The sequence below is a fragment of the Pseudomonas sp. B21-048 genome (genome assembly GCF_024748615.1).
Lineage (GTDB): Bacteria > Pseudomonadota > Gammaproteobacteria > Pseudomonadales > Pseudomonadaceae > Aquipseudomonas.
This window is the reverse complement of sequence record NZ_CP087168.1, coordinates 1,372,928-1,488,270: the sequence shown is the minus strand read 5'-3', so window position 1 is coordinate 1,488,270 and position 115,343 is coordinate 1,372,928. Positions and strand designations below refer to the sequence as shown.

102 protein-coding genes and 4 pseudogenes (2 of these 106 running past the window's edge) are annotated in these 115,343 nt (G+C 59.1%); 54 read left to right on the top strand and 52 right to left on the bottom strand.

The window, feature by feature from the left end; translation table 11 throughout:
* The 5 genes from LOY56_RS06800 to LOY56_RS06780 all read right to left on the bottom strand — a co-directional run.
* Window positions 1-187, bottom strand: the 5' portion of a protein-coding gene (locus tag LOY56_RS06800) for a flagellar basal body P-ring protein FlgI (RefSeq protein ID WP_258620666.1). The gene continues 923 nt to the left of window position 1, outside the view; the window shows 187 of its 1,110 coding nt (coding positions 1-187); the start codon lies at window positions 185-187; its stop codon lies off the left edge, out of view.
* A 6-nt stretch (window positions 188-193) separates the two neighbouring features.
* Complete coding sequence (flgH, locus tag LOY56_RS06795; RefSeq protein WP_258620665.1) at window positions 194-889, bottom strand: flagellar basal body L-ring protein FlgH; 696 nt, start codon at window positions 887-889, stop codon at window positions 194-196.
* A 52-nt stretch (window positions 890-941) separates the two neighbouring features.
* On the bottom strand, window positions 942-1,727 hold the full coding sequence (gene flgG / locus LOY56_RS06790; protein ID WP_258620664.1) for a flagellar basal-body rod protein FlgG: 786 nt from the start codon (window positions 1,725-1,727) through the stop codon (window positions 942-944).
* 45 nt (window positions 1,728-1,772) lie between these two features.
* Entirely contained in the window at window positions 1,773-2,513 is a 741-nt protein-coding gene (locus tag LOY56_RS06785) for a flagellar basal body rod protein FlgF (RefSeq protein ID WP_258620663.1), read from the bottom strand.
* A 233-nt stretch (window positions 2,514-2,746) separates the two neighbouring features.
* The gene (locus LOY56_RS06780; protein ID WP_007902506.1) at window positions 2,747-4,306 is read right to left on the bottom strand and encodes a sigma-54-dependent phenylalanine hydroxylase transcriptional regulator PhhR; all 1,560 of its coding nucleotides are present in this window, start codon (window positions 4,304-4,306) and stop codon (window positions 2,747-2,749) included.
* Between the two features lie 281 nt (window positions 4,307-4,587).
* Here LOY56_RS06780 and phhA point away from each other — a divergent pair, with 281 nt between their 5' ends.
* From phhA to LOY56_RS06750, 6 genes are all read left to right on the top strand, one after another.
* On the top strand, window positions 4,588-5,379 hold the full coding sequence (gene phhA / locus LOY56_RS06775; RefSeq protein WP_258620662.1) for a phenylalanine 4-monooxygenase: 792 nt from the start codon (window positions 4,588-4,590) through the stop codon (window positions 5,377-5,379).
* A gap of 69 nt (window positions 5,380-5,448) precedes the next feature.
* Window positions 5,449-5,805: a 4a-hydroxytetrahydrobiopterin dehydratase gene (locus LOY56_RS06770; RefSeq protein ID WP_007902503.1), complete on the top strand. Its 357-nt coding sequence runs from the start codon at window positions 5,449-5,451 to the stop codon at window positions 5,803-5,805.
* Window positions 5,805-6,998 carry an amino acid aminotransferase gene (locus LOY56_RS06765; RefSeq protein ID WP_408980353.1) on the top strand — a complete coding sequence of 398 codons (1,194 nt, stop codon included), beginning with the start codon at window positions 5,805-5,807 and terminating at the stop codon, window positions 6,996-6,998. Before LOY56_RS06770 ends, LOY56_RS06765 begins: the two co-directional genes overlap by 1 nt.
* A gap of 293 nt (window positions 6,999-7,291) precedes the next feature.
* On the top strand, window positions 7,292-7,423 hold the full coding sequence (locus LOY56_RS06760) for a hypothetical protein (RefSeq protein ID WP_258620661.1): 132 nt from the start codon (window positions 7,292-7,294) through the stop codon (window positions 7,421-7,423).
* 72 nt (window positions 7,424-7,495) lie between these two features.
* A complete protein-coding gene (locus tag LOY56_RS06755; protein ID WP_201059596.1) occupies window positions 7,496-7,690 on the top strand; it encodes a hypothetical protein in 195 nt (64 codons plus the stop codon).
* Window positions 7,691-7,793: 103 nt separating this feature from the next.
* Window positions 7,794-9,023, top strand: coding sequence for an MFS transporter (locus LOY56_RS06750; protein ID WP_258620658.1), 1,230 nt, complete (start codon window positions 7,794-7,796; stop codon window positions 9,021-9,023).
* Here LOY56_RS06750 and arfB read toward each other — a convergent pair.
* The 9 genes from arfB to LOY56_RS06705 all read right to left on the bottom strand — a co-directional run bounded on the left by arfB (window position 9,020) and on the right by LOY56_RS06705 (window position 18,281).
* Window positions 9,020-9,433, bottom strand: coding sequence for an alternative ribosome rescue aminoacyl-tRNA hydrolase ArfB (gene arfB, locus LOY56_RS06745; protein ID WP_258620656.1), 414 nt, complete (start codon window positions 9,431-9,433; stop codon window positions 9,020-9,022). The genes LOY56_RS06750 and arfB overlap by 4 nt on opposite strands.
* 427 nt (window positions 9,434-9,860) lie before the next feature.
* Complete coding sequence (locus LOY56_RS06740; protein ID WP_258620655.1) at window positions 9,861-10,559, bottom strand: DUF4225 domain-containing protein; 699 nt, start codon at window positions 10,557-10,559, stop codon at window positions 9,861-9,863.
* Window positions 10,552-11,052: an Hcp family type VI secretion system effector gene (locus LOY56_RS06735; RefSeq protein ID WP_258620653.1), complete on the bottom strand. Its 501-nt coding sequence runs from the start codon at window positions 11,050-11,052 to the stop codon at window positions 10,552-10,554. The genes LOY56_RS06740 and LOY56_RS06735 overlap by 8 nt, the downstream gene beginning before the upstream one ends.
* Before the next feature lie 218 nt (window positions 11,053-11,270).
* Window positions 11,271-12,692 (bottom strand): amino acid permease, encoded by a 1,422-nt coding sequence (locus tag LOY56_RS06730; RefSeq protein WP_258620651.1) that lies wholly within the window; start codon window positions 12,690-12,692, stop codon window positions 11,271-11,273.
* A gap of 794 nt (window positions 12,693-13,486) precedes the next feature.
* Window positions 13,487-14,749 (bottom strand): 23S rRNA pseudouridine(2605) synthase RluB, encoded by a 1,263-nt coding sequence (gene rluB, locus LOY56_RS06725; protein WP_258620649.1) that lies wholly within the window; start codon window positions 14,747-14,749, stop codon window positions 13,487-13,489.
* 202 nt (window positions 14,750-14,951) lie between these two features.
* Window positions 14,952-15,944, bottom strand: coding sequence for an SMC-Scp complex subunit ScpB (scpB, locus tag LOY56_RS06720; RefSeq protein WP_258620647.1), 993 nt, complete (start codon window positions 15,942-15,944; stop codon window positions 14,952-14,954).
* A gap of 11 nt (window positions 15,945-15,955) precedes the next feature.
* Window positions 15,956-16,714, bottom strand: a complete 759-nt coding sequence (locus LOY56_RS06715) for a ScpA family protein (protein WP_258622576.1) — start codon at window positions 16,712-16,714, stop codon at window positions 15,956-15,958.
* Between the two features lie 60 nt (window positions 16,715-16,774).
* The gene (locus LOY56_RS06710) at window positions 16,775-17,404 is read right to left on the bottom strand and encodes an L-threonylcarbamoyladenylate synthase (RefSeq protein WP_258620646.1); all 630 of its coding nucleotides are present in this window, start codon (window positions 17,402-17,404) and stop codon (window positions 16,775-16,777) included.
* A 13-nt stretch (window positions 17,405-17,417) separates the two neighbouring features.
* Entirely contained in the window at window positions 17,418-18,281 is an 864-nt protein-coding gene (locus LOY56_RS06705; RefSeq protein ID WP_258620645.1) for a PHP domain-containing protein, read from the bottom strand.
* A gap of 87 nt (window positions 18,282-18,368) precedes the next feature.
* Between LOY56_RS06705 and LOY56_RS06700 the strand changes: the two genes are divergently transcribed.
* From LOY56_RS06700 to LOY56_RS06675, 6 genes are all read left to right on the top strand, one after another.
* Complete coding sequence (locus tag LOY56_RS06700; RefSeq protein ID WP_258620644.1) at window positions 18,369-18,965, top strand: septation protein A; 597 nt, start codon at window positions 18,369-18,371, stop codon at window positions 18,963-18,965.
* A gap of 1 nt (window position 18,966) precedes the next feature.
* The gene (locus tag LOY56_RS06695; RefSeq protein ID WP_258620643.1) at window positions 18,967-19,266 is read left to right on the top strand and encodes a YciI family protein; all 300 of its coding nucleotides are present in this window, start codon (window positions 18,967-18,969) and stop codon (window positions 19,264-19,266) included.
* A 110-nt stretch (window positions 19,267-19,376) separates the two neighbouring features.
* Window positions 19,377-19,790 carry a translation initiation factor 2 gene (locus LOY56_RS06690; protein WP_258620642.1) on the top strand — a complete coding sequence of 138 codons (414 nt, stop codon included), beginning with the start codon at window positions 19,377-19,379 and terminating at the stop codon, window positions 19,788-19,790.
* Between the two features lie 7 nt (window positions 19,791-19,797).
* Window positions 19,798-20,475 (top strand): response regulator transcription factor, encoded by a 678-nt coding sequence (locus tag LOY56_RS06685; RefSeq protein ID WP_258620641.1) that lies wholly within the window; start codon window positions 19,798-19,800, stop codon window positions 20,473-20,475.
* A gap of 228 nt (window positions 20,476-20,703) precedes the next feature.
* Window positions 20,704-21,144 (top strand): LTXXQ domain protein, encoded by a 441-nt coding sequence (locus LOY56_RS06680; RefSeq protein WP_258620640.1) that lies wholly within the window; start codon window positions 20,704-20,706, stop codon window positions 21,142-21,144.
* Window positions 21,145-21,225: 81 nt separating this feature from the next.
* Window positions 21,226-22,566, top strand: coding sequence for a cell wall metabolism sensor histidine kinase WalK (locus tag LOY56_RS06675; protein WP_258620639.1), 1,341 nt, complete (start codon window positions 21,226-21,228; stop codon window positions 22,564-22,566).
* 81 nt (window positions 22,567-22,647) lie between these two features.
* Here the strand turns inward: LOY56_RS06675 and LOY56_RS06670 are convergent, their stop codons facing one another.
* A complete protein-coding gene (locus LOY56_RS06670; protein WP_258620638.1) occupies window positions 22,648-23,214 on the bottom strand; it encodes a nitroreductase family protein in 567 nt (188 codons plus the stop codon).
* A 123-nt stretch (window positions 23,215-23,337) separates the two neighbouring features.
* Between LOY56_RS06670 and LOY56_RS06665 the strand changes: the two genes are divergently transcribed.
* Complete coding sequence (locus LOY56_RS06665) at window positions 23,338-24,792, top strand: TrkH family potassium uptake protein (RefSeq protein ID WP_258620637.1); 1,455 nt, start codon at window positions 23,338-23,340, stop codon at window positions 24,790-24,792.
* Here LOY56_RS06665 and LOY56_RS06660 read toward each other — a convergent pair.
* Window positions 24,749-25,810 carry an AraC family transcriptional regulator gene (locus tag LOY56_RS06660; protein ID WP_258620636.1) on the bottom strand — a complete coding sequence of 354 codons (1,062 nt, stop codon included), beginning with the start codon at window positions 25,808-25,810 and terminating at the stop codon, window positions 24,749-24,751. The genes LOY56_RS06665 and LOY56_RS06660 overlap by 44 nt on opposite strands.
* A 158-nt stretch (window positions 25,811-25,968) precedes the next feature.
* Between LOY56_RS06660 and LOY56_RS06655 the strand changes: the two genes are divergently transcribed.
* Window positions 25,969-26,280 (top strand): Mpo1-like protein, encoded by a 312-nt coding sequence (locus LOY56_RS06655; RefSeq protein WP_258620635.1) that lies wholly within the window; start codon window positions 25,969-25,971, stop codon window positions 26,278-26,280.
* Between the two features lie 856 nt (window positions 26,281-27,136).
* On the opposite strand, the gene LOY56_RS06650 is transcribed toward LOY56_RS06655, so the two are convergent.
* Window positions 27,137-27,952 carry a UDP-2,3-diacylglucosamine diphosphatase gene (locus LOY56_RS06650; protein WP_258620634.1) on the bottom strand — a complete coding sequence of 272 codons (816 nt, stop codon included), beginning with the start codon at window positions 27,950-27,952 and terminating at the stop codon, window positions 27,137-27,139.
* 136 nt (window positions 27,953-28,088) lie between these two features.
* Here LOY56_RS06650 and LOY56_RS06645 point away from each other — a divergent pair, with 136 nt between their 5' ends.
* Window positions 28,089-28,847 (top strand): AraC family transcriptional regulator, encoded by a 759-nt coding sequence (locus LOY56_RS06645; RefSeq protein ID WP_258620632.1) that lies wholly within the window; start codon window positions 28,089-28,091, stop codon window positions 28,845-28,847.
* A gap of 99 nt (window positions 28,848-28,946) precedes the next feature.
* Window positions 28,947-29,840 (top strand): DMT family transporter, encoded by an 894-nt coding sequence (locus LOY56_RS06640; RefSeq protein ID WP_258620630.1) that lies wholly within the window; start codon window positions 28,947-28,949, stop codon window positions 29,838-29,840.
* Here the strand turns inward: LOY56_RS06640 and LOY56_RS06635 are convergent.
* From LOY56_RS06635 to recQ, 4 genes are all read right to left on the bottom strand, one after another.
* Window positions 29,834-30,121 carry a SelT/SelW/SelH family protein gene (locus LOY56_RS06635; RefSeq protein WP_258620629.1) on the bottom strand — a complete coding sequence of 96 codons (288 nt, stop codon included), beginning with the start codon at window positions 30,119-30,121 and terminating at the stop codon, window positions 29,834-29,836. The two genes, LOY56_RS06640 and LOY56_RS06635, sit on opposite strands and share 7 nt — an antisense overlap.
* Before the next feature lie 57 nt (window positions 30,122-30,178).
* On the bottom strand, window positions 30,179-31,987 hold the full coding sequence (locus LOY56_RS06630; protein ID WP_258620628.1) for a FimV/HubP family polar landmark protein: 1,809 nt from the start codon (window positions 31,985-31,987) through the stop codon (window positions 30,179-30,181).
* A 128-nt stretch (window positions 31,988-32,115) separates the two neighbouring features.
* Window positions 32,116-32,550 (bottom strand): MarR family transcriptional regulator, encoded by a 435-nt coding sequence (locus LOY56_RS06625; protein ID WP_258620627.1) that lies wholly within the window; start codon window positions 32,548-32,550, stop codon window positions 32,116-32,118.
* Between the two features lie 120 nt (window positions 32,551-32,670).
* Complete coding sequence (gene recQ / locus LOY56_RS06620) at window positions 32,671-34,800, bottom strand: DNA helicase RecQ (protein ID WP_258620626.1); 2,130 nt, start codon at window positions 34,798-34,800, stop codon at window positions 32,671-32,673.
* A gap of 318 nt (window positions 34,801-35,118) precedes the next feature.
* On the opposite strand from recQ, the gene LOY56_RS06615 reads away from it, so the two are divergent.
* The 8 genes and pseudogenes from LOY56_RS06615 (at window position 35,119) to LOY56_RS06580 (ending at window position 45,795) form a co-directional block, all read left to right on the top strand.
* Window positions 35,119-35,706: a YecA family protein gene (locus LOY56_RS06615; RefSeq protein WP_258620625.1), complete on the top strand. Its 588-nt coding sequence runs from the start codon at window positions 35,119-35,121 to the stop codon at window positions 35,704-35,706.
* Window positions 35,707-35,716: 10 nt separating this feature from the next.
* Complete coding sequence (locus LOY56_RS06610; protein WP_052966914.1) at window positions 35,717-36,112, top strand: YbaN family protein; 396 nt, start codon at window positions 35,717-35,719, stop codon at window positions 36,110-36,112.
* A gap of 280 nt (window positions 36,113-36,392) precedes the next feature.
* Window positions 36,393-36,605, top strand: a pseudogene (locus LOY56_RS26855) (hypothetical protein); the annotation flags it as partial.
* A gap of 106 nt (window positions 36,606-36,711) precedes the next feature.
* Entirely contained in the window at window positions 36,712-38,652 is a 1,941-nt protein-coding gene (lapD, locus tag LOY56_RS06600; RefSeq protein WP_258620621.1) for a cyclic di-GMP receptor LapD, read from the top strand.
* Between the two features lie 166 nt (window positions 38,653-38,818).
* Window positions 38,819-41,476, top strand: a complete 2,658-nt coding sequence (locus tag LOY56_RS06595; protein ID WP_258620620.1) for an Ig-like domain-containing protein — start codon at window positions 38,819-38,821, stop codon at window positions 41,474-41,476.
* Window positions 41,477-41,957: 481 nt separating this feature from the next.
* Window positions 41,958-42,326, top strand: coding sequence for a DUF6124 family protein (locus LOY56_RS06590; protein ID WP_258620618.1), 369 nt, complete (start codon window positions 41,958-41,960; stop codon window positions 42,324-42,326).
* Between the two features lie 369 nt (window positions 42,327-42,695).
* Entirely contained in the window at window positions 42,696-44,978 is a 2,283-nt protein-coding gene (locus tag LOY56_RS06585; RefSeq protein ID WP_258620616.1) for a hypothetical protein, read from the top strand.
* 457 nt (window positions 44,979-45,435) lie between these two features.
* The gene (locus LOY56_RS06580) at window positions 45,436-45,795 is read left to right on the top strand and encodes a DUF6124 family protein (RefSeq protein ID WP_258620614.1); all 360 of its coding nucleotides are present in this window, start codon (window positions 45,436-45,438) and stop codon (window positions 45,793-45,795) included.
* Window positions 45,796-45,981: 186 nt separating this feature from the next.
* On the opposite strand, the gene LOY56_RS06575 is transcribed toward LOY56_RS06580, so the two are convergent.
* Window positions 45,982-53,088 carry a retention module-containing protein gene (locus LOY56_RS06575; RefSeq protein ID WP_258620613.1) on the bottom strand — a complete coding sequence of 2,369 codons (7,107 nt, stop codon included), beginning with the start codon at window positions 53,086-53,088 and terminating at the stop codon, window positions 45,982-45,984.
* Window positions 53,089-53,681: 593 nt separating this feature from the next.
* Here LOY56_RS06575 and LOY56_RS06570 point away from each other — a divergent pair.
* From LOY56_RS06570 to LOY56_RS06560, 3 genes are all read left to right on the top strand, one after another.
* The gene (locus LOY56_RS06570; protein ID WP_258620612.1) at window positions 53,682-55,040 is read left to right on the top strand and encodes a TolC family outer membrane protein; all 1,359 of its coding nucleotides are present in this window, start codon (window positions 53,682-53,684) and stop codon (window positions 55,038-55,040) included.
* A gap of 144 nt (window positions 55,041-55,184) precedes the next feature.
* Window positions 55,185-57,344 (top strand): type I secretion system permease/ATPase, encoded by a 2,160-nt coding sequence (locus LOY56_RS06565; RefSeq protein WP_258620611.1) that lies wholly within the window; start codon window positions 55,185-55,187, stop codon window positions 57,342-57,344.
* Between the two features lie 9 nt (window positions 57,345-57,353).
* The gene (locus LOY56_RS06560; protein WP_258620610.1) at window positions 57,354-58,733 is read left to right on the top strand and encodes an HlyD family type I secretion periplasmic adaptor subunit; all 1,380 of its coding nucleotides are present in this window, start codon (window positions 57,354-57,356) and stop codon (window positions 58,731-58,733) included.
* Window positions 58,734-58,859: 126 nt separating this feature from the next.
* On the opposite strand, the gene LOY56_RS06555 is transcribed toward LOY56_RS06560, so the two are convergent.
* Together LOY56_RS06555 and LOY56_RS06550 are read right to left on the bottom strand one after the other, a co-directional pair.
* Window positions 58,860-59,453, bottom strand: a complete 594-nt coding sequence (locus LOY56_RS06555; protein WP_258620609.1) for a tRNA-uridine aminocarboxypropyltransferase — start codon at window positions 59,451-59,453, stop codon at window positions 58,860-58,862.
* A 4-nt stretch (window positions 59,454-59,457) separates the two neighbouring features.
* Window positions 59,458-60,351, bottom strand: coding sequence for a LysR family transcriptional regulator (locus LOY56_RS06550; RefSeq protein WP_258620607.1), 894 nt, complete (start codon window positions 60,349-60,351; stop codon window positions 59,458-59,460).
* Between the two features lie 308 nt (window positions 60,352-60,659).
* Here LOY56_RS06550 and speB point away from each other — a divergent pair, with 308 nt between their 5' ends.
* From speB to LOY56_RS06525, 5 genes and pseudogenes are all read left to right on the top strand, one after another.
* Complete coding sequence (speB, locus tag LOY56_RS06545; protein ID WP_030131905.1) at window positions 60,660-61,610, top strand: agmatinase; 951 nt, start codon at window positions 60,660-60,662, stop codon at window positions 61,608-61,610.
* Window positions 61,611-61,619: 9 nt separating this feature from the next.
* Complete coding sequence (locus tag LOY56_RS06540) at window positions 61,620-62,042, top strand: nuclear transport factor 2 family protein (RefSeq protein ID WP_258620604.1); 423 nt, start codon at window positions 61,620-61,622, stop codon at window positions 62,040-62,042.
* 54 nt (window positions 62,043-62,096) lie between these two features.
* A pseudogene (locus LOY56_RS06535) lies at window positions 62,097-62,240 on the top strand (hypothetical protein); the annotation flags it as partial.
* A 369-nt stretch (window positions 62,241-62,609) separates the two neighbouring features.
* Window positions 62,610-63,989, top strand: coding sequence for a sodium:solute symporter (locus tag LOY56_RS06530; RefSeq protein WP_258620603.1), 1,380 nt, complete (start codon window positions 62,610-62,612; stop codon window positions 63,987-63,989).
* 165 nt (window positions 63,990-64,154) lie between these two features.
* Window positions 64,155-64,406 carry a phosphopantetheine-binding protein gene (locus LOY56_RS06525; RefSeq protein WP_258620601.1) on the top strand — a complete coding sequence of 84 codons (252 nt, stop codon included), beginning with the start codon at window positions 64,155-64,157 and terminating at the stop codon, window positions 64,404-64,406.
* Between the two features lie 204 nt (window positions 64,407-64,610).
* On the opposite strand, the gene LOY56_RS06520 is transcribed toward LOY56_RS06525, so the two are convergent.
* The 3 genes from LOY56_RS06520 to LOY56_RS06505 all read right to left on the bottom strand — a co-directional run bounded on the left by LOY56_RS06520 (window position 64,611) and on the right by LOY56_RS06505 (window position 67,098).
* A complete protein-coding gene (locus LOY56_RS06520; RefSeq protein ID WP_256580670.1) occupies window positions 64,611-64,742 on the bottom strand; it encodes a PA1414 family protein in 132 nt (43 codons plus the stop codon).
* A gap of 310 nt (window positions 64,743-65,052) precedes the next feature.
* Complete coding sequence (locus LOY56_RS06510) at window positions 65,053-65,985, bottom strand: DMT family transporter (RefSeq protein ID WP_258620599.1); 933 nt, start codon at window positions 65,983-65,985, stop codon at window positions 65,053-65,055.
* Window positions 65,986-66,261: 276 nt separating this feature from the next.
* Window positions 66,262-67,098 carry a S1 RNA-binding domain-containing protein gene (locus LOY56_RS06505; protein ID WP_258620598.1) on the bottom strand — a complete coding sequence of 279 codons (837 nt, stop codon included), beginning with the start codon at window positions 67,096-67,098 and terminating at the stop codon, window positions 66,262-66,264.
* Window positions 67,099-67,449: 351 nt separating this feature from the next.
* Here LOY56_RS06505 and LOY56_RS06500 point away from each other — a divergent pair, with 351 nt between their 5' ends.
* Together LOY56_RS06500 and LOY56_RS06495 are read left to right on the top strand one after the other, a co-directional pair.
* On the top strand, window positions 67,450-67,638 hold the full coding sequence (locus LOY56_RS06500; RefSeq protein WP_017337097.1) for a hypothetical protein: 189 nt from the start codon (window positions 67,450-67,452) through the stop codon (window positions 67,636-67,638).
* Window positions 67,639-68,009: 371 nt separating this feature from the next.
* Window positions 68,010-68,879, top strand: coding sequence for a DUF6279 family lipoprotein (locus tag LOY56_RS06495; RefSeq protein WP_258620597.1), 870 nt, complete (start codon window positions 68,010-68,012; stop codon window positions 68,877-68,879).
* A 44-nt stretch (window positions 68,880-68,923) separates the two neighbouring features.
* On the opposite strand, the gene LOY56_RS06490 is transcribed toward LOY56_RS06495, so the two are convergent.
* Window positions 68,924-69,316: a transcriptional regulator gene (locus LOY56_RS06490; RefSeq protein WP_258620596.1), complete on the bottom strand. Its 393-nt coding sequence runs from the start codon at window positions 69,314-69,316 to the stop codon at window positions 68,924-68,926.
* Window positions 69,317-69,516: 200 nt separating this feature from the next.
* Between LOY56_RS06490 and LOY56_RS06485 the strand changes: the two genes are divergently transcribed.
* The gene (locus tag LOY56_RS06485; RefSeq protein WP_258620595.1) at window positions 69,517-70,251 is read left to right on the top strand and encodes a thioredoxin family protein; all 735 of its coding nucleotides are present in this window, start codon (window positions 69,517-69,519) and stop codon (window positions 70,249-70,251) included.
* Between the two features lie 165 nt (window positions 70,252-70,416).
* On the opposite strand, the gene LOY56_RS06480 is transcribed toward LOY56_RS06485, so the two are convergent.
* Window positions 70,417-71,592 carry a hypothetical protein gene (locus LOY56_RS06480; RefSeq protein ID WP_258620594.1) on the bottom strand — a complete coding sequence of 392 codons (1,176 nt, stop codon included), beginning with the start codon at window positions 71,590-71,592 and terminating at the stop codon, window positions 70,417-70,419.
* Window positions 71,593-71,772: 180 nt separating this feature from the next.
* Complete coding sequence (locus tag LOY56_RS06475) at window positions 71,773-71,991, bottom strand: transposase (protein WP_258622575.1); 219 nt, start codon at window positions 71,989-71,991, stop codon at window positions 71,773-71,775.
* 104 nt (window positions 71,992-72,095) lie between these two features.
* Between LOY56_RS06475 and LOY56_RS06470 the strand changes: the two genes are divergently transcribed.
* A complete protein-coding gene (locus tag LOY56_RS06470) occupies window positions 72,096-72,371 on the top strand; it encodes a hypothetical protein (protein WP_258620592.1) in 276 nt (91 codons plus the stop codon).
* 93 nt (window positions 72,372-72,464) lie between these two features.
* Here LOY56_RS06470 and LOY56_RS06465 read toward each other — a convergent pair whose 3' ends face one another.
* Entirely contained in the window at window positions 72,465-73,811 is a 1,347-nt protein-coding gene (locus LOY56_RS06465) for a DEAD/DEAH box helicase (protein WP_258620591.1), read from the bottom strand.
* Window positions 73,812-74,004: 193 nt separating this feature from the next.
* Between LOY56_RS06465 and LOY56_RS06460 the strand changes: the two genes are divergently transcribed.
* Window positions 74,005-75,303 carry a mechanosensitive ion channel family protein gene (locus LOY56_RS06460; protein WP_258620589.1) on the top strand — a complete coding sequence of 433 codons (1,299 nt, stop codon included), beginning with the start codon at window positions 74,005-74,007 and terminating at the stop codon, window positions 75,301-75,303.
* Window positions 75,304-75,325: 22 nt separating this feature from the next.
* Here the strand turns inward: LOY56_RS06460 and LOY56_RS06455 are convergent, their stop codons facing one another.
* The 3 genes from LOY56_RS06455 to LOY56_RS06445 form a co-directional block, all read right to left on the bottom strand.
* A complete protein-coding gene (locus tag LOY56_RS06455; RefSeq protein WP_258620588.1) occupies window positions 75,326-76,192 on the bottom strand; it encodes a carboxylate/amino acid/amine transporter in 867 nt (288 codons plus the stop codon).
* Between the two features lie 264 nt (window positions 76,193-76,456).
* Complete coding sequence (locus LOY56_RS06450) at window positions 76,457-77,056, bottom strand: FMN-dependent NADH-azoreductase (protein WP_258620587.1); 600 nt, start codon at window positions 77,054-77,056, stop codon at window positions 76,457-76,459.
* 151 nt (window positions 77,057-77,207) lie between these two features.
* Window positions 77,208-77,537, bottom strand: coding sequence for a hypothetical protein (locus LOY56_RS06445; protein WP_048395716.1), 330 nt, complete (start codon window positions 77,535-77,537; stop codon window positions 77,208-77,210).
* A 49-nt stretch (window positions 77,538-77,586) separates the two neighbouring features.
* Here LOY56_RS06445 and LOY56_RS06440 point away from each other — a divergent pair, with 49 nt between their 5' ends.
* The 5 genes from LOY56_RS06440 to aqpZ all read left to right on the top strand — a co-directional run bounded on the left by LOY56_RS06440 (window position 77,587) and on the right by aqpZ (window position 82,795).
* The gene (locus LOY56_RS06440) at window positions 77,587-78,510 is read left to right on the top strand and encodes a LysR family transcriptional regulator (protein WP_258620586.1); all 924 of its coding nucleotides are present in this window, start codon (window positions 77,587-77,589) and stop codon (window positions 78,508-78,510) included.
* 14 nt (window positions 78,511-78,524) lie between these two features.
* Window positions 78,525-79,328, top strand: a complete 804-nt coding sequence (locus LOY56_RS06435; protein ID WP_258620585.1) for an alpha/beta fold hydrolase — start codon at window positions 78,525-78,527, stop codon at window positions 79,326-79,328.
* 3 nt (window positions 79,329-79,331) lie between these two features.
* Window positions 79,332-79,889: a peptidylprolyl isomerase A gene (locus LOY56_RS06430; protein ID WP_007902463.1), complete on the top strand. Its 558-nt coding sequence runs from the start codon at window positions 79,332-79,334 to the stop codon at window positions 79,887-79,889.
* Between the two features lie 93 nt (window positions 79,890-79,982).
* Entirely contained in the window at window positions 79,983-81,815 is a 1,833-nt protein-coding gene (locus tag LOY56_RS06425; RefSeq protein ID WP_258620584.1) for an ABC transporter ATP-binding protein, read from the top strand.
* Between the two features lie 281 nt (window positions 81,816-82,096).
* Entirely contained in the window at window positions 82,097-82,795 is a 699-nt protein-coding gene (gene aqpZ / locus LOY56_RS06420) for an aquaporin Z (protein WP_258620583.1), read from the top strand.
* 20 nt (window positions 82,796-82,815) lie between these two features.
* Here the strand turns inward: aqpZ and LOY56_RS06415 are convergent, their stop codons facing one another.
* The 7 genes and pseudogenes from LOY56_RS06415 to aceK form a co-directional block, all read right to left on the bottom strand.
* Window positions 82,816-83,940, bottom strand: a complete 1,125-nt coding sequence (locus LOY56_RS06415) for a GNAT family N-acetyltransferase (protein ID WP_258622574.1) — start codon at window positions 83,938-83,940, stop codon at window positions 82,816-82,818.
* Between the two features lie 147 nt (window positions 83,941-84,087).
* Entirely contained in the window at window positions 84,088-85,431 is a 1,344-nt protein-coding gene (locus LOY56_RS06410; RefSeq protein WP_258620582.1) for an OprO/OprP family phosphate-selective porin, read from the bottom strand.
* 234 nt (window positions 85,432-85,665) lie between these two features.
* Entirely contained in the window at window positions 85,666-85,902 is a 237-nt protein-coding gene (locus LOY56_RS06405) for an anti-sigma factor (protein ID WP_258620581.1), read from the bottom strand.
* Window positions 85,896-86,490 (bottom strand): annotated as a pseudogene (locus tag LOY56_RS06400) (RNA polymerase sigma factor). Before LOY56_RS06400 ends, LOY56_RS06405 begins: the two are co-directional and overlap by 7 nt.
* 65 nt (window positions 86,491-86,555) lie before the next feature.
* Complete coding sequence (locus LOY56_RS06395; RefSeq protein ID WP_258620576.1) at window positions 86,556-87,677, bottom strand: beta-ketoacyl-ACP synthase III; 1,122 nt, start codon at window positions 87,675-87,677, stop codon at window positions 86,556-86,558.
* A gap of 305 nt (window positions 87,678-87,982) precedes the next feature.
* A complete protein-coding gene (gene hrpA, locus LOY56_RS06390) occupies window positions 87,983-91,894 on the bottom strand; it encodes an ATP-dependent RNA helicase HrpA (RefSeq protein WP_258620575.1) in 3,912 nt (1,303 codons plus the stop codon).
* Window positions 91,895-92,087: 193 nt separating this feature from the next.
* Window positions 92,088-93,809, bottom strand: coding sequence for a bifunctional isocitrate dehydrogenase kinase/phosphatase (gene aceK, locus LOY56_RS06385; RefSeq protein ID WP_258620574.1), 1,722 nt, complete (start codon window positions 93,807-93,809; stop codon window positions 92,088-92,090).
* A 128-nt stretch (window positions 93,810-93,937) separates the two neighbouring features.
* On the opposite strand from aceK, the gene LOY56_RS06380 reads away from it, so the two are divergent.
* On the top strand, window positions 93,938-94,846 hold the full coding sequence (locus LOY56_RS06380) for a DMT family transporter (RefSeq protein WP_258620573.1): 909 nt from the start codon (window positions 93,938-93,940) through the stop codon (window positions 94,844-94,846).
* A gap of 38 nt (window positions 94,847-94,884) precedes the next feature.
* Here LOY56_RS06380 and LOY56_RS06375 read toward each other — a convergent pair whose 3' ends face one another.
* The 3 genes from LOY56_RS06375 to cysK form a co-directional block, all read right to left on the bottom strand.
* Window positions 94,885-95,748 (bottom strand): DMT family transporter, encoded by an 864-nt coding sequence (locus LOY56_RS06375; protein ID WP_258620572.1) that lies wholly within the window; start codon window positions 95,746-95,748, stop codon window positions 94,885-94,887.
* A 561-nt stretch (window positions 95,749-96,309) separates the two neighbouring features.
* Complete coding sequence (locus LOY56_RS06370; protein WP_258620571.1) at window positions 96,310-97,248, bottom strand: aspartyl/asparaginyl beta-hydroxylase domain-containing protein; 939 nt, start codon at window positions 97,246-97,248, stop codon at window positions 96,310-96,312.
* A gap of 293 nt (window positions 97,249-97,541) precedes the next feature.
* Window positions 97,542-98,516 (bottom strand): cysteine synthase A, encoded by a 975-nt coding sequence (gene cysK / locus LOY56_RS06365; protein WP_258620570.1) that lies wholly within the window; start codon window positions 98,514-98,516, stop codon window positions 97,542-97,544.
* A gap of 126 nt (window positions 98,517-98,642) precedes the next feature.
* On the opposite strand from cysK, the gene LOY56_RS06360 reads away from it, so the two are divergent.
* From LOY56_RS06360 to LOY56_RS06350, 3 genes are all read left to right on the top strand, one after another.
* Window positions 98,643-99,716, top strand: a complete 1,074-nt coding sequence (locus LOY56_RS06360; protein WP_258620569.1) for a DUF748 domain-containing protein — start codon at window positions 98,643-98,645, stop codon at window positions 99,714-99,716.
* A gap of 144 nt (window positions 99,717-99,860) precedes the next feature.
* Window positions 99,861-100,706 carry a MoxR family ATPase gene (locus tag LOY56_RS06355; protein WP_007898718.1) on the top strand — a complete coding sequence of 282 codons (846 nt, stop codon included), beginning with the start codon at window positions 99,861-99,863 and terminating at the stop codon, window positions 100,704-100,706.
* Window positions 100,707-100,731: 25 nt separating this feature from the next.
* Window positions 100,732-101,910, top strand: coding sequence for a VWA domain-containing protein (locus tag LOY56_RS06350; RefSeq protein ID WP_258620568.1), 1,179 nt, complete (start codon window positions 100,732-100,734; stop codon window positions 101,908-101,910).
* 13 nt (window positions 101,911-101,923) lie between these two features.
* On the opposite strand, the gene LOY56_RS06345 is transcribed toward LOY56_RS06350, so the two are convergent.
* The 3 genes from LOY56_RS06345 to LOY56_RS06335 are packed head-to-tail and all read right to left on the bottom strand — an operon-like array spanning window position 101,924 to window position 104,300.
* Window positions 101,924-102,850, bottom strand: a complete 927-nt coding sequence (locus LOY56_RS06345) for a biotin-dependent carboxyltransferase family protein (RefSeq protein WP_258620567.1) — start codon at window positions 102,848-102,850, stop codon at window positions 101,924-101,926.
* Window positions 102,847-103,551 (bottom strand): 5-oxoprolinase subunit PxpB, encoded by a 705-nt coding sequence (gene pxpB / locus LOY56_RS06340; RefSeq protein WP_258620566.1) that lies wholly within the window; start codon window positions 103,549-103,551, stop codon window positions 102,847-102,849. Before pxpB ends, LOY56_RS06345 begins: the two co-directional genes overlap by 4 nt.
* Window positions 103,548-104,300, bottom strand: coding sequence for a 5-oxoprolinase subunit PxpA (locus tag LOY56_RS06335; protein WP_258620564.1), 753 nt, complete (start codon window positions 104,298-104,300; stop codon window positions 103,548-103,550). The genes pxpB and LOY56_RS06335 overlap by 4 nt, the downstream gene beginning before the upstream one ends.
* Before the next feature lie 236 nt (window positions 104,301-104,536).
* Between LOY56_RS06335 and LOY56_RS06330 the strand changes: the two are divergent.
* Window positions 104,537-104,805 (top strand): annotated as a pseudogene (locus LOY56_RS06330) (siderophore synthetase); the annotation flags it as partial.
* 73 nt (window positions 104,806-104,878) lie between these two features.
* Window positions 104,879-106,990: a TonB-dependent receptor gene (locus LOY56_RS06325; protein WP_258620561.1), complete on the top strand. Its 2,112-nt coding sequence runs from the start codon at window positions 104,879-104,881 to the stop codon at window positions 106,988-106,990.
* A gap of 79 nt (window positions 106,991-107,069) precedes the next feature.
* Here LOY56_RS06325 and LOY56_RS06320 read toward each other — a convergent pair whose 3' ends face one another.
* From LOY56_RS06320 to LOY56_RS06310, 3 genes are read right to left on the bottom strand one after another with little or no spacing between them, the layout of a single operon-like run.
* The gene (locus tag LOY56_RS06320) at window positions 107,070-107,612 is read right to left on the bottom strand and encodes a DUF2937 family protein (protein ID WP_258620559.1); all 543 of its coding nucleotides are present in this window, start codon (window positions 107,610-107,612) and stop codon (window positions 107,070-107,072) included.
* Window positions 107,613-107,625: 13 nt separating this feature from the next.
* A complete protein-coding gene (locus LOY56_RS06315) occupies window positions 107,626-108,402 on the bottom strand; it encodes a class II glutamine amidotransferase (RefSeq protein WP_258620557.1) in 777 nt (258 codons plus the stop codon).
* A gap of 32 nt (window positions 108,403-108,434) precedes the next feature.
* Entirely contained in the window at window positions 108,435-108,932 is a 498-nt protein-coding gene (locus tag LOY56_RS06310) for an MFS transporter (RefSeq protein WP_258620555.1), read from the bottom strand.
* A gap of 109 nt (window positions 108,933-109,041) precedes the next feature.
* Between LOY56_RS06310 and LOY56_RS06305 the strand changes: the two genes are divergently transcribed.
* Both LOY56_RS06305 and LOY56_RS06300 read left to right on the top strand, forming a co-directional pair.
* Window positions 109,042-111,087 carry a S9 family peptidase gene (locus LOY56_RS06305; RefSeq protein ID WP_258620554.1) on the top strand — a complete coding sequence of 682 codons (2,046 nt, stop codon included), beginning with the start codon at window positions 109,042-109,044 and terminating at the stop codon, window positions 111,085-111,087.
* Window positions 111,088-111,197: 110 nt separating this feature from the next.
* On the top strand, window positions 111,198-111,671 hold the full coding sequence (locus LOY56_RS06300) for a cyclic nucleotide-binding domain-containing protein (RefSeq protein WP_258620553.1): 474 nt from the start codon (window positions 111,198-111,200) through the stop codon (window positions 111,669-111,671).
* A gap of 9 nt (window positions 111,672-111,680) precedes the next feature.
* On the opposite strand, the gene LOY56_RS06295 is transcribed toward LOY56_RS06300, so the two are convergent.
* A complete protein-coding gene (locus LOY56_RS06295; RefSeq protein WP_258620552.1) occupies window positions 111,681-111,971 on the bottom strand; it encodes a hypothetical protein in 291 nt (96 codons plus the stop codon).
* A 95-nt stretch (window positions 111,972-112,066) separates the two neighbouring features.
* On the opposite strand from LOY56_RS06295, the gene LOY56_RS06290 reads away from it, so the two are divergent.
* The 4 genes from LOY56_RS06290 to LOY56_RS06275 all read left to right on the top strand — a co-directional run bounded on the left by LOY56_RS06290 (window position 112,067) and on the right by LOY56_RS06275 (window position 114,305).
* Window positions 112,067-112,753: a spermidine synthase gene (locus LOY56_RS06290; RefSeq protein WP_095051525.1), complete on the top strand. Its 687-nt coding sequence runs from the start codon at window positions 112,067-112,069 to the stop codon at window positions 112,751-112,753.
* 49 nt (window positions 112,754-112,802) lie between these two features.
* Window positions 112,803-113,177 carry a YajD family HNH nuclease gene (locus LOY56_RS06285; RefSeq protein WP_258620551.1) on the top strand — a complete coding sequence of 125 codons (375 nt, stop codon included), beginning with the start codon at window positions 112,803-112,805 and terminating at the stop codon, window positions 113,175-113,177.
* Window positions 113,178-113,365: 188 nt separating this feature from the next.
* Window positions 113,366-113,836: an RNA methyltransferase gene (locus LOY56_RS06280; RefSeq protein WP_258620550.1), complete on the top strand. Its 471-nt coding sequence runs from the start codon at window positions 113,366-113,368 to the stop codon at window positions 113,834-113,836.
* Between the two features lie 91 nt (window positions 113,837-113,927).
* Entirely contained in the window at window positions 113,928-114,305 is a 378-nt protein-coding gene (locus LOY56_RS06275; protein ID WP_258620548.1) for a DUF2892 domain-containing protein, read from the top strand.
* A 55-nt stretch (window positions 114,306-114,360) separates the two neighbouring features.
* Here the strand turns inward: LOY56_RS06275 and LOY56_RS06270 are convergent, their stop codons facing one another.
* Window positions 114,361-115,343: the 3' portion of a hypothetical protein gene (locus LOY56_RS06270; RefSeq protein WP_258620546.1), read on the bottom strand. Its footprint extends 247 nt past the window's final position; the window shows 983 of its 1,230 coding nt (coding positions 248-1,230); its start codon lies beyond the right edge, outside the window; it ends in the stop codon at window positions 114,361-114,363.

The window sequence follows — 115,343 nt, the reverse complement described above, 5'->3', positions numbered from 1 at the left end:
GCAGAGTGAACGGGGTCTGGGTCGTCTGGTCACCGGTGCCGTTAAGCCCGACCACCAGGCCATAGCCGATCAATTGGTTGGAACGCACGCCGGAAATACTGGCGATGTCCTTCAGCCGCTCGGCTTGAGCATCGAAGGCCACGGACAGCAACAGAGCGCCCACTATCAGGTGTTTAAGATTCAACATAGCCACCTAGAAAGGGAACAGCGGGCTGAGGAAGAAACGGTCGAACCAGCCTGGCTGACTCGCATCGGCAAACGCACCGGTGCCCGAATAGGTGATGCGTGCATCGGCGACGCGGGTCGACGACACGGTGTTGTCGGTGGCGATGTCATCGGCGCGAACGAGGCCGGCAATCCGTACCAGTTCGTCACCGGTGTTGAGGGTCAGCCACTTCTCGCCGCGCACGGCGATGATGCCGTTGGGCAACACGTCGGCGACGGTCACGGTGATCGAACCGGTCAGGCTGTTGCTCTGGCCGGACTTGCTGTCGCCCTTCGTCGAGCGGTCGGCGCTATAGCCCGCGTTCAGGCTCAGATCGTTGCTGCCAATCGGGTTATGGGTGGTCAGGTTGGAGCCGAACAACGAGGTCAGGCCGATCTTGTTATCGCTGTTCTTGTCCATCTGCGAGTTGGCGTTCTTGCTCGCCTGGGTACGCTCATTCAGGGTGATGGTGATGATGTCACCGACCCGGAATGCCTTGCGGTCGCCGTACAGGTTCTGTTCGAAACCGGCCTGGTAGATCGAGCCATTATTGGCGGCAGCCGGCAGCGGCGTGCGCGGCAACACCGGGGCGTAGTAAGGGTCATTGGGCTTGGGCGGCGGGGCAACGCAGCCCGCGAGCACGACGACCCCACTCAGTGCCAGAACAGATACAAAGCGATTCATGACCCTACCTCACGGTGTTGCAGGCGACCTCATGGCCGCCTCATAGACTTGATTACAGATTCTGCGTTACGAACGAGAGCATCTGGTCGGCGGTGGAGATCACCTTGGAGTTCATCTCGTAGGCGCGCTGAGTGGTGATCATGTTGACCATCTCTTCAACGGTGCTGACGTTGGACGTTTCCAGGGTGTTCTGCAGCGTGGTGCCGAAACCGGCGAGGCCCGGGGTGCCGACTTGCGGCGCGCCACTGGCAGCGGTTTCCAGGAACAGGTTGTTACCCACCGCTTGCAGACCGGCCGGGTTGATGAAGTCGGCGGTTTGCAGGTTGCCGATCACCTGGGCGGCCGGGTTGCCGGGAACGGTGATGGATACGGTGCCGTCACGGCCAACGGTGAAAGTCTGGGCGTTGTTCGGAATGACAATGGCCGGCTCTAGGGCGAAGCCGCTGGCGTTGACGATCTGGCCGTTGGAATCCAGGTGAAAGGTACCGTCACGGGTGTAGGACGTGGTGCCATCGGGCTGCAGAATCTGGAAGAAACCGCGACCGTCGATGGCCATGTCCAACGGCTGCTCGGTGGTTTGCAGGCTACCGGCGGTGAAGTTTTTCTGGGTGCCGACGATGCGAACACCGGTACCCACTTGCAGACCCGACGGCAATTCGCTGTCCTGGGTCGACTGGGCGCCTGGCTGGCGTTTGATCTGATACAGCAAGTCCTGGAACTCGGCGCGGTCACGTTTGAAACCCGTGGTCGATACGTTCGCCAGGTTGTTGGAAATGGTGGTGAGGTTGGTGTCCTGGGCGGACAGACCTGTTTTGGCAACCCATAGAGCCGGAAGCATTCGATTCTCCTCGTGCGCCTGTTTTACGGCGCGACGTTCTGATAATTAGCTGATCTGCAAGACCCGAGCCATGGCCTGGTCATCGTCTTTGGCGGTATTCATCATCTTGATGTGCAGCTCGAACTGCTTGGCCAGCGCCAGCACCGAGGTCATTTCTTCCACGGCATTGACGTTGCTCGACTCGAGGAACCCGGACACCAGTTTGACCTTGGCATCGGCTTGTGCCGGCTTGCCGTCCTGGGTGTGGATCGAACCGTCCAGGCCTTTGGTCATGTTCTTGAAGTCCGGGTTGACCAGTTTGATGCGGTCGACTTCGGCCATCACCCGCGGGCCTTCGCCCATCGCGCGGATGCTGACGGTGCCGTCTTCGCCGACTTCGATCTGCTGCTCGGGCGGTACGGCAATGGGCCCGCCATTGCCGACCACCGGCATACCGTTGCCGGCACGCAGCACACCCAGCGCGTCAACGTTGAGGCTGCCGGTGCGCACGTAGCTTTCACCGCCATCAGGGTTCTGCACGGCAATCCAGCCATTGCCTTGCACCGCGACGTCGAGGTCACGACCGGTTTCCACCAGCGTACCCGGAGAGAAGTCGGTGGCAGGACGTTCGCTCATGGCAAACGCACGCGCCGGAAAGCTGTCACCAAACACCGGCATCGAACGGGCCTGTTCCAGGTCCTTCTGAAAACCGTTGGTAGAGATGTTCGCCAGGTTGTTGGCATGAGCCTTCTGCGCCAGTGCATTCTGGCTGGCGCCGGTCATTGCCACATAAAGGTACTTGTCCACACTCTTTCCTCTGCATGCCGGACGTTTGCCGCCCACCGCTGTACTGCTGAGCCATAAGCAATTTGCAGACCAACTTTTTTCTGGCGGCGCACGGCCCGACAAACAAAGGACTTGAGGGATTCAGAGAGAATTGGGAAATGTATCGAAGACGAAAAACCGGCGGTGTTATGCCGCTTCGCGGCAATCCTCAGTTACCCCCTGATCGTTCCCACGCTCTGCGTGGGAACGATCAGTCAGGTGTTGTCTTTACCGACTTCGTACTCACGCAACTTATTGGCAATGGTCGTATGCGAAACCCCCAACCGCTTGCCCAGTTGCCGACTGCTCGGATGCTCGGAATACAAGCGCTCCAGCACGGCCTTTTCAAAGCGCCCGACAATCTCGTCCAGGCCGCCCTCAAGGGAAAAATCGCCAAGCGGCTGACGCACGCCGTAGTCCGGCAGACGAATGTGCTCGGCTTTGACAGTGCCGCCGTCGCACAGGGAAACCGCCTGGAACAGTACGTTTTCCAACTGCCGCACGTTACCCGGCCAATGATAGTGACTGAGCCGCTCCATCGCCGCTGGCGCCAGTTTTGGCAACGGACAACCGATCTGCCGACTGGCCTGATCGAGGAAGTGCTCCACCAGCGGCGCCAACCCGTCGAGGCATTCGCGCAGCGGCGGAATATGCAGCGAGAGCACGTTCAAGCGGTGATACAAATCCTGGCGAAACTCACCGCGAGCGCACAGCTCGGACAAGTCCACTTGAGTCGCGCAGATCACCCGCACATCCAGATAAACCTCTTCATCGCTGCCGACACGACGGAAGCAACCGTCCTGCAGAAAGCGCAGCAACTTCACCTGCAAGCGCGGGCTCATTTCGCCGACACCATCGAGAAACAACGTACCGCCCGCCGTCAGCTCCAACAGCCCGAGCTTGCCTTCGGCCCGCGCGCCTTCGAAGGCACCAGGGCCGTAGCCGAACAGTTCGGTCTCGGCCATGGACTCAGGCAGACCGGCGCAGTTGAGCGCCATCAACGGTGACTGACCACGCGGGCTCGCCAGGTGACAGGCCCGCGCCAACAACTCCTTGCCGGTGCCGGTTTCGCCTTCTATCAATAGCGGCGCATCCAGTGGCGCCATGCGTCGCGCTTCGCGAACCACCGCAGCCATCACTTTCGAGCTCTGGAAAATACTGTCGAAGCCGCGCAACTCCTGCTTGCGCACGTTATAGATACGCTCGCCTACCCGATCCGCGCGGTGCAACGTTAACACTGCACCGGCCATGGCCTCGCTTTCATCATGCTCCGATTGCAGTGGCGCGATGTCGGCGAGAAACACGTCACCCTTGACCTTGACCCGCAAGCCGTTAATCCGCGACTTGTTGGCGCGCACCAGCTCCGGCAAATCGAAATCCTCGGCATACCGCGACAGTGGAATCCCCGGCACTTCATCCACCCGCACCCCGAGCAACTGTGCCGCCGCACGGTTGGCCGCGACGATGGAGCCGCCCATGTCGATCGACAGCACCGGAAATTCCAGCGCCCCGAGCAAGGCATTGAGCTCCATGTGCCGACGCTCGCTGGGCATCAGCCCTACGCGCTTGACGCCGAATACCCCGCCAATCGCCTCGAATTTCGGACGTAACGCCTGGAACTGAATATTGATCAGGTTCGGGCAGTGCAGATAGATCGCATTGCCGTGCTCACCGCCCACTTCGCCGCGGGCGACGTTGATTCCGTACTCCACTAGCAAGTTGAGAATGTCGCGCAGGATACCGATGCGATTCTGGCAGTGAACTTTGATACGCATATAAAGGCCTGTAACAGCGTTGATCGAGGCCCGGCGCAAGGAATTTTCTGCGAGGGCATCCAGTTAGTCGTCAAGATTATGTGACACTCATGGGCCGTTTCAAACCCGAAAATATCAATACTTGCGCAGCTGCGACTAATCCGTAACGAATACTTTACGAAAAGCGCAGATTTTTCCTACATGCAACGACGATCATCTGCTGCAACACCGCACGCCTTGGGGTATTTCTAGGTCTATAGCTGTACACACAACAAGAACAAATCCCTTAGCAGGAGAGCAGCATGAAGCAGACGCAATACGTGGCTCGCGAGCCCGATGCGCAAGGTTTTATCGACTACCCCGCCGAAGAACACGCGGTGTGGAACACGCTGATCACTCGCCAGCTGAAAGTGGTCGAGGGCCGTGCGTGCCAGGAATACCTGGACGGTATCGAAAAACTCGATCTGCCCCACGACCGCATTCCGCAACTCGGTGAAATCAACAAGGTCCTCGGTGAAACCACCGGCTGGCAAGTGGCCCGAGTCCCCGCACTGATTCCTTTCCAGACCTTTTTCGAATTGCTGGCGAACAAGCAGTTTCCAGTGGCGACGTTTATTCGCACCCGCGAAGAGCTGGATTACCTGCAAGAGCCGGACATTTTCCACGAGATCTTTGGCCACTGTCCGCTGCTGACCAACCCCTGGTTCGCCGAATTCACCCACACCTACGGCAAACTCGGTCTACAGGCTTCCAAGGAAGAACGCGTGTACCTGGCGCGCCTGTACTGGATGACCATCGAGTTCGGCCTGGTCGACACGCCGCAAGGCCTGCGCATCTACGGCGGCGGCATTCTGTCCTCGCCCAAAGAAACTGTTTACTGCCTGTCGGACGAGCCTGAGCATCAGGCCTTCGACCCGCTGGAATGCATGCGCACGCCGTACCGCATCGACATCTTGCAACCGCTGTACTTTGTCTTGCCGAACCTCAAGCGCCTGTTCGATCTGGCCCACGAAGACATCATGGGAATGGTCAAGCAAGGTATGCAGTTGGGGTTGCACACACCGAAATTTCCGCCAAAGCCCAAAGCGGCCTGAGCAGATCCCGCTCGCGACTTACGCGCAAAGATAGTAATTTCCAACAAGAATCGAATTCAGGAACCCACCATGAACGCTCTGAACCAAGCCCATTGCGAAGCCTGCCGCGCCGATGCCCCTCAGGTCAGCGACGAAGAATTGCCGATCCTGATCAAGCAGATCCCTGACTGGAACATCGAAGTCCGCGACAGCGTGATGCAGCTGGAAAAAGTTTTCCTGTTCAAGAATTTCAAACACGCGCTGGCGTTCACCAACGCCGTCGGTGAAATCTCCGAGGCCGAAGGTCATCACCCTGGCCTGCTGACCGAGTGGGGCAAAGTCACCGTGACCTGGTGGAGCCACTCCATCAAAGGCCTGCACCGCAACGACTTCATCATGGCCGCACGCACCGACGAAGTGGCGAAGAACGCCGAGGGCCGCAAATAATGCATTTCGATGCCATCGGTCGAGTACCCGGCGACCCGATTCTCGGCCTGATGGAGGCCTACGCGCTGGACCCCAACCCGCGCAAATTCGACCTCGGCGTGGGTGTCTATAAAGACGCCCAAGGCCTGACGCCAATCCCCGAAGCGGTAAAGCTCGCCGAGCAGCGCCTGGTAGATCGTCAATCCACCAAGACCTACATTGGCGGCCACGGCAGCGTAGCGTTCGGCAAGGTCATCAACGAGTTGGTGCTTGGCGCTGATTCGGCGCTGATCGCCGAACAACGGGCCGGCGCCACTCAAACGCCGGGCGGCACTGGCGCACTGCGTTTGAGCGCCGACTTCATCGCCCAATGCCTGCCGGGCCGTGGCGTGTGGTTGAGCAGTCCGACCTGGCCGATCCACGAAACCATTTTCGCGGCGGCCGGGGTCAAGGTCAGTCATTACCCGTACGTGGGCAGCGATAACCGTCTCGATGTGGAAGCGATGCTGGCGGTGCTCAATGAAGCCCCCAAGGGCGATGTGGTGCTGCTGCATGCCTGCTGCCACAACCCGACCGGTTTCGATCTGTCCCATGACGATTGGCGTCGAGTGCTGGACGTGGTGCGCAGTCGCGATTTGCTGCCACTGATCGACTTCGCTTATCAGGGCTTTGGCGACGGTCTGGAGCAAGATGCCTGGTCGACCCGGCTGTTCGCCGCCGAATTGCCGGAGGTGCTGATCACCAGTTCCTGCTCGAAGAACTTCGGCCTGTACTGCGACCGCACCGGCGCACTGATTGTCTGCGCGCAAACCGCCGACAAACTGGTGGATATCCGCAGCCAGCTGGCCAACATCGCCCGTAACCTGTGGTCGACGCCACCGGATCATGGCGCCGCCGTGGTCGCGACCATCCTCGGCGACCCTGAGCTGAAAGGCCGCTGGGCCGACGAAGTGGAAGCCATGCGTTTGCGCATCGCCCAGTTGCGCAGCGGGCTGGTCGAAGCGCTTGAACCCCATGGCTTGCGCGAGCGATTTGCGCACATTGGTGTGCAACGCGGGATGTTTTCCTACACCGGTTTGTCGCCGGAACAGGTCAAGCAATTGCGCGAGCATCACAGCGTATACATGGTCAGCTCAGGCCGGGCTAACGTCGCGGGGATTGATGCGACGCGTCTGGATTTGCTGGCCGAAGCTATCGCTGACGTCTGCAAGTAACCCCTGTTTCTCCATTGATCATTCCCACGCTCTGCGTGGGAATGCCTCAACGGACGCTCCGCGTTCGGCTTTGGAGGGGACGCGGAGCGTCCCGGGCTGCATTCCCACGCGGAGCGTGGGAACGATCATCGCAGCTTCCGCCAGCTCCTACACAGACCTGTCTAGACAATCCCATCCGTCGCAACAATTGGATATAAAAGTCTTTTTGTCATTTCTCCTGCTGTATCCTGCCCAGGCTTTTTAGAAAGCGCGGATCTACCAGATCTATCAACAGACTTTGCGAGGAGCGCTATATGCACGAGATCCCTAATCTCCCCTTCCCAAGCCTGCACGACACTGAGCAGACGACCACGCAACAAGCCGGTGCCCAACAGCCCGAGACGAAAGAAGCACCTGAACGCCGCCAGGCCGACAGCGACGACTGATACCTGCACGACCAGACCGTGTGGAAAGCGCTAATATGCGCTTTCCACACCGCCTGAACCTTGAGCTTTCCCATGACCGATGAATCCAGCGTCACATTCAACGAAGCTCAGGCCAGCGTCCTGATCGGCACCGCCGAGAAGATGATCGAGATCTGGAACCGCCTTTCCCCCGAGAAACAAGCTACCCTGCTGGCCCGCTTCGGCAGCGAAGAAAACGCCCTGGCCGCCCTGGTCACGACGCAATTGGTTGCCCCCGCAAAATCCTGATTCTCCCTGTCCGGTAAATAGTTTTACTTTTCCAGCCCCGCGACCGCCCGCGCCGCTATCATAAGCAGCCTATCTATCCAGCTGCCCCGTGGACCTTCTACCCATGTCAGAAACCCAGCGCCCCCTGGCGGTCACGCTGCAAGTTATTTCCATCGTCCTGTTCACGTTCATCGGTTACCTGAATATCGGCATTCCCCTGGCCGTATTGCCGGGCTACGTCCACAGTGATCTCGGTTTCGGCGCCGTGATCGCCGGGCTGGTGATCAGCGTGCAATACCTGGCCACCCTGCTCAGCCGCCCTTACGCCGGGCGCATCATCGATAACAAGGGCAGCAAACTGGCAGTGATGTACGGCCTCGCTGGCTGTGGTTTGAGCGGTGTATTCATGTTGATTTCGGCCTGGACACAAAGCCTGCCCATGTTGAGCCTGATCAGCCTGTTGATCGGCCGACTGGTGCTCGGCAGCGCAGAAAGCCTGGTCGGTTCCGGGTCGATCGGCTGGGGCATCGGCCGGGTCGGCGCAGCGAACACCGCCAAGGTCATCTCCTGGAATGGCATCGCCAGTTACGGTGCCCTGGCGGTCGGCGCGCCGCTGGGAGTGCTGCTGGTGAGTCAACTGGGTTTGTGGAGCATGGGCATGAGCATCGTGCTGCTGGCCGTTCTGGGCCTGGCGCTGGCCTGGCCAAAAACCGCTGCACCTATCGTTGTTGGCGAACGCCTGCCGTTCATGCATGTGTTGGGGCGCGTGCTGCCTCATGGCTGTGGCCTGGCGCTGGGCTCTATCGGCTTTGGCACCATCGCCACATTCATCACGCTGTATTACGCCACTCGGCAGTGGTCCAACGCGGTGCTGTGCCTGAGCCTGTTCGGCGCCAGTTTCATTGGCGCGCGGTTGCTGTTCGGTAACCTGATCAACCGCCTCGGCGGCTTTCGCGTGGCGATTGCCTGCCTTTCGGTGGAAACCCTCGGGCTGTTGCTGCTGTGGCTGGCACCCGATGCCCATTGGGCACTGGCCGGTGCGGCGCTGAGCGGTTTTGGATTTTCGCTGGTGTTCCCGGCGCTGGGCGTGGAAGCGGTCAACCTGGTGCCCGCCTCCAGCCGTGGCGCGGCAGTCGGGGCCTATTCACTGTTTATCGATTTGTCGCTGGGGATTACCGGGCCCTTGGCCGGTGCGATTGCGGCGGGGTTCGGTTTTGCTTCGATCTTCCTGTTTGCCGCATTGGCCGCGCTGAGTGGTTTGGCACTGAGCATCTATTTGTACCGGCAAGCGCCAAAGTACTTTAATGAAAAGCACCTTAATCAAAAGCACCGCGAAGAACGCAACGCCCGTTAGAAATCCACCTTGCCCCGCCCGGCCTTGATGCTGCCGCGCTTGGTCTTGGATTCGAGCCGACGCGTCTTCGAACCGAGGGTCGGCTTGGTCGGGCGGCGTTTCTTTTCAACCTTGGTGGCGCTGAGGATCAACTCGGTCAGGCGCTCCAATGCATCGGCGCGGTTCTGCTCCTGCGTGCGGTATTGCTGGGCCTTGATGATCAACACGCCTTCGCTGGTGATGCGACTGTCGCGCAACGCCAGCAGCCGTTCCTTGTAGAACTCGGGCAAGGACGAGGCCGGAATGTCGAAGCGCAGGTGCACGGCGCTGGAGACCTTGTTGACGTTCTGCCCACCCGCACCCTGGGCGCGAATAGCGGTCAACTCGATCTCGGCATCCGGAAGATGCACGTTGTTGGAAATTACCAGCATGGAAAAGAGTCCAGGATCGGGGTGTTCAGGATACCGCGAATGAGGTTCTGATTAGCAGGCAATTACTGGAGCAGGAGTAGTTAATGAAGCATGCCAGACTTTTCTTACAGTATTCTCTGATTTACAAAAGGGGAGTTGCTTTGATTCGAAGGGCTATACTAATCTAAGACTTCACATTGAAGGATTATATTAACTAATGAGCCTTGAGAATATCCGATACTACTTAGCGGTAACCTGCTTGGTTTCAGGCTACTCAATTCCTATTATGGGAGCCGTTGTCTGGACCATAACCGAAATAATACCGCTAGAGGGACGCAATTTAAACATTGCCTACTTAGCAACGTACGCCCCCATTGTATTATTCGGTTTGCGCTTCTACATCCCAAGATTACGTGGTATAGCATAAACATGATCATACCGCGCAACATCAATTATTGCCTACCATCGACGACCCCTCTTTAGCAATAGAACTTAACGTTATAGAATCAACCAAACCCTCAAAAAACAAAGCTAGAGTACCAGCTTGCTGATAAGCCCGTTCATTACTAACGGGATCGTACCTAAATAGTTGAAAAGAACCAGGCTTGCGCACCCTCCTAAATAAGCCATAACCGGACAATAACAAATCGGTAGAGTAATATGCCATACTCCCCTTATAATCATCCCTAAAAAGAGCTTGATAGCCACGCCTAATAGGACCTTGAGCACTAGGCACATCGGGGCCGTTATAAATATTCGCCACTCCCTCGGCGATGTTATTAGCCCCATGACCGATTAGAAGCGCACCTGGCACGACTCCGACTCCCCATGACGCGCCCGCAATCGCAATGCCAACTTCAATTTGCATCCCTCCCGCCAAAACACCGATGCCGTTTTGAGTATAAAAAAGCACCTTCGACAATAACTCTTCGTGCTCGGCTCTTAATTCCTGAACCCCTTGCCACGCGCTTATGAGCCCTTCGTCAACGGCCTGAATAACCTCGTTAGCATAGGATGAAATAATCGAACTGAACCGTAGCCGGGTAAAACCGTCCGGCAGATAAGTCATGCTGATGTTGCATCCAACCGCCACCAAATCAGAAGCGGCTTTCGTCACATCATGAATATCACAGGAGTCCTCATTCATCTTCATTCGCCCAGGTACTGTACGCACTCGTCGCCCCAGGAACGTGCGCCCAGGCAATATCTCTATAACGAATGGACACTTGCTCTTGCGGTTCAGCATCATTCATACGTACAGCGTGAGGTACTTGCTGACTGATATGCGCGATACGTGCACCGGTGAGATGGATTGAATAATATCGCTCCTGCCCTCCAGTTGTTGCGGTGCGGTAAAAATTGATAATGCACTCCACTTCTTCACGCTCATGCAACGCGCTCGCCAACAGAGGTGAAGATTTATCGATAGCCTTGGTGATCATGACCGGCATATGTTTGCCGCGACCACCGGCCATGGCACCGTCATTTCCCGTCAGCATATCGTGCAAGTAAGCCAACACCATTATTTCGTCCTGATGGCCGGACTGACATTTATTACCGATGGAGCTTTGACCGGAGCAGCCAGCGGAAATCAAACCTTGACGCTTACCGGTAATAGTCATGTAGCTGTGACTGGCCATAATCACTCCTTATGTATTGGGAGCGCCAGCGTATGACAAAAAGTAACCGACAGGTTGTAGGCCATTTCTGAACCTCTGCCTGTTTTTCAGTTTTTCCGAAATTACTGTAATAAACAGAGAATGACCTTGTAGGATCAAGACTTCAGCACAATCGCAAAGGTATACATAAAAACAACAAACCCGGCACATGGCCGGGTTCGTTGTTCTGCGTTTTGCACTTACTTGGCAGCAGAGCCTGCTGCCTGCAACGCATGCTGGGCGCTACGCTTATTCTTGATGCCGTAGCAGATCCACATGAACGCGACCCACACCGGAATCGCGTACACCGAGATCTGGATGCCCGGGATCAGCAGCATCACACCAAGGATGAACACCACGAACGCCAGGCAAACATAGTTACCGTACGGGTACCACAGGGCCTTGAACAATGGCGTCTGTTGGGTCTTGTTCATGTGCTGACGGAACTTGAAGTGCGAGAAGCTGATCATCGCCCAGTTGATTACCAGGGTCGCAACCACCAACGACATCAACAGTTCCAGTGCATGTTGCGGAACCAGGTAGTTCAGCAGCACCGCGACCAGGGTCACGGCGGCCGACGCCAGGATCGAACGCACCGGCACGCCACGCTTGTCGATCTTCGACAAGGCCTTCGGCGCATCGCCCTGCTCGGCCATGCCCAGCAGCATGCGGCTGTTGCAGTAGGTGCCGCTGTTGTACACCGACAGCGCCGCGGTCAGCACCACGAAGTTGAGGATGTGCGCGGCGGTGTTGCTACCGAGCATCGAGAACACTTGCACGAACGGGCTGCCGCTATACGCGTCGCCGGAAGCATTCAGGGTTGCCAACAAACTGTCCCAAGGGGTCAGCGACAACAGAACCACCAGCGCACCGATGTAGAAAATCAGGATCCGGTAGATCACCTGATTGATGGCTTTCGGGATCACGGTTTTCGGCTTGTCGGCTTCAGCGGCGGTGAAACCGAGCATTTCCAGACCGCCGAAGGAGAACATGATGATTGCCATGGCCATCACCAGTCCGCTAACGCCGTTCGGGAAGAAGCCGCCGTGTTCCCACAGGTTGGTCACAGAGGCTTGCGGGCCGCCGTTACCGCTGACCAACAAGTAGCTGCCCAAGGCAATCATGCCGACAATCGCCACGACCTTGATGATCGCGAACCAGAACTCGGCCTCGCCAAAGACTTTGACGTTGGCCAGGTTGATCAGGTTGATCAATACGAAGAACCCGGCTGCCGATACCCAGGTTGGAATGTCCGGCGCCCAGTAATGGATGTATTTGCCGACCGCGGTCAGCTCCGACATGCCCACCAGAATGTACAGAATCCAGCAGTTCCAGCCCGACAGGAAACCGGCAAAACCGCCCCAGTATTTATGGGCGAAGTGGCTGAACGAACCGGCGACCGGCTCTTCGACGATCATTTCGCCCAGCTGGCGCATGATCATGAAGGCAATGAAGCCGCAAATGGCGTAGCCGAGGATCATCGACGGGCCGGCGGATTTGAGCACGCCGGCCGAGCCGAGGAACAACCCGGTACCGATCGCGCCACCGAGGGCTATCAATTGAATATGACGATTTTTCAGGCCGCGTTTCAGCTCGCCTGAATGCGAGTTTTGTCCACTCATGAAAAGGTCTCACGCAAGGTTTGATGATGTTCAGTAGACGTTGCTGCTCAGTTGCGATTTCAAGCAGCGCCGATCAAACCCCAGCGCAGGCACCAGGAGTTCAGCGTTTTTACGACAGTCATGCGTCACCTGTTTGTTTTTATCTGTGACGAAATCGAACCCGACACGCTCGTGACGCGACGGAGTGAACAAGGCGGATAGCCTTGAGGTTTGCGCGATTGCGCAGAAGGTCACAGTTAAAACGCGGGCGCATTGTACACCTGTAACCCCCTGCTACCAGACACCGCAGGATCAGCGCGTCGGTTGCCGGGATTGCCTGTGTCCGCCTCGAGGGTCTCGGGCGACTGCAAAAATTGAGTCAGACCTTTGCGGGTCATCGATAGGAGCAGCGGAAAAATCGCTCCACGCAGAGAGGTAAAGATGAGCCACGGCGTTCATTGCGCCTCCTTCTTGTTATGCACCTGCACGACAGGCATGGGCGCATCTCATCCTTCCTTCGCTGCTGAAACAAGCGCGCCAGAGCCCCTGGACAGCGAACGAATGCTGGCGGACGGCAGATTTTCCTTACAGTAGTTTTCGCCTTGGCATTTCAAAGGGTTTAAAGGCGCTTTTCGTAAGGTTTTATTGACGAGATGTAACGCAAGTTTGCCAAATCAGATCAATGAGCCCGCAGACTGTCCGTTGACGACAGAAAGCCTCCTAAGGAAATAGCCTGCTTGGAAGCCGCACCACTAAAACCAGACCCAAAAAAAACGCCATCCCGAGGATGGCGTTTTTCATGAGGCGCTTACCGATTACTCAGGCTTGCGACGACCGAAGCCTGGACGCTGGCCGGAACCGGCTGGCGCGCCGCGACGCTTGCCCGATGGCGCGTCACGATCGACCAGCACGATGCCTGGGCGTTTCTTCGGCGCCGGCTTGGCCGGGCGCTTGGTATCGGCCGGGCGGTCTGCCACGGGCGTACCACGACCGGCAGGCGCGCCGCGATCGCTACGACCACCGGACGGAGCGCCACGGCCTTCGCCGCGCTCAGTGCGACCGTTGGCCGGACGCGGCGTACGTGGGCCGCGCTCGCCGTCCTGACGGAGTGCTGGCTTGCGGGCCGGGCGTTCGCCTTCGATCTGCGGCTCACGAGAATCACGCGCTGTGGCCGGGGCACCAGCCGCTGGACGCAATGTACGCACGCGCTCGGTCTTGCCCATCGGACGCGACGATTTACGCTGCATACGATCGAGCTTGTCCTTGCTCTTGGCGTTCATTTGCGGCATCGCCACCGGCGTCAGGCCGACTTCAGCACTGAGAATGTCGACTTCGTACTGGCTCATTTCGCGCCAGCGGCCCATCGGCAGGTCGGAATTAAGGAACACCGGACCGAAACGCACGCGCTTCAGGCGGCTGACCACAAGGCCTTGGGATTCCCACAGGCGACGGACTTCGCGGTTACGACCTTCCATCACCACGCAGTGGTACCAGTGGTTGAAACCTTCGCCACCCGGCGCCTGTTTGATGTCGGTGAACTTGGCCGGGCCGTCTTCGAGCACTACGCCTGCCTTCAGGCGTTCAATCATCTCGTCGTCGACTTCACCCCGTACACGTACCGCGTATTCACGGTCCATCTCGTAGGAAGGGTGCATCAGGCGGTTGGCCAATTCACCGTCGGTGGTGAACATCAGCAAACCGGTGGTGTTGATGTCCAGACGACCGATGTTGATCCAGCGACCTTCTTTCGGACGCGGCATCTTGTCGAACACGGTCGGACGGCCTTCCGGGTCGACACGGGTGCAGATTTCGCCGTCGGGCTTGTTGTACATGATCACGCGGCGTACCGACTCGGCGGCTTCTTCGCGCTTGATCACCCGGCCATCGATGGTGATGGCGTCATGCATGTCGACACGCTGGCCGAGGGTGGCGTCTTTGCCATTGACCTTGATGCGGCCGTGGCTAATCCAGGCTTCTACGTCACGGCGCGAGCCGACGCCGATACGGGCGAGGACTTTCTGCAGTTTTTCGCCTGCTGGGCCGATTTCCTGGTCGTCTTTCTGGTCGTTGATACTCATCTGGGCACCTCCCGGTGTGGTCTGTTCAGGCTTTGCCTGAAGCGATGTAAATCTGCGTACTTAGGCGAAGTGATCGCCAAAGGGTCGCGAATCATACGCTCATGGAGACGTTCGCGCATCAGAGACTAGCTGATCGACAGAAGGTTATTTGTTTTTCCGCCGACCGGTGGCACTCCGGGGAAACAAGATCTTTTGGCGGGTTTCAGTCGTCGAACTGGCGACGCTCGGCCTCGATTGCTTCTGCCAGAGCCTTGGCTTCGGCTTCTTCGTCGGTCAACTCGGGCTCGGGCTTCGACTGTTCGAGCGCGGCAACGGCGGCCAGGAGTTTTTCACGAGCTTCGGCGAAGCCAAGAATGTCATCTTCCTGTTCTGGCTCTGGTGCGACTTCATCTTCAACTTCGGCTTCGGCCTCAACCTGAGGTTCAACCTCGGTTTCAGGCTCGGGCTCCGCCAGCTCCCCGTCGGTCTCGGTCACTACCCCATCGCGCAACAAATCGTCGAAATCGGTCTTGAGCCCCTCTTCCATGGTGTCCAGTTCCAGCAACAGTGTGTGGAAGCTGGTTTCTTCCTTGGGTTCCTCCGGCTCGGCGCTGGCATCGGCCAGTTCTTGCAACCCGGCCGGCACCGGCGCGTCGTCGAAATCGAGGACAGGAGCAGGTTCCAGCTCACGCAGTTCAGCGAGCGGCGGCAGATCGTCGAGGTTTTTCAGGTTGAAATGATCGAGAAACGCCTTGGTGGTGGCGAACATAGCCGGTTTGCCGGGTACATCGCGGTAACCGACGATGCGGATCCACTCACGTTCCAGCAGGGTTTTGACGATGTGGCTGTTGACGGCCACGCCGCGCACGTCTTCGATCTCGCCCCGGGTGATCGGCTGGCGATAGGCGATCAGGGCCATGGTTTCGAGCATGGCCCGCGAGTAACGCTGCGGCCGCTCTTCCCACAAACGTCCGACCCACGGCGCAAACTTTTCGCGGATCTGCAGGCGATACCCGGAGGCGACTTCCTTCAACTCGAAAGCACGGCCGTCGCAGGATTTGGCCAGAATCGTCAGCGCTTTCTTGAAAACCGATGGTTCGGGCCGCTCGCCTTCTTCGAAGAGTTCGAACAGGCGTTCAAGCGATTGCGGTTTTCCCGAGGCCAACAGAAAAGCTTCAAGCAGTGGCGCCAGCTCGCGGGGTTCAGTCAGGTTCATGATTCAACTCGTTATTCGGCTCGGGCCCGGACATGGATCGCCGCGAACGGCTCATTCTGCACCAGCTCGACCAAGGATTCCTTGACCAGCTCGAGGATCGCCATAAAGGTCACCACCACCCCCAGGCGCCCTTCTTCAGCGGTGAACAACTCGACAAAGGGCACAAAACCACCGCCCTTGAGCCGCTCCAGCACATCGCTCATGCGCTCGCGGGTGGACAGCGCTTCACGGCTGACCTGGTGGCTTTCAAACATGTCGCCCCGGCGCAGGACTTCGGCCATGGACATCAGCAACTCTTCCAGCCTCACATCCGGCAACAGTTTGCGTGCCTGGGCTTGCGGGGCATCGAGCTTGGGCACCACCACGTCGCGGCCGACGCGGCTCAGACCATCGATGCCTTCGGCAGCAGCCTTGAAGCGTTCGTATTCCTGCAAGCGGCGAATCAGCTCAGCGCGAGGATCGTCTTCTTCGTCTTCGATCGTCTCGGCACGGGGCAACAGCATCCGCGACTTGATCTCGGCCAGCATCGCGGCCATCACCAGATACTCGGCGGCCAGCTCCAGGCGCACCGACTGCATCAACTCGACATAGCCCATGTACTGCCGGGTGATTTCCGCCACCGGAATGTCGAGGATGTTGATGTTCTGTTTGCGGATCAGGTACAGCAGCAAATCGAGCGGGCCTTCGAAGGCCTCAAGAAAGACCTCGAGCGCATCCGGCGGGATGTACAGGTCCAGCGGCATTTCCATGACCGCCTGACCATAGACCATGGCGAAAGGCAGTTCTTGCTGAGCGCCAGCCTGGCTGTCGACGGGTTCTACTGCAGACATCTAGGCCTCGGCCATGAAAGGCGCAGGGTCGCCGCAACCAACGCGGATGACTTCCGGCTCGCCGTCGGCGAGGCTGATCACGGTGGATGCCTTGATCCCGCCGAAACCGCCGTCGATGATCAGGTCCACCTGATGCTCGAGCAATTGACGCATCTCGTAGGGATCGGTTAGCGGGTCGGTGTCGCCGGGCATGATCAGGGTCACGCTCATCAGCGGCTCGCCGAGCTGCTCCAGCAGCGCCAACGCAATCGGATGGCTTGGCACACGCAGGCCAATGGTGCGCTTTTTCGGGTGCAGCAACAGCCGCGGGACTTCGCGGGTGGCGTTGAGAATAAAGGTGTAAGGGCCAGGCAAGTGAGCCTTGAGCACACGGAAGGTGCCGGTATCAATCTTGGCAAACAGCCCCAACTGCGACAGGTCGCTGCAAATCAGCGCGAAGTTGTGCTTCTCATCCAGCTGACGCAGCCGACGCACGCGCTCCACGGCGTTCTTGTCGCCGATCTGGCAACCAATGGCGTAGGAAGAGTCTGTGGGATAAATCACCACACCGCCGTTGCGGATGATCTCGACTGCCTGTTTGATCAGGCGCGCTTGCGGGTTTTCCGGATGAATCTGGAAAAATTGACTCACATTCTCTACCTGTTCAGACGACGGCAATAATTGGGTCATGTTTGAATCGACACCACAGTGGCGGCAGATCCTCTGGAAGCGGGCGGTATTCACCGATCTCGGACCAGCCTCCAGGGCCATGAAAATCACTGCCGGCGCTGACCAGCAGACCAAACTCGCGGGCAAGAATCGCCAGGCTGCCCACCTGTTCGGCGGGTTGATGGCCATTGACCACTTCTATCGCGTGGCCCCCTGCTTGAATATAGTCGGCAATCAGGCGACGACGCTTGCTGCGAGTGAAATCGTAGTGCCAAGGATGCGCCAGGCTGACCCAGGCACCCGCGGCGCGCAGGGTTTCGACGGTCTCCTCCAGGGTCGGCCAGTGTTGTTTGACGTCCCCCAGTTTGCCGGCACCCAGCCATTTGCGGAACGCTTCGGCGCGATCCTTGACGAAACCTTCGCACACCATCCAGTCGGCGAAATGCGGGCGGGCCGGCGCATTACCGCTGTCGCCCAGCGCCTGTTGAATGGCCCGGGCGCCGTCAAGCGCCCCCGGCATGCCTTTCAACGCCAACTTGCGGCTTATTTCTTCGGACCGTAGCCAGCGGCCATCGTGCAATTTTGCGATGGCCTCGACCAACGGCGGCGCATTGACGTCGAAACCGTAGCCCAGCACGTGAATGGTTGCCCCGCCCCAGGTGCAGGACAATTCGACGCCATTGACCAGTTGCATCCCCAGCGCCGTCGCGGCGCTACGGGCCTCGTCGAGGCCTTCAAGGGTGTCGTGATCGGTCAAGGCCAGGACTCGCACGCCTTTCTCGAACGCACGCGCAACCAGTACCGCAGGCGCCAAGGCGCCATCGGAAGCCGTGCTATGGCAGTGCAAATCAACATTCACAGGACTGTGTAACCTCAAATCAGGTGACGCTATCGCGCGTCAATATGTTTGTTATTATGCCGCCACATCCTGCTTCTGGCTGCCACTGTGAAACAATTCATCGACTTCATCCCGCTTCTGCTGTTTTTCATCGTCTTCAAAATCGATCCACGGGTCGTCGACATTGGCGGTCATCAACTGACTGTCGGTGGTATTTACAGCGCCACTGCGATGCTGATCATCAGCTCCCTGGTGGTTTACGGCACGCTGTTCATCAAGCAGCGCAAGCTGGAGAAGAGCCAGTGGCTGACCCTCATCGCCTGCCTGGTCTTCGGTAGCCTGACCCTGGCGTTCCACAGCGAGACCTTCCTGAAATGGAAAGCCCCGGTGGTCAACTGGCTGTTTGCCCTGGCGTTCATCGGCAGCCACTTCGTCGGTGACCAACTGCTGATCAAACGCATCATGGGCCACGCGCTGACCTTGCCGGAGCCGGTCTGGACCCGCCTGAACATCGCCTGGATCGGGTTTTTCCTGTTTTGCGGCGCCGCCAACCTGTTCGTTGCCTTCACGTTCCAGAGCTACTGGGTCGACTTCAAGGTCTTCGGCAGCCTGGGCATGACGTTGCTGTTCCTGGTCGCCCAAGGCATTTACTTGTCCCGCCACCTGCACGACGCCGATACCACCACGCCAAAAACCGAGGACTGACATGCTTTACGCAATCGTTGCCACAGACGTCGCCAACTCCCTGGAAGCCCGCCTGGCCGCACGGCCTGCGCACCTTGAGCGCCTGCAAGTGCTTAAAGGCGAAGGTCGTATCGTACTGGCCGGCCCTAACCCGGCCGTCGACAGCAATGATCCGGGCGCCGCGGGTTTCACCGGTAGCCTGATCGTCGCCGAATTCGATTCGCTGAGCGCCGCAAAGGCCTGGGCCGACGCTGATCCATACATCGCTGCAGGCGTCTACGCCAACGTTTCGGTCAAGCCGTTCAAGCAAGTCCTGCCCTAGTGTCCTGCCTCGCGATGAACCTTATCGGTTCATCGCGCGTTCAATCGCTCATTATTCTCGTTTACCGGCCGACAACCTGCCCAATACTCGTATTGGAATCAGGAGTTGCGATGCGCAAAGGTCCGTTGTGTCTGATGTTGGTGACGTTGTCGATCATGGCGCCCGCCCATGGTGAAGAAAGCGCCAATGGCGGTAGTTCGACGCCGCTGTCCTTGAGCGCCGGCAGCCAGATCACCGAGTTGCAGCAGCGCTTGAAGGCAAGCGAACAGCAACGAGAAGAATTGAGCAAACAACTGCAAAATACCGATGGCGAACGCGAAAGCGCCCAGCTGAGCCGGTTGCGCCAAGAGAATCAGCGCCTGAAGCTGCAACTCAAGGAAGCCCAGGCCAGCAGCCCGCTGCCACGCCTGCTGACAGATCAGCAGCAATGGTTCGTTATCGGTGCCGCAGTAGCGCTATCGGCCCTGCTCTGCGGTATCTTCGCCAGTGGCGCAACCAGAAAACGTCGGCAATGGCTAAATTGAGTGAGTCATGAGCGAGCTGTTATTAATTGATGATGACCAGGAGCTGTGTGAGCTCCTGAGCAGTTGGCTGAGCCAGGAAGGCTTTCAGGTCCGCGCCTGTCACGATGGCCAGAGTGCCCGTCGCGCGCTGGCCGAAACGTCCCCCGCGGCCGTGGTGCTGGACGTGATGCTGCCAGACGGCAGCGGCCTGGAACTGCTCAAGCAACTGCGCAACGACCATCCGGATTTGCCGGTGCTGATGCTTTCGGCCCGTGGCGAACCGCTGGACCGCATCCTCGGCCTGGAACTCGGTGCCGACGATTACCTGGCCAAGCCGTGCGACCCACGGGAGCTGACAGCGCGCCTGCGCGCGGTGTTACGCCGCAGTCATCCGGCGGCCGTCTCCAGCCAAGTCGAACTGGGCGACTTGTGCTTCAGCCCGGTGCGTGGCGTGGTCAGCATCGATGAACAGGAGTTCACCCTGACCGTCTCCGAAAGCCGTCTGCTCGAAGCCCTGCTCAAGCAGCCCGGCGAACCGCTGGATAAACAGGAACTGGCGCAAATCGCCCTCGGTCGCAAACTGACCCTGTACGACCGCAGCCTGGATATGCACGTGAGCAACCTGCGCAAAAAAATCGGCCCACACCCCGATGGCCGCCCACGCATCGTTGCCCTGCGCAGTCGCGGTTACTACTACAGCCTGTAAGAATGAACGGACATGAATAACCTGTGGCGAGGGAACTTGCTCCCTCGCCACAACAGCTCCCTCACCACAGCAATTTCCTTCGCCACAGACTGGTGGCTGTGGAGTTTTGTCAGCAAGGTAGAAAATCGTCTTTACCCAAGCTTTACGCTCCGCTGACCGTCGCTGACCTTGATCTGCGTAATCTGCACACATCCGGAACGTACCGGGAACGAGACAAGGAGATACACCATGCGCAAGACTCTTATCGCTTTGATGTTTGCTGCCGCCCTGCCGACCGTTGCCATGGCCATGCCTGAAGGCGCAGGGCCGATGGGTGACCACATGGACGGCTCACGCCACGGCGGTCAGATGCACGGCATGCACGGTAAAGGCCCCTACAGCCAACTGGACCTGAGCCGCGAACAGCGCGAGCAGATCCGCAAGATCATGGGCGAGCAGATGCATGAGCGTCAGCAATTGGTCGACAAGTACCTGGAAAAACTCTCGCCAGCCGATCAGAAAGCCCTGAAAGATGAGATGGAGGCCAAGCACAAGAAAGCCGAAGCCGATGTTCGCGCGCAGCTGAAACCGGATCAACAGAAACAATTCGACGAGATCCAGAAGAAAGAGGCGGAGCGCCGCGCCGAATGGGCCGAGTTCAAGGCCTGGAAAGCGCAAAAGGCGCAATAATGCGCTAACCCTGGACCCAATGGCTAAACCCCGTTGGGTCTATTGCCTCCCACATGGATTTGCGCTAGTTGAGGATTTTCTGTGCGCTCATTGTTCTGGCGTATCCTGGCCAGCTTCTGGCTGGCCATCGCTCTGGTTGCAGGGCTTTCCATTCTGCTCGGGCACATGCTCAACCAGGACGCGTGGATTCTCAGTCGCCACCCGGGCCTTAACAACCTGCCCGAACAGTGGACGCAAACCTACGAAAGCCAGGGCGAAGATGCCGCCCAGGACATTCTGGAGCAACGCAAGCGCCAGTATCACATCGACGTTCAGGTGCTCAATGAGACCGGTGACCCGGTGGTACGCGGCACCTTCCCTCGGCGGGCGGCGGCGTTCGAGGCACGGCAACAAAACGATGATCGACGCCTGCCGTGGCGACGTCTGACCGATGAATACACCAGTGCCAAAACGGGCGACACCTACCTGCTGATCTACCGTATTCCGCACCCGGAACTGGACGCCTGGCACCGTGAAAGCCTGCTTTGGCCGTTGAGTGCGCTGGGTATCGCGCTGGTGGTGCTGACGCTGTTCAGCCTGCTGGTGACCTTTTCCATCACCCGACCGCTGAGCCGTTTGCGCGGCGCGGTGCATGACCTGGGGCAGACAACGTATCAACAGAACAGCCTGGCGCAACTGGCCAATCGACGCGATGAGTTCGGTGTGCTGGCCAACGACTTCAACCGCATGGGCGCGCGCCTGCAAAGCCTGATCGGCAGCCAGCGGCAATTACTGCGCGATGTGTCTCACGAATTACGTTCACCCTTGGCCCGACTGCGCATTGCGTTGGCACTGGCCGAGCGGGCCAATCCTGAGGAGCGAGAAAAACTCTGGCCACGCCTGACCCGCGAATGCGATCGACTGGAAGCGCTGATCAGCGAAATCCTGGTACTGGCGCGCGTCGATGCCGACAACGCCAGTGCTGAAGAAGTGGATCTCAACTCGCTGCTCAATACCCTGCAAAAAGACGCTCAGATGGGCTCGCCAGAGCAGAATGTATGCCTTGAGACCGAGCCGCAACTTACCCTCAGAGGCTGGCCGACCATGATCGAGCGCGCCGTGGACAACCTGGTGCGCAATGCCCAGCGCTTTAACCCGGTCGGCCAACCGATCGAAATGCAGGCGTTGCGTCAAGGCGACAGGATTGTGGTCAGCGTGCGTGACCACGGCCCTGGCGTCGAAGCCGAGCATTTGAACCTGCTGGGCGAACCGTTTTATAGGGCACCGGGGCAGACAGCGGCCGGGCATGGCCTGGGCCTGGCCATCGCGCGCCGTGCGGCGGAACGGCATGGCGGCAGCCTGGTGCTGGCCAATCACCCGCAGGGCGGGTTTATTGCCAGCCTGGAATTGCCGTTGGTGCCGGGGGCGGTGGTGCAGCCATAAGTGCAGTGGTGATGCAAAAAGATCGCCTCGTTTCACTCTGTAGGAACTGTCGAGTGAAACGAGGCTGCGATCTTTTGATCTTCAGGCCTTACCGGACCAAGCGCTAACAAACTCGGTCAAATCAACCTTCTCCGCCACCCGCGGTTCTTTCTGCGGCGTGCCAAGGTAAAGAAACGCAATCACTTCTTCCCCTTCCGCCAATCCCAAGCCTTTGGCCACATGCGCCGAATACGCCAGCTCACCGGTGCGCCACACCGCGCCAATGCCTTGCGCATAGGCCGCCAGCAAAATCCCGTGAGCTGCACAACCGGCCGCCAATAGTTGCTCGGACTTGGGATACTTGTCGTGTTCCTGCAAACGCGCAATCACCACAACCACCAGCGGTGCACGCAACGGACCGTTGCGCGCCTTGTCCAGCAAGGCCTCGGACACATCACTGTCTTGCAGCTTCGCCGCTTCGGCCAGTAACTCGCCCATTTGCTCGCGCGCCGCGCCTTCGACTGTCAGGAAGCGCCAAGGCTGCAAGTGGCCATGGTCTGGCGCGCGCATCGCGGCGGCAAACAACACTCCCCGTTGCTCGGCAGTCGGTGCCGGATCGAGCAGTCGTGGAACGGAAACACGGTTGAGCAAAGCGTCGAGAGCCTGCATCGGCCACCTCCTGTAGAAAATGTCTGGCTATTCTAGCGTCAACTGTCGCGACGGCGTCGGTTTACATGCCCTGCCCCGCAGGTAGAATGGCGCCCTTCCCCACTATCAACCCGAGCGGACTTCATGGCGTTGCCGACCTTACGGATCATTGGTTTCATCATCGGCATCTTCCTGATCACGCTGGCCATCGCCATGGTCGTGCCCATGGCCACCCTGGTGATCTTCGAGCGCACCAGCGACCTGCCGTCTTTCCTCTGGGCGAGCATGATCACCTTTGTCGCCGGTCTGGCCCTGGTGATACCGGGGCGCCCCGAGCACATCCATCTGCGCCCGCGAGACATGTACCTGCTGACTGTCAGCAGCTGGCTGGTGGTGTGCATCTTCGCCGCCCTGCCATTCCTGCTGACCCAGCACATCAGCTACACCGACTCGTTCTTCGAAAGCATGTCCGGCATCACCGCCACCGGTGCGACGGTGCTCAATGGCCTGGACAACATGTCTCCCGGCATCCTGATGTGGCGTTCATTGCTGCACTGGATCGGTGGCATCGGCTTTATCGGCATGGCGGTAGCGATTCTGCCATTGCTGCGCATCGGTGGCATGCGGCTGTTTCAGACCGAATCGTCGGACCGTTCCGAAAAGGTCATGCCCCGTTCGCACATGGTGGCGCGTTTGATCGTTGCGGCCTACGTCGGCATCACCATTTTCGGCAGCCTGGCATTCTGGTGGGCCGGGATGAGCCCGTTCGATGCAATCAATCATGCGATGTCAGCGATTTCCACCGGTGGTTTCTCGACTTCCGACCAATCCCTGGCCAAGTGGCCGGAGCCTGCGGTGCATTGGGTCGCGATCGTCATCATGATTCTCGGTGCCCTGCCGTTCACCCTCTATGTCGCCACGTTGCGTGGTAACCGTCGGGCGCTGATCAAGGATGAACAGGTTCAAGGCCTGCTCGGCATGTTGCTGGTGACCTGGCTGGTGCTCGGCACCTGGTACTGGTGGACCACCCAGCTGCATTGGCTGGAGGCCTTGCGGCATGTGGCGCTGAACGTGACATCAGTGGTGACCACCACCGGTTTTGCACTGGGGGACTACAGCCTCTGGGGCAACTTCTCACTGATGCTGTTCTTTTATCTGGGGTTTATTGGCGGCTGCTCCGGTTCCACCGCTGGCGGGATCAAGATTTTCCGCTTCCAGGTGGCCTATATTCTGCTCAAAGCCAACCTTAACCAGTTGATTCACCCGCGGGCAGTGATCAAGCAGAAATATAACGGCCACCGTCTCGACGAAGAGATCGTGCGCTCGATCCTGACCTTTTCGTTCTTCTTCGCCATCACCATTTGCGTCATCGCGCTGTTGCTGTCGCTGCTCGGCGTGGACTGGATGACGGCACTTACCGGCGCGGCCAGCACGGTGTCTGGCGTAGGCCCGGGGCTTGGCGAAACGATTGGCCCGGCGGGTAACTTCGCCAGCCTGCCAGCTGCCGCGAAGTGGATTCTCTCGTTCGGCATGCTGCTGGGCCGGCTGGAGATCATTACGGTGTTTGTTCTGTGTATCCCGGCGTTCTGGCGTCACTAATCGGCATGGGCGCTTCCATCATCCGTGCCCGGTATTCGCCGGGGGTGGAATCGAACCAGCGTCGGAAGGCGCGGAAGAAGTTGCTCGGATCGGCAAACCCCAGCAGGTAGGCAATTTCCAGCAGGGTCATGTTCGGTTGCGCCAGGTATTGCTCGGCCAATTCACGCCGGGTGTCATCCAGTAATGTCTGAAAACTCGTGCCCTCCTCCTGCAAGCGACGCTGCAAGGTACGTTGCGACAAGTGCAGCGTCTGGGCCACCGCATCACGCTTGGGTTCGCCCTGGGGCAGTAGACGGCATAACACCTGCCGCACCTGATGGGTCACGCGGCTTTCGGAAAATCGCGCCAGGTACTCGCCGGCAAACCGGTCGTGCAACCGCGCCATGGCCTCGTTGGCGGTGGGCAGCGGTGCCTCCATGTCGGCGCGCTCGAAGATCAGGGCGTCATAAGGCGCATTGAACAACAAGGGAGCATGGAAGGCTTGTTTGTAAGGTTCAAGATCAACGGGATTATCGCCTTGCAACAAGACCTTGCGCGGCTGCAGCGTGCGTCCGGTCAGCCAGCTGCAGAGTGCCAGGGCGCAAGCCATGGAGGCTTCGGCACTCTGTCGAGTCGGCGGCAAATGATCGCCGTGGACCGTCAGAATCAGCGCATATCCCTCAGCCAATAATCTGAAACTCAGGTCAGCACTTTCGGCAATGATTCGCTGATAACGCACCAGTCGCTGAAAGCCTTCGGCCAGGGTCTGGCTGGACATCAAGGCATAACCGGCGACATGGAAGGACGCCGGTCGCGCCACCTTGCCCATGTTCAGGCCAATGGCCGGATTACCGGACAACGCAACCGCGCGCTGCCAAAGCCGCGTCATGGAATCTTGCGGGAAGCGCGCATCCGGATCATCCAGTGCCGCATAGTCGAGCCCTAGCTGTTTGAACAGAACCCGGCAATCCAGGCCGTCCATTTCCAGTGCTTTGACAATCCCCATCGCCCAGCTTGCAGAAGTCGTTCGTTCGCTCATGGCGTTTACTACGTGATGGCCGCATGCCACGACCCAATACCCAAGGATACTAATGTGGCGCCTATTGTCACTGGCTGATACCAATGATCACTCTAGACTCAAATAAGCTACCCGCAGAACAACTTGTCGCGTGCACAGTAACCACAGGGACCGCAGTCGTGGAAAACATCAAACGCTTCAACAACTTCGCTGAGTTTTACCCGTATTACCTCAGCGAACACCGCAACAGCACTTGCCGACGATTGCATTTTGTCGGCACCTCGCTGGTTATTTTCATGCTGGCGCTGATCATCGGCAAAGGCGCGTGGTGGATGTTGCTGGCCCTGCCGCTGGCCGGTTACAGCTTTGCCTGGGTCGGGCATTTCTTCTTCGAAAAAAATCGCCCTGCTACCTTTCAGCATCCTCTCTACAGCCTGCTCGGCGATTTCGTCATGTACCGCGACATGATTCTGGGTCGTGTGCCGTTCTAGGCTTCTTTGGAGTGTACATATCCATTTCTGCGGTCACGGCTTCTATTGGTTTCGCTTTTACAGCGAGTCACTTTGGAAAAGCCGGAATGCCGGCCCAGCCCAAAGTAACCAAAAGGCTTCTGCCCCTTTCGTTCGGTGCCTCGCCCAGGCTCGGCATGCCCTCGCTCCGGTACTGCTCCGTGGGCCCGCCGCGATCGGCCATCCCTGGCCGTGCGCGGCTAACCCGGCATCCATGCCGGGTTGCCCACTGCGCAGAACCTCCACTCGGCCTCTCGAGGGCGCGGTGTGTCAACATCAAAAGCTGCAGGCGAGCTAACGCTCGGCCTGTTGAGTGGTGAAAAGCAGAGCGGATGTGCGCTGATTTTTTTGTGGGGGTTGGCTTATCGGGTCGGCGCATCGCTGCGATGGCGGCCTGTCAGCCGACCAGTCTTCCCCGAATGCACTCAGTCCAACTAATGTGTGCGAGCCTGCTCGCGAAGCTGTTGATCTTGCCGTTGCCGTTGTTTTGACTTTTGATCTTGATCTGCCGCCCCTTTCCCAGAGGCCGAACGCAGGCGTTGCGCAGGGGGCACCGCGGCAGGGATGCCGCGGTAGCCGCCCCCGGAGCAATGCCGAAGTGAGGGCATGCCGAGCCTAGGCGAGGCACCGAATGGAGGGGCAAAGCCTTTTGGTTCCTTTTCGGCGTTTGGAAAAGGGACTCGCTGTAAAAGCGAAACCGCCAGCGGCCGTTACCGCAGAAACGGATATGTACACCCAACACCAAGACCCAAGACCCAAGACCCAAGAGTAAATCTCTGTAGTTCAAGAAATGTGTAGATCCCCATGCCGCGATACGGTCAGCCAACACACCTGATTTTCAAGCCGGCTCCACGACTTTAATGGCCTTCAATTCTGCCTCCCGTGCCTGGGCATCGGCCAATCGATACAGCTCGATCGAGCCGTCCCAATGCTCGATCAGCGCCGTACATGACTCCACCCAATCCCCGCAATTGAGGTAATCCACCTCGCCAACCTTGCGAATCTCGGCATGGTGAATGTGCCCGCACACCACCCCGTGCAATTCGCGTTTGACGCACTCGTGGGCGATGGCTTCTTCAAAATCGCTGATGAAGCTGACGGCAGTCTTGACCTTATGCTTGAGATACGCCGACAGCGACCAATAGCCATAGCCATAACGGGCACGCCAATGGTTGAGCCAGCGGTTGAGCGTCAGGGTGAATTCGTAGGCCGAATCGCCGAGAAACGCCAGCCAGCGGTGGTAGCGGGTGATCACGTCGAACTGGTCGCCGTGAATCACCAGCAGATGACGACCATCGGCGGTCACGTGAACGGCTTCGTCCACCAGTTGGATATTGCCCAGCATCAGCTTCGAATAACGGCGCAGGAATTCGTCATGGTTGCCGGTGACATAGATCACTTCCGTGCCGCGCTTGCTCATGGTCAGCAAACGACGAATCACATTGGTGTGCGCTTGCGGCCAATACATGCCGCTGCGCAGTTTCCAGCCATCGATGATGTCACCGACTAGGTAAATCTTGTCGGCGTGGTAGCCCTTGAGGAACTGCGACAGATGTTCGGCCTGACAGTCTCGGGTGCCCAAATGCACATCGGAAATCCACAAGGTCCGCACACGTTGCTTACGGCTGGGTTTGGCGAGCTCGGCGCTGGTCATGGGCAACCCTCAGGACAAGTTTTGGCAAGCTTGCGCCGGTCGGGTGAATTGCCCATGACAGTGGCAAGTCAGTCTTGTGACAGCGCGAGTCTGGCTGCACCCGGTGTAGACTGGCGACCTGCCCAGGAGACCTGCGATGAGACCGATCCTCACGCTACGCCAGTACACCCACGACCTGATCGTCCATAGCCACGACCACGCGCAATTGGTGTTCGGGCTGTCAGGCGCGCTGGATTTCGAGGTCGAGGGGCATGGCAGTCAGGTAGTGCAGCAGAGTTTCGTGGTGGTGCCATCGGGCGCGCATCATGCCTGCGACAGCGCCCATGGCAGTCGTTGTCTGGTGCTGGATGTGCCGAGCGACCAATGGGTTTCTCAGTCCCTTGGCGATCACGCCGATGCCAGTCGGCGCTTGCTCGACAACGCCGGGCGCCTTCCCTTGGATGCCGGGCAAAGCCAACTAGTGAGTTGGCTGGCGGGGAGTCAGGTCAGTGATCCGCTGATCGCCCAGCAAGGCGCAGTGCTGTTGCTGGCCAGCCTCAACAACGCCAAACCCGACACTGTGGGCGGTCGGCGTCTGCCTTATGCGGCGCTGAATGCGCACATCGATCAATACGCGGCCTATCCGCTGCAAGTCGCCGATCTGGCGCGCATTGCCGGCCTGTCCAGCGCTCGGTTGCACGCACGGTTCGTGGCGGAATGCGGGCAGACGCCGATGGATTACATTCGCAGTCGTCGGCTGCACATTGCCGCAAGCCTGTTGCGCGAATCGGCGCTGCCCATCGGCGAGATCGCCTGTCGGGTCGGTTACAGCTCGCAGAGTGCGTTCGCCGCCGCGGTGCTGCGTGAGTTCGGTGCCTCACCCGGTAAATTGCGCCGCGAGGCTGGCGACAAATGACGCGAGTCTGGCGACAGACATAACCGACTCAGCACGATTCAATGCTACGGGGGCCGACCGTGTTGTCGGCCGGACTCACTACGTTTATCAAGGATTGCAATGACTCCCCGTACCGCCCTTGGCGCTCTGCATATCGGTGCACTGATGTTCGGCCTGACCGGCGTATTCGGCAAGCTCGCCGCCGCCTCGCCCGCCATCATCGTTTTTGGCCGCGCTGCGTTTGCCGTTCTCGCCCTGGCGTTTTTCGCACGGTTCGCCAGCAATACCCGTTGGCAACAACTCGACGCTGTAGACCTGCGTCGCCTGCTGCTCAGTGGCTTGCTGTTGACCGGGCACTGGGTAAGTTTCTTCATCGCGGTGAAGGTAGCCGGGGTGGCGATCGCGACCCTGGGTTTTGCCAGTTTCCCGGCGTTTACCGTAATCCTCGAAGGGCTGATCTTCCGCGAGCGCATCCGCGCCAACGAAATCCTGTTGGTGGTATTGGTCAGCGTCGGATTGGTACTGGTCACGCCGGATTTCGATCTGGCCAGCGGCGCCACCACTGGCTTGTTGTGGGCAGTGGCGTCCGGCTTGCTGTTCGCCCTGTTGTCCCTGACCAACCGCGCCAGCTCCGGACGAATCCCGCCGGTGCAGGCTGCACTGTGTCAGAACGTGGTGGTTGCGCTCTGCCTGCTGCCGGTGGCGGCACCGCAGTTGAGCGAAGTGCACGCCATCGACTGGCTGTGGATCGGCCTGCTCGGGGTGTTCTGCACCGGCGTCGCCCACAGCCTGTTCGTCGCCAGCCTGGCGGTGATCAAAGCCCGGACTGCATCAGTGGTATTCGCTCTGGAACCGGTTTACGGCATCACCCTGGCCTGGCTGCTGTTCGATGAAAACCCGACACTGCGCATGCTGATCGGCGGCGCGCTGATCATCGTGGCTATCGTGGTCTCGAGCCGGTTGTCCGGCAGTTCAAGCAAGAACGCCGGGGCGGCAGAAGCCGCGTCTCACTGAGCGCGGTCATTGTGGCCGAGGTCGCGGTCCGGATCGATCTGATCGCGGACCCGCTGCTTGAGCACCTTGGCCTCGGGAAAACCACCGTCGGCCTTGCGCTCCCAAATCTGCACCTCATCACAGAAAATGTGAAAAACCCCGCCGGTGCCGGGCACCAGGGACACTTTGCCCAGGTCGTCGCCGAAGGTGCTGAGTAGTTCCTGGGCCAGCCAAGCGGCGCGCAACAGCCATTGGCATTGCGTGCAGTAGGTGATGACGATTTCCGGTTTATGTGCAGTCATGATGGGTAAAACTCCAGAGCTGAGGGCATCGCTATCCCGCTCCTACAGGGAAAAAGTTTATCGGATACCCGCCAACAGCGTCCGGGCCGTCTCCTTGAGCGGTTCGTCGCCTTCCTTGAGTAACTCGTTAAGTAGCTCGATGGCACTGTCCAGATCACCATCGTCGATGCAGGTCTGGGCCTGTTCGAGTTTGCCTGCGCTGCTCGGCCCGGCCAGCTCAAGATCCATCAATTCGGCATTCAGCGGCTCAAGCTCCAGCGGCTGGCCGGGATCGCTGAACTCGTTGAGAAAGGTCTCGTCCAGAGATTGAGCATCAGGTTCGGCGATCGATTCAAGCTCGGGCTCGTCCAGCGTCGGCTCCTCGGGCATTTCGAAAACATCGGGCAATACATGCAGATTCGAGGTGAACCCGGGGTCGTCTACCTGCGCTGACTCATTCGACGGTTTAGCGCTGGATGATGAGTTTTCGAAGGGGCTGATCAGGTCCCAATTCGAATCCATCGACAGGTCATCGAGGTTCAACTGGAACTCATCGCTCGGTGCCGCTTCAGGGATTGCAGGCGTGGGAGGAACCACTGCTACGGCGGCGACCGCCGGTGCGGAGCTGATCAGTTTCGGATGGCGGGCGCGGATGTCCTGAAGTTGCTGTGCATCGAACCCGGCGTCTCGCAGGCTGCTTTCCTGCGCCTCATAAGCTTGCACGTCACCCTGTTTACCGAGGACTTCCAACAGCTGCACGGCCAGATCGGTGCGCTGGGGTTCCCTGACCAACGCCTCTCGCAACAGTCCGGCCGCTTCGGACAAACGGCCATACGCCAGATAGATACCCACCCCCTCCAGCACATCGCCTGCGGGTGTCTCTTCGGCCGAGTCGGCTACCGGTTGCGGCAGGGACGTCGACCGGGCGGGTTCTGCCGGGCGGTTGAGTACCGGCTCGTGACGCGACGGCAGTACGGGCAACGGCCCGGACTGGACCTGAGCCTGGACCTGCTGTCGTTGACGGCGAATGAATACGGCGAGCAACACCAATGCCATCAGCGCCAATAACCCGATGATCAGCAACCACGGAATCGGCTCAGACTCTTCTGTTTCTGCGGATGTCGGTGACATCACTTCGGGCGTCACCGGCACCGCCGCTGCCTGTTTGACTTCCGCCAATCGGGCTTGCAGCTCGGTCACCTTTTTCTGGCGGGCAATCTGCTCGTCCTGAGCCTGAAGCTTCGCATTGAGTTCATCAATGGTCTTTTGCAACGCTTGGTTCTGCAGCACGCTGGCGGCCAATTGCTCAGCAACAGGATCACTCGCAGGCGTGGCGGCTGGTTTATCGACATCAGGCTTGGGTGTCGTCCCTTTCACGGCAGATGGCGGTGCTATAGCCGGTTCCACGGATGGGAATGCCGAAGACTGAGGACGCGGCACAGGGTCATCGTTGACGGGAACAGTGGCCGGCGAACCCGGCGGATCGATCAGCACGGTGTACTCGCGCAGCAAACGCCCATTGGGCTGATTGAGCTGCACCAGAAAATTCAGAAAGGGTTCCTTGACCAATTTGCTGGAAGTCACCCGAATCAGGCTGCGGTTGCCCCGCAGGATAGGAGTGAACTTCAGATCGTTGAGGAAGAACACCCGCTCGACACCGGCGCGGCTGAATTCGTCCGCCGTCGCCAGGCTGACGGACAGTTCGTCCTCCTCCAGGCCACCCGCATCCACCAGGGCGATGTCGGCATTGAACGGCTGATTCAACGCCGAATGCTGGGTAATCTCACCCAACCCGAGCGCAGGGGCCAATGCCGAGTAAGTGACGGCACCACCGACCAGCAGCAGCCTGGTGCAACACCGCAATACAACGTGCCAACTCTCGAGCATGAGCATCCCTTAGATAACCAGAACCAACCTGTACGTGTTCGCACATCCGGTACGAACACGATATTGCCTAGTAGTTCTTTATAGTCTGCCCAACGGGGTATCTCAAAAGTCCAACACGTGGTTATGCCTCAAGACTTTTCCAGGTTGGCCAGGATGTGCCCGTGGACCCGCATGCAGACCTTCAAATCCGCCTCATCAACGCCCTCGAACAATTCATGGCGTAGCTGGGTGGCAATGGTTTCAATTTGTTCAATCAGGGGCCGGGCCGGGGCACAGAGGACGATTTTTTTCGCCCGACGGTCTTCCAGCACTGATTGGCGCTGTACCAGGCCCTGACTTTCCAGGCTGTCGAGCAGTCGAGCCAGGGTGGGCCCTTCGACGCCGACGCTTTGTGCCAGTTCGCGTTGGGTCGGGGCTTCATCGAAACGCGCCAGGTGCAACAACACCAGCCAGCGCGCCTGGGACAGACCCAGGCCAGCCAGTCGGCGGTCCAGTTCGGCACGCCAGCCACGAGACATCTGGGCCAGCTGCATGCCAAAGCGGTGTTGATCGGTTAACGGCATAAAACACTCATGGTTAGACTGAAAATAGAGAAAAACTAATTATTAGTCAGCTAAGCATGACCTTTGGCTATAGGCAAGGCTGGCTCTGTACTGAATCGTTACATCTGTGCCGCAGGTCATTCAGACTTCGAATTCCGACTGCAGGGCAGCACGAACGCAGTACAAAACGCCTTCCGGAACTCTTCCCGCGAAAAGCGCAGCAATTTCCGACACGGGCGGCAGTTCGCCTTCGCCGTCGAGGAAAGCGTCCTGGACTTCGCCCATCAACTCTTCGGGCAGGTCCAGCGCCTGTTCCAGCGACAACTGCTGTTTGCCAATCGCCTCGGCGAGCATCGCGTAAACGTTCTTTTCCGAGCATTGCAACTGACCGGCGATCTGCAGTGGTGTCATGCCGGCCCGGGCCAAGGTGATCAACTCGTGGCGCACATCGGCCACCACTTTTGGCGCCTCGACCTGGCCACCGAGCACTTCGAGGAAGGCCTCGCCATAACGCTCCAGCTTGCGCGCACCAACGCCGCTGACCGTGGCCATTTGCGCCAGCGAGGTCGGTTGGCTGCGGAGCATTTCCAGCAGGGTTGAGTCGGGGAAGATGACGTACGGCGGCACGCCATGCTCTTCGGCCAGTTTGCGCCGCAGGGTACGCAAGGCTTCCCACTGTTCGCGCTCTTCACCGCGAACCAGTTGGCTGGCCGGGCTCTTGCTCGCGGTCTTGGCCGTGATTTGTGGCTTGAGATCGCGACGCAGTTCCAGGGTCACTTCGCCCTTGAGCAGCGGTCGGCAGGTGTCGCTCAGGCGCAGCCCGCCGTAGCCTTCGAGGTCGATATCCGCCAGACCACGGGCAACCAGCTGTCGGAACAGGGAGCGCCATTCACTCTCCCCCATCGCTTTGCCTACGCCGTATACCGACAAATGCTGATGACCAAAGCTGCGAACCTTTTCGTTGTCCTTGCCCAGCAATACGTCCACCAGATGACCGACGCCATAACGCTGACCAGTGCGGTAGATTGCCGACAGCGCCTGACGGGCCGGCTCGGTGGCATCCCAGGTCTGCACGCCATCGACGCAGTTGTCGCAGTGGCCGCAAGGCTCGGGCATGTCTTCATCGAAGTACGCGAGCAGGGTCTGGCGGCGGCAGCGGGTTTCTTCGCAGAGCGAGAGCATGGCGTCGAGCTTGTGCTGCTCCAGACGCTTGTGGCGCTCATCGCCTTCGGAGTTTTGCAGCATCTGCTTGAGCATCACCACGTCTTGCAGGCCGTACGCCATCCAGGCATCCGCCGGCAGGCCATCACGACCGCCGCGACCGGTTTCTTGATAGTAGGCTTCAAGGGACTTCGGCAAATCGAGGTGCGCTACAAAACGTACGTTAGGCTTGTCGATGCCCATGCCGAACGCCACGGTGGCAACCATGATCAGGCCTTCCTCGTTGAGGAAGCGCTTCTGGTGGTGAGCCCGCGTGTCGTTGGGCAGACCGGCATGGTACGGCAGCGCCGGAAAACCTTGCTCGCTGAGGAACACCGCTACTTCATCGACCTTTTTGCGCGACAGGCAGTAAACGATACCCGCATCGCTACGCCGCTCGGCGAGGAACGCCAGCAACTGCTTGCGCGGCTGTTCCTTGGGCACGATGCGATAGAAAATATTGGGGCGGTCGAAACTCGAGAGGAAACGCTCGGCATCCTGCAAATGCAGGCGATCGACGATTTCTTCGCGGGTGCGCTTGTCGGCCGTCGCGGTCAGGGCAATGCGTGGCACGTTGGGGAACAATTCCGCCAACTGGCCCAGTTGCAGGTATTCGCGACGGAAATCGTGCCCCCATTGGGACACGCAATGCGCTTCGTCGATGGCGAACAGGGCGATTTCAAGGCTTTGCAGGAAGGCCAGCATGCGCGGCTGAACCAGGCGCTCGGGCGCCAGGTAGAGCATTTTCACCTCGCCGCGCTTGATTCGCGCCGCCAGATCACGCTGTTGTTCCGCGCTCAACGTGGAGTTCAACGCCGCCGCCGCGACGCCCAGCTCTTCGAGGGTGGCGACCTGATCGTCCATCAGCGCGATCAGCGGCGACACCACCACCGCCAACCCCTCGCGCAGCAATGCCGGCACCTGGAAGCACAAGGACTTGCCGCCACCGGTAGGCATCAGCACCAGGGCGTCGCCGCCACTGGCCACGCGCTCAATGATTGCACCCTGACGGCCACGGAAACTGTCGTAGCCGAAGATGTCCTTGAGAACGCGTTGAGCCTGTTCGAGCATAAAAACTCCAAAAATCACCGAAACATCCCTGCAAGGCTGGTTCAGAATCACCAACGCTGCACCGACAAATCGTAAGTGCGCATTACATGACGCTGCATATTTCAGCCGTGACGCCAGCAGGGCATCACAAAACGCGCGAGTATACCCGACGCCTGTCCGGCAAAGGGCGCCGCTGATAGGACACATGAAAAGCCCGAGCCTGCGGCAGCTCACAGGGAGAGGTGGTGTGTCAGCGGCGCAAATAAGCCGCACGGCTGGCCCAAGCGCTCAAGAAGGCCTAGAATTCCCGCATCGTATATTCCCCAAGGTAGCCCTTTAATGTCCTTCGCTGAGCAATTAACCCGCCTGCAAGTCTTCCTCGACGCCGACGAGCTGCATGACGAGGCGCTGGACTACGTGGCCGCCCACGGCTACCTCACTGCGCTGTCGATCTGCTCCGAAACCGTTCCCGACCGTGAATGGATCGACGCGCTCTTCGCCGAAGAGCCGCATTACGCCGACGACACCGAGCGTGAAGCGATCGAATCCACCCTGCTGCTGCTCAAGGCACACATCGCCCGCCAACTGGCGTCCGACGAAGAGTTCGAGCTGCCGTGCGACCTCGACCTGGGTGATGATCCGGACGATTCCGACCTGCGCGGCTGGTGCATCGGTTTCATGGAAGGCGTGTTCCTGCGCGAAGCCGCCTGGTTCGAAACCGCCGAAGACGAAGTCAGCGAAATGCTGCTGCCGATCATGGTCGGTTCGGGTCTGTTCGACGAGCAACCAGAGTTCGAAGACATCGCCAAAGATGCCAACTTGATGGACGACATGATCGTGCAGATCCCGGAAGCCCTGACCGCGCTGTACCTGCTGTGCAACGCGCCAGACGAAAAACCGGCGATCCTCAAGCCACGTCACCACTAAGGGGTTGCCTATGGACAACCCCATAGGCAACCGCCCCCTGATGTTGCGCTACGTGCTGCTGGCCATTGGCTGGCTGAGCGTAGCGCTGGGGGTGATCGGGATTTTCCTGCCGGTGCTGCCCACCACACCGTTCCTGTTGCTGGCGGCCGCCTGTTTCGCCCGCAGCTCGCCGCGCTTCTATCAGTGGCTGGTTGAACATCCACGGCTGGGGCCGTGGGTTCGCGATTACCTGAGCGGCAATGGTATTCCGCTCAAGGGCAAGGTCTACGCCATCGGGTTGATGTGGGCGAGCATCCTGCTTTCCTGCTACCTGGTACCCTTGCCGTGGGCGCGAGGGTTCATGCTGACCAGCGCAGTGCTGGTGACGGTTTATATCCTCAAGCAGAAAACCCTGCATAAATCCTGACCCCATCTGTGGCCAACGGGCTTTTGTGGCGAGGGAGCTTGTCGGAACGCCGCACCGTCCCGCTGGGTTGCGAAGCGACCCCAAAACCAGCCACCCAACTTTTCCTGACACACCGCACTGACTGGTCTTGCGACTGCTGCGCCCGGGCGCGGATCGGCCGGCGGGAGCAAGCTCCCTCGCCACGGAAAGCATCCTGCCGACATCCTTTCGTCCGACGACCTGCCCTTCCTCGCTGAAAACCCCGCCTAGACTTCAGACATCTGCACCCGAGCAGCCAGACATGTCCTGCTGTCCGCGTAGTCCAGGAGGGTCAACGCTCCGACTTCGGTTCGGCGGATGGCTGCTGCTGGCGAGTTTTCTGCGGGCGGGGTTGGTCAGTGTCTGGGGACGGATCGAGGCCTGGAGTCAACTGCTGCATGGCGAACTCAACGCGTCCGAGCACGAACAACTGAATGCGGTCAATCGCTTCTTCAATCAACAGCTGAGCTTTCAGCACAGCGACTCGAAAAAACGGTCGCGTTGGCAAGACGTGTTGAAAAAGATGCAATTTGAAGGGTTGGTCGTGGGCGAAGGCGAGCCGCTACTGCAAGGAGCGTTTTATGTCACTGCGCAAACAGTTGTTTCTCGCCATTTGCCTGTTCTTGCTGGTGGCCTTTAGCGGCAACTTTTTTGTCAGCCTGGAAAGCGCTCGCGAACAGATGCTCGGCCAATTGCGCTCCCACGCCCAGGACGCCGCCACGGCACTGGGCTTGTCATTGACCGCGCAGCTCGACGACCCGGCGATGATCGAACTGATGGTCAGCTCGATTTTCGACAGCGGCTACTTCAGCAGCATTCGGGTCGTCAATATTGTGGATGAACGGGTGTTGGTGGAACGCAACGCACCGACGCAAATCGAAGGCGTTCCCGGCTGGTTCGTCAGCCTGGTGAACCTGCGTCCACAGGGTGGTGATGCCCTGATCATGCGTGGCTGGAAACAAGCGGCGCGTGTCGAAGTGCTGAGCAATCCGCAATTCGCCCTGGCCAAACTCTGGGACAGCACCCTTGGCAGCTTGATCTGGCTGCTGATTTGCGGACTGCTCAGCGCAGTGTTTGGTGGCTGGCTGTTGCGTCGGCAACTGCGGCCACTCGACAAAATGGTCAAACAGGCCGAAGCCATCAGCAAACGCGAGTTCCGCAGTTTGCCGAATCTGCCACGCACACCGGAACTCAAACGCGTGGTGCAGGCCATGAACCAGATGGTGGAAAAGCTCAAGGCACTGTTCGAAGAAGAGGCTGCGCGCAGTGAAAAACTGCGGTCCGAATCTTATCAGGACAGTCTTACGGGTCTGGCCAACCGGCGCTTGCTGGATGAGCAACTGGCCGACGAACTACTGGTTTCAGAGCAAAGCCGCGACGGCCATTTGCTAATGCTGCGGATCAATGACCTGATCGGCCTCAACCAACGTCTGGGCGGCCAGCGCACCGATACCCTGATTGGCGCCGTTGGCGAATTGCTCAAACGCCTGACGCAGCCGCCGGAACGTCGAACCTGGCTTGCGGCGCGCAATCGCGGTGGCGAATTCAGCTTGCTGACCCCGGGCCTGGACACTAAGGATGCCGCACGCCTGGCCTCCGAAATCAGCGCCACTCTGGAAAACCTGCGCCTGACCGGTGCCAGCGATTGCATGCCGGTGGCGCACTTGGGCGTGGTCCCTTATCACCCCGGCGAATCGGCCAGCAACGTGCTGCTGCGCCTCGATCAGGCATTGACTCAGGTTCGGCAACATCCCGAGCGACCCTGGATGTACCTGGACCACGCCGATACCGCGCCAAATCATTCTCAACGCGATTGGCGCAGCTGGATCGACGACGCGCTGACCGAGGGCAAGATGCAGCTGTATTTCCAACCGGTGGTGCAATGCACCGACACCAGCCAGGTGCTGCATCACAAAGTCCTCGCGCGCCTGCTCGACCCGCAGGGCGAAGCAATTGCCGCCGGGCATTTCCTGCCATGGATCGAACGCCTTGGCTGGTCGGCGCGATTCGACCTGGCGATGCTCGAAACCACCCTCGAATACCTCGCCGCCAACCGTTGGCCGCTCGCCCTGAGCCTGTCCGGCAACACCCTGCGCGATCAGACCCAGCTGAAACTAATCTGCGACATCCTTGAATCACTGCCGGAACTGGCGCCACTGCTGACCCTGGAAATCGACGAACGCCAACTGCCGCCCCCCGAAGAGCTGCAACGCCTGAGCCATAGCCTGCTCAACACCGGCTACCGCATCGGTTTGCAGCACTTCGGCGGCAGCTTCAGCCAGATTGGCAACCTGACTCAATTGGGGTTGGCTTACTTGAAAATCGACGGGGCGTATCTCCGTGGCATTGATGAGCAAGGTGATAAGCGGTTGTTCATCGAGGCCATTTTTCGGGCGACCAACAGCATTGATTTGCCCTTGATTGCGGAGATGGTGGAGACGCAGGGGGAGCTGGAAGTGATTCGAGAGCTGGGGTTGTTTGGGGTGATGGGGCGGTTGATTGGGCCGCCGGAGCCGATGTAAAGGATTCGACCGCTCGTCTTAAACTGTGCACTCCCTGTCAGATCTGACAGTAGCCAGCCTCCCCAGCCTGGTGTGTGATAACCCCGCGTCCCGAGAGGACTCAGGGCTTGTCACCTTCCAGGAGAACATGATGGATATCCAGTCCGCCGTATTGAACGAATTGTTTATGCTGCATCCCGTGATCATCCAGGGCTGGGTCACCCCGGTGAAACCGGACGGCATCGCCCACGGTGGCATTCCCAAAGCCCTTTACGATGGCCAGGCCCAGGGCCTTCAATGCATGGTCGATCCCTGGACCGAGTTGCAGCTGCGCTCCTGGACCATGGCGGTCGATGATCACGTGGATTTGTATTGCAACGGCGATCTCGTCCCGGGAGCAGGCCAGACCGTCAAGCCGGGAGAGGAAACGTTGCGCCAACGTCTGTACCTGCCACACGGGAATTTGATGCATGGCGTCAACCGTCTGCATTACGTGGTCACCCGTGTCGGGGGAAACTCCGAATCCTCTCGGGATCTGCTGGTGCTGTATCACCTACGGCCTGTAGACAACCTGGATCTGGTAATCCCGGCCGACGTGCTCAAGGACGGTGTCAGCGCCGCACGGGCGGCGCAAGGGGTGGAGTTCGGGTTCACCTATGCCAACCGGCGCAACTATGACCGCATCCAATTTCCGTTGGGCGACACCCAGGTCAGTTTCAACGTCCCCGACGGCACGGCGCCAATCACCCACACACTGTTCACCGACACGTTCCAGAAAGCGGGCGACAACCCGAGTACGGTGGCCGAGTTCTATGTCATCGACCAATTGGGTAACCGGGTCAAATCCCCGGAGAAGCGGCTGGACATTCATCTCGACCGACTTGACCTGTCGGCCCCGACCGTCAAGGGCCAGACCGGCACCAACTTCAGCCCGACCCAGCCGGAAGTCCGGGTGCTGGTGCCGCAGGGCCCGCTGCTGCCCACCGACACGCTGAGCGTGATCTGGCAAGGCGCGGCCGGCACGCCGGTAGCGGGCGCCTACACCAGCCCGCAGCGGCTGGTCAGCGCCGGTCTGGAAATCGCCGTGCCGCGCTCGGTGCTGGCCTACAGCTTGGGCAAACAGGTGACCGTCACCTACGTCGTCGAACGCAACGGCAAACCCACCACCTCATTGCCTTTGCCGCTGAACATCCAGACGCTGCCGGCGACGGCGCTGATCCCGCCGAAAATCGTCGAGGCCGACGCCAACAACTTTCTGGACGTGATGGCGCTGGGCACTGCAAACGCCACCATTCACGGATTGCTCTGGACACTGATTGAGGTGGGCCAACAAGTCTGGATGACACTCGAAGGAACGAAAGCCGACGGTAGCCTCCTCAACCAGACGATCTGGAATGGTGGGGGCTCTCAGGTCAATTCAACGTGGGTCAACCAGGGGTTCTGGCCTAAACCGCTGGCCAACAGCTACCTCAAGCAACTCGGGCACGGCTCCACGCTGACGATCAAGTTCAAGGTGTCGCTGGACAAGAGCAACAACCCGGCCACAGCCACAGTGTTTCCGGATCGCCTCTATACCATCAAGGCGGTGGAGCTGGTGGTGCCGACGCTGGTCAATGTGCTGGACGCCAATAATGTCGAAGTGCCGGAGGGCACCAACACCACCAGCACCACATTGAAACTCAAGGGCAAGGCGAGCAATGGCCAGCAGGTCGAAATCTTCGACGGCAGCGGCTCGAGTGCGGTGTCCAAGGGTACAGCGACTGCCCATGCGACGACGGGGGACTGGGAGCACACGATCACCGTGCCGGTGGGCGGTTGCCGCTTGTATGCCCAGTCGCGCTATCACCCCACCCCCGTTTACTCCAACGTGCGCAACCTGACGGTGGTGGCCGTGATCGTGCCGACGCTGGTCAATGTGCTGGACGCCAACAACGTCGAAGTGCAGGAGGGTACCAGCACCACCAGCACCACATTGAAACTCAAGGGTAAGGCGAGCAACGGCCAGCCAGTCGAGATTTTTGACGGTAGTGGCGCCAGCGCTGTTTCCAAGGGTACGGCGATTGCCCATGCGACGACGGGGGACTGGGACCTCACCATAACCTTAGAGTCGGGCGCACACCGCTTGTACGCCCAATCGCTCTATCACAGCGCCCCAGTGTATTCAAACGTACGCACCTTGACCGTTACGCTGCCACTGAGCGTTGATACCTCAATGCTCCGGTTAGATGGGGTGATGGTGAGAAGTAGCTATTGCCCGAATCTCAATGGCGTCGACGCAATAGGTAATACCGCTCTACGCCAGGCATCTGGCGGCAAACCCTCTTATCACTATCAATCATCAAATCAGCAGGTCGCAACCGTGGACGCCAATGGCAAAGTCACGGGTATGGGCAATGGTACCGCCACCATTACCATCACAGATCAAAGCAATGCGCGGGTCAGCTACTCCGTGGCCGTTTCGAATATTTACTCCCTGCTTGTACATGGCGGCGTCGGCTGGACCTACGCCAGGTACACTCAATCGCTGGCTCAACGGGGGGAAGTCAGCCTGACGCCACAGATTCGGGCAGTCATGGCTCGCTGCTTCTTCCAGCCTTTGTTTAAATGGAGGGCAGGCCCAACGTATCCACACTTCGCCAATGCCTGGACCGGCGTGACCAGTGGAGCCTCTGCTGAGGTTTACAACACTGATACTCGATCCTTTGGATGGCTACCTCAAACTGCGGATCCCTATCACGGACTTAGTTTTTCTCTCAAAAGTGCGGGCGCAATGGGAGGGCTGGGCGTTGCCGAAGATTCGGAAGACAGCACAATTGTGGCTGCGCAGCTGGTAGACATCGAATAAGAACCGAAAGCTTAATGAAAGCTTAATGAAAGCTTAATGAAAGCTTAATAGCTTAATGGGACAGATCTATTTATTCGTATTTATCTGTCCGTTTTGGCGTCCTGTGAGACATGCGTGAGCAATAAACAGCGATGTTTAAAAGACATCTCCAGACACTCACTCAGGCTACACATTCTTGCGCCGCTGCCTACGACTGCGCCAGAATCCGCCGGCTTGTGCGCCTAAGGGTCGGGCTCTATCGTTTCCCGGTCGCTGACGAATCAGCGATCGGGTTTAGCGACCCGAACCTTTGTAGGCGCAACAGCGCTCCAAACTCTCTTGCAGATTGTTCATGTCTGCGATTGATGTCATGGCGGCTGTGCGCGGGAGACTTTCGGGTCTGCCGGGCGCCTACACCCGGTTCGCTAACCTGCGTGCAGCCGCCACCCTTACCTGATTAGCGACAGGTCTTGGTGGCTCCATTTCTTGTAGGAGTTTCACCATGTTCAAAATCACACCCAACCCACCCGAAACCGACGATGTTTCCCCCTACGAAACCCCAGATTCCAAAAAACTCAACGAAGCCGCCGAGCGCGCCCTCGATTACTACCTCAAACCGTCCGCCCCCAAGCCCCCGCGCAAACCGAGCACGATTTACACCGTTGCCCCGGACATCGACATCGAAGAGCTGCTGGCCAATGCCTGCGAGTCCTTTGCCTCGGCCAAGGTGATCGCCAGTGACTGTGCCGGATTTCTGGAGGGGCCGCAGCGCAATACGATACTGGGCGTCGCGCAGCTCATCATGTTCGGTGAGTTGGCGGTGAATCGGGCGCAGGATAGTCTGGAGCTGAAGGCCGACCCGGCCCTATAACCTGATCTCAGACGCTTGATCGTTCACGCGTGGGAACGATCAAACCCGCCATCCCCTCACCGGGATGGCGGGTTTTTTCGTTTCAGATCTACACCGTATCCACCTTCCACCTTCAACGAATGATCATTCAACATGCCATTGATGATGGTCGCCAACCAGCCCGCCCGCTCCCGGCGTTACGCCGTAATGGCTGGCCAGATTCACGCCGCCAGGTCGATGGTCTGGTTCGCCAGGCGAGGGTCGAAATCCGGCAGCCGAGCATAACCACCCATCGGAAACAGGCCTCTACCTGTCAGATCTGACAGTTGTCAAACGTGCTGCATCGCTGCTTGATAACTCCTGTCCGTCACGACCACTGGAGCATCAGACATGAGCACACCCGAATTGCCCGACAACACCACACTGGCGCTGTATCCACCCCGTATTCCCGAGGCCACCACGTCGGTGGTTGGTGCCCATTATGGGGTGCCAAAACATGTGTATGACCTCAGACCCATGGGGTTGAAAGTGGATATCGACCCACCGCTCGCGGGTACGGTGGATGCCGGCGATGTCATCGCACTGGTACTGAATGGGCAGTCCGTGGCGAGCAAGCCCATCAACGAGGGCGAGGAGAACGCCATCCACACCCTGTACGTCCCGAAAAACCTGCTGTTGGCGGACCGGCTCAATGAACTTGTGTACACCATTACCCGCGGCAGCCAGAACATCGGCACCTCCACGCCGGCAGCGACGTTGTTGTACAACGCCATCCGACCCGGCATGGAGGATCGTACCCCCGGAGACGGTGCCCACTCCGAACTCCAGCTCATCCTGCCGCAGGACGTGATCGACGACGGCATCGATGCCGACCGCGCGAAACAGGGCGTGCAGGTGTGTTTTTCCTACCCTTATTGCCGCGCGCATGACGTGATTTGGCTTAACTGCAACGGGAAGGATGTCTACCGCACGGTCACGGTCGCGGAAGCCCCCGCGGCCCCCTCCGATGTACTGACGACCATTTGCGTGATGGTCGAGGAAGCCATGTTCGTACAGGCCGGCGACCACCCGAATTTCACATTTTCCTACACCGTCACCGACCAATTGGGCAACGGCCCAGACACCGACTCGCCGTGGTCAGGCGCCAAGCTGGTGGACGTGCACCTGAAAGAACAGCGCCTGGTCGCGCCGGATCTGGCCGAAGACCCGGACGATCCGAGCGACGACCCAAACACCATCGACCTGAGTAAACTCGGTACGAAAGACCTGACGGTATTAGTGCATGCCTTTGCCCCACAGTGGCAGCCCAATGACAAAATCCGCGTGTCCTACACCGCCACACCGATCAGTGGTGCCGTCGTGGAACATACGGTGGAAGCGGACGTTTTGCGGATTCCGTTCACCTACAAGCTGATGGTGCCTAATGCCAAAGTGCTTGCGGGCAGCGTGGTACGGGCGAAGTATGAATTGGTGAGAAACGGGGCAGTCATCGCCGCCTCGAAAACCACCACCGCCGAGGTGCTGGGGCAAAGCACCGTTGAATTGCTGCCGCCGGCTCTGGTGGCGCCGGCGGTGAGCCCGATTGATGTGTTGGCATATTCGGACGGGGTGATCATTCGGGTCGAGCATCTTGGGGCGCAGGACGGGGACCGGGCGCGGTTGGTGGAGCTCAAACCGCCCGCCGGTTCGTCGCCGTTTCCGTTGGTGGCGTTCAACGGCAACAAACGCACCAATACCAAGCTGACTCCGGCATTTCTAGCGGCTCGGCAGGGTAAGGCGGTGGAGTTGCGGTGGAATCTGAATCGAGGCGGGCAACTGGTGGGGCAGTCTCCCGTGCTGAAGTTAATTGTGATGAAGATTGCGGAAGGGGATTTGCGGTTGCCGATGCCGCTGATCGCCGGGCTGACGGGGCAGGAACTGGATGTTTCTAAACTGGTAGCGACCGATGAGCTGACAATCGCGCCATGGCTTGGTCAGGAGCCGGGGCAAATTGTCTGGTTGCGGTATGACGGGATCGACAAGAACGGCAATCCGATCGAAGAAGTTGTGTTGAACGGGGTTGCGCATCCTTCTGCGTCAGGGCTGAACATGCGGGCGTCGATCGATTGGTTACTCAAGCTCAAGGATGGCGAAGACGTAAAGATCACTTTCAAGGTGAACTTCGATCGCGTGGCAAATTATGCAACAGCAGTGAGTTTTCCAGTGCGGAGCTACGAGATAAAGAATGTAGAATCGCAACCAGTATTATCGGAGGATTTTGATAAAATCCCCGTACAAAGTATTGGGGTGGGAGGAGTTATTACCACACCAGCCATGAAAATCACATACATTAGTGGAACATCTAAATTTATAGACATAAATAATCCAAATTATAATTATCCGCTCCCGATGAGCGGCAAAGCGCTCAATTGCTGGAGCTTTTCAAAAGTACTCTTCGACTTCCAATACACATACTCCAAGGTGGAGTTCTATTATTCTGCGGCTCAGCAATCAACGAACATAGTTTACTTTTATGACAAAAATGGAAACCGTCTAGGAGCAACGGCTTTGCAGCCAAATCCATTGTTCCAGCCATTGTTATTTTCCTTTTCAGCTACAGGAATAAAAAAAATGGAGATAACTTCCAACAACAACGACTTGATTCACTTTGATACATTCAAGTTTATTGCTTAGTAAATTTTACGTGCAGAAAAGGCAGAAAAAAGGGGACGGAATTGGGACGGAACATTTTTCGCCCCAGTTTTAGCCACCGGACCTAGGTGAGCATTAAAGATCAATGTCTAAAAAACATTTCCAGATACTCACTCAGGCTACACATCCTTGCGCCACTGCCTACACCTACGCCAGAATCCGCCGGTTTGTGTGCCTTGGGCCTGGCCTCTATCGTTTCCCGACCACTGCCCATCAGTGGTCGGGTTTCGCAACCTGGGTCAATCAAGGCGCATAGCGCCACCGTTTCCTTTCAGTTGGCGTTTTTTTTCGTCTACTGAATTGCGTTATGGCGGCTGTGCGTGGGAGATCTTCGGATCTGCCGGGTTCCTTGATTCCCGGTCTGCGAACCTGCGTACAGCTGCCACCTCCCCTCGTTTCGCAGCGAGCCGTGGTAGCTCCATTAATCAAGGAGTTCACCATGTTCAAAATCACGCCAAACCCGCCAGACACCGACGACGTTTCCCCCAACGAAACCCCGGATTCGAAAAAGCTCAACGAAGCCGCCGACCGCGCTCTTGATTACTACCTCAAACCGGTCATTCCCAAAGACACTCCGCGCAAACCCAGCACCATTTACCATGTGGGTGCGAAGGTCGATAACGAAACCCTGCTGGTCAACGCCTGCGAATCCCTGGCGTCAGCGAGCGTGATGCTCAGTGAATTCGCCGGGTTGATGGACATTCCCCATCGCAACATGATGTTGGGGATTCAATCGGTGGTCATGCTCGGTGAGTTGGCGGTGAATCGGGTGCTGGATAATCTCGATCCGCCGTCCTGACCATTGACCTGAGGCCACAAGACTTGATCGTTCCCACGTTCTGCGTGGGTACGCAGCCCGGGACGCTCCGCGTCCCCTCCAAAGCCGAACGCGGAGCGTCCGTTAAGGCATTCCCACGCAGAGCGTGGGAACGATCAAAAACCCGCCATCCTCTTTCACCGGGATGGCGGGTTTTGTACTTTCAGATCACACGGTATCCACCTTCAACGAATGATCATTCAACATGCCATTGATGATCGTCGCCGTATCCGCCCCACCCGCAATCGCCCCACCCGCCCCCGGCGTTACGCCGTAATGACTGGCCAGGTTCACACCCGCCAGGTCGATGGTCTGGTTCGGCGTGGCGCCGGCCATGGCGCTGACGTCGATGCTGGTGATCACCGACGCGCCACTGCCGCTGACGGTGAAGTGCAGGTAGTCATCCAGCGATGCCGCGGTGCCGTTTTCCCCTTGCAGCAGTTGCGACAGGTCGAGTTTGTCGGTGCCAGGGGTGAAGTCGGTGATGACGTCGTGGCCGCTGTTGCCTTTGAGCCACTGGAAGGTGTCGGCACCGCTGCCGCCGTTGAGGGTGTTGTTGCCGAGGCCGCCGATGAGGAAGTCGTCGCCGCCCCCGCCGTTGAGCACATCGTTACCTAAACCGCCGTTGATGATGTTGCTGGTGTTGTCGCCCGTGAGGCTGTCGTTGAAGTTCGAGCCGGTGAGGTTTTCGATGCCGGTCAGGGTGTCTGTGCCCGCGCCAACGGTGTTTTGCGCGGTGAGCAGGTTCAGGTCGGCGATGACTCCGGCGGTGGCGTGGGCGTAGTTCGCGGTGTCATTGCCGGTGCCGCCGTCGAGCAGGTCATTGCCGGCGCCGCTGAACAGCAAGTCATTGCCGGCGCCGCCGTGCATCTCGTTGTTGCCGGAACCTGCGGTGAGCACATCATTGCCGTCGCCGGCATTGATGACGTTGTTGCCGGTGCCCGCCACCAGTACGTCGTCGCCCGAAGTGCCGGTCAGCGTATGGCCGTCCTGATAGCTGATGGTCACATTGGCCGAGTCGCTGCCGCCGTGGTTGTCGTTGGCGGTGTAGACGCCGTGGAAGTCCGGCGTGGTGTCGTGGGCTCCGGCGTAGTTGACGGTCATGGTCAGTTGGTAGTTTTCCGCGCCCTTCCCGCTGTTGCCCGGACCACCGTTGTCGATGTTGGTGATGTGGATCTGGTACGTGCCGTCCGCCGTAGCGGTGAGGGTCTGGCCGTCGGCGATGGCTATGAAAGCACCGCCGCTGACTGAGTACTCCAGTGTGATGTGGCCGGGCGCCAGGTTGTGGTCCAGGTTGAGGGTTTCACCCTGTTTGAGATTGACGGTGATGAGATCCTCGTCATTGGTGTTGTTGTTACTGACCGAGCCCAGCGCCCCGCTGACCACCAACATCGCGGTCATGGCTGTTGTGTTGGCAACGAATGCGCTGCGGGCGATGGTCACTGCCTGAACGTTATTGCCGGTGAAGCTGAAGCTCGGGTTGGTGCCGATGAAGTCTGCGCCCTTGGCCCCCCATCCGGTGTTGAAGGTGGTCGGTGATGCCGTGAGCGCATCACCATTGATGTCGGTGTCGTTGGCCAGCAGCAATTCGCCCGGCAGCACGATGCTGCCCGACAGCACGTTGGTGATGACGTGATCATCGACCGCCACCGGTGGCGTGTTCGGAATCACGTTGATCACCAGCGTGGAGCTGGCCAGATCGCCGTCGTTGTCGCTCGCGGTGAAGCCGATGTTTTCGCTGATCACCGCGGCCGTGGTTGTCTGCGAGGTGTAGGTGTACTCGCCGGTGTCGAGGTTCACCACCAGGGTGCCGCTGTTGTTGGTAGCGATGCTCAGGGTGTTGTTGGCAGTGTCGAAGGTGCCGTGGTTGGCGCTGCCGCTGAAGTTCAGCGAACCCTGATTGCTGTTGGCTTTTGGATCATAGGTATAGGTGGTGCCATCGACGGTGATGGTTTTGATGAAGCCGCCATCAGCGCCGAACGTACTGCCCTCGCCCTCGCCCAGCAGCGAGCCGGTGACCGGCGCGCCTTGCACCGTGCCCGAGAGTACCGAGTTGAGTTGATTGAGGTCGGTCACTGCCACGGCATTGGTGTCGGTGTGCGTGCTGCCGTCATAGGCCACTGGATCGAGGCTGTCATTACTGACGCCGCTGCCCAGGCCGATGGCGTAGTTCTTGATGCCATTGGCGTCGAGGAAGGCTTTGAGCGCGGCCTCGTCCGCAGTGCCGATGTCGCCTTCGTTGGGTTTGCCATCGGAGAAGAAGTAGCCGACGTTCTGCGCCCCGGTGAGTTTGCCCGACGTGTTGAACGCAGTTTGCAGGGTAGCTACGGCTGCGTCGTAGTTGGTGCCGCCGCCCGCCGTCAGCGTAGCGATGAGCGACTTGGCGGTCGCCACATCGACCCACACCGAGGTCTGGTCGGTGGCGCTGCTGCTGAAGGTGACGATCTGTACTTTCACATCGCCCAGATCGTCGTATTTGTCGAGCAGTGCACAGATCGCCTGCTTGGCCAGGTCCAGCCGCGACAGGCCCGATACGCCGGAAGGGTCGTCCATGCTGCCGGATACGTCGATCACCAGCATCAGGTTTGAGTCGATCTGCACCGCGGGCACCGAACGGTCCGAGGCGACGGCGTTAGACGGCACGTCATCGACGATGCTGACCACAAGGGTGCCGGTGGTGCTGTTGCCCACCGAATCGGTAGCGGTGTAGGTGAAGCTTTCGTTCAGGGTGTTCGCGCCGTCGTTGGCGTTGGGCGAAGTTTTCGGCGCCGAGGTCAGGGTGTAGGTGTAGCTGCCGTCGGGGTTGAGCAGGATCTGCCCGTAGGTTCCGGTGACGCTGCCGACCAGGGTGTAAGTGATCGCGCCAGTGGCGCCGGTGACTGCACCGACCAGCGTACCGGAGCCGGTTTCTCCCGTGTTGCCAGGCTCACTGCCGGTGACCGTGCCCGCCGCCAGGTCCAGGCCGTCCTTGGTCAAATCCAGGGCTTTTTCGTAAACCGTCACGTCGGTATCGGTGACCACTACGAGGCAGTTATTGGACACGTCGATAGTGAGGGTCGTGGTGCTTTCATCGCCATCGGCATCACGCACGGTGTAAGTGAACACGTCCGTGGCGCCCGGTTCGCCGACCGAATTCGGGTTGCTGTGGTACACGGCGTTGCCGTTGGCATCCAGAGTCAGGTAGCCGTAGGTGCCATTGATTTGCGTGTTCAAACCGCCGATGGCCGAGGTCGAAGTGTCGCTGCCGGCGCGCACGCCAACCACTGCCCCACCCGACGCAGGGCCGTCAGCACCGAGCACATCGTTGTGCAGCACATTCCCGCTGACCGTACCGCCCTCCACCACCGAGACGGAATCGCAGTGAGCCGTCGGCACGTCATCGACAATGCTGATCACGATGGTACTGGTGATGCTGTTGCCCAGGGAGTCGGTGGCCTGATAGGTGAAACTTTCGCTCAGGGTATTCGGCCCGTCGTTGGCGTTGGGTATGGTCGTTGGTGCGGAGGTCAGGGTGTAGGTGTAGCCGCCGTCCGGGTTGAGCAGGATTTGTCCGTAGGTTCCGGTGGCGCTGCCGACCAGGGTGTAAGTGATTGCGCCAGTGGCGCCAGTGATGGAGCCGACCAGCGTGCCGGAGGCGGTTTCACCGGTATTGCCCGGCTCGCTGCCGGTGACGGTGCCTGCTGCCAAGTCTTGGCCGTCCTTGGTCAAATCCAGAGCTTTTTCCTGAACCGTCACGTCGTTATCGGGGACCACTACAAGGGAGCAGTTGGACACGTCGATGGTGAGGGTCGTGGTGCTTTCATCGCCATCACCATCACGTACGGTGTAGGTGAACACATCCGTGGCGCCCGGCGCGCTGACCGAGTTCGGGTTGCTGTGGTACACGGCGTTGCCATTGGCATCCAGGGTCAGATAGCCGTAGGAGCCGTTGATTTGCGTGTTCAGACCGCCAATGGCCGAGGCCGAGGTCGAGGTGTCGCTGCCGGCGCGCACGCCGACCACTGCACCACCCGACGCAGGGCCATCAGCACCGAACACATCATTGCCCAGCACATTCCCGCTGACCGTTCCACCCTCAACCACCGAGACCGCATCGGCGTGAGCGGTGGGTACGTCATCGACAATGCTGATCACGATGGTATTGGTGACGCTGTTTCCGAGAGGATCGGTGGCTTGGTAGGTGAAGCTTTCGCTCAGGGTATTCGGCCCGTCGTTGGCGTTGGGTGTGGTCGTTGGTGCGGAGGTCAGGGTGTAGGTGTAGCTGCCGTCGGGGTTGAGCAGGATTTGCCCATAAGTCCCGGTGGCGCTGCCGATCAGGGTGTAGGTGATCGCGCCAGTGGCGCCGGTGACGGAGCCGACCAAGGTGCCGGAAGCAGTTTCGCCGGTGCTGCCTGGCTCACTGCCGGTGGTCGTGCCCGCCGCCAGGTCCTGCCCATCCCGGGTCAAGTCCAGGGCTTTTTCGTTAACCGTCACGTCGCTATCGCTGGCCGCCACGAGGGTGCAATCGGCCACGTTAATGGTGATGGTCGTGGTGCTTTCATCGCCGTCGGCATCGCGCACGGTGTAGGTGAACACATCCGTCGCGCCCGGCGCGCTGACCGAGTTCGGATTGCTGTGGTACACGGCGTTGCCGCTGGCATCCAGAGTCAGGTAGCCATAGCTGCCGTTGATTTGCGTGTTCAAGCCACCGATGGCCGAGGTCGAGGTGTCGCTGCCGGCACGCACGCCGACCACCGCGCCACTGAGTGCCGGGCCATCGGCGCCACCGATGTCGTTGTCCAGCACGTTGCCCGAGGCCGTTTCGCCCTCGCCCACCATGGCGAGATCAGGGTTGGCGGTGGGCAAGTCATCGACGATGTTGACGTTGATCTGACCCAATGCCGTGCTGCCGTCGACATCAGTGGCGATGACGCTGAGGTTCTCGGTGATGCTGTTGGTGCCGTCGGCGTTCGGGTGGGTTTCGTTATCCACCAGGGTGTAGCTGTAGCTGACCACGCCGGTCGCAATGTCGAAGCCGGTGATGGTCAGCGTACTGCCGAGCGGCGTGACGATCGATTGCGGAAAACCTGCGGCCACACCGCCAGTGACCACTGCGATACCGCCCACGGTCAGGATTTGCAAACCGTCGAGGGCGGTGACGGTGAAGGTGCCGCTCTGGGTCAAGGCCGGTGTGTTGGGGCTGGTGCCGTCACTGAGGTTTTTCTCGTAGACGGTGAGTTCGCCGCCGTTGACGTTCAGGCCATCGAGGGTCACTGGGTCATCGTTGTTATGGATGTTCAGCACCAGCGTCGCGGTGCTGGTATCGCCATCGGAATCGGCGAGGGTGTAGACAAAATTTTCGGTGCCGTTGCCACCGCCGTTCAGGGCTTTGAAATCCGCATCGCTGGTGTTCAGGGTGTAGGTGTATGTGCCGTTGGCATTGAGCACCAGGGTGCCGTAAGTCCCGTTGAATGTACCGCCGATGATCGGCCCGCTGTCGGGTCCTATGGCAATGCGGTCGGCGCCCTGGATATCGTTGGGCAGCACGCTGCCGGTCAAGGTCAACAGGGTTTCCGAGGCGGTGTTGGCATTACTGTCGTCCACGGCTTGTGGCACGTCATCGATGATGTTCACATCGAGAATGCCGTGGGCGATGGTGCCGTTGTCGTCCACCATCATTACTGCAAATTGCCCGGCCAGGCTGTTGCCGCTGGCCTCCAGGTGCGCGTCGTTAGCGTTGAGGGTGTAGCTATAAGTGACCACGCCGGTCGTACGGTCAAACCCGGTGATGGTCAGCGTATTGCCGAGCGGCGTGACGAACGATTGCGGGAAGCCTGCGGCCAGACCGCCGAGCACCACCTTAATTGCACCTATGCTGAGGTTTTGCACGCCGTCTGGCGCAGTGATGGTGAAAGTGCCGCTGCGGGTCAGCGCCGGTGCATCGGGGTCACTGCCGTCGGCGAGGTTTTTCTCGTAAACGGTCAACTCGCCGCCTTCGACATTCAGCCCACCGAAGGTCACCGGATCATCGTTGTTGTGAATCTCCAGCACCAGGTTCGCGGTGCTGGTATCGCCGTCGGCATCCGTCAGGGTGTAGGTGAAGGTTTCCGTAGCGCTGCCGTCGCCGCGCAAGGCTTTGAAATCGGCGTCGCTGGTATTCAGGGTGTAGGTGTAGGTGCCGTTGGCATTGAGTACCAGTGTGCCGTAAGTCCCGTTGAACGTGCCGCCGATGATCGGCCCGCTGTCGGGGCCAGTGGCAATGCGGTCGGCACCCTGGAGGTCGTTGGGCAGCACGCTGCCCGTCAGGGTCAGCAGGGTTTCCGAGGCGGTATTGGCGTTGGTGTCGTCGATGGCTTTGGGCACATCGTCGGTGATGTTGACGTCCAGCGAACCGGTGGCGGTATCGCCGTTGCTGTCACTCGCGACCACGGTGAACTGTTCACTGAGGTTGTTGGCGCCGTCGCCCGCCGAGTGGGTTTCGTTGCCGACCAGGGTATAGCTGTAACTCACCACGCCAGTGGCCGGGTTGTAGCCGGTGATCGTCAGGGTGTTGCCCAGTTGCGTGGTGATCGATTGCGGAAAACCGGCAGGCACACCGCCACTGATCACGTTGATTCCGCCGATGTTCAGGCTGGTCAGGCCGTCAGCCGCAATCACGGTGAAGGTGCCGTGTTGAATCAGCGCTGCGGGGTTGCTGACCGAACCGTCCGCCAGGTTGGCTTCATTGAGGGTCAGTTCGCCTCCTGCCGCCGACAGGCCAATGAGGGTGACGGGGTTATTCGGTGCATCGCCGTTGTCCGGGTCCCGGCGCTCCAGAGGGAATTCGGGAATACCGTTGAAGCCCGCCGTGGGGAAACCAATCGTGGGATCGACCCGGCCCGCCACTTCCTCCAGCAGTACAAAACTGTGACCGCCGCCCAGTGCGCCAGCCGTTGCGCCTGGCCCGGCGGCGGTGGCCTCACCGGTCTGGGTCGGGTCGGCGCCGGCGGCAATGGCTTTTTGCAGTTGCTCGACATCGGTCAATTGCGCCTGGCTCGGCGTCATCGCCTCAGAGGTCTCCACGTGCGGGACCTGATGCGCCAGCAACTGAGCCGTCATCTGCAGGCTGCTGTCACGACCCAAGGTCAGCTCCTGGCCATTTTGCAGTTGCACCGCCACCGCGCCTTCGGCCCCGGTGACCAGCTGCTCGCCGGCAAACAGCCGATCGCCCTCGACCAGGGTGCGTCGGGTGCCATCACCCGCCACTGCATACACCTGACCGATGACCTTACTGACGATACCGATGAGCGTTGCCATGTGCATTTCCTCCGCTGCCAACTGCTGTCGGCATCCTGTTTGCGCGAAGAACGTGCCCATGGTTCAAGCAGGTTGGCTTGGCGAATCGTTTGCCGAGAAAGCGTTTACCTGACGTAAACCACTGCCTCCCGACACTTTCGCCAGGCGTGTCGCTCGCGAGGGGAATTTCTGGATCGGGATAAAACCCTCTGCAATCAACGGCATCGGGGTCCACTTCCAAAATAACCGGCCTGCGAACAATGCGTAACGGTTCTGAATCACCCGGGCGACAAAAAACCGTCACCGGAAAACCGTCTCGCTTCCCTCCCCTCCAGCACTTCTTCGCCCTGTATCGAAAAGTGAATGGAACTTTCCTCGAGCCCGTCGATGTTCCTAAGAGCTCACAAAAACAAGGCTTTCTGGTTGAACAATGTGCTGGATTTTTCAGCTCGCATAAGTTTTTTTCGACATAAGTTTTATGAGAAATCCTTCTTAGCTTCCGGTCAGGATGTTCTTAGCTTCTGTTGTAACAAGCATGAAACGGATTCACTTAAAAATAACGTCAAATATTTGGCAATTCGCTAAACACCATCAGGAATCAGGGAGAGGCATCCATGCGCGTTTTAACCCCCCTCTGCAGCGCGATTTTGCTGGCCATGGCCTGCACTTCTCAGGCTCAGGCGATGTCATTGACCGAGGCGATCCAGAGCACCATCGCGACCCACCCGGAACTGTCGTCGCGGGTCGATGCCCGGCTCTCGGCCGACGAGCAGATTAAAGTCGCCAAAGGGGGTTTCTATCCATCGGTGGATTTGAACGCCGGCTACGGACGCGGCTACAGCGATAACACCACCACTCGGGCGCAGGGCAATCACCACACCGAAATCCTCAACTACACCCAATCGGAACTGCGCCTGCGGCAGATGCTGTTCGACGGTTTCAACACCTCCAACGAAGTCGCGCGCACCAAAGGCGTGGCCAACTCGCGAGCCTATTACGCTCAGGGCACCGCCCAGGATCTGGCCCTGCGCACCGTCGAGGTATACCTCGAAGTACTCAAGCGCCGCGAACTGGTAACCCTGGCCAAGAACAACCTGCAAGCGCACATGCGGGTCAACGATCAGATCGGCCTGCGCACCCAGCGTGGGGTCGGCAGCAACGCCGACGCCGACCAGTCCACGGCTCGCCGGGCACTGGCGGAGAACAACCTCGACACCGCCGAAGTCGATCTGGCCGATGCCGAGACGAATTTCTACAGCGTCGTGGGGCGCATGCCCGATGAACTCGAAGCGCCGCCATCGACCCGTGGTGAATTGCCCGCCACCCTGCCGGAAGCCCAGCAGAGCATGGTGGACAACAACCCGTATCTGAAATCCGCCCAGGCCGATGTGCAATCGGCCGAGAGCCAGTACGAAGTCGCCAAGTCGCCGTTCTACCCGCGTTTTGACGCTGAAGCGGCGGTGGGTGCGAATAACAATATTCAAGGCGACGAAGGCCACGACAACGAATGGCGAGTGGGTGTGGTGATGAACTACAACCTGTTCCGCGGCGGCAGCGACAAGGCCCGGCTGGCCTCCAATGCGCACCAGATCAACCAGGCGCTGGACATCCGCAACAACGCCCTGCGCCAGCTCAACGAGAACATCCACCTGGCCTGGAACGCCATGCTCAACGCCAAGAAACAAACCCCGACCGCCCGTGAATACGCCGAAACCACCACCCGTGTGCGGGCCGCGTATCAGGATCAGTTCGGCCTTGGTCAACGGACCCTGCTCGACTTGCTCGACAGTGAAAACGAGCTCTACAACGCCAACCGCCGCTACACCGAAGTGCGCTACACCGAGGAGTTTTCGATGTACCGCGTGCTGGCGAACATGGGCCAGTTGCTGAGCAAACAACGGGTGGTGCTGCCCGCCGATGCGATCGCCTCCACCGAAGTGAAAAACGAAGCTCGTTTGCCTGAACTGAAATGACCCCGTGTAGGAGCTGCCGAAGGCTGCGATTTTTTGATTTTGTTTTTCAAGATCAAGATCAAAAGATCGCAGCCTTCGGCAGCTCCTGCAGGGAGATGTGTAGATATCTATGCCAATTGCCGTAGCTCAACAGGAGCGCTCATTTTGACCAGCATGGAACCCGGCAACACGGGTGTCGATCCGCGTCTGAGCTTCGATGACCCGCTTCTGGACGGTCTGTTGATTCTCTGCAAACTTCATGGCGCGACGGTCAGTCGCGCCAGCCTGAGTGCCGGGCTGCCAATGGCACACCAACGCTTGAGCCTGGACCTGTTGCCGCGCGCAGCGGCCCGGGCCAGTTTGCAGGCGCGTGTGTTGCGCCGTGAACTGGGGGAGATTTCTGCGCTCAACCTGCCGGTGATGCTGATCCTCAACCATGGCCGCTGCGCAATCTTGCGTCGCTTCGGCGATGACGGTCAGGCACTGATTCTGCCGAGCGAAGCCGACGGTGGAGAACAATGGGTCAGCACGGACGAGCTGGCCGCCAACTACAGCGGCCAAGCCTTGTTCGCCCGGCCGCGGCATGAACTCGAAGACTTGCGCGCGCCGCTGGTGCCCCGAGTGGAGGCATGGTTTCGCGACACGTTGAAGTTGTCGAAGTGGCTGTACAGCGATGCGATTCTGGCGAGTTTTCTGATCAACCTGCTGGGCCTGATGGTGCCGCTGTTCGTGATGCAAACCTATGATCGGGTAGTGCCAAACCAGGCCACTTCAACCTTGTGGGTGCTGTCGATCGGCTTGCTGATCGGCACCGGGTTCGAACTGGTGCTGCGGGTGGTTCGCGCGCACTTGCTGGACACCGCCGGGAAGAAAACCGATGTGATTCTTTCGGCAACCTTGTTCGAACGCATCACCGGCATGGCGATGAAAGCGCGGCCAGCGACCATCGGTGGTTTTGCCCAGAGCATTCATGATTTTCAGGGCCTGCGGGAGTTTCTCACCGCTGTCACGCTGACCAGCCTGATCGACCTGCCCTTCGCGGTGTTGATGCTGGTCGTGATCGGCCTGCTTGGCGGCTGGCTAGTGGTAATTCCGCTGCTGGCCTTCCCCATCACGATCATCTTTGCCATGGTGATTCAGGCACGTCTGCGCGACACCGTGCAGAAGAGTCTGAGCCTGGGCGCCGAACGCCAGGCCCTGCTGATCGAAACCCTCGGCGGCCTGGAAACCCTCAAGGCGTGCAGCGCCGAAAGCGAACGCCAACACAAATGGGAAAGCACCCACGGCGCCCTCACCCGCCTCGACAGCCATGCACGCAACCTCTCGGCGCTGGCCACCAACGGCACGCTGTTCATTCAGCAATTCTCCGGCATGGCGACCATCGTCGCCGGGGTCTACAGCATCATCGCCGGCAACCTCAGCGTTGGTGCGCTGGTAGCGACCTACATGCTCGGCAGCCGCGTGCTCGCGCCGCTGGGGCAAATCGCCGGGCTGATCACCCGTTATCAGCAAGCGCAACTGACCATGAAAAGTACCGATGCATTGATGTCGTTGCCGCAAGAACGTGACGCCAAACAGCGGCCATTGGAGCGCACGCAATTGCAAGGCGCACTCGACGTCAGCGGCGTGACGTTCCACTACAATGGCCAGAATGCTCCGGCCCTGGCCAACGTCAGCTTCAGCATGAAACCGGGCGAACGGATCGGCATCATCGGCCGCAGCGGCTCGGGCAAAAGCACATTGGCGCGGCTGGTGATGGGTTTCTATGCACCGGAAGAAGGCCAGTTGCTGCTCGATGGCCTGGACCTGCGGCAACTGGACGTCGCCGACCTGCGCCACCAGATCGGTTACGTCGCCCATGACCTGCCATTGCTGGCCGGCAGCCTGCGCGACAACCTGACCCTCGGCGCGCGTTACATCAGCGATGCCCGGATGCTTGAAGTCGCCGAACTGACCGGTGTCACCGAACTGGCTCGCCAACATCCCCATGGCTTCGACCGGCCGGTGGGTGAACGCGGTCAGTTGCTGTCGGGCGGACAACGGCAAGCGGTGTTGCTGGCGCGGGCCTTGTTGCTCGACCCGCCGATCATGTTGCTCGACGAACCCACCAGCGCCATGGACAACAGCAGCGAAGACGTCCTGCGGCAAAAACTCCACGGCTGGATTCAGGGCAAAACCCTGCTGTTGGTCACTCACCGCACCTCGATGCTCAGCCTGGTGGACCGGCTGGTGGTACTGGACAACGGGCGGATCGTCGCCGACGGCCCGAAAGAAGCGGTCATCGATGCACTGCGCAAGGGCCGTGTCGGCTCTGCGACGGTTTAGGAGTTGCCCATGGCTGGTTCATCGTCCGACGCGCCACTCTCCGATTCGAAGCAACGGGGCTACCTCGGCAGCTTCAGCAAAAGTGCCGAAAGCGAATTCATGCCGGAAACCGCCGGCGCCTCGTTGCAGGATTCGCCGCGCTGGTCACGGATCACCGTGTGGCTGGCGGCAGCGCTGCTGATCACCGCGCTGCTCTGGGCCAAATTCGCCGTGTTGCAGGAAGTCACCACGGGCGAAGGCAAGGCGATTCCGTCGAGCAAGGTGCAGGTGATCCAGAATCTGGAGGGCGGTATCGTCACCGAGATCTTCGTCCGCGAAGGGCAAATGGTGAACAAGGGCGACACCTTGCTGCGCCTGGATGACACGCGATTTCTGTCGAACAAAGGTGAAAGCGAAGCGGACCGCTATGCACTGACCGCGCAGGTCGAACGGCTATCGGCCGAAGCGGAAGGTCGGCCGTTCAAGCTGTCTGCGGAAGTGATCGCCAAGGCGCCGCAAGTAGCCGAGGACGAACGCTCGCTGTATGAACAACGTCAGCGCCGGCTGGCCAGTGAACAGCGTACGCTGACCGAACAACTTCGACAGAAAACCCAGGAGCTGGCGGAATTCCGTTCCAAACAGGGGCAGTTCAGTTCCAGCCTGGCCCTGCTGCAACAAGAGATGAACATGTCTGCGCCGCTGGTGGGCACCGGGGCGGTTTCGCCGGTGGAAATCCTGCGGCTCAAACGCAGCGCGGTGGAAATCCGTGGCTCGCTGAACGCCACGACCCTGGCGATTCCCCGGGCGGAATCGGCGATCAATGAGATCAAAAGCAAGATTGATGAGTCCGAACAATCCTTCCGTTCGGACGCGGCAAAAGAGCTGAATGAGAAACGCACCGACCTGTCGAAAATAACCGCGACGAGCATCGCCATCGATGACCGCGTGACGCGCACCACCGTGGTATCGCCGGTTCACGGCATCATCAAAGTGCTGAAGGTCAACACCATCGGCGGCGTGGTCCAGCCGGGCAACGACATGGTGGAAATCGTGCCGCTGGAAGACAACCTGCTGATCGAAGCCAAGGTCCGCCCTCAAGACGTAGCGTTCCTGCACCCGGGCCAGAAAGCCATGGTCAAGTTCAGCGCTTATGACTACACGATTTACGGGGGGCTGAGTGCCAAGCTGGAGCTGATCGGGGCGGACACCATCACCGATGACAAGGGCAACAGTTTTTATCTGATTCAGGTAAGGACCGATAAAAATCACTTGGGCGGGGATGTGAAACCGCTGCTGATCATTCCGGGGATGGTGGCGACGGTGGACATTATTACCGGGGAGAAAACGGTGCTGGATTATTTGCTTAAACCGGTGTTGAAAGCCCGGACCGAGGCGATGCGGGAGCGGTAGTCATTCTCCGAAGGAGTGATCGTTCCCACGCTCCGCGTGGGAATGCCGCCCGGGACGCTCCGCGTCCCTTCCCGGATGTGACGCAGAGCGTCACTGGATTCATTCCCACGCAGAGCATGGGAACGATCATCGCCCGTGATTTTTCTGATAGGTCTCCTCTCCCATCGCCGCAATCTGCCCCTCGATCAACGCCTCGAATGGCTTCAACAACGGCTCAAAACTGATGGGTGACTCAAGGATCTGCAACGCCTGCACAATCGCCTCCACCGTCGACAACGCCCCCGGCCCCGGAGCCTTGCGCAAGCGATAACGCGATACCCCTCCCTCGGCCAGGGTCACTCTGGGCAACGCCGCCAACAACGGATTGAGGTGCAGCATTTTGCGCGCTTTACGCCAGGTGCCGTCCGGAACCACCAGCAGCAGCGGCTCATCATTAGCGGTGTAAGCCTGCATCGGCTGCGCCTCCTCGCCGGGAAACAGCAACCGTGCCTGATAGCCCGGCTGATTCAACAGCGCCGGCAAATCCTCGAACACCTCGCCCACAATCAACTCGGCATTCTTCAACCCCAGCGCAGCCAATCGCGCGGTGTTCAGCGCGTGGTTCACTTCGCTTGGATGCTGAAGCAGCAACACCCGAGTGCGACTGTCGAGGCTCGGGATCAGCGGGCACAGGCAATGGATTTGCGGGCGTAGACAGCGTGGGCACTGGATTCTGGACATCGTCTTAAGCCTGATTGAGCTGCGCTTTGAGCAGGTCGCGGAAGGTCTGGATCAGCGGTTCGCGGCTGCGGCCACGGCGCACGATCATCGAGAACGGTGCCTGATAACCGAACGTCGCCGGCAGCAGGACGCGCAAATCCCCTTTGTCGGCCCAAGCCTGGGCGTAGTGCTCCGGCAGGTAACCGATGTAGGCGCCGGACAGCACCAGAATCAGCTGGGCCTCCATACTTTCCACCGTCGCCGCGCTGTGTTTGAAACCGTGGCGAGCCAGTTCGGCCTGGCTCCAATAGCCGCGACCGACCATGCGCTGTTGGGTGATGACTTGCTCGGGAATGCGCCGCTCGGTGAACAGCGGATGGCGACTGCTGCAATACAGCCAGTGCTGCTCGCGGTACAGCGGCATGTAGACCAGACCGCTCATGCGCGTGGAAAAGGCACCAATGGCCAGGTCGAGACGGTTGTCCTGCACACCGAGTTGCAGTTCGTAGGGGCTCATCACCGACAGATGCAAATGCACCGCTGGATGCTCCTGACTGTAGGCACCGATGGCTTCGGCGAACGGCAACGCCTTGTCGCTGACAGTGGAGTCAATCACACCCAGGTTCAAAGTACCGCGCAACTCGCCTTTGAGGGCAGCGGCGTATTGTTCGAAACCTTCGAGTTCCGCCAATAGACGCAGGGTTTCCTGATGGAACAGCTCGCCCTTGCTGGTCAGGCTGAAACCCCCGCGACCGCGATGGCAAAGCACCAGGCCCAGGGCCGCTTCGAGCTGACTCATGTAAGTGCTGATGGCCGAGGTCGAGAGGTTGAGCTCGTGCTGGGCATTGGCGAACCCCTGATGGCGGACCACGCTGACGAAGATGCGCAATAGTTTCAGGTCGGGTAAAGCATTGGCCATGGGGGGCTCCAAGCACCTAGATCATTCCCACGCTCTGCGTGGGAATGCAGCCCGTGACGCTCTGCGTCACATGCAGGAAACAGCTGGACGCGGAGCGTCCGTGGATGCATTCCCACGCAGAGCGTGGGAACGATCACGCGTAAGAGTCTATCGCCGTCGCCGCCATTAGTTTAGAAAAATCTGAACTAAGTATTTGCCCGTAGCGATTCTTCCCGGTCACTGCATTTCGCAGAATCGGCCCACAACGGTGCCCGTCTCTCCCCGAGCGAAACCGACATAAATAAAACAACGACGATGAGGCCTTACCCGTGGACAAGATTCTTCACCAACCACTGGGCGGCAACGAAATGCCGCGCTTCGGCGGCATCGCCACCATGCTGCGACTCCCCCATTTGCCATCCGCTGCTGGCCTGGACGCTGCCTTTATCGGCATCCCGCTGGACATCGGCACTTCCCTGCGCCCAGGCACCCGTTTCGGGCCGCGTGAAATCCGCGCTGAATCGGTGATGATCCGCCCGTACAACATGGCCACCGGCGCCGCCCCGTTCGATTCGCTGTCGGTTGCCGACATCGGTGACGTCGCGATCAACACCTTCAACCTGCTGGACGCCGTGCGGATCATCGAAGAGGCCTACGACAATATCCTCGAACACGATGTGATCCCCTTGACCCTCGGCGGCGATCACACCATCACCCTGCCGATTCTGCGTGCCATTCATAAAAAGCACGGCAAGGTCGGCCTGGTGCACATCGACGCTCACGCCGATGTGAACGATCACATGTTCGGCGAGAAGATCGCCCACGGCACCACCTTCCGTCGCGCCGTAGAAGAAGGCCTTCTGGATTGCGACCGCGTGGTGCAAATTGGCCTGCGCGCTCAGGGGTACACCGCTGATGACTTCAACTGGAGCCGCAATCAAGGCTTCCGTGTGGTACAGGCTGAAGAATGCTGGCACAAATCCCTGGCACCGCTGATGGCCGAAGTGCGCGAGAAAGTCGGCGGCGGTCCGGTGTACCTGAGTTTCGATATCGACGGTATCGACCCGGCTTGGGCACCCGGTACTGGTACCCCGGAAATCGGCGGTCTGACGACCATTCAGGCGATCGAAATCGTGCGCGGCTGCCAAGGCCTCGATCTGGTCGGCTGCGATCTGGTAGAAGTCTCGCCAGCGTACGACACCACCGGTAATACCTCGCTGTTGGGCGCCAACCTGCTGTACGAAATGCTCTGCGTACTGCCGGGCGTGGTCCATCGCTGAGGATCGGTCATGAGCGAACGTGATCAGGTACTCAACGCCGCCGCTGAGCTGGTATCGGCCTTTACCCGTAACGATCGCGAAGCCTACTTCGGCGCATTCAGTGTCGATGCCAGCTTCGTGTTCTACACCCTCGAGCAGCCCCTGTTGTCGCGCGATGCCTATCAGGCGTTATGGGACACCTGGCGCGCCGAGGACGGCTTCGAGGTGCTGTCCTGCATCTCGAGCAACGCCTTCGTCAGCCTGCAGGGTGACGTGGCGATTTTCATCCATGACGTGGCCACCGAGCTGCGCATGCAAGGGGAGCAACACTTCAGCCAGGAGCGCGAGACGATTGTTTTCAAGAAACAGACGTCTGGCCAAGAACAACAAGGCCTATGGCTGGCCTGCCACGAACATTTGTCCGCAATGCCGGAAGGGCTGCCACCCCCTTAGCCAAACAGGTGACGCTCACGCACGATGAGCGCGCCTTTATGATCGGAGCAGATCATGAATAACAACAACAAAGAAAAAAGCCTTAGCAGCATCGAAACAAACGGGGTCGAACAGATCCCGGATCATGAGCGCGACGCCCGGCCCAGCGACCTGTTTCGCCTGATCTTCGGCGGTGCCAATACCTTTGCCACCGCCGTGAGCTGGTGTACCTGACGCTGCTGAGCCTGTTCCCGGAACCGGCCACGGTGTTTGGCCCCCTACGATCCACGCAGCAAGGGCATGGATTCGCTCGGTAAACCGGCAATGCGACAAGCGGCCTGACAAACAAAACGTGCTGATGAGATGAACACTTGTGGCGAGGGAGCTTGTCGGAACGCCGCACCGTCCCGCTCGACTGCGCAGCAGTCGCAAGACCGGCCGATGAGTTCTTCCTGAAGAACCTCGACTGCAGGATTTGGGGCCGCTTCGCGACCCAGCGGGAGCAAGCTCCCTCGCCACAAAAGCCCCCCCCATCACAGCAATGCAATTCCGCCTCACCATAAAAAAGACAATCGGAGATACGCCATCATGGCTTTGGATTTATTCGTCGTCCTCATTTACGCCGCCGCCATGTTGGTGCTCGGCTACTTCGGCATGCGCAAGGCCAAGACCAACGAAGACTACCTGGTCGCCGGGCGTAATCTCGGTCCGACCCTGTACATGGGCACCATGGCCGCTACCGTGCTGGGTGGCGCGTCCACCGTCGGCACCGTGCGCCTGGGCTACGTCCACGGCATTTCCGGTTTCTGGCTCTGCGCCGCGCTGGGTTGTGGGATCGTCGCGCTGAACCTGTTCCTCGCCAAACCGCTGCTGAAACTGAAAATCTACACCGTTACCCAGGTGCTGGAAAAACGCTACAACCCGATGGCCCGCTCAGCGAGCGCGGCGATCATGCTGGCGTACGCGCTGATGATCGGCGTGACCTCGATCCTGGCAATCGGCACCGTACTGCAAGTGCTGTTCGGCCTGCCGTTCTGGGTCTCGGTATTGCTCGGCGGTGGCGTGGTGGTGGTTTACTCGGCCATCGGCGGCATGTGGTCGCTGACCCTGACCGACATCGTGCAGTTCGTGATCAAGACCGTAGGCCTGATGTTCATCCTGCTGCCAATCTGCCTGTACCGCGTCGGCGGCTGGGATGAGTTGGTGATGAAACTGCCGGCAGCCGCCTTCAGCTTCACCACCATCGGCTGGGACACCATCATCACCTACTTCATGATCTACTTCTTCGGAATCCTGATCGGCCAAGACATCTGGCAGCGTGTGTTCACCGTCAAGAGCGCCAAAGTCGCTCAGGTTGCCGGTACCTTCGCGGGTATTTACTGCATCCTTTACGGACTGGCCTGTGCCCTGATCGGCATGGCCGCTCATGTGCTGATCCCGGACCTGGACAACGTCAACAATGCCTTCGCCGCCATCGTCAAACTGTCCCTGCCAGACGGTATTCGTGGCTTGGTGATCGCTGCGGCCCTGGCGGCCATGATGTCCACCGCCAGCGCCGGTTTGCTTGCTGCATCCACCACGCTGACCGAAGACCTGCTGCCGAAACTGCGCGGCGGTAAACAGTCGAGCCTGGGTATCAACCGCCTGTTCACCCTATTGACCGGCATTGTCGTGCTGGGTATCGCGCTGGTGGTCAACGACGTGATCAGTGCCCTAACCCTGGCCTACAACCTGTTGGTGGGCGGCATGCTGATCCCGTTGATCGGTGCAATCTTCTGGAAACGCGCAACCACCGCCGGCGCTATCGCCAGCATGGGCATGGGCTTTGCCACCGCGCTGGTGTTCATGTTTAAGGATGGTCTGGATGCCAACACCCCGATCTACTACAGCCTCGGCGTTGGTCTGGTGAGCTTCGTGCTGGTCAGCCTGCTGTCCCGTCGCCCGGCAGTGGTGGCGAGCGCTGTCTAAGTTGATGTTGTAGCAACAATTTCTTCGACGGGTGCGGCGTCGGTTGCCACACCCGTTTTTTTTTCGTCTGAAGGAATCTACCAAGGTTGACGAGTGGCAGCGCCCACTGAAGCCTGCTGTACTCAGCACCAGGGACAACAACAATAACGCCCTCGAAGAACAACCATGACAAAAGACGCCGTTCGTACAGCCGTGCATCGCTTCATCAGCCGCCTGCTGGAAAATCAGGACGATTTCGACGACAACACCCATTTGGTGGAGTTGGGACTGGATAAAGAGGATATCCAAGAGCTGATCTTCCATTTGGAGGATCAGTTGGGTTTGACAGCATCTACCGCCGAAGAAGACCGAATACTCAAGACCGCGACGACCGTCGATGACTTGAGCCGGTTTTTGATTGAGATCGGGCGGTATTGAGAGGGGCTGAAATGCACCTTTGAGACAAGAATGCAGGCTTTTGTGGCGAGGGAGCTTGCTCCCGCTCGACTGCGCAGCAGTCGCAGGCCAGAATCCGCATGGCGCCTGATACGCCTTGGTGATGGTATGGGGGCTGCTGCGCAGCCCAGCGGGAGCAAGCTCCCTCGCCACAGGCAAGCCCCCTTGCCAAATAAATCCTGGCGCTTACCGGCGGCGCTGCTGCTGGCGGCGACGTTGTTCGTCGTCAGTGCGAATAGGCACGGGTTGCAGAGGCGGTTCGATCAAACCGAGTGCGACACCCAGGTCATGCAGCCAGTTTTGGATTTTCTCTTTCATGGTGCCCCCCTTCAGGGTAGTGCCGAGCGGCTGAAGTTCTGTAGCCCCTTCGCACTGATAATAGTCCGAAGTCCTACGTAATGCTCGCCCAACATCGCAATGATCTGTTACTGAATTGATCCAAATCCCTGACCGTTGGTTCAAGCAATTGCCGGGGCCTGCGCTGCCGATGGATACACCGCCTGCTGCTGCTCGATCCATGCATTCAGATTGGCCCCGACCCTGCCTTTGCGCCACATTAGCCAGGTCGTCGCGCTGGTGATCGCCGGCAGCGGTTTTCTTATCGCTGGTGTTTTACTGCTGCGCCCAGTCAAGGCTGCCCAAGGGCTTTGCGCAAACGACGGCGGACCCACTGCTCTGCGCTCACAAAAGTGATCCCGAACAGAACCAGTACCGCGCCGATCACAAAGTTCAGGCTCAATTCTTCGCCCAGCAGCACCACGCCGAACGTGACGCCGAACAGCGGTGTCATGAACGAAAACACCGCCAGGTTCGCCGCCAGATAACGGCGCAGCAGCCAAAACCAGGTCAAATAACTGAAGAATGACACGACCAAGCCCTGGAACAGCACACTGGCCACGGCAACAGTGGTCAGGCTGACATGAGTGACTTGACCGCTGAGGATCGCGATCAACAGCAGGCCGACGAAGCCGACGATCAGTTGATAAAACAGCGTCAGGGTCACCGGCGCTTCCGACAAGCGCGAGGCACGCACCACCACGGTGGTCGCGCCCCATGAGGCGCCGGCCAGCACGCCCAACGCATCACCCATCAACATGCGGTGGTCGAGGCTGTCCCAGGACACGCCACCGGCAAACGCAATGGCAATGCCGATGAAAGCGAGAAAAATCCCCAGCCACTGCACCGGTCTTAAACGCTCACTCGGCAGCAGCCAATGCACGCCCAACGCAGTGAAGATCGGCGCGGTGTAAAGGAACACCGACATATGCGCCGCCGTGGTCAATTGCAGGCCTTCGGAAATGAAAAAGAACTCCAGGCCAAACAACGCACCCGCCAGCAAGCCACCGCGCCAGGTAGTACCGACCTGATCCCAACCGCCCTTCCAGCAGATCAACAATCCTACGAGCAATGCGGAAATACCCGACCGCCCCGCCGCCTGCATGACCGGCGCAATGTCGGGCGCGGCCCACTTGATCATCACCTGCTGCACGCCCCAGATCAGGCACAGCCCGACCATCACTTGCAGGGCAAACCCATCGGCGCTACGCCGGCTGGCGCTCACCGAAACACCTCGACAACACAATCCATGGCAGGGACTCGACAGTAAAAGCAAAGCCCCCGGCCTGCTGGCTGAACAGAGTGCCGGGGCGAAAATGATGCTGCCGATTATTAACCAGATGGGCAGGAAAAAGTGTCTGCAAAAGACCTTTAAATCGCCGCTTGCGTCATATGGCGGTCGCGCCCTCTCTGAGCTGCCGCAGGCTGCGATCTTTTGCCTGTAAAAGATCAAGATCAAAAGATCGCAGCCTGCGACAGCTCCTGCAGGGGCCGCGTAGCGTCAGCTCAGCTCGATGCGATCAGCGTGAATGACGATCTGACCGTTCTTGTACAGCGCACCAATAGCCTTTTTGAAGTTGCCCTTGCTGACGCCGAACATACTGCTGATCAGCGTCGGGTCGCTCTTGTCACTGACGGGCAGAGTGCCGTTGTTGTCGCGCAACTTGGCGAGGATCTTCGAGTTCAGGCTGGTGGCGGCTTCTTCGCCCACCGGTTGCAGGCTCAGGCTGATTTTGCCGTCGGCGCGGACTTCTTTGATAAAGCCCTTCTCTTCTTTGCCGGCACGCATGAACTTGAAGATTTCGTTCTTGTGGATCAGGCCCCAGTGCTTGTTGTTGATGATTGCCTTGAAGCCCATATCGGTCGCTTCGGCCACCAGTAAATCAACTTCCTGACCCGCCGTGTAATTGGCCGGGGTCTTGTCCAGGTAACGATCCAGCCGCGCCGTGGCGGTGATGCGCCGCGTGTGTTTGTCGAGATAAACGTGCACCACGACATACTCGCCGGCGGTCATCTGGCGCTTTTCTTCGGAATACGGCAGCAGCAGATCCTTCGGCAAACCCCAATCCAGGAACACGCCGATGCTGTTGACTTCAACGACTTTCAAACTGGCGAATTCACCGACCTGAACTTTCGGCTTTTCGGTGGTGGCGATAAGTTTGTCATCGCTGTCCAGATAAATAAAAACGTTGAGCCAATCTTCATCTTCGCTGGGAATATCTTTGGGGATATAACGATTAGGCAGGAGGATTTCGCCATCCGCGCCACCGTCCAGATATAAACCGAAGTTAGTGTGTTTAACCACTTGCAAACTGTTGTAGCGCCCGACTAAAGCCATGTCCAATACCCTCATTGCGTGGGCGGCATTCTACCCGGTTTTGCGGGCGGCGTTCGGTGGCCCAGCCCGGTGGCGCAAGAAAATACCCGGAAGGGTTCAATTTTCCTGGGTTTTGCCAGTGTGCGTTTGGCCGCTCGTCAGGCCGTTGGAGTGTTCCACCCCAGACCAGCCCATCCGAAAAGCGCTTTTCCTCCACTTAGGTTCTTAGTTAAAACAGCGGCTTAGGGGTACATACGAATAATAACTTGCGATAAATGGCGTTCTCCCACCGTCTCTTTCGGAAAGATATTTACCAAGCAATTGTCAAGTATTTCCTGTACGATGCCTGGCCAAGTTAATTTCCACAGGTTAATGGCCGCCATGCGTGTAAAAGCATCCAACAGCAAAGCAAAGCCAGCTCCAGCCGTTGAGACCAGCGAATCGATCAACAACCAGATCGCTGCGTTCCTCAAGTCCGGCGGCGAAATCCAGCAAATTGCCAAAGGCGTCAGCGGCCAGACGTTCGGCCCGTCCAAGCAGATCACGCTGGGCAAGAAGTAATTCCCCTGCGTTAACTGGTCCGTAAGCGCTTTGAGCTTCGAAGCGCTTGGACTGGAACCCTCCCGCATACCCCATAAAACAAATCAATATTTCAAAAATCGACGAATGGCCCTCGATGCCGAACATTCGTCGGTATGTTTGCACGTGTCTGGTCCCCCAGCATGGGGCTCAGCCTGTCGAACAACCTTGAAGTCGATTCCGACCCGGGATTTTCAGAAGAGCATTGATCTAGACTTGATCTACAGTGAGTGCAACGGCCTGCTCGCGCTCAAGACCGCGCACCGTTTCTATTGATCGGCTGAACCGTCGGGCTCATCCCGCAATCACACAAGAGAACCCCAAAAGAAACCAGGTCTTCGCAAGGACTCGCCATGTCTCACTGGTTGAAACAAATCGGCGTCATCCTCACCCTCAGCCTCACCGTCGCCGCGTGCAGCCGCGTGGGCCTCGCTTACCGCAACCTTGACGTGATCATTCCCTGGACGCTCAGCGACTACCTGGACATGAACCACGAGCAAAAAGACTGGTTCAACGAGCGCCTCAAGGAACACCTGAGCTGGCACTGCACCACGCAATTGCCCGGCTACCTCGACTGGCTGAATCGCTTACAGGCCATGGTCGAGGCCAACCAAATCACCGACGCCGCACTGCAAACCCGCACCCAGGAAGCCAAACAGGCCATCGCCGAAACCGCCCGGGAAATCACCCCGTCGGCCATCGAGTTGTTGCAGGGGCTGGATGACAAGCAAGTCGCGGAAATGAACGATGCCTTCGCCAAGGACCAGCGCAAACGCCAGGAGGCCTACCTCAAACCGTCTCTGGAGCAACAGATCAGAGAGCGGAGCAAGCGCATGGAGAAACGCCTGAATGTCTGGCTCGGACCGCTAAGCCCGAGCCAACAGCAACAGGTAGTGGCCTGGTCGAATGCCTTGGGTGATCAGAACAAACAATGGATTGCCAACCGCGCCCATTGGCAACAGCAATTCAGCGCGGCAGTTGCGCAACGGCAGAGTCCAGAATTCCCACAACGAATCGAGAAACTTCTGGTGAATCGCGAGAGTTTGTGGACCCCGGCTTACCGCGCGGCCTACGCCAACACCGAAGCCCAGGCTCGTGCATTGCTGGTGGACTTGATGGCCGAGAGCACGCCGATTCAGCGTGAACGGTTGTTGCAGAAGATTGAAGGCGTGCGTAAGGATTTCACTGATTTGAAATGTCTGAAAGCGGCGCGACAAGGCTAGAAGATCAAAAGATCAAAAGATCAAAAGATCAAAAGATCAAAAGATCAAGCAATCTGCGCCTTCGACGCCACCTCATCAAACGTCAGCTCAGCCAACGCATCCTCCTGTTCATCCAGCACCTGTCGCGGATGCTCATTACCCGGAATGCTGCTGTCGATCAGGCTCAACAACCTCGCCCCCCGGGGCGTCAAAATGTAATTCTCGCCATTGCCACCCTGATCCTCCGGTCGAGGCTCGATATAACCCCGCAGCAGCAATAACTTTTCGTACTCACCCGCCACCGTTTTCAGGTGATCCAGGTTCTCAAACGGCTCGCCCGCGTTGGCTTTCGCCGCCGCATACTGCTCGGCATAAGGCCGTGGGGTGAAACTGTGGCCGGCGCCGTTCTGCACTTCATGCAGCAAGCGCTCAATCAGATCCCAGTTATAAGTCGTCATCCTGATCAACCTCCAGTGCCCGCGAGTGAGATGGCTTTCATAGGTTGTGACCGACAGGGACGGCAGCCGTTCAGCCGAGGTATTTCGCCCTACCGACCGACGGTATGTCGAATGGGCCGCAGGCCAAACGACTAGGCTATGTAAGACGGTTTAACCCGCAGCGCGAAACGGCTTCGCCACAGCATGCAGGAGAAATCACCATGAACATTCAGAATCATCCGGTCGTGTCGCGGGAAGAATGGCTCGCCGCGCGCAAACAACACCTGGCCCACGAAAAAGCCTTCACCCAGGAACGAGACAAACTCAGCACCGAACGCCGAGCCCTGCCTTGGGTGAAAATCGACAAACCCTACCGCTTCCAGGGCCCCAACGGCGAACTGAGCCTGGCCGACCTGTTCGGCGGCCGCAGCCAATTAATCATCTATCACTTCATGTTCGCCGCTGGCTGGGACGAAGGCTGTCCAGGTTGCTCGTTCCTGTCCGACCACATCGACGGTGCCAACCAACATCTGGCCCACCATGACGTGGCCGTGGTCGCGGTTTCCCACGCACCGTTCGCCGAATTCCAATCCTTCAAACGACGCATGGGCTGGAAATTCGACTGGGTCTCGTCCGAAGGCTGCGATTTCAACTACGACTTCGGCGTCTGCGCTCGGGCCGAAGATGTCGCCGCCGGAAAAGCCACCTACAACTACGAAAAAAACGACGGCGCCGAAGAAGAACTCCCAGGGCTTAGCGTTTTTTATCGCAATGATGCGGGGGAGATTTTCCACACCTACTCCACCTACGCCCGAGGCCTGGACCTGCTAGTCGGCGCCTACAACTACCTCGACCTCACGCCCAAGGGGCGTAATGAAGAAGAAATCATGGATTGGGTGAGGCATTACGATCGGTATGAGGACATGGCGCCGACCAGTTGCTGTCATGGGGAGTAGTCATCAGAGACCGAGGCGTGATCGAGAAAAGACCGAGAAGAAAAGAATGCGGGTTGATACAGGGAGATGGAGCCAAGCCTGGAGGGCTTAGCCGGATTCACCTCCCCATGAATGCACAACGCGCCGGAGTGCGGCGCGTTGCGGGGTCAGATCAACACTAGGCGATCAACGGTTTTGTACGCGCTCGATGGCCGTGTCATACACCGGGTTGGCCTTCTGCGCCTTGGCTAACTGGTAATGACGCAGGGCGTCGGGGAACTGACCGGCCGCTTCATAGATACGGGCAATGTTGTAGTAGGAACCGGCACGCACGGTGGCGGCCGAATTGCCGCTGGCCAGGGCAATGGCCTTGCGGTTGGCCCAGATCGACTCGGCGGTGTTACCGGCCTTCTGATACGCCAGACCCAGGTTGCCGTAGGCCTGACCGTAGCTGTTATTCAGATCGATCGCCTGACGGAAGAAGTCGATTGCCAGCGGCAGGTTACCGGTTTTGTAGGCCGCTTCGCCTTTGGTGTTCAGGCCTTTCGCATCAGCCTGTGCCGAAGCGCTGACCGCCACCGCCGTCAGGGCAACGCTGTCATCCAGCAACGGCGACACTTCGTTCAACACGTTTGCCGCATTGACCCGGGCACCCGTAATGCTGTTGATGTCCTGGAAGTCGCCATTGCCGGTCATGCGGAACACGGTCCACAGGTTGCCGCTGCGGTTCTGCGGCACGTAGTAGGTGCGCACCAGCGACTGGCCCATGTACACGAACACCTTGGCCTGGCTGTTGGAAAGATCGCGCGAACCCGGCTCGCCGCCATTGCTGAAGTCATGCACGGCGTAGACGTAACTTTCGCCGTAGTGCTTCTTCTCCAGGGTGATGGTTTCCGGGCCATAGCTGCTGGTGTCGTCGACATCCAGATTGGCATCGTCACCGTGCTTTTTTTGGAAATAGATGTTGTTGCCGGGGAAGATCATGTGGGAGTCGAGGTCCGACGGGGTCGCACCCCAGGTCAGCACCACGCGCAGACCGTCGAGGTTCTGCATCACCGGGCTGATGGCATAGGTCATGCCCTTGCACGGGCACTTGACCACCAGATTGGAGTAGCCAGGCTTCTTGATGATCAGCAGGTTACCGGCATCATCGGCAAACTCGGTGGTCAGGCTGACCTGGCCCTGAGCATTGGTGCGACCCACCACGTTTTGTGCGCCGTTGCGCTGCAACAACAGTTCGGCGTCGGCAATCTTCTGGTCCTTGACCACCGCACTCAGCACTTCGATCGGCAGTTGCTCGGCCTGCACCGAAAACGCCGCCGCCCACAACGACAACACTGAAGCCACGCGAAAGAATCGCATACTTAATTCCTTTAAGTGAGAGTAACGGACATAGCGAAATGTCCTACAGATTTTGGCGCGAACCATACACAGTTTTTGCATCCTGCGCCCGACAATCGCATAGGAAATTTGCTCACTAAGGGAATCACTGGAAAAACCAGGGAAGAGCCTCGAAACAAGGCTTAACAACAAGTAAAAACCCTAATAAAAATGGGGAAAACCACGTTTCCCTCCGTATGTACGATTTATGTATTGCACATATCGCAGGCCTATTCCCTTCATAAGCGAACTTGCACTGCCGTGCTCATGAGGGCTAATCAACAAATGAACATGATTAGTCATCAAACACCACGCGTGAATTTCACACGCATATTTGTTGGCCTGAAGTTGCAGAGTGGCCCTGCAATATGCGGAATGAATGAAAACGGGCGACCTGTGGGTCGCCCGTTTCTGTCACTGAACTTTTTCCGCCCTTCAGCCCTCAACCGGATAACCCGCCTTAACCGGAACCGAGGCCTGATTTTATGAAAACCCTGCTCAAACTCACCCTCGCCACCACCCTCGCCTGCGCCCTCCCCGTTTGGGGCTGCCCCCCCGAGGAAGCCACCGCCAAGCGCGAACAGCTGGCCCAGGAGGTCGCCAAGATCACCGAGCAGAACCCGGCCAAGGCCAAGGAGATCAATGACGAGTTGCAGAAGATGGACCTGGAGACGGCCAGCAAGGATTTGCCGGGCAAGTGCCAGTTGATTGATCAGCGTCTCAAGGAGTTGGAATCGGCGGGGCAGAAAGCCAAGAGTTAAAGGGCAAGATCAAAGGATCGTCCGAAGGCTGCGATTTTTTGACGTAAAAAAACCCGGACACTGTCCGGGTTTTTATCGGATCGCTACCGCGCCTTATTCAGCAGCCGGCGCTTCCGGCTTGCGGCGCTTGAGCGGGGCCATGCCGTCCTTGCTGACCAGCGACAGAGCGTCGGTCTTCGGGCGGTTGGCGATCTTGCGCTTGGTCGGGGCCTTGGCGCCGGTTTTCTTTTTGTCGCCTTTGGCGTCGACCTTTTTCTTCTTCACGCCAACGGCTTTGCCCGAGGCCTTGACCTTTTTCGGTCCGCCGTAGGTGCCTTTGACTTCCTTGATGGTGCGGCGCTCGAAGCTCTGCTTGAGGTAGCGCTCGATGCTCGACATCAGGTTCCAGTCGCCATGGCAGATCAGCGAGATGGCCAGGCCATCGTTGCCGGCGCGGCCGGTGCGACCGATGCGGTGAACGTATTCGTCGCCGCTGCGCGGCATGTCGAAGTTGATCACCAGGTCCAGGCCTTCCACGTCCAGGCCACGGGCAGCGACGTCGGTGGCCACGAGGATCTTCACGCCACCCTGCTTCAGACGGTCAATGGCCAGTTTGCGGTCTTTCTGGTCTTTGTCACCGTGCAGCACGAACGCTTTGTAGTCTTGCGCCACCAGACGGCCGTAAATACGGTCGGCCATGGCCCGGGTGTTGGTGAACACGATGGCCTTCTGATAGGTCTCGTTGGCCAGCAGCCAGTTCACGATCTGTTCTTTGTGCTGATTGTGATCGGCGGTGATGATCTGCTGACGCGTGGTGGCGTTCAGATCGCTGACGTTGTTCAGCTGCAAGTGTTCAGGGTTGTTCAGGACCTTGGCGACCATCTCGCGCAGGCCAGAACCGCCGGTGGTGGCGGAGAACAGCATGGTCTGCTGACGGTTGGTGCACTCGTCGACCAGACGCTGCACATCTTCGGCAAAGCCCATGTCGAGCATGCGGTCGGCTTCGTCGAGCACCAGCACTTCGACTTCCTTGAGGTCGAGGTTGCCAGCGTTCAGTTGCTCGATCATCCGGCCCGGCGTACCGATCAGGATGTCCGGCACCTTGCGCAGCATGGCGGCCTGGACCTTGAAGTCTTCACCGCCGGTGATCAGGCCGGACTTGATGAAGGTGAACTGAGCGAAACGCTCGACTTCCTTGATGGTCTGCTGGGCCAACTCGCGGGTCGGCAGCAGGATCAGGGTCTTGATGCTGACGCGGACTTTGGCCGGGCCGATCAAGCGGTTGAGGATCGGCAAAACGAAGGCAGCGGTTTTGCCGCTACCGGTTTGCGCTGTCACCCGCAGGTCACGCCCCTGGAGCGCCAGCGGGATAGCCGCTGCTTGCACAGGCGTTGGCTCGACAAATTTAAGCTCGGCCACGGCTTTGAGCAGGCGTTCGTGCAGGGCGAATTGGGAAAACACGGGTGCTACCTCGAAGAAATACAAAAAAACAGCTGCATAGGGTAACGGTTTCGAGCGAGAAGGCCGAGTTTCTTTATACAAACGGCTGCAAACAGTGGTTTTTTTGTTGCCTGTTTTGTCTCAAAACGTCATTCGGAACGTCTTAAATGCTCTAATCGCCCTGTCGCGTCCTACAGAAGAACCGTTTTCGCCCATGGATATCAAACAGCTCTGGCTCAACGCCCAAGACCTCTGGGGTGCCCTCGATCAGCACCCGCTCCTGCATTCCACGCTCGCACTGATATTGTTGCTGGTGGTGGCGCTGGTGCTCGGACGAGTGGCGCGGTTCCTCATTCTTCATGCGACCAAAATGCTCGGCCGCCAGCCGTCGTTGCACTGGATCACCGATTTTCGCCACAACAAAGTGTTTCATCGCCTGGCGCAGATGACGCCTTCGCTGGTGATCCAGTTCGGCCTGCACCTGGTGCCGGAATTAAGCAAGGCCAGCCTGAATTTCCTCGGCAACGTGGCGCTGGCGTTCACCATTCTGTTCCTGGTGCTGGCCGTCAGCGCGTTGCTCAATGCCCTGCTGGACATCTATGCCCGCACCGAACACGCCCGCACCCGCTCGATCAAGGGCTATGTGCAACTGGCGAAAATGGTGCTGTTCGTGTTTGGCGCGATCATCATCGTCGCCACATTGATCGACCGTTCGCCGCTGTTGCTGCTGTCGGGTCTGGGCGCCATGTCGGCGGTGATTCTGTTGGTCTACAAAGACACTTTGCTGTCGTTCGTCGCCAGTGTGCAACTGACCAGCAACGACATGCTGAGGGTCGGCGACTGGATCGAGATGCCGCAAGTCGGTGCCGATGGTGATGTGGTGGACATCACCTTGCACACGGTCAAGGTGCAGAATTTCGACAAGACGATTGTGTCGATCCCGACCTGGCGCCTGATGTCCGAGTCATTCAAAAACTGGCGCGGCATGCAGCAGTCCGGTGGGCGCCGGATCAAGCGCAGCCTGTTCATCGACGCCAGCGGCGTGCGGTTTATTCGCGATGACGAAGAACTGAAGCTGTCCCAGGTGCACCTGCTGACCGACTACATCACCCGCAAACAGGCCGAACTCAAGGCCTGGAACGAAGCCCAGGGCAATGTCGCGGCGATGGCGGCCAACCGTCGACGGATGACCAATATCGGGACTTTCCGCGCCTATGCGCTGGCGTATCTGAAAAGCCACCTGGAGGTCCAGCCGAACATGACCTGCATGGTTCGGCAAATGCAGACCACCGCTCAGGGCATCCCGCTGGAAATCTACTGCTTCACCCGCACTACCGTGTGGGCTGATTACGAGCGGATTCAGGGGGATATTTTCGATTACCTGCTGGCGGTGCTGCCGGAGTTTGGTTTGAGCCTTTATCAGCAGCCGAGCGGTGGGGATTTGCGGTCGGGGTTGCTTCCGGCCGTGTTGGGCTCGAGCCACATTCCCGAGCCCGAAAAACACATCATGTAGCACCACTCGCTCCTACAGGGGTTTAGCGTACGGTCACAGGTTTTGGAACACCCAACCGACTAATCCACACCGCCAGCAGAATCACCATCCCACCAAACAATAACCGCCCCAACTCCTCATGCTGATTCCAGATCAGCAAATTGATCAGCAACCCCACCGGCACATGCAGGTTGTTCATCACCGCCAGCGTCCCGCCGTTTACCAGGCACGCGCCCTTGTTCCACCAGTACAAACCCAGTGCGGTCGAGACCAGGCCGAGGAACAACAGCACGCCCCATTGCAGCGGTGCTTCGGGCAGGAAGTTGTGCTTGCCGAACAGCAGAAATGCCGGTAACGCCACGGCCAATGCGCCCAGGTAGAAGTAGCCGAAACGCCGGTAATGCGGCAGATCGCTTGGATGGCGAGCGACCAAGTGTCTGTACAGCACTTGCCCGGCGGCGTAGGTGAAGTTGGCCAGTTGCAGCAACAAAAAGCCCATGAAAAAGTCCGGGTTGATCCGGTCAAAGCGAATCACTGCCGCGCCCGCCACCGCCACCAGTGCCGCGATCAATGCCCACGGGTTGAAGCGCCGGTTCAGCGCATCTTCGATCAGGGTCACGTGCAGTGGCGTGAGGATGGTGAACAGCAACACTTCCGGTACCGTCAACACGCGAAAGCTCAGGTACAGGCAGACGTAAGTCACACCGAACTGCAACGCGCCGATCAGTAACATGCCGCGCATGAACGCTGGTTCAACCTGACGCCAGCGCGTCAGCGGAATGAATATCAGCCCCGCCAGCAGCACCCGCACCAGCACCGCAAAGTAACTGTCGACATGCCCGGCCAGGTATTCGCCGATCAGGCTGAAGGAAAACGCCTGGATCAGCGTGACAAAAAGTAGATAGCCCATGGTCGCCTCATTTCGAATGGCGGCGACGATAGCGGGTTTTGTCGACGGTCGCGAGAACATGTAGATCCCGGCAAGCTTCGCTCCTACAAGTTCATGCCTGGCTCACTAAATCGCAGGCAAAAAAAAGCCCGATCTCGCTAATGCGTTCAATCGGGCTAGAGCACTCAGGAGCAATAAGTGCAAAGGGAGGTTCGATGCGCGTACAGATTTGAAGGGTAGCGCCAGGTCACTAGACCCTCCAGCGATTATCTGGCGATTAACGGCTCAGGCGACTTGGGAAAGCTTGGCATTGGCCTGGTTCAAGCCTTTCTCCTGGAAGCCGCCGCCCAGGTTCATGCCTTCGGCGTGAATGAACGTTACGTCGTGGATGCCGATGAAAGCCATGACCTGACGCAAGTACGGTTCCTGGTGATCCGAGGCGGCTCCGGCATGGATACCACCGCGAGCGGTCAGCACATAAGCACGCTTGCCGTTGAGCAAACCTTGCGGGCCGGTTTCGGTGTACTTGAAGGTCACGCCGGCACGCAGCACGTGGTCGAGCCAGGCTTTGAGGGTGCTCGGAATGGCGAAGTTGTACATCGGCGCCGCCATCACCAGTACATCGGCGGCCAGCAGTTCATCGGTCAGCAGGTTGGAGCGTTCCAGAGAGGCCTGTTCGATGTCGTTGCGCTGTTCGGCAGGTTTCATCCAGCCACCCAGCAGGTTGATGTCCAGATGCGGCACCGGGGTGGTGGCCAGGTCACGGACGGTGATCTGGTCGGCCGGGTGTGCGGCTTTCCATTGGCTGATGAAGGTCTGGGTCAGTTGGCGGGAAACCGAGTCTTGCTGACGGGCGCTGCTTTCGATGATCAGAACGCGGGACATGGGATGTAGGCTCCATCTGAGAATGCTGTAGGTCGATGGAGTGAAGGTTAAACAGAGTCATATCGATGAAAAAGCGCAAATAACTGCTATAACGCATCGATAAATTCGTTTATAAGCGGAGCATGCCCCAACCAGCGTGCTCCGCTCGATGTCATTTCGGCGTGCAGGTCAGGTTGATACGCATCTTGATGATGGTCCGGGTGAACTTGGCGGTGGCGTTTTTGTGTTTACCGGCGGGGACTTCGATTGTGCGGGTACGCGGTGACTCCGGGCCATTGTTGAAAACCACTCTGCAGATCGCATCAGTGCTGCCGTAGTTGTTCACTTGAATCGAGGCGATGTCGTTATCCGTGTCGTACGAGTTGTAGTCGATGCTCAAGCCGTTCAGTTGCTTTTGAACGTCGATCGGATAAGCAAATGCGGTCAATGGCAGCATCGCCAACACCGCACAACCTGCCATCACACTACAAAGTTTTTTCATTCAGCAGCCTCCAATAAGGACTGCCAGCTTAGGACAAGAGGAGCTCAACATGAAAGCGCCCCGCGTGACCCTTGATCAATGGCGAACATTGCAGGCCGTGGTCGATCACGGCGGTTTCGCCCAGGCCGCCGAAGTGCTGCACCGCTCGCAATCGTCGGTCAGCTACACCGTAGCGCGTATGCAGGATCAGCTCGGTGTGCCGCTGTTGCGCATCGACGGCCGTAAAGCGGTGCTCACCGAGGCCGGCGGCGTACTGCTGCGCCGTTCCCGGCAACTGGTGAAACAGGCCAGTCAACTGGAAGACCTGGCCCACCACATGGAACAAGGCTGGGAAGCGGAAGTGCGGCTGGTGGTCGACGCCGCCTACCCTAGCGCCCGCCTCGTCCGCGCACTGACTGCGTTCATGCCGCAAAGCCGTGGCTGCCGGGTGCGTCTGCGCGAAGAAGTGTTGTCGGGTGTCGAAGAGGTGCTGCTCGAAGGCGTGGCCGATCTGGCCATCACCGGCTTCAGTATTCCCGGGTATCTAGGCGCAGAATTGAGCGACGTCGAATTCATTGCGGTCGCCCACCCCGAGCATTCGCTGCACCGGCTGAACCGCGAACTGAACTTCCAGGACCTGGAAAGCCAGATGCAAGTGGTGATCCGCGACTCCGGCCGCCAGCAACCGCGCGACGTCGGCTGGCTTGGCGCCGAACAGCGCTGGACCGTGGGTAGCCTGGCCACCGCTGCGACTTTCGTCAGCAGCGGCCTGGGCTTCGCCTGGCTGCCCCGGCACATGATCGAACGCGAACTCAAGGAAGGTACGCTCAAAGTGCTACCGTTGGACCAGGGCGGCAGCCGTAACCCGAGCTTCTACCTGTATTCGAACAAGGACAAACCGTTGGGCCCGGCCACGCAGATTCTCATTGAACTGCTGCGCACCTTCGACACTGCGCCGTTGGATGCGCCCTTCGCGGCCCCCGAACAAGCCTGACACGGAGTGTACCCATGGCCTATTTCGAACATGAAGGTTGCAACCTGCACTATGAGGAATATGGCCATGGCACGCCGTTGCTGCTGGTTCACGGGTTGGGTTCCAGCACCCTGGATTGGGAAATGCAGATCCCGGCGCTCGCGGCCCACCACCGGGTGATCGTGGCGGATATGCGTGGCCACGGGCGTTCCGACAAACCCCGCGAGCGCTACAGCATCGCCGGGTTCAGCGCCGACCTGATCGCACTGATCGAACACTTGAACCTGGGCCCCACACATCTTGTGGGACTTTCGATGGGTGGCATGATCGCCTTTCAACTGGCGGTCGACCAACCGCAACTGCTCAAGAGCCTGTGCATCGTCAACAGCGCGCCCCAGGTCAAACGGCGCAGCCGCAACGACTACTGGCAGTGGTTCAAACGCTGGAGCCTGATGCGCGTACTGAGCATGGGCACCATCGGCAAGGCCCTGGGCGCCAAGCTGTTTCCCAAACCCGAACAAGCTTCGTTACGACAAAAAATAGCGGCGCGCTGGGCAAAAAACGACAAACATGCTTATCTCGCCAGCTTCGATGCCATTGTTGGCTGGGGGGTTCAGGAACGACTTTCCAAAGTGTCCTGTCCAACCCTCATCGTCAGCGCCGACCGTGACTACACCCCGGTCGCGCTGAAGGAAACCTATGTAAAACTGCTGCCCGATGCGCGGCTGGTGGTGATCGCCGACTCGCGCCACGCCACCCCGCTGGATCAACCCGAACGTTTCAACCAAACACTGCTCGAGTTTCTCACCGCAGTCGACACCACCACTCAGGATCACTGACTTATGCTGAAAAAAATCGCCCTCGTCGCCGGCTCCGTTCTGTTTGCCGCCAACCTGATGGCCGCCACGCCCGCCAAGGCGCCGCACGTGCTGCTGGAAACCACCAACGGCCAGATCGAAATCGAACTGGACCCGGTCAAGGCGCCGATCAGTACCAAGAACTTCCTTGAGTACGTCGACAGCGGCTTCTACAACAACACGATTTTTCACCGTGTGATTCCTGGCTTTATGGTCCAGGGCGGCGGTTTCACTCAACAGATGCAGCAGAAAGAAACCAAGGCGCCGATCAAGAACGAATCCAAAAACGGCCTGCATAACGTGCGTGGCACGCTGTCCATGGCCCGCACCTCGGTGCCGGATTCGGCCACCAGCCAGTTCTTCATCAACGTCAAAGACAACGACTTCCTGGACCAGGGCGACGGTTATGCCGTGTTCGGTAAAGTCGTTAAAGGGATGGACGTCGTCGATGTCATCGTCAACTCCCAGACCACCACCAAAAGCGGCATGAAAGACGTGCCGGCCGATCCCGTGTTTATCAAGTCGGCCAAGCGCATCGACTGAGAGTACGCTGGACAGGGAGTTTTGAGCGGCCGCCGGATCTTCCGGCGCCGCTCATATCGTTTAAAGGAGAGCCCGTGCGCGGGCGGAGAACTGATGCTTTATCGCCGTTTTGAAAAACTGATCGACATTTTCCGCGATGCACCGACGGCGGCTCCGCCGGATCGGGTTCTCCCCTTCTATACCTATTACCTGAAGCAGGTCTGGCCGAGTTTCGCCGTCCTGCTGATCGTCGGCCTGTTCGGCGCGCTGATCGAAGTGGCGCTGTTCAGCTACCTGAGCCGTATCATCGACCTCGCCCAAGGCACGCCCAACGTCGACTTCTTCAAGGTCCACGGCGTGGAATTGGCCTGGATGGCGGTGGTCGCGCTGATTCTGCGACCGCTGTTCCTCGCCTTGCATGACCTGCTGGTGCATCAGACCTTAAGCCCCAGCCTGACCAGCCTGATCCGCTGGCAAAACCATAGTTACGTGCTCAAACAGAGCCTGAATTTTTTCCAGAACGACTTTGCCGGGCGCATCGCCCAACGCATCATGCAGACCGGCAACTCGTTGCGCGATTCGGCGGTACAAGCGGTGGACGCGCTATGGCATGTGCTGATCTACGCGATCAGTTCGCTGGTGCTGTTCGCTGAAGCCGACTGGCGCCTGATGATCCCGCTGCTGACCTGGATCGCCGCCTTCATTGGCGCTCTCTACTACTTCGTGCCAAGGGTCAAGGAACGCTCGGTCGTGTCCTCCGATGCGCGCTCCAAACTCATGGGGCGGATCGTCGATGGCTACACCAATATCACCACCTTGAAGCTGTTCGCCCACACCAACTTCGAGCAGCAATACGCCCGTGAAGCGATCAAGGAACAGACCGAAAAAGCCCAACTGGCCGGCCGCGTGGTCACCAGCATGGACGTGGCCATCACCAGCATGAACGGCCTGCTGATCGTCAGCACCACGGGTCTCGCGCTATGGCTGTGGACGCAGTCTCTGATCTCAGTGGGTGCAATTGCCTTGGCCACGGGCCTGGTGATCCGCATCGTCAACATGTCTGGCTGGATCATGTGGGTGGTCACTGGCATTTTCGAAAACATCGGCATGGTTCAGGACGGTTTGCAGACCATTTCCCAGCCAGTCAGCATCACCGATCGCGAGCAGGCCAAGCCTTTGAGTGTGGCGCGTGGCGAGGTGCGTTTCGATCACGTCGACTTCCACTACGGCAAGAAGAGCGGGATCATCGGCGACCTCAACTTGACGATCAAACCCGGTGAGAAAATCGGCCTGATCGGCCCGTCCGGCGCCGGCAAATCGACGCTGGTCAATCTGCTGCTGCGCCTCTATGACGTGCAGGGCGGGCGTATTCTCATCGATGGCCAGAACATCGCCGACGTCGGTCAGGAAAGCCTGCGTGAACGCATCGGCATGATCACCCAGGACACCTCGCTGCTGCACCGCTCGATCCGCGATAATTTGTTGTACGGCAAACCCGACGCCACCGATGCCGAACTCTGGGAAGCGGTGCGCAAGGCCCGCGCTGATGAGTTCATACCGTTGCTGTCGGACTCCGAAGGCCGCACCGGTTTCGATGCTCACGTCGGTGAACGCGGGGTGAAACTTTCCGGTGGCCAGCGTCAGCGGATTGCGATTGCCCGGGTGCTGCTCAAGGACGCGCCAATCCTGATCATGGACGAAGCCACCTCGGCACTGGACTCGGAAGTCGAAGCGGCGATTCAGGAAAGCCTCGAAACCCTGATGCAGGGTAAAACCGTGATCGCCATCGCCCACCGCCTCTCGACCATTGCCCGGATGGATCGGTTGGTGGTGCTGGAAAACGGCAAGATCGCCGAAACCGGCAGCCACGCCGAACTGCTGGCCCACGGCGGCTTGTATGCGCGGTTGTGGCAGCATCAGACCGGCGGGTTTGTCGGGATCGATTGAGTCTTGCGATCAACACCGACCCTGTACAAGCGGGCTTGCTCGCGAAGAGGCCGTGTCAGTCGATATCAATGTTGCCTGATACACCGCATTCGCGAGCAAGCCCGCTCCCACATAGATCTGCGATAACCGCCAGAGCCCGCCAACCACGGACTCTGGCGGTTTTTTATGGCCACTGGAATTCCATAAAAACCCTGCTGTACTCAGCCAAGGTACTGGAGATGGTTCTGTAGTCCATCTACTGGATGCACAACGACAGTGGTATCTCGACAGGGAAATTCGCTATGTCTTTGTTCAAACGTTCAGCTACAGAATTGGTAGGTACGTTCTGGTTGGTGCTGGGAGGGTGCGGCAGTGCGGTGCTGGCGGCAGCATTTCCAAACGTGGGGATCGGTTTGCTGGGGGTGTCCCTGGCATTTGGTTTGACGGTGCTGACGATGGCCTTCGCCATCGGCCACATCTCCGGTTGTCATCTCAACCCCGCAGTCTCGGTCGGGCTGGTCGTCGGCGGACGATTCTCAGCCAAGGAACTGCCCGCCTACATCATCGCCCAAGTGCTTGGCGGGATCATCGCAGCAGCCCTGCTGTACTTCATCGCCAGTGGCAAACCCGGCTTCGAACTGGCCAGCGGCCTTGCATCCAATGGCTACGGCGAACACTCGCCAGGCGGCTACTCGATGGCGGCGGGGTTTGTCAGTGAACTGGTGATGACCGCGATGTTTATCCTGATCATTCTCGGCTCTACCGACAAACGCGCCCCGGCCGGCCTGGCGCCCATTGCCATAGGCCTGGCACTGACCCTGATCCACCTGATCTCGATTCCGGTCACCAACACCTCGGTCAACCCGGCCCGCAGCACGGGCCCGGCGCTGATTGTCGGTGGTTGGGCGATTCAACAACTATGGCTGTTCTGGCTGGCACCGCTATTGGGTGCCGTCATCGGTGGCGTGATGTATCGCTGGCTGGGTAAAGAAGACAGCTGACAAGCGACATAATGCAAAGATCAGCCTTGTCGGTAGGGCAAGGCGGTCTTCGCTTCTTCTGCATACCCCAGGACCCCGACCCGCTCACGCTCAAGGAAATCTTTCACCGCCGACTTCAAGCCCGGATGGCGCAGGTAATGCCAGGAATGGGTGATCACCGGTTCAAAACCGCGAATCAACTTGTGCTCGCCCTGAGCGCCAGCGTCAAAACGTTGGAAGCCATTGGCAATCGCGTAATCCATCCCCTGATAGAAACAGGTCTCGAAGTGCAAACGATCGAACTCCGCCAGGCAGCCCCAGTAACGGCCATAAAAGCTGTCGCCACCGACCAGACTGAAGGCCATGGCCACCGGTCGTGAGCCTTGCTTGGCCAGCACCACGCGAATCGATTCCGGCATGCGCTCGGCCAACAGACTGAAAAATTCCCGGGTCAGATACGGCGCTTGCCGACGTACTGCATAGGTATTGGCGTAGCAGGCATACACAAAGTCCCAGTGCGCCTGGTCCAGTTGCCGTCCTTCCAGCCATTCGAAGTCGATGCCCTGGCCCGCCACTTGCTCACGCTCCTTGCGCATTTGCTTGCGCTTGCGCGAACTGAGGGCGTCGAGGAAGTCCTGAAAATCCCGATAACCGCGATTCTGCCAATGGTACTGACAGCCAATACGCTGCAACCAGCCTGGCTGTTCGGCCAATGCGGCGTCGGTGAATGGATCGGTGAAGTTGATATGGGCGCTGGAGAGCTCTTCGATCTCCAGATAACCCGGCAGGCTCTGCAGGAGTTCGAAACCGTCCTCGATCGTCGCCGCCAGCAATCGCGGCCCGCTGACCGGGCTGAACGGCACCGCCGTCAACAGCTTGGGGTAGTAGTCGATGCCGGCACGCTCACAGGCTTCGGCCCAGGCATGGTCGAACACGTATTCGCCGTAGGAATGCCATTTGCGGTAACTGGGCAGCGCGGCGATCAGACGATCACCTTCAACATGCAGCAGATGCTCGGGCTGCCAGCCGGAATGCGGGCCAAGGCTGGCGCTGTCTTCCAGCGCGCTCAGAAAGGCATGGCGCAGAAACGGCTGAGTTTGCGGCACCAGCGCGTCCCAGGTGTGCGGCGCGATTTCGGACAGACTTTCCAGACGTTGCAGCGGCATTAGCATCCCAACCATCACTTTCTACAGATGCATGAGTATCGCTTATCTGTATGCCTGACCCGAAACAAAAAAAAACCCGCCGAAGCGGGGTTAAACGAGAGGAGCTTTAACGGATGAAGAAAGAGCTTTTACAGCGTTTACTGCAATTTAGAACACGTATTGAGCGCGGACCACGAAGCCGTCACCGCTGTCATCACCGGTACGACGTGCCGGGGTAGTACCGCTGGCAGCAGTGGCATTGGTCACGTTGTCAGTTTTGGCCTTGAGGTAGGCGCCAGTGATTTTCACCGCTTCGTTGGCGTACCAGTTGACACCCAGGGTATGCACCTGAGCTTCGGCATCGCCGACATCGCGGGTCAGGCTGGCGGTGGTGATGTTGTCGTCTTCGACAGTCAGGCTGTCGTAACGATAGAACAGCTCCCAGGCACCGATGGACTTGTTGGCTGGCTTGATCGCATCGAACTTACCAACTTTATAGCCACGGGATTCGCCGGTGAGGGTGTAGGCACCCTGAACGTAGAAACCGTCACCTTTGATGTCTTCACGGCTGCTGTCATCGGCCTTGGTCTTGCGGGCGACGTATTCGCCCTGGATCGAGGCAGGGCCCATGGCGAATGCGGCTTCCAGACCGTAAGCGTCGTCACGGTCATAGGAGCCGGCAGGCGAAGTGGAACTGCCACCCAGCACCGGACGGTTGCCGTTGGTGCCAGCATCGTTGCCGCCGAGGGTTTCGACGCCACGCATGCCCATGCGGGTGCGATAACGCGAATCGAAGGCCGTGTCGGAGACATCACGGGAAGCCACGTTCACACCGAAGTGCAGCACGTTGCCGGCGTCATGCATCGGCGCGAATACAAAGCGGCCGTTGACCTGTTTAACGCTGTTGCCATCGGTATCGTCGGTGTCTTTGCTGAACACGCCGGCGGAAGCGTAGAACGAATCAGCGAAGGTGCTGGAGGCTTGCAGGCCCAGACCATTCTGGTGGCTGTTCGCCCAATCGACCATGTCGTACGCCATGTTGCGTTCTGGCGCAGTAACCCACTTGGAACTGGTGGCTTTTTCCAGGCCGAAGTCCGGGTCGAAACGACCGACTTTGATCGAGACCGGTTTGAAGCCGTTGTAGGCCAACGACGCTTCGTCGAAGTAACCGTTGTCGGAATCACCGCTGTTGTGGGAGAAGTCGTAGTTGATGGTGTAAGCCCAATCCGTGTACAGCACACCAGACAGTTCCAGGAACCCACGACGGATGTAGGCCGCGTCGGCGGTATCGCCGTTTTTGGTGTAGACACCATCGAACTGGCTGTAGTCAGCCTGCAAGCGACCGCCGAGTTTGAAGCTGAATTCTTTATCGGTGGTGGCGACTTCGAGGCCGCCCTTGGTTTTGACTACGATATCGGCGCCGTCAGTGGTGACGGTGCCAGCGAAAGCCTGGGCGGTTACTGCCATGGCCAGTGCGCTGGCGGCAAAACCGGCGAAGTGCTTACGGATCATCGAAGAGTTCCCCTAATTGGTAGTCTGTAGCTTGGAAACACGCGGGTCTGGCCCACTTGTGTTGGGAGGGAATCTTGGAGGGGGGGTATTTCAGCCGGGTTGCTGATAGATAAAGATTTTATGACAGGGGAACTTTTTACTTCGAATCGAAATAACAGAAAAGCAGCCACATGAACCAAGCTGCAAGCCGCAAGCTAGAGCGGCTGAAGGGGGGGGTGTTACGGGCGAGAAAACCTACGGTTTGTTCTTCTGGTGTTCGTTGGCAAGCCGTTCAGCCAGCGCATCCAGATCAGCTACAGGCGGCTCGGGCATCACCTTCAGCGTGGCCTGCATCAAGCGCATCTGCCGAATGAACCGTCGGCAATTGGGGCAGAACCTCAAATGATGCCGCACCATCAGTCGCTCACGAAAACTCAATTGGCCATCGAGATAATCACTGGAGCGCGCCACTTGTTCCTTGCAGGTCAGCATTCACCGGTTTCCTCAAAATGCTCCACGGTCGCAAAGACCTTCAACCGTGCCCGATGCAGCAGCACACGAACATTGGAGAGCGAGATCTCCAGAAGATTACAGATCTCCTCCAACTCAAGCCCTTGTCGCTCGCGTAACAGCAACACACTGCTTTGCAGTTCCGACAGGCTGAGCAGTGTGTGCTCCAGACATTCGCGCAGCTCGTTTTCGGTCAACAGCGCCTCTGGCGTGTCCTGATGCCAGGCGTACGGCGCCACCAGCCAGTGACCATCAGTCGATGAAAAACGATCGTCATCGACCGTGCCGTGAGGCGACGGCAGGTCATCGAGCAGCACTTCCCGGCGGTGCCGAGTTGGCGGTGATGGTGAGCAGCCAGGTCTTGAGGCTTGAACGTCGCTCGAACCCGCCGAGATTGCGCACCACCGATAGCCATGCATCCTGTACCACCTCGTCGACGTGTCGGCTGCCGACGATGGCATAGGCCACCGCGCGCATGGCGCTCTGGTAAGTGCTGACCAGTTCCTTGAAAGCCCTCTGCTCGCCCGCCAGCAGGCGTTCGAGCAACAGGGTGTCGTCAGCTGCGGCCATGCAAACCTCGTTTCAGAACCATCGACGTTGATTGTGGCGAGGGAGCTTGCTCCCTCGCCACAGCATCAGCGCTTGCGCAGAATCACGCTACCGATCGAGTAGCCCGCGCCGAACGAACTGAGTACCGCCAGCGAGCCGCTGACCAGATCGTCCTGATTTTTGTGAAACGAAATCACCGAACCGGCGGAACTGGTGTTGGCATAGGTGTCGAGAATCACCGGGGCTTCTTCTTCGGTGGCTTCGCGGCCCAGCAGCTTCTTGACGATCAGGTGGTTCATGCTGAGGTTGGCCTGGTGCAGCCAGAATCGCTTCACGTCGCTGACGTTAAGCTGGTTTTCGTCCAGGTGCGTGGCAATCAGCTCGGCAACCATCGGGCAGACATCCCGGAACACCTTGCGGCCTTCCTGGACGAACAGTTTGTCGGGAGCACCGATGCCCTCTTCCGCGGCGCGGTTGAGGAAGCCGAAGTTGTTGCGGATGTTGTTGGAGAACTTGGTCAGCAGTTTGGTGCTGACCACGTCGAACTGGTACTTGGACGTCGCGAGATCCGCACGTTCGATGATCACCGCGGTGGCGGCGTCGCCGAAGATGAAGTGGCTGTCACGGTCACGGAAATTCAGGTGACCGGTGCAGACTTCCGGGTTGACCATCAGGATCGCCCGAGCCTGGCCCAGTTGCACGCTGTTGGCCGCAGCCTGGATGCCGAAGGTCGCCGAGGAGCAGGCGACGTTCATGTCGAAACCGAAACCCTGAATGCCCAGCGCTTCCTGAACTTCGATGGCGATGGCCGGGTAGGCGCGTTGCAGGTTGGAGCAGGCGACGATCACACCGTCGATGTCAGCGGCGGTCTTGCCGGCGCGTTGCAAGGCTTGTTCGGCCGCACCGATGGCCATCTGGCAAAGCACCGACCACTCGTCGTTGGAGCGTTCTGGCAGGCGTGGTGCCATGCGTTGCGGATCGAGAATGCCGTCCTTGTCCATGACAAAGCGGCTTTTGATGCCGGACGCTTTTTCGATAAACGCCGCGTTGGATTCGGTCAATGCCTGGATTTCGCCGCGCGCGATGGCTTCGGCGTTGTCGGCGTTGAACAGCGCGACGTAAGCGTTGAAAGACTGCACCAGCTCTTCATTGGAAATGCTGTTGGCCGGGGTATACAGGCCGGTGCCGCTGATGACGACGTTATGCATGGTCGTTTCTCTAATCCGTTCAGGCAGAAAGCGCTGGCACCGACGTACCAACACACAAAGGGTCTATTCCAGGTCCGGACGCAAACCTGACATCGCTTTATTCCGATCCGCCCGGCCCGTGAAGGCTCAAAACCGCGAGGCTGGCGTATATAGGCGCGAAGTTTGCCATAAACGCTGGCTTTTGGCGCCTTTTGCAAGAGCAACAGCATACGTGTGGGAGCGGGCTTGCCCGCGATGAGGCCATCACATTCAACATCCATGTCGAATGGCAGACCGCCATCGCGGGCAAGCCCGCTCTCACAGGATCAAGGCTCGACCTGACTCCATTGCTTGTTCAGGCGCTTGTCGGAGATTGGCACCTTGGTCCCCAATTGCTGCGCGAACAGCGAGACCCGGTATTCCTCCAGCCACCAGCGATAGAGTTCCAGCTGCGGATCGCGCTTGCCTTCCTGGGCGTGTTTGTTGGCGCGGGTCTGGTATTGAGCCCAGAGGCCGGACAATTCACCGCTCCAGACCCGGTCTTTCTGCACCTGCGCGCCGAGTTTTTCGAAGCGTTGCTCGACAGCCTTGAGGTAACGCGGCAGTTCCTTGAGCCACGGCATCGGCGTTTCACGCACGAACCCCGGATACACCAGATGACTGAGCTGCTGCTTGATGTCGTTCAAGGCCACGGCTTGCGCCAGGTCGATCTTGCCCTTGAAGCGCTTTTGCAGGCCGTGCCACAGCTTGAGAATCTCCAGCGTCAGCTTGGCCAACCGTTCAGCGTGCTCAGTCCAGCCACCGCGTTTACGCTCAGCCAGCGACGCCAGTCCGGCGCCATCGCGTGGCAATGGGTCTTCGCCGTCGAGGATGCAGCTGTCGAGACTGGCCAGCAGAATGTCTTCCACCAGGCTGTCGACACGCCCCATGTCGCGGTACATCAGGCCCAATTCGGTCAGCCCCGGCAACTTGCCGCGCAGGAACTTCGCCGGTTCGGCCAGTTGCTGCATCAGCAAACGCTGCAAGGCCCGACGATGCTGGAACTCGGCTTCGGCCGGGGTCGAGAATCGACCTTCCTTGACTGTCCCGCCCTCTTCCACCAGCGCCGGATACACCGTCATCGACAGCCCGGCGATTTTCTGCTGGGTTTTCTCAGCCACGGCGGCAAAGACTTTCGGCTCCACCGGTTGTTGGCTCTTCGCCGTTTGCGGCACCGCCAACGCAGCCTGACTGGCCTCGGCAAAGCGTGCGGTCAGCTCGGCCAAGTCACGACCTTCGCCGAGGAACTTGCCCTGACCGTCGACGATTTCCAGGTTCATCCGCAAATGGCTTTCGACCTGCTGCGAGGCTTCGGCCCAAGCTTCATCGCTGACCCGCGCGCCGGTCATGCGCAGCAACTCGCGGCCCAGCGCCAAAGGCAATGAGCCCTCGGCAAACGTGATGCGCTGCAACGCCGCTTTGACGAAGTCCGGCACCGGCACGAAATTCTTGCGCAGGGCCTTGGGCAGGTTACGTACCAGCGCGATGCACTTGGCATCGATCACGCCCGGCACCAGCCATTCCAGACGTTCCGGCGGTAGCATCGGCAACAGCGGTGCCGGCACGCGCAAGGTCACGCCATCACGCGGATGGTTGGGCTCGAAGTGATAACTCAGCGCCAGTTCCAGATCGCCGATGTGCAGGGTGTCCGGGTAATGCGCGGCGGTGACTTCACTGGCTTCGCGAGCCAGCACGTCTTCTTCGCGCATGATCAGCAGTTGCGGGTCTTTCTGACTATTGACCCGGTACCAACTGTCGAAGGTGGCGGTCTGGTGGATCTCTGCTGGCAGTCGCGCATCGTAGAAGGCGAACAAGGTTTCTTCGTCGGCGAGGATGTCGCGGCGGCGCGCCTTGGCTTCCAGTTCGTCGAGCTGTTCCAACAACTGTGCATTGGCAGACAAACACTTGGCTTTGGATTGAATCTCGCCGCGCACCAGACCTTCGCGAATAAAAAATTCACGAGACACCACCGGGTCGATCGGACCGTAATGCACTGGTCGGCGCCCGACCACGATCAGCCCGAACAGGGTGATTTGCTCGAAGGCCACGACCTGACCGCGCTTCTTCTCCCAATGGGGTTCGAAGTGATTTTTCTTGATCAGGTGCCCGGCCAGCGGCTCGATCCAGTCGGCATCGATCTTGGCGACCATCCGCGCGTAAAGCTTGGTGGTTTCCACCAGTTCGGCGGTCATCAGCCATTGCGGACGTTTCTTGCCGATACCCGACGAGGGGTGAATCCAGAAGCGTCGCTGACGGGCACCGAGGTAGTCGCCATCTTCGGTCTTCTGGCCGATCTGGCTAAGCAACCCCACCAGAACCGCTTTGTGCAGTTTCGGGTAATCCGCCGGCTCTTTGTTGAGGCTCAACTGCATGTCGCGGCAGATCAGGCTCAACTGACGATGGGAGTCACGCCACTCGCGCAGGCGCAGGTAATTGAGGAAGTTCTTGCGGCACCAGTTGCGCAGCGGACTGGCCGTCAGGGCCTGGCGCTGCTCTTCAAAACCACGCCACAGATTAACCAGCCCGGCGAAGTCCGAGTCCACGTCTTTCCACTGGGCGTGAGCCTGATCCGCTGCTTGCTGACGCTCCGGCGGACGTTCGCGCGGGTCCTGAATTGACATGGCACTGGCGACGATCAGCACTTCCTGCAAGCTGCCCAGTTTCGCCGCTTCCAGCAGCATGCGGCCCATGCGCGGGTCCACCGGCAGCCGCGCCAATTGGCGACCAAGCGGCGTCAACTGACTGTTGCGGTCCACCGCCGAGAGTTCTTGCAGCAGGTTGAAACCGTCGCTGATGGCCTTGCCATCCGGCGGCTCGATAAACGGGAAATCAGTGATCTCGCCGAGGCGCAGATGCAGCATCTGCAAAATCACCGCCGCGAGGTTGGTACGGAGGATTTCCGGGTCGGTAAATTCCGGGCGACCGATGAAATCTTCTTCGCTGTAGAGACGGATGCAAATGCCCGGTTCGACCCGTCCGCAACGGCCTTTACGCTGGTTGGCACTGGCCTGGGAAACCGCTTCGATGGGCAGGCGCTGAACCTTCGCGCGGTAGCTGTAACGGCTGATGCGCGCGGTGCCGCTGTCGATCACGTAACGAATGCCCGGCACGGTCAGCGAGGTTTCCGCGACGTTGGTCGCCAGCACCACGCGACGCCCAGGGTGGGACTGGAAAATCCGCTGCTGCTCGGCCGGCGACAGCCGCGCGTACAACGGCAGAATCTCGGTGTGTTTGAGTTGGGCCTTGCGCAGCATGTCCGCCGCGTCGCGAATCTCTCGCTCGCCGGGCAGGAACACCAGCACGTCGCCGGGACTCTTGCGTTCGCTGCGTTCGAACGCGGCAATTTCGTCGAGGGTAGCGAGGATCGCCTGATCCACGGTCAAGTCATCCTCGACGCGGTTGCCCTCTTCGTCCTGCTCCAGGGTCAGCGGGCGGTACCAGGTTTCCACCGGGAAGGTGCGGCCGGAGACCTCGACAATCGGCGCATCATCGAAGTGCTTGGAAAAACGCTCCAGGTCGATGGTCGCCGAAGTAATGATGACTTTCAGGTCCGGACGACGCGGCAGCAGGGTTTTCAGGTAACCGAGCAGGAAGTCGATGTTCAGGCTGCGTTCGTGGGCTTCGTCGACGATGATCGTGTCGTAGCGTTCGAGGTAGCGGTCGTTCTGGGTTTCCGCCAGCAGAATACCGTCGGTCATCAGTTTGATCAGGGTGTTGGAATCGCTCTGATCCTCGAACCGCACCTGATAGCCGACCAACGCGCCCAACGGCGTCGCCAATTCTTCAGCGACTCGGCTCGCCACGCTGCGGGCGGCGATTCGACGGGGCTGGGTGTGGCCGATCAGGCCGTGCTGGCCGCGGCCGATTTCCAGGCAGATCTTCGGCAACTGGGTGGTTTTACCCGACCCGGTTTCGCCGGCAATGATCAGCACCTGATGCTTTTGCAGCGCCGCTTTGATTTCGTCGCGCTTGGCGGCGATCGGCAGGCTGTCGTCGTAACGAATCACCGGCAGGCTGGCGCGCCGCGCCAACACCTGATCACAGGACGCCTGCGTGCGCGTCACCCACTGGGCCAGTTTGGCCTCGTCAGGTTTCTTGCGCAGCTCAAGCAACTGCCGCCGCAGCCGGTGGCGGTCGGCGAGCATGGCGTGATCGAGGTTTTTCAGCAGTTTGTCGATAGAAGGCGATTCGTCAGTCATCAGGTACGCAAAAGTCGTCTAGTGGCGCAGGGGGCGGATTGTCGCAGATTTGCGCCCCCATGTGATCGTTCCCACGCTCTGCGTGGGAATGCAGCAAGGGACGCTCTGCGTCCCAAGAGCGGACGCGGAGCGTCCGGGGAGGCATTCCCACGCGGAGCATGGGAACGATCAGTGTCAGGTGTGGCGGCGTGGGCTACTCGTTATCGAGGCCCTTGCGCCGATACGGGAACACATCAATCACCTTCCCCGCCCGAATCGCCTCTTGCAGCCCCTTCCAGTAATCAGCGTTGTACAGCTCACCGTGCAACTGATCGAACAACCGCCGCTGCGCCGAATCGGCAAACAGAAACGGTGGAAACTCCTCGGGAAACACATCCAGTGGCCCGATCGAGTACCACGGTTCGGAGGCCATTTCGTCTTCCGGTGTACGCGGTTGCGGGATGTGGCGGAAGTTGGCTTCGGTCAGGAAGCAGATCTCGTCGTAGTCATAAAACACCACACGACCGTGACGGGTGACGCCAAAGTTTTTCAGCAGCATGTCGCCGGGGAAAATGTTCGCCGCCGCCAGTTGCTTGATCGCCAGACCGTAATCCTCCAGCGCTTCGCGCACCTGCGCCTCGTTGGCGTGCTCCAGATAGAGGTTCAACGGCGTCATCCGGCGTTCGGTCCAGCAGTGGCGAATCAGCACCGTGTCGTCTTCCACCGAGACCGTGGACGCGGCCACGTCGAGCAATTCTTCCAGGCATGCCGGCTCGAACTTGCTCAACGGAAAACGGAAGTCGGCGAACTCCTGGGTGTCGGCCATGCGCCCGATCCGGTCGACGCTTTTCACCAGTCGATACTTTTCGATCACCGTGGCGCGGTCGACGTTTTTCGACGGTGAGAAGCGGTCCTTGATGATTTTGAAAACGGTGTTGAAGCCCGGCAGAGTAAATACGCTCATGACCATGCCGCGCACGCCGGGGGCCATGATGAACTGATCGTCGGTGTTGGCCAGGTGATTGATCAGCGCCCGGTAAAACTCGGACTTGCCGTGCTTGTAGAAACCGATCGAGGTGTACAGCTCGGCGATGTGCTTACCGGGCAAAATACGTTTGAGAAAGCCGATGAATTCCGCCGGCACCGGCACATCGACCATGAAGTACGATCGGGTGAAGGAGAAAATGATCGACACTTCCGCCTCGTCGGTGATCAGCGCATCGATCTGGATGCCCCGGCCTTCACGGTGCAACAGCGGAATTACCAACGGCCACTGTTCGTCGGGGGTGTAAATGCGCCCCACCAGATAGGCGCCCTTGTTGCGGTAAAGCACTGAGGAAAACAGTTCGACAGTCAGTTCCGGATCCTTGCAGACCCAGTCGGGGAGGTTCTCGCGCAACAGCGCTTCGAGGCGACGCAAGTCGCCGGGCAAATCGGCGTAATCCTCGCTGAAGCGATAGTCGGTGAAGATGCTCGTGAGCATGCCGGACAGTTGCCCATGCGGCTTGTAGGTACGGGTTTGCGCGGCCCGGGCCCGGCGCAGGCTCGGCCGCGTGGTGTGGATGAACATGCAGCCGTCACTGATCAGGTCATGGCTGAACAGCCCGCAGAAAATCGAGTTGTACCAGGTCTCGGACAGTTCATCGTCGAAGCGCAGGTCGATCAGGCTGATGTAAGCGCTTTTGACCAGCGGCCAGTTGCTGACGTCCATCAAGACATCGGTCTCGAACGAAGCATGTAAGCGCCCTACCGTTTCGCCGACCTTTTCTTCGTAGAGGTTGATTCGCGCCGCCGACGCAACTTGCGTTTCCTGCCACTGAGCCTGCTCGAAGCGGGCTCGGGCGCCGTCGGTGATCTGACGGAAATGCTCGCGGTAATCGTCAAAGCCATCGAGGATCATTCGGGCGATGTCGGCGGCTGGCCAATGCTGCGGCATGGTGAAACCTCGGCGGCTGTTCTTATCGTTGGAGCCTGAGCTTAGTGGCCCTGTGTTGCGCAACGCAACCATTGCCTTGTGCCCTGACTGGCGCGACACTTGCGCGCCAATAAAGGAAGGAAAGTGCTGTGAACCCCGTCGATATCCTGCGTATGTTGTCACTTGCCGCCATTTGGGGGGCGAGCTTTCTGTTCATGCGCATTATTGCCCCCGTGATTGGCACAATCCCCACTGCTTTTTTCCGCGTGTCGATTGCCGCCGTCGGGCTGCTGGTGATCCTTGGGCTGATGCGCATCAGTTGGGATTTCAAAGGCAAACTCAAGACGGTGATGCTGCTTGGGATGATCAACTCCGGGATTCCAGCCACCCTCTATTGCGTGGCGGCCCAAGTGCTGCCGGCCGGTTACTCGGCGATTTTCAACGCCACCACGCCTTTGATGGGGGTGTTGATTGGCGGCCTGTTCTTCCATGAAAAACTCACCGCCGCCAAGTTGGGCGGAGTCTTTCTCGGTCTGTTCGGCGTCGGCATCCTCACCCGTGCCGGTCCGGTGGCGTTCAACATGGAACTGCTGATGGGCGCACTCGCGTGCCTGATGGCCACCACCTGCTATGGCTTTGCCGGGTTCCTCGCCCGGCGCTGGCTCGACCATGCCGGCGGCCTCGACAGTCGCCTTTCGGCGCTGGGCAGCATGCTCGGCGCGACGTTGTTGTTGCTGCCACTGTTTGGCTACAGCGTGATCAGCCAGCCACCGGCGAGCTGGGGCGGCTGGAGTGTCTGGCTGTCGTTGCTGGGGTTGGGTTTGGTATGCACCGCGTTTGCCTACATTATTTACTTCCGCTTGCTCAGTTCGATCGGCCCAGTGAAGTCGATGACCGTGACCTTCATGATTCCGCCATTCGGGGTGTTGTGGGGAGCGCTGTTGCTGGATGAGCCGCTGTCGATGGCGCACCTGTATGGCGGGGTGTTGATTGCGGCGGCGTTATGGCTGGTGTTGAAGCCGGCGGTGGTGAAACAGGTTGAGGTGGTTACCAAATAAGAAAAGCCCGGAGCGCATACCCCGGGCCTTGTTTTACTTCAAGCAGTTTTACGGAAGACGAACACCAGACCAACGATGATCAGCAGCATGCCGAGCATGCTCAGCGCCGCCAGTCGATTGCCAAAAATCAGGTAGTCCATGACCGCAGTCACCGCTGGCACCAGGTAGAACAGGCTGGTGACATTCACCAGATTGCCCCGGGCGATCAATCGATACAGCAGCAGCGTCGCCAGCACCGATACCACCAACCCCATCCACAACACCGGCACGATGAACCCTGTGCTGTGTTCGACGTGAAACGGCTGGAACGGTACGAAGATCCCGCAGAGCAACAGCCCGGCAAGGTACTGCACCGGCAGTGTGCCGAGAGGATTATCGGTGATGCGTTTCTGCATGATCGAACCGAACGTCATGCTCGCCAGCGCCAACAGACCGAAGAGCATGCCAGCCAACGACATGCCGGCCAGACCGATGCCCTGATAGACCACCATGATCAATCCGGCCAAGCCGAGCGTCAGACCGAACATCCGGCTTATTGATCGGTGCCGCTCCATGATCACTACGGTGAGAATCGGTTGAACGCCCATGATGGTTGCCATCACGCCGGGCGTCACCTTCAGGTCCAGGGCCAGCAGATAGAAAATCTGATAAGCCCCCAGCAACACCACGCCCGTGGCCATCGCATACAACATCGGCTTGCCGCCCTTGGGCAGTTTCAGCTTGAGCAATGGCATCAACAACACCAGCCCGCACAAGGCAATGGCGAAACGAATCAGCAAAAAGGCGAAGGGTGATGCGTGGGCCAAGCCCCATTTGGAGAAGATCGCGCCGCTGCTCCACAGCAAAACGAACAGGCTCGTGGACGACGCCGCGAGCGCGGATTTTTTCGAAAGGACAAACATGAATACCACCTGTAGTCAGGCAAAAAGCCAACTCAGCCGAAGCTGAAATTCAGTAGTTTTTTCAGGCGCTTTTCAGATGGGCACGGGAACAGCAGAAAAAGCTGATCAGCCCGAAAAGCCAACGCCTGGCGGTGATACGACTGCGCACACCGGCGTGCTACTGACAGGTGGGGGGTAATGACTGATCTGCGCAGGCTGCTGATTCGCGCACGGCACGGCACCAGCGTTGACCGCTGAATCGACTACCGCGTTGATGGGAGAAGCTGGCATGGGCTGATCTTTTTTGATGGGTATAGGGGGGGTCAGGAAACCACCGAGGGCCGACTATAACCAGCGCGTGACATAGATTGCAATGACTTGGACGAGGGCTGTAGCAGCTGTCGAGCCCCAGCGAGGCTGCGTCCGGCTGCGAAGCAGTCGTCAATCCAATCACCTTGGTTTACCTGAAACACCGCATTGGCTGATTTTACGACTGCTTCGCAGCCGAACGCAGGCTTCGCCAGCTGCTGCAGATCGCATTACGGCTTAATTGGGGATGGCTTTTTTGTGCAGGTACCGGCCTCAACCAATCAGCCAATACCCCAACAATGTCAACACCACCACCGCCAGCACCGGCCGCAGTACGCGGTAGGCCTTGGGATTACGTCGCTTCCACTGTTTGACCATACCGCTGAATTTGTCGCTGAAGCGCTTGCTCCAGGCATAGACCTGGTTGATCCCGCCAACGCGTTCATCATCAAGGTTCTGGGGTGCAGTGGCGCGCCCCAGCAAGCCGCTGATCCAGCGATTGATACGGGTCATGAGGCGATTGTTCAGCGGTCGCTCGATGTCGCAAAACAGGATGACCCGGGTTTGCTCGGTTTCGTTCTTAACCCAGTGCACGTAGGTTTCATCGAACATCACATCGTCCCCATCACGCCAGGCGTAAACCTGACCGTCGACGAAGATGCGGCAATGATCGGAGTTCGGTGTCGACAACCCAAGGTGATAACGCAGGGAACCGGCGAATGGGTCGCGATGCGGGTTGAGGTGACTGCCACCAGGCAGCAGCGCAAACATGGCGCCCTTGACGTTGGGAAGACTGCTGACCAACGCCACGGTTTTCGGGCACAAGGCTTCGGCTGACGGCAGCGGTTTGTCGTACCACTTGAGGTAGAAACGCTTCCAGCCCTTCTTGAAGAACGAACCGAAACCGGCATCGTTGTTCTTTTCGGCGGCGCGAATGTAGCCCTCGTCGAACAAGTGCATGGCTTCGTCGCGGATAACTTCCCAGTTGTCCCTGAGCACGTCCAGTTCCGGGAACTTGCTGCGGTCCAGGTAGGGTTTGGACGGTACGCCGGAGAACAGGTACATCAAGGCGTTGTAAGGCGCAAACAGAGCCGAGTGGTTGACGAACTGACGCAGGACCGGCAAACGCGCCTTGCCACGCAAGTGCACATAGAGTGTGCTGCCCAGGAATAGCAGCAACACCGACGCCTTCGCGACAAAAGAAAAGCTCATCTACAACTCCTTGAGGATAGGTAACTCCGCACAACGCCATTTACCCGACGCGGCAGTCGGCCATCATCAACACTACCGGCCTTGGGAAAAACCCACATAACTCAACATTCAGTGTTAAGGATTGCGCAATAAACACTTATTAACACAAGGTTCCTGAACGGGGGCTGACATGAATCCCCCCCTTCTCATACCGGATCAAAAGATCAAAAGATCGCAGGCTGCGCCAGCTCCTACGTCGACCCTGTTCCTGTACACATCCTGTAAGAGCTGCCGAAGGCTGCGATCTTTTATCTTTATTGCTGAGTTTCCTGTTCGGTAAACAGATCACTGAACAGCATGCTCGACAAGTAGCGCTCACCAGAGTCGGGCAGGATTACCACGATGGTCTTGCCCTGCATCTCTGGGGTTTCGGCCAGCCGCACAGCCACCGCCATGGCGGCGCCGCACGAGATACCGCTCAAAATCCCTTCTTCCTGCATCAGGCGCAGGGCCATTGCCTTGGATTCGTCGTCGCTGACGAGTTCGACCCGGTCAACCATCGACAAGTCCAGGTTCTTCGGCACAAAACCGGCGCCGATACCCTGGATTTTATGAGGGCTCGGTTTGATCTCTTCCCCGGCGATTGTCTGGGTAATCACTGGAGACACCAACGGTTCCACCGCCACCGAGATTATCGGCTTGCCCTGGGTATTCTTGATATACCGCGAAACCCCGGTAATGGTTCCACCTGTCCCGACGCCTGCCACCAATACATCGACTGCGCCGTCGGTGTCGTTCCATATTTCCGGGCCGGTGGTTTTTTCGTGGATGGCCGGGTTGGCCGGGTTTTCAAATTGCGCCGGCATGAAGTAAGTGGACCGGTCGCTGGCGAGGATTTCGGCGGCCTTCTCGATCGCGCCTTTCATGCCTTTGGCCGGTTCCGTCAGCACCAGTTCGGCGCCAAGGGCCTTGAGCACCTTGCGTCGTTCGATGCTCATGGACGCCGGCATGGTCAGCACCAGCCGGTAACCGCGGGCGGCGGCAACGAACGCCAGGCCGATGCCGGTATTGCCCGAAGTCGGTTCGATGATGGTCATGCCAGGCTTGAGTTTACCGCTGCTTTCAGCCTCCCAGATCATGTTCGCGCCAATCCGGCACTTGACCGAATAACCGGGGTTGCGCCCTTCGATCTTGGCCAGAATGGTGACACCGCGCGGAGCGATACGGTTGATCTGCACCAGCGGCGTATTGCCAATGGAATGGGCGTTGTCAGCGAAAATGCGGCTCATGGCTGGGTCCTTATACAGCGTTGAATTAGCTGTCCAAGGTATGCCTGTTACCCGTGGTCGTCCAGTCGGTCGAACGTCCGCTTACCCCCGCAGTCAATCGCTTTATACCGCCAGAGATTTGCCGTCATGAAGCGTCGATACAGTTGGCCCCTGTGGACCCTCGCCGGCCTCGTTCTGCTGCTGGTTGCGCTGCACATTGCCCTGCCCTACATGGTGCGCGATTACCTCAACGAAAGATTGGCGAACATGGGTGACTATCGAGGGCAGATTACCGATGTAGACCTGGCCCTGTGGCGCGGCGCCTACAAAATCAATGGACTGAAAATCGTCAAGGTCGACGGGAAGGTCCCCGTGCCTTTCGTCAACGCGCCATTGATTGACCTCTCCGTCAGCTGGCACTCGCTCTGGTATGACCACGCCGTGGTGGCCGAGGCGCAGTTCGACAAACCCGAGGTGAACTTCGTCGATGGGGGGAACAAGAAAAACTCCCAGACCGGTCAGGGCACCGACTGGCGGGCACAATTGGAAAAATTGCTGCCGATAACCTTGAACGAAGTGCGGATCAACGACGGGCGGGTCACGTTTCGAAACTTCAATTCAAAACCGCCCGTGAACATGAGTGCCACCCAAGTTAATGCCAGCATTTACAACCTGACCAACGTAGTCGACACCAAAGGCAAACGCGACGCCCGATTCGACGGCAAGGCTCTGTTGCTGGAGCATGCTCCGCTGGAAACAACGGCAACCTTCGATCCGCTGAGCGACTTCCAGAACTTCGAGTTCCGCTTGCGCGCCAGAAACCTTGAACTCAAACGCATGAACGATTTCGCTTCGGCTTACGGCAAGTTCGACTTCAATTCCGGCCATGGTGACCTGGTCATCGAAGCCGAAGCCAACAAGGGCCAACTCAATGGCTACATCAAGCCGCTATTGCGGGATGTCGATGTGTTCAATTGGCAACAGGACGTGGAGAACAAGGACAAAGGGATTTTTCGCTCCATCTGGGAAGCACTCGTCGGCGGCACCGAGAATGTGTTGAAGAACCAGCCGAAAAACCAGTTAGCCACTCGCGTCCAGCTCAGAGGCAGCGTGCATCAACGAGATATCAGCGCATTCGAGGCTTTTTTGCAGATTTTGCGTAATGGTTTTATCCAGGCGTTCAATGCGCAGTACGAACGACCCAAGCCGGATACGGACTGAGTCAAGATGTGACGCCCCATTCAGAGACTGAATAAGCCGTCTGCGTTCACAGTCGACCGGGCAGCGCGTTATAGTCGAGTCTGAATATTTATTGCGCCCCGCCCTGCCTCGTTCAGGTCGGCGTTACCGTTCGAGGATTAGCAGATGAAGTTCGAAGGCACCCAGGCCTACGTCGCCACCGATGATCTGAAGCTGGCGGTCAACGCCGCCATCACCCTGGAGCGGCCACTGCTGGTCAAGGGCGAGCCAGGCACCGGCAAGACCATGCTCGCCGAGCAACTGGCCGAATCCTTCGGCGCCAAGCTGATTACCTGGCACATCAAGTCCACCACCAAGGCGCATCAGGGCCTGTACGAGTACGACGCGGTCAGCCGCCTGCGCGACTCGCAGCTGGGCACCGAAAAGGTCCATGACGTTCGCAACTACCTGAAAAAGGGCAAACTCTGGGAAGCCTTCGAATCCGAAGAGCGGGTAATTCTGCTGATCGACGAAATCGACAAGGCCGACATCGAGTTCCCCAACGACCTGCTGCAAGAACTCGACAAGATGGAGTTCTACGTTTACGAGATTGACGAGACCATCAAGGCCAAGAAACGCCCGATCATCATCATTACCTCCAACAACGAGAAAGAGCTGCCGGACGCCTTCCTGCGCCGCTGCTTCTTCCATTACATCGCTTTCCCGGATCGCGTCACGATGCAACGGATCGTCGACGTGCATTATCCGAACATCAAGAAAGACCTTGTCAGCGAAGCGCTGGACGTGTTCTTCGATGTGCGCAAGGTGCCGGGCCTGAAGAAGAAACCATCGACCTCCGAACTGGTGGACTGGCTGAAGCTGCTGATGGCCGACAACATCGGCGAAGCGGTGCTGCGCGAGCGCGATCCGACCAAGGCCATTCCGCCACTGGCAGGCGCCCTGGTGAAGAATGAACAAGACGTGCAATTGCTTGAGCGCCTGGCGTTCATGAGCCGTCGCGGCACTCGCTAAGCCCCGATAGAGAGAGGCGATCGCCATGCTGCTCAACCTGTTCAATGAAATGCGTGCAGCCAAGGTGCCGGTCTCGGTGCGTGAGTTGCTGGACCTGATCAACGCGCTGAAACAGCGCGTGACCTTCGCCGACATGGACGAGTTCTATTACTTGTCGCGGACGATTTTGGTGAAGGACGAAAAGCATTTCGACAAGTTCGACCGGGCGTTCGGTGCCTACTTCAATGGCCTGGAAAAGCTCGACGATCACCTTCAGGCATTGATTCCGGAAGACTGGCTGCGCAAGGAATTCGAGCGTTCCCTGACCGATGAAGAGCGGGCCGCGATCCAGTCCCTGGGTGGGCTGGACAAGCTGATCGAAGAGTTCAAGAAGCGCCTGGAAGAACAGAAAGAACGCCATGCCGGCGGCAACAAGTGGATCGGCACCGGCGGCACCAGCCCGTTCGGCTCCGGTGGCTTCAACCCCGAAGGCATTCGGGTAGGCGATGCCGGCAAGCGTCAAGGCAAAGCGGTCAAAGTCTGGGATCAGCGCGAGTACAAGAACCTCGACGATTCGGTCGAACTGGGCACGCGCAATATCAAGGTCGCTTTACGTCGCCTGCGTAAATTCGCCCGTCAGGGTGCGGCGGAAGAACTGGACATCGACGGCACCATCGACCACACCGCTCGCGATGCCGGGTTGCTGAACATCCAGATGCGTCCGGAGCGCCGCAACACCGTCAAGTTGCTGCTGCTGTTCGACATCGGCGGCTCGATGGACGCCCATGTGAAGATTTGCGAAGAACTGTTCTCGGCCTGCAAGACCGAGTTCAAGCACCTGGAGTACTTCTACTTTCACAACTTCATTTATGAATCAGTGTGGAAGAACAACATGCGCCGCACCTCCGAGCGCACCGCCACCCTGGACCTGCTGCACAAGTACGGCGCCGACTACAAAGTGATCTTCATCGGCGACGCGGCCATGGCGCCTTATGAAATCACCCAGGCCGGTGGCAGCGTCGAGCACTGGAACGAAGAAGCCGGTTACGTGTGGATGCAGCGCTTCAAGGAAAAGTACAAGAAACTCATCTGGATCAACCCGTACCCCAAAGACACCTGGGGCTATACCTCGTCGACCAATATTGTGCGGGACTTGATTGATGACCAGATGTTCCCGCTGACGTTACGGGGGTTGGAGGAAGGGATGCGGTTTCTTTCCAAGTAGACCGTGGGAACGATCAGTGTGAGGCAAACCGGCGGAGGTACTCGACGTGTTCGCAATGCGCGACATCCTGCACCACCGGCTTCAACCGCACCTTCGCCCCAGGCAAACATTGCGCCAATCGGGCCAATGCCAACGGCGTCAACGCCCCCACGCGCGGATAACCGCCAATGGTCTGCCGATCATTGAGCAGCACAATCGGCTGCCCGTCCGGCGGCACCTGGACCGCGCCCAGCGGGATGCCTTCGGAAATCATCGGTTTGCCCTGATACTGCAACGCCGTTCCCAACAGACGAATACCCATGCGATCGGCGCGGCTGTCGAGGGTCCAGACGCTGTTGAACGCGTCGAACAGACTCTGTCCACTGAACTCACCAATCTGCGCACCGAGCACCAGCTCCAGCGGTGCATTGAGTTTGAAGTCCGGCACTTGTTCGGGCGCCAATTCCCGCAGCAGTAGCAGCGAACTTCCCGAGTAGCTCAACTGCGCATCTTTGGCCAACGCCCGCCCCATGCCATCCAGCCCGCCGAGTTCCTCACGGACCACCGTTGCGCTGCTGCCCAACACCTTTGGCGCATCAAATCCGCCCGGGGCCGCCAAATAAGCCCGAGCGCCAAGCAGCGGTCGAGTGAATCGCAATTGCTGACCTTTGTTCAGCCTGAAACTACGCCACGGTGCCAATGCCTCGCCATCCACCTGCGCCCCCAGATCTGCCCCGGCCAACGCCAGCACACAATCTTCCTGGGCAACAAGCGTAAACCCGCCGAGGGTGATTTCGATCGCCGATGCATCCAGCCCATTGCCCAGCAGCCAATTGGCCCACGACATCGATCGCCAATCCGCCGCGCCGCCCTGGGTCACGCCCAGATGCCGCACGCCAAACCGCCCGGCGTCCTGCAACAGGCACAGCGGCGTACTTGCTTCAATTGTCAGTCGGCTCATGCCAGGGCCTCCAACGGCGTGTCATCTCCGCCCAGATTGATGAACTCGGCATGGCTGACCGCTTCGAAACGCACGGTGTCGCCCGGTTGCATCAGGCTGTAGCCATCGCGCTCGCGGTCGAACAATTTGGCCGGGGTGCGACCGATCAGGTTCCAGCCGCCGGGGGACACCACCGGATAAGCCGCCGTCTGACGCTCGGCGATGCCGACACTGCCGGCGGCGACTTTTTTGCGCGGAGTATTCAGACGCGGTGCAGCCAATACTTCTTCCACTAACCCCATAAAGGCAAACCCCGGCGCGAAGCCCAACGCGAACACCTGATACTCGTGCTCGCTGTGGCGACGGATCACCTCTTGTACCGTTAATCCACTGCGCTGAGACAGCAACGTCAGTTCCGGGCCGACGCTCAGGTCATACCAGACCGGCAGTACATGGCATCTACCGCTGGCCCGAGCGTTCGGCGACAGATCGATCAACGCTTGCGCGATCAATTCCCGCGCCTGGGCCGGATTCAGTGCCATCAAATCGTAGTGCACCATCAACGTCGTGTAGGACGGCACCAGATCGATCAAATGGCGGGCGAACGCTTCTCGCAGACGCTCGCTGGCGGCGAGCATCCACGGCATGTTGGCTTCGCTGATTTCATCGAACAGACGCACCATCAGGCAATCCAGCGCCGCCACTTCTACCTGTGGCTTCATGATGCACTCTGCTGATTCAAGGCTTCACGAATGCGCTGCACGGCGGCCACCGAACTGGCGTTGTCGCCGTGTACGCACAGGGTGTTGGCCTGCAAATGCAAAGCACTGCCATCGCTGGCGGTGAGGTTGCCGCCGCGGGCAATGATCAGCGCCTGTTCGATGACTTTCTCGGGGTCGTAATGCACCGCGCCCGGCAATTGCCGCGAAACCAGCCTGCCGGCGCTGTCGTAAGCGCGATCGGCGAAGGCTTCAAACCACAACGTCACGCCATATTCATCGCCGAGTCGCTGCGCGGCACTGTTGTCGCGGGTCGCCATCAGCATCAGCGGCAAGCTCCGATCATAGGCTGCCACGGCCTGAATCACTGCGCGCAATTGCGCCGGGTTGGCCATCATGTCGTTGTACATCGCGCCGTGGGGTTTGACGTAACTCACCCGCCCGCCCTGTGCCCGGCAAATGCCGTCGAGGGCGCCGATCTGGTAATGCAACAGGTCCTGCAGTTCCTGGGCGGTATACGCCATGGAACGACGACCGAACCCCACCAGATCCTGATAAGCCGGGTGCGCGCCAATCTGTACGCCGTGGTTCAGGGCCAGGCTGACGGTCTTGCGCATGATGCCCGGGTCGCCGGCGTGGAAGCCGCAGGCAATGTTGGCGCAGTCGATGAAGGGCATGACCTCGGCGTCCAGACCCATGGTCCAATGGCCGAAACTCTCGCCGATGTCGCAGTTCAATAGCAGGCGGCTCACGGTGAACACTCCTGTAGGCTCTTGTCTTTTTAACTGTGGGACATATGCCCCACAGATTATCAGTTACCGGATATTCGGTTATCGAGCGTCGAGTTGCTTGCCACGGGTTTGCGGCAGGCTCAGGGCCGCCAGGATTAAATCCTAAATATTAACCACTATCATTTGCATTATTTTTTCAAGCCGTTATTCTCAGCGCGCTTTCAGTAGATCAATTGTCCAGAAGGAGTCGGACCTGAATGCGCGGCTACACGCAAAAACAGCAACCATTGCTCGCTCACTGGAGCGAAGCGCTTGGCACTCAGGCTTTCCAGTCCCACCGCATCATGCTCGATCATTTGAGCAATGCACTGGAGTCCGCCGCTCAACGCTGTTTCCAAGGCCCGATCCAGGCACTGTTTCGTGAAGATCTGATCACCCCGCCACCTGTGAATACGACAACTTTAGCCGTTGCTGGCTGCCACTCGGCGAAGCGCCCGGGCAGACGTTCCAGCATTTGCTGGGAGGCTGTCGTTCAACGCCGCGCCTGACCGCTCGACCTTATCGCCCCACACTTATCACAACTAAAAAAAGACCACGTCATGATCCGAACCAAACTCTCCCTGCTGATCCCGCTGCTCGGTACCTTCAGCGCCCAGACCTGGGCCGAGGATACCGAGCAGCAGCCCGGCACCTTGAACATGCAAGCCACCGTCGTCTCTGCAACTCGCAGTGAAGCGAGCATTGCTTCGATTCCGGGCTCGGTCCAGGTGATCGATGAACAGCAGGTCCGTGAGCAGAGCGGCGCGGGTCGCCGGGTCTCCGACATCCTCGGGCAATTGGTTCCCGGTCTTGCGCCGTCCAGCGGCGGGATGAGCAACTTCGGTCAGACCCTGCGCGGGCGCAACATGCTGGTGTTGATCGACGGCGTATCGCAGAACGCCACGCGCGACAACTACCGCCAGCTCAACAGCATCGCCCCGGCCAGCATCGAACGCATCGAAGTGATTTCCGGCGCCAGCAGCATCTACGGTGCCGGTGCTTCAGGCGGCATCATCAACATCATCACCAAGCGCAATCAGGGCCAGGACATTGCCTACAGCAGCAAACTGGGCCTGACCAGCGGCAACAACCTCAACCGCAAAGGCTTCGCCTACGAAGCCTTTCAGAGCGCGACGGGGCGCAAGGATGCCCTGGACTGGTACGTCTCCGCCGACCTGACCCAGCGTAACGATCAGTTCGATGGCAACGGCGACCGCATCCCTCAGGACACTTCCCAGGGCAGCAACATGGATACCGAAACCTATGACCTGCAAGGTCGCTTCGGTTATGAGCTGGATGCCGACAAAAAACTTAGCCTGTCGCTGCAGGACTACAAGGACCAGCAGGACACTGGCTACACAAAAGACCCGAAAAACGCGCAGCAAGCCGTGGCAGTCAAAGGGCTGAAACTCGACGACCAGCCCTATACCCATAACCAGGCGGTCAACCTCAACTACGCCGACAAGGACTTCTACGGTCAGGGCCTGCAACTGGAAAGCTACTGGCGCCGCGCCGATGCGTTGTTCTTTCCAGACCTGTCGCGAGGCAGGGCCGGGATCTCCGCCAACAACAGTGTGCAAGATGTCTACGGCCTGCGCGCGGCCATCGACACGCCGCTGCCGGCGATCGGGAGTGCCACGGGCAATCTGGTCTGGGGCGCCGACTATGATAATGAGCGCTCTCGCCAACGAGGTGATCAATACACGCTCAATGGCCTGAACTACACCAAGACCGGCACCACCTACGAGCTGGGCCCGGACATCGAAACCACCACCAAATCGCTGTTCGGGCAGATGTCCTGGGACATCGGTGACTGGACCTTGCGTGGCGGTGTGCGCCGTGAATGGATCGAAAGCGACGTCTCCGACAGCATTGCTTATGGTCAGATCGTCCAGACCGGCGTGCGCGCAACCCTGCCCGGCGACACCCTCAAATACGATGCGACTCTGTACAACCTGGGGGCGGTCTACCACCTGAGTGAAAACCAGGACGTCTTCGCCAATTACAGCCAGGGGTTTTCGCTGCCGGATATCCAGCGCTTCATGCGTGATGTCAGCAGCACCTTCGACATTCAGAGTCTCAACGCCCAGGCCATCAAGGTCGACAGTTACGAGCTGGGCTGGCGTGGTAACTGGGACCAGTGGCAGGCCGACGTCACCGTGTACGAAAACACCTCGGACGTGACCCAGTTCTACGATGCCAATGATCGCGTATTGCGCCTGATCAACCAGAAAGAGCGAGTTCGCGGCATCGAAAACAGCCTGACCTACCGCGCGACCGATCACTGGTCGGTGGGTGGCACGTATGCCTGGGCCAAAGGCGAGACCGAGCAGAACGGCAAATGGATCGATCTGCCGGCTACGCGCATCTCACCGGCCAAGACCACACTGTTCGTCGGCTACACCGAAGACGACTACACCCTGCGCCTGCAAGGCATGCATTTGTCCAGTTACGACGCCGCCGCCAAGGACAACAACGGACGCGAGATTGAAGGCTATACGCTGGTGGACCTGCTCGGCTCCGTGCAACTGCCGGTCGGTCGTCTTGAAGGCGGCGTGTACAACCTGACCAACCGCACGTACCAGAACCTGTTTACCCAGGCCAACGCCAGAGCGCCGTACGCCAACGCCGAAGGCCGCACGCTGAGCATGAGCTACTCGGTCGATTGGTAAAAACCGGAGCCGGCTTGCCGGCGATGCGACCTGCCAGGCATACCGTGTCGCGGCAATCGCCAGCAAGTAGGCTCCAGTGTTACAGCCCCCGCAAATCCCGCTCTTCAATCGGCCGGCTCTGGCGCAAACGCTTGCCACCCAGCACCACCCAATCAATCAGTCGGAACAGGCATTCAATGCCGAACGACAGCAGCAACGCGCCGCTCATGCCCCAGATCATCGCGTCCGGCGTCAGCAGGATCTGGTAGCTGTAGCCGTTCCAGGTTTCCTTGCGAATATCCGGGTCGGCGGCCAGGGCCACTTGCAGGACGCGGATGTACCACGGCCCTTGCATGGCCTGGAATTGCTTGTCTAGGGCCAGTTGACGGGTGAGCAAGGTGCTCAGGCTGTCGGCATCGCTGCGAAAGATCGGGTCTTCGCTGGCCCGGTAATGGTCCACGAGCGCCTGCATGTCACCCTTGAAAAACTGATTGGCAGTGCCCTGAAAACCGCTCAAACCGGTCTGCGCCTCGATCAGATGCGCCTCGATCCGCTTGGCATAGTCACTGATGAACCCAGGCACCTGGACACCGATCAACAGGCCCGCCGCGAACAATACCAGCCGAAGATAACTGAGCAACATGGGGGAGAAATCCTTATTCGGTCTTGCCCTGGCTGACGCATTCACCGCGTCGCCAGAGGCTCCATTGGCCCGGTTCGTAGCGGGTCCAGGTTTCGTTTTCGGTCAAGGGTTCGGTGGCGATCACCGTGACCACGTCGTTGGGGGTGGTTTCGGCCTGGAAGTCGACGATCACATCGACATCCTTTAAACGCGCCGGGCCGAACGGTGCACGGCGGGTGATCTGCGCCAATTTGCTCGAGCAGTAGCAGAACAGCCAGTCGCCGTCGCTGAGCAGGCAGTTGAACACGCCTTTGCTGCGGTACTCGGCGCAAGCGGCCACCAGGTCCGACAGCAGTGCTTCGATCTCTACCGGCTCGGGGAACGCTGCACGCACCCGATTGAGCAAATCGCAAAACGCCGCTTCGCTGTCGGTATCGCCAACGGGGCGGTAAAAACTGGCGGTCGGATTGAAGTCGGCCAACTGGCCGTTGTGGGCGAAACACCAGTTGCGCCCCCACAGCTCGCGCACGAACGGGTGGGTGTTGGACAGGCACACTTTTCCGACGTTGGCCTGGCGGATGTGGCCGATCACTACTTCGCTTTTGATCGGATAGCGCTGCACCAGGTTCGCCACTTCCGACTCGCTACTCGCCGCCGGGTCCTGGAACAGCCGCAGGCCACGGCCTTCATAAAAAGCGATGCCCCAACCGTCACGGTGCGGCCCGGTACGACCGCCGCGCTGCATCAGCCCGGTGAAGCTGAACACGATATCGGTCGGGACATTGGCGCTCATGCCCAATAACTCACACATGCTCGGACTCTCGATTCAGTACAGGGGCACGGTTACAGACGCGGATCGCTGCGCAAACGCTGAGGATTGCTCGGCACCGGAGGCCGTCCATAACGATCATCGCCGGCACCGCCGAAAGGCTGATCGTCGTCAGGCTCGTCGGCCCGCGCCGCTAACTTGGCGGCCGCTGCCCGTTCCTTGCGAGCGTTGGAGGCACGCTCGATGGGGAAACGGATCGCCACGAAAACCAGATAAATGCCGAAGGCGATCATGCCGTACATGAACAGGTCGGAAATCGCTCGCCAGGCGTTGTTGCCAACCTTGAACAGCAGATCGAGGGCGGTGATGGCGATGGCCGGGGCGACCTTTTCCTTCACCGGGTCGATGATGGTCGGGCTGAACAGCAACACCGCCACCAGCAGCCGCAACGGCTCACGCAGCCAGCGCCACATCCAGCGGGTGATGCGCATCCACACCAACAGGCAGCCTAAAGCGGCAAAGGCGTAGAGGCCCCAAGCGATCAGATAGTCGTTCTCGGTCATGGTGTCCATGGCAAGGCAGGCAAAGAGGCGCTTATAGTAACGACTTTTCGCACGTCAGGCTTGTCCCAATACCACAGGTTGCGAAGCCCTTATTCCGTACATTGTTCGAGAGCCCTTCATGCCCCTATCCGCCAACGCTCCAATTGCCCACAAGGCCGACGGTTGCGACCCGTATGCCTGGCTGCAGGAGCGCGACACCGACGCGGTGCTCGATTACCTGAAAGCTGAAAACCATTATCAAGAGGCGCAAACCGCCGATCAGGCCGGGCTGCGCGAAACCCTGTTCGAAGAGATCAAGGGCCGTATTCTCGAAACCGACCTGTCGCTGCCCTCGCCTTGGGGCCCGTACCTGTATTACACCCGCACCACTGCCGGCGACGAATACGCCCGCCACTACCGCTGCCCGCGTCCGGTCGATGGCAGCCTGCAGATCGACGAAAACCAGGAACTACTGCTGCTTGATCCGAACGTGTTGGCCAAGGGTGGCTTCTTTTCCCTAGGTGCATTCAGCATCAGCCCGGACCACCAGCGCCTGGCCTACAGCATCGATTCCTCAGGCGAAGAGATTTACACCCTGTTCGTGAAGGAATTATCCAGCGGCCGCGTCAGCGAACTGGAATTCCAGGATTGCGACGGCAGCATGACCTGGGCCAACGACAGCCTGACGCTGTTTTTTGGTGAACTCGACGAGACTCATCGCCCGCACAAACTGTTCCGCTATCGGCTGGACGGCACCGCGGCCGAAGAAGTGTTCCATGAGCCGGACGGCCGATTCTTCCTGCATTGCTACCGCTCAAGCTCCGAACGGCAACTGCTGTTGTCGCTCAGTAGCAAGACCACCAGCGAAATCTGGGTGCTCGACGCCTCGCTGCCGCATCAGGCCTTTACCTGCCTGGCGCCGAGGGTTGAAGAGCATGAGTACGATGTCGACCACGGCAAGCTCGATGGCGAATGGACGTGGCTGATCCGCACCAACCGCGACGGCATCAACTTCGCGCTGTACCAGGCCGCCGATACTGGCGTAGCGCCGACCGAAGCCGACTGGCAGAACCTGATTCCCCACAGCGACACGGTGATGCTCGAAGGCATGAGCCTGAACGCCGAAGCCATGACCTTGAGCCTGCGTGAAGGTGGCCTGCCGATCATCGAAGTCCGCCCACGGGACTTGGTGCCGTATCGCGTGCAATTGCCGGATGCGGCCTACAGCCTGCACGTGCAGAACAGCCTGGAGTTTGTCAGCGACCGGATCCGTCTGCGCTACGAAGCCTTGAACCGTCCGGCTCAGATCCGCCAACTGATTCTGAGCAGCGGCGAACAGCAAGTCCTCAAGGAAACCCCAGTGCTCGGCCCGTTCGACGCCGATGCGTATGTCAGCCAGCGGCTTTGGGCGACGGCACCGGACGGTACACAAGTGCCGATCAGTTTTGTGGTCAAACGCGAATTCCTCGGCAAGCCGACGCCGCTTTATCTGTACGGCTACGGCGCCTACGGCGAAAGTCTCGACCCATGGTTCTCCCACGCGCGCCTGAGCCTGCTGGATCGCGGCATGGCGTTTGCCATCGCCCATGTACGCGGTGGCGGCGAGCTGGGCGAAGCCTGGTACCGCGCCGGCAAACAGGAACACAAGCACAACACCTTTAGCGACTTCATTGCCTGCGCCGAACACCTGATCGCCAACGGCTTCACCACCCCATCGCAGTTGGCGATCAGCGGTGGCAGCGCCGGTGGTTTGCTGATCGGCGCGGTACTCAATCAGCGGCCGGAGCTGTTCGGTGCGGCGATTGCCGAAGTGCCGTTCGTCGACGTGCTCAACACCATGCTCGACCCGGAGCTGCCGCTGACCGTCACGGAATACGACGAGTGGGGTAACCCGCAAGAGCCGGACGTCTATGATCGGATCAAGGCCTACGCCCCGTACGAAAACGTCACCGCGCAAGCCTATCCGGCAACACTGGTGATTGCCGGCTACAACGATAGCCGTGTGCAGTACTGGGAAGCGGCCAAGTGGGTGGCGAAATTGCGCGCGACCAAAACTGACACCAACGCCTTGTTGCTCAAGACTGAACTGGGTGCCGGGCATGGCGGGATGAGCGGTCGGTATCAGGGGTTACGTGACGTAGCCCTCGAATACGCATTTGTTTTCACGGTTTTGGGCATCGCCTGAGGAACTTGGCCCGGCGTACCGGTCTTAACACCAGTACGCCAGCCCCCCGCCCTTGTAGGAGCGAGCGGTGCCTGGAACAGACACAGACACAAATAAATGACCGTGACGACATGTCAGAACCGACCTTATTGAACAAAGAAATTCGCGACTGGCTGATGGACTGCGGCCTGTTCGATCAACTGCTGCCGGCAGACTTCGTGGCGGCATCAGGTTACTTCAGCATCAGCACCATCGCCGAAGGCGAAGAGATTTTCCATGAGGGCGATGCCGGCAGTTTCATGTGCATCATCCACACCGGCCAGGTGTCGGTGCAGAAGACCAACAGCGACGGGCAACGGGTGATCATGGCCACCTTGCGCAGCGGTCGGGCGTTCGGTGAAATGGCGGTGCTCGACGGTGAACGACGCTCAGCCAGTTGCGTGGCCGCGAGCAATTGCCAGTTGCTGAACCTGGGCAAGGACTCCCTGGAGAAGATGCTCAACGACGCACCAAAAATCGCCGCCAAGATCATCCGCGCCCTCGCCGTCTCTCTCTCCAAGCGCTTGCGCATGGCCGACGGGCAATTGCTCTCGCAGCAGGTCTAGTGTCCTGTCTCACCCGCCCGGTGGTTTGATTTTCGTCGTACTCGGCTCAAGGCCCGGCAAGGTCTGGTCCTTGGGTGGATTGGGCATTTCGATCGGCGGCAACAACGGTGGCCCGCCACTGCCGGAACCGGCCTTGGGCACGCTGGTCGGGGTGATCTGCGGATACGGCGTCGGCGTGGCGGTGCCGGGTGAACCGGGCATCGGCACTGGACTGGTGGGGATGGTTTGCAGCTCCTGGGCCTGCACTGCAGTTATCGAGAGCGCGGCCAGGGCAATGACCGTTAGAATGGTGCACTTCATCAATGGCTCCGTTGGCCTTGTGGTCTTTTGCAGGCTACTCCCAACTGCGCTCGTTTGCCTTCCTCCGTATATCAATTTCTCCTCAAGAGAGCGCCATGAAACGTTTCGTTCTGCTCGACACCACCCCCATTCCTGAAAACGGCGGTGCCTTGTGCCTGTTCGAATATGGCGAGGATTTCGTCATCAAGATTCAGGGCGGTGACGGCGGGCAGTTGATGAACACCCGCATGCACGGCTCCGAAGATGCCCTGGCCGAAATCCCCTGCCGCAAGGTCGCCGGCCGGCTAAATTCGCGGGTATTGATCGGTGGCCTGGGCATGGGCTTCACCCTCGCCTCGGCGCTCAAACATTTGGGTAAGACGGCTGAAGTGGTGGTCGCCGAATTGGTGCCCGGCGTGGTTGAGTGGAACCGTGGGCCGCTCGGCGAGAAAGCCGGCAACCCGCTGCTCGACCCGCGCACGGTGATCCGTATGGAAGATGTGGCCAAGGTGCTGCAAGCCGAGCCGCAAGGTTTCGATGCGATCATGCTCGACGTCGACAACGGCCCCGAAGGCCTGACCCAGAAAGCCAACAGCTGGCTCTACTCCGCTGGCGGCCTGAGCGCGTGTGCCAAGGCCCTGCGGCCAAAAGGCGTGCTGGCGGTGTGGTCGGCCAGCGCCGACCGGCAGTTTTCCGACAAGCTGAAAAAAGCCGGTTTCAAGGCCGAAGAAGTGCAAGTCTTCGCCCACGGCAACAAGGGCACCCGCCATACCATCTGGATTGCCGAAAAGCTCAAGGGCTGAGCTAAACTCACGTCATAACCGTCATTAGTCTTTTTACAAAGGTGAACCCATGAGTTCGTCAACGCCTCCGTCCAACACGTCGAAGCTGGACCGCATCCTTGCCGACAACCAGCGCGACAAGGAAATGGGTTACCGCGACAAGGCCCTGAAAATGTACCCGCACGTGTGCGGCCGCTGCGCCCGTGAGTTTTCCGGCAAGCGCCTGAGCGAACTGACCGTGCACCACCGTGACCACAATCACGACAACAACCCTCAGGACGGCTCGAACTGGGAGCTGTTGTGCCTGTATTGCCACGATAACGAGCACTCGCGCTATACCGATCAGCAGTATTTCGGCGAAGGCTCGTTGAGTACGCCGAAGATTGCCAAGGCGACGCATAATCCGTTTGCGGCGTTGGCGGGGTTGATGAAGAAAGAAGACTGAAGATCTTCGTTATTGATCGTTCCCACGCGCAGCAAAGGAATGCATCCCGTGACGCTCTGCGTCACATTCGGAAGCGGAACGCGGAGCGTCCCTGGCGGCATTCCTTTGCTGCGCGTGGGAACGATCACTGAACACCCCTCCCCCAATCCCCGTATAATCGCCGTTTTTTCCCCGAAGGCACCCCACTCGTGGCAGACAAACGGTACAGCTGCATTGGTTTGTATAACCCCAAATCACCGGAGAACGTCGGTTCGGTGATGCGCGCCGCCGGCTGCTATGGCGTGGCGTCGGTGTTTTACACTGGCAAGCGTTATGAACGCGCCGCCGATTTTGTCACCGACACCAAGAGGGTCCACTACGACATTCCGCTGATCGGCATCGACGACCTGAAGAAAATCCTGCCCCTGGGCTGTGTCCCGGTCGCCGTGGAACTGGTCGACGGCGCCCGCTCGCTGCCGGAATACACGCACCCGGATCGCGCCCTCTACATCTTCGGCCCCGAAGACGGTTCGCTGGATAAAGACATCCGCGACTGGTGCGAAGACGTGGTCTACATCCCGACCACCGGCTGCATGAACCTAGCGGCCACCGTCAACGTTGTGCTGTACGACCGCATGGCCAAGGGCAACAACACCCGCTCGGGTCCGAAATTCCGCTGAATTGCCACCTATTCGATGGAACAAGCCGCTCGCCCAGACAGTCAGCTAAATATCTATTGCTGAAGCAACCTTCCCTGCCTGGAGAAAAATCATGCGCGAGTTCAGTCCTGTAGAACGTATCGAACCCACCTCGTTCCAGAGCCCTTCCGTACAAAACGTTCATGGCTGGGAACGCGCCGGCTCCCTGGCAGGTGGCGTAGTCATGCTGAGCAAGGGCCTACGACGCGGCGGCGTATTCGGATTGATTGAAATGGCTCTCGGCGGGATGGCCCTGGCCCGAGGCATCACCGGGCATTGCTCGGCTAAAAGCCTGTTGGAAAAAAACCGTCAGGACATGAAAAATGCACGCGCAAGGATCGAACGCGCCGGGGATGAGTTGGCCCGCATGAAAGCCAATGCCGAAGCGGCGACCAGCACGGCAACGGTAACGGGTAATGATTCGTTGAACTCGCCGAAGGTTGGCGTCTGATCCGAAAGTCGCGGTGAGGCTCAGGGCCTCATCGCGGCTGCCCGCGATGGCGGTGCTACTGAAGTAACTTGGTATCGAGCACCTTGGAAGACTCGCCAATAATGCTTTCACTGAGCTGAACAAACTCCTTGGTATCCACACTCTCCAAACGCATCGCCCCGCGCAACACATCATCGAGTGAGCGCTTGTTGTGGGTCTTCAGGCGAATCTCGCGATCCAGTTCCTGTAGCAACACCACCGCCTTGGCCACCTGCGCCGGGTTGATCTGCTCACCGCGCAACGTGCTGACCTTCTGGCTGTCCTTGGTCAACTTGCGCTGCAGACTCTCATACCGCTCATCACTCATGCCGCCTGCGCGACGCACCAGTTCGATGGCGTAATACTCGGCAAACCCTTCGCTGATCCAGTCGCTGCGCTGGCTGTCGTTGATTCGCCCGAACACCTGAGCCAATTCACGCACCAAGGCACTGGTGCCGCTTTCGCTGACCAGCGGCAGTCGCGTGTTCAGGTAGATCGATTCATGCGCGGCCAGGCTGCCGCGCCACATCGGGTCGTTGGCACCGACGATCAGCAATTTGGTGGGGTGACACGGATACAACGCTTGCGCTTGCGGCCAGACAAAGGTCAGCAGCGTTAACACGTCCATGCGGCGCATGCCCTGCCCCTGGGGCGAGGCCACGGTGACTTCGGTTTCCCCAAGCCGCGTGCGACGGCTGCCGAGATGGCCGGCGAGCATCCAGCCAGTGGGGCGGTCGAACAGGCGCGAGACGTTATCGATCCGGAACGTGTTCTTGCCGATCCGCGGCCAGGCGGTTTCGACGCTTTGCCAACCGGTGGGTAATTCGAATTCAAGGCGTGAAAACAGCACGATACCGTCCTGCTGATCGAGTTTGGCCGCCGGCACCAGGTCATCGCCACGCATCAGCGCCCAGTTCGGGGTCATGCGGGTGTCGAAGCTGCCGCTCTTGCGCCCATGACTGATGCGCACGCGATAGGTCAGGCTGGCCTTGTCGGCAGCCGGGCGCCAGACACCACGGG

Excerpts from the sequence above, each read along its gene's own strand:
- LOY56_RS06505 (WP_258620598.1), bottom strand. The coding sequence starts at position 67,098 with ATGGCTTTAGTCGGGCGCTACAACAGTTTGCAAGTGGTTAAACACACT.
- LOY56_RS06305 (WP_258620554.1), top strand. The coding sequence starts at position 109,042 with ATGCCCCTATCCGCCAACGCTCCAATTGCCCACAAGGCCGACGGTTGC.
- LOY56_RS06415 (WP_258622574.1), bottom strand. The coding sequence starts at position 83,940 with ATGCCGCTGCAACGTCTGGAAAGTCTGTCCGAAATCGCGCCGCACACC.
- LOY56_RS06520 (WP_256580670.1), bottom strand. The coding sequence starts at position 64,742 with ATGAAAGAGAAAATCCAAAACTGGCTGCATGACCTGGGTGTCGCACTC.
- LOY56_RS06760 (WP_258620661.1), top strand. The coding sequence starts at position 7,292 with ATGCACGAGATCCCTAATCTCCCCTTCCCAAGCCTGCACGACACTGAG.
- LOY56_RS06310 (WP_258620555.1), bottom strand. The coding sequence starts at position 108,932 with ATGGACACCATGACCGAGAACGACTATCTGATCGCTTGGGGCCTCTAC.
- LOY56_RS06645 (WP_258620632.1), top strand. The coding sequence starts at position 28,089 with ATGAGACCGATCCTCACGCTACGCCAGTACACCCACGACCTGATCGTC.
- LOY56_RS06355 (WP_007898718.1), top strand. The coding sequence starts at position 99,861 with ATGAAGTTCGAAGGCACCCAGGCCTACGTCGCCACCGATGATCTGAAG.
- LOY56_RS06345 (WP_258620567.1), bottom strand. The coding sequence starts at position 102,850 with ATGAGCCGACTGACAATTGAAGCAAGTACGCCGCTGTGCCTGTTGCAG.
- LOY56_RS06585 (WP_258620616.1), top strand. The coding sequence starts at position 42,696 with ATGAGCACACCCGAATTGCCCGACAACACCACACTGGCGCTGTATCCA.
- LOY56_RS06560 (WP_258620610.1), top strand. The coding sequence starts at position 57,354 with ATGGCTGGTTCATCGTCCGACGCGCCACTCTCCGATTCGAAGCAACGG.
- LOY56_RS06375 (WP_258620572.1), bottom strand. The coding sequence starts at position 95,748 with ATGTTTGTCCTTTCGAAAAAATCCGCGCTCGCGGCGTCGTCCACGAGC.
- LOY56_RS06680 (WP_258620640.1), top strand. The coding sequence starts at position 20,704 with ATGCGCAAGACTCTTATCGCTTTGATGTTTGCTGCCGCCCTGCCGACC.
- LOY56_RS06610 (WP_052966914.1), top strand. The coding sequence starts at position 35,717 with ATGGACAACCCCATAGGCAACCGCCCCCTGATGTTGCGCTACGTGCTG.
- arfB (WP_258620656.1), bottom strand. The coding sequence starts at position 9,433 with ATGCTGGTAATTTCCAACAACGTGCATCTTCCGGATGCCGAGATCGAG.
- LOY56_RS06685 (WP_258620641.1), top strand. The coding sequence starts at position 19,798 with ATGAGCGAGCTGTTATTAATTGATGATGACCAGGAGCTGTGTGAGCTC.
- LOY56_RS06300 (WP_258620553.1), top strand. The coding sequence starts at position 111,198 with ATGTCAGAACCGACCTTATTGAACAAAGAAATTCGCGACTGGCTGATG.
- LOY56_RS06750 (WP_258620658.1), top strand. The coding sequence starts at position 7,794 with ATGTCAGAAACCCAGCGCCCCCTGGCGGTCACGCTGCAAGTTATTTCC.
- lapD (WP_258620621.1), top strand. The coding sequence starts at position 36,712 with ATGTCACTGCGCAAACAGTTGTTTCTCGCCATTTGCCTGTTCTTGCTG.
- LOY56_RS06755 (WP_201059596.1), top strand. The coding sequence starts at position 7,496 with ATGACCGATGAATCCAGCGTCACATTCAACGAAGCTCAGGCCAGCGTC.
- LOY56_RS06455 (WP_258620588.1), bottom strand. The coding sequence starts at position 76,192 with ATGGGCTATCTACTTTTTGTCACGCTGATCCAGGCGTTTTCCTTCAGC.
- LOY56_RS06285 (WP_258620551.1), top strand. The coding sequence starts at position 112,803 with ATGAGTTCGTCAACGCCTCCGTCCAACACGTCGAAGCTGGACCGCATC.
- hrpA (WP_258620575.1), bottom strand. The coding sequence starts at position 91,894 with ATGACTGACGAATCGCCTTCTATCGACAAACTGCTGAAAAACCTCGAT.
- LOY56_RS06660 (WP_258620636.1), bottom strand. The coding sequence starts at position 25,810 with ATGAGCGAACGAACGACTTCTGCAAGCTGGGCGATGGGGATTGTCAAA.
- LOY56_RS06295 (WP_258620552.1), bottom strand. The coding sequence starts at position 111,971 with ATGAAGTGCACCATTCTAACGGTCATTGCCCTGGCCGCGCTCTCGATA.
- LOY56_RS06275 (WP_258620548.1), top strand. The coding sequence starts at position 113,928 with ATGCGCGAGTTCAGTCCTGTAGAACGTATCGAACCCACCTCGTTCCAG.
- phhA (WP_258620662.1), top strand. The coding sequence starts at position 4,588 with ATGAAGCAGACGCAATACGTGGCTCGCGAGCCCGATGCGCAAGGTTTT.
- LOY56_RS06735 (WP_258620653.1), bottom strand. The coding sequence starts at position 11,052 with ATGGCCAGTCACAGCTACATGACTATTACCGGTAAGCGTCAAGGTTTG.
- LOY56_RS06575 (WP_258620613.1), bottom strand. The coding sequence starts at position 53,088 with ATGGCAACGCTCATCGGTATCGTCAGTAAGGTCATCGGTCAGGTGTAT.
- LOY56_RS06440 (WP_258620586.1), top strand. The coding sequence starts at position 77,587 with ATGAAAGCGCCCCGCGTGACCCTTGATCAATGGCGAACATTGCAGGCC.
- LOY56_RS06495 (WP_258620597.1), top strand. The coding sequence starts at position 68,010 with ATGTCTCACTGGTTGAAACAAATCGGCGTCATCCTCACCCTCAGCCTC.
- LOY56_RS06410 (WP_258620582.1), bottom strand. The coding sequence starts at position 85,431 with ATGATCCGTAAGCACTTCGCCGGTTTTGCCGCCAGCGCACTGGCCATG.
- LOY56_RS06315 (WP_258620557.1), bottom strand. The coding sequence starts at position 108,402 with ATGTGTGAGTTATTGGGCATGAGCGCCAATGTCCCGACCGATATCGTG.
- LOY56_RS06740 (WP_258620655.1), bottom strand. The coding sequence starts at position 10,559 with ATGAATGAGGACTCCTGTGATATTCATGATGTGACGAAAGCCGCTTCT.
- LOY56_RS06320 (WP_258620559.1), bottom strand. The coding sequence starts at position 107,612 with ATGTTGCTCAGTTATCTTCGGCTGGTATTGTTCGCGGCGGGCCTGTTG.
- LOY56_RS06480 (WP_258620594.1), bottom strand. The coding sequence starts at position 71,592 with ATGCGATTCTTTCGCGTGGCTTCAGTGTTGTCGTTGTGGGCGGCGGCG.
- LOY56_RS06290 (WP_095051525.1), top strand. The coding sequence starts at position 112,067 with ATGAAACGTTTCGTTCTGCTCGACACCACCCCCATTCCTGAAAACGGC.
- LOY56_RS06370 (WP_258620571.1), bottom strand. The coding sequence starts at position 97,248 with ATGAGCTTTTCTTTTGTCGCGAAGGCGTCGGTGTTGCTGCTATTCCTG.
- LOY56_RS06450 (WP_258620587.1), bottom strand. The coding sequence starts at position 77,056 with ATGTCCCGCGTTCTGATCATCGAAAGCAGCGCCCGTCAGCAAGACTCG.
- LOY56_RS06715 (WP_258622576.1), bottom strand. The coding sequence starts at position 16,714 with ATGGTCTATGGTCAGGCGGTCATGGAAATGCCGCTGGACCTGTACATC.
- LOY56_RS06780 (WP_007902506.1), bottom strand. The coding sequence starts at position 4,306 with ATGCGTATCAAAGTTCACTGCCAGAATCGCATCGGTATCCTGCGCGAC.
- pxpB (WP_258620566.1), bottom strand. The coding sequence starts at position 103,551 with ATGAAGCCACAGGTAGAAGTGGCGGCGCTGGATTGCCTGATGGTGCGT.
- LOY56_RS06730 (WP_258620651.1), bottom strand. The coding sequence starts at position 12,692 with ATGAGTGGACAAAACTCGCATTCAGGCGAGCTGAAACGCGGCCTGAAA.
- LOY56_RS06665 (WP_258620637.1), top strand. The coding sequence starts at position 23,338 with ATGGCGTTGCCGACCTTACGGATCATTGGTTTCATCATCGGCATCTTC.
- LOY56_RS06425 (WP_258620584.1), top strand. The coding sequence starts at position 79,983 with ATGCTTTATCGCCGTTTTGAAAAACTGATCGACATTTTCCGCGATGCA.
- LOY56_RS06690 (WP_258620642.1), top strand. The coding sequence starts at position 19,377 with ATGCGCAAAGGTCCGTTGTGTCTGATGTTGGTGACGTTGTCGATCATG.
- LOY56_RS06595 (WP_258620620.1), top strand. The coding sequence starts at position 38,819 with ATGCTGCATCCCGTGATCATCCAGGGCTGGGTCACCCCGGTGAAACCG.
- LOY56_RS06640 (WP_258620630.1), top strand. The coding sequence starts at position 28,947 with ATGACTCCCCGTACCGCCCTTGGCGCTCTGCATATCGGTGCACTGATG.
- LOY56_RS06525 (WP_258620601.1), top strand. The coding sequence starts at position 64,155 with ATGACAAAAGACGCCGTTCGTACAGCCGTGCATCGCTTCATCAGCCGC.
- LOY56_RS06485 (WP_258620595.1), top strand. The coding sequence starts at position 69,517 with ATGAACATTCAGAATCATCCGGTCGTGTCGCGGGAAGAATGGCTCGCC.
- aceK (WP_258620574.1), bottom strand. The coding sequence starts at position 93,809 with ATGCCGCAGCATTGGCCAGCCGCCGACATCGCCCGAATGATCCTCGAT.
- rluB (WP_258620649.1), bottom strand. The coding sequence starts at position 14,749 with ATGAGTATCAACGACCAGAAAGACGACCAGGAAATCGGCCCAGCAGGC.
- scpB (WP_258620647.1), bottom strand. The coding sequence starts at position 15,944 with ATGAACCTGACTGAACCCCGCGAGCTGGCGCCACTGCTTGAAGCTTTT.
- LOY56_RS06770 (WP_007902503.1), top strand. The coding sequence starts at position 5,449 with ATGAACGCTCTGAACCAAGCCCATTGCGAAGCCTGCCGCGCCGATGCC.
- LOY56_RS06580 (WP_258620614.1), top strand. The coding sequence starts at position 45,436 with ATGTTCAAAATCACGCCAAACCCGCCAGACACCGACGACGTTTCCCCC.
- LOY56_RS06670 (WP_258620638.1), bottom strand. The coding sequence starts at position 23,214 with ATGCAGGCTCTCGACGCTTTGCTCAACCGTGTTTCCGTTCCACGACTG.
- LOY56_RS06445 (WP_048395716.1), bottom strand. The coding sequence starts at position 77,537 with ATGAAAAAACTTTGTAGTGTGATGGCAGGTTGTGCGGTGTTGGCGATG.
- LOY56_RS06765 (WP_408980353.1), top strand. The coding sequence starts at position 5,805 with ATGCATTTCGATGCCATCGGTCGAGTACCCGGCGACCCGATTCTCGGC.
- LOY56_RS06555 (WP_258620609.1), bottom strand. The coding sequence starts at position 59,453 with ATGTCCAGAATCCAGTGCCCACGCTGTCTACGCCCGCAAATCCATTGC.
- LOY56_RS06635 (WP_258620629.1), bottom strand. The coding sequence starts at position 30,121 with ATGACTGCACATAAACCGGAAATCGTCATCACCTACTGCACGCAATGC.
- LOY56_RS06435 (WP_258620585.1), top strand. The coding sequence starts at position 78,525 with ATGGCCTATTTCGAACATGAAGGTTGCAACCTGCACTATGAGGAATAT.
- LOY56_RS06540 (WP_258620604.1), top strand. The coding sequence starts at position 61,620 with ATGAGCGAACGTGATCAGGTACTCAACGCCGCCGCTGAGCTGGTATCG.
- LOY56_RS06550 (WP_258620607.1), bottom strand. The coding sequence starts at position 60,351 with ATGGCCAATGCTTTACCCGACCTGAAACTATTGCGCATCTTCGTCAGC.
- LOY56_RS06325 (WP_258620561.1), top strand. The coding sequence starts at position 104,879 with ATGATCCGAACCAAACTCTCCCTGCTGATCCCGCTGCTCGGTACCTTC.
- LOY56_RS06650 (WP_258620634.1), bottom strand. The coding sequence starts at position 27,952 with ATGACCAGCGCCGAGCTCGCCAAACCCAGCCGTAAGCAACGTGTGCGG.
- LOY56_RS06490 (WP_258620596.1), bottom strand. The coding sequence starts at position 69,316 with ATGACGACTTATAACTGGGATCTGATTGAGCGCTTGCTGCATGAAGTG.
- LOY56_RS06395 (WP_258620576.1), bottom strand. The coding sequence starts at position 87,677 with ATGCATAACGTCGTCATCAGCGGCACCGGCCTGTATACCCCGGCCAAC.
- LOY56_RS06590 (WP_258620618.1), top strand. The coding sequence starts at position 41,958 with ATGTTCAAAATCACACCCAACCCACCCGAAACCGACGATGTTTCCCCC.
- LOY56_RS06570 (WP_258620612.1), top strand. The coding sequence starts at position 53,682 with ATGCGCGTTTTAACCCCCCTCTGCAGCGCGATTTTGCTGGCCATGGCC.
- flgH (WP_258620665.1), bottom strand. The coding sequence starts at position 889 with ATGAATCGCTTTGTATCTGTTCTGGCACTGAGTGGGGTCGTCGTGCTC.
- flgG (WP_258620664.1), bottom strand. The coding sequence starts at position 1,727 with ATGCTTCCGGCTCTATGGGTTGCCAAAACAGGTCTGTCCGCCCAGGAC.
- LOY56_RS06530 (WP_258620603.1), top strand. The coding sequence starts at position 62,610 with ATGGCTTTGGATTTATTCGTCGTCCTCATTTACGCCGCCGCCATGTTG.
- LOY56_RS06615 (WP_258620625.1), top strand. The coding sequence starts at position 35,119 with ATGTCCTTCGCTGAGCAATTAACCCGCCTGCAAGTCTTCCTCGACGCC.
- cysK (WP_258620570.1), bottom strand. The coding sequence starts at position 98,516 with ATGAGCCGCATTTTCGCTGACAACGCCCATTCCATTGGCAATACGCCG.
- LOY56_RS06430 (WP_007902463.1), top strand. The coding sequence starts at position 79,332 with ATGCTGAAAAAAATCGCCCTCGTCGCCGGCTCCGTTCTGTTTGCCGCC.
- LOY56_RS06695 (WP_258620643.1), top strand. The coding sequence starts at position 18,967 with ATGCTTTACGCAATCGTTGCCACAGACGTCGCCAACTCCCTGGAAGCC.
- LOY56_RS06500 (WP_017337097.1), top strand. The coding sequence starts at position 67,450 with ATGGCCGCCATGCGTGTAAAAGCATCCAACAGCAAAGCAAAGCCAGCT.
- recQ (WP_258620626.1), bottom strand. The coding sequence starts at position 34,800 with ATGCTCGAACAGGCTCAACGCGTTCTCAAGGACATCTTCGGCTACGAC.
- LOY56_RS06360 (WP_258620569.1), top strand. The coding sequence starts at position 98,643 with ATGAAGCGTCGATACAGTTGGCCCCTGTGGACCCTCGCCGGCCTCGTT.
- LOY56_RS06350 (WP_258620568.1), top strand. The coding sequence starts at position 100,732 with ATGCTGCTCAACCTGTTCAATGAAATGCGTGCAGCCAAGGTGCCGGTC.
- LOY56_RS06405 (WP_258620581.1), bottom strand. The coding sequence starts at position 85,902 with ATGCTGACCTGCAAGGAACAAGTGGCGCGCTCCAGTGATTATCTCGAT.
- LOY56_RS06460 (WP_258620589.1), top strand. The coding sequence starts at position 74,005 with ATGGATATCAAACAGCTCTGGCTCAACGCCCAAGACCTCTGGGGTGCC.
- LOY56_RS06625 (WP_258620627.1), bottom strand. The coding sequence starts at position 32,550 with ATGCCGTTAACCGATCAACACCGCTTTGGCATGCAGCTGGCCCAGATG.
- aqpZ (WP_258620583.1), top strand. The coding sequence starts at position 82,097 with ATGTCTTTGTTCAAACGTTCAGCTACAGAATTGGTAGGTACGTTCTGG.
- LOY56_RS06470 (WP_258620592.1), top strand. The coding sequence starts at position 72,096 with ATGAAAACCCTGCTCAAACTCACCCTCGCCACCACCCTCGCCTGCGCC.
- LOY56_RS06630 (WP_258620628.1), bottom strand. The coding sequence starts at position 31,987 with ATGCTCGAGAGTTGGCACGTTGTATTGCGGTGTTGCACCAGGCTGCTG.